Source organism: Pseudomonas rosaeacicularis (assembly GCF_057128745.1).
Map to the genome: position 1 here is coordinate 1 of NZ_JBSKHT010000024.1, position 84,085 is coordinate 84,085.

At 58.6% G+C, this 84,085-nt stretch carries 84 protein-coding genes, 1 other RNA gene and 1 pseudogene; 26 read left to right on the plus strand and 60 right to left on the minus strand.

What is annotated here, in order from left to right:
• Positions 1-795: 795 nt before the first annotated feature.
• The 5 genes from groL to ACWKWM_RS25880 all read right to left on the minus strand — a co-directional run bounded on the left by groL (position 796) and on the right by ACWKWM_RS25880 (position 5,568).
• Entirely contained in the window at positions 796-2,442 is a 1,647-nt protein-coding gene (gene groL / locus ACWKWM_RS25860; RefSeq protein WP_268797777.1) for a chaperonin GroEL, read from the minus strand.
• Between the two features lie 52 nt (positions 2,443-2,494).
• Positions 2,495-2,788 (minus strand): co-chaperone GroES, encoded by a 294-nt coding sequence (locus tag ACWKWM_RS25865; protein ID WP_268797778.1) that lies wholly within the window; start codon positions 2,786-2,788, stop codon positions 2,495-2,497.
• Positions 2,789-3,039: 251 nt separating this feature from the next.
• A complete protein-coding gene (locus ACWKWM_RS25870; RefSeq protein ID WP_483848837.1) occupies positions 3,040-3,534 on the minus strand; it encodes an FxsA family protein in 495 nt (164 codons plus the stop codon).
• A 66-nt stretch (positions 3,535-3,600) separates the two neighbouring features.
• Positions 3,601-4,332 carry a HugZ family pyridoxamine 5'-phosphate oxidase gene (locus ACWKWM_RS25875; RefSeq protein ID WP_483848838.1) on the minus strand — a complete coding sequence of 244 codons (732 nt, stop codon included), beginning with the start codon at positions 4,330-4,332 and terminating at the stop codon, positions 3,601-3,603.
• A 228-nt stretch (positions 4,333-4,560) separates the two neighbouring features.
• Complete coding sequence (locus ACWKWM_RS25880) at positions 4,561-5,568, minus strand: DUF481 domain-containing protein (RefSeq protein WP_483848839.1); 1,008 nt, start codon at positions 5,566-5,568, stop codon at positions 4,561-4,563.
• Positions 5,569-5,728: 160 nt separating this feature from the next.
• Between ACWKWM_RS25880 and ACWKWM_RS25885 the strand changes: the two genes are divergently transcribed.
• A complete protein-coding gene (locus ACWKWM_RS25885) occupies positions 5,729-6,097 on the plus strand; it encodes an MGMT family protein (RefSeq protein WP_483848840.1) in 369 nt (122 codons plus the stop codon).
• 42 nt (positions 6,098-6,139) lie between these two features.
• Positions 6,140-7,705: an AmpG family muropeptide MFS transporter gene (locus tag ACWKWM_RS25890; protein ID WP_483848841.1), complete on the plus strand. Its 1,566-nt coding sequence runs from the start codon at positions 6,140-6,142 to the stop codon at positions 7,703-7,705.
• A gap of 176 nt (positions 7,706-7,881) precedes the next feature.
• Here ACWKWM_RS25890 and ACWKWM_RS25895 read toward each other — a convergent pair whose 3' ends face one another.
• Positions 7,882-8,733 (minus strand): mechanosensitive ion channel family protein, encoded by an 852-nt coding sequence (locus tag ACWKWM_RS25895; protein ID WP_483848842.1) that lies wholly within the window; start codon positions 8,731-8,733, stop codon positions 7,882-7,884.
• Positions 8,734-8,870: 137 nt separating this feature from the next.
• Positions 8,871-9,356 carry a YajQ family cyclic di-GMP-binding protein gene (locus ACWKWM_RS25900; protein ID WP_483848843.1) on the minus strand — a complete coding sequence of 162 codons (486 nt, stop codon included), beginning with the start codon at positions 9,354-9,356 and terminating at the stop codon, positions 8,871-8,873.
• A gap of 175 nt (positions 9,357-9,531) precedes the next feature.
• Here ACWKWM_RS25900 and ACWKWM_RS25905 point away from each other — a divergent pair, with 175 nt between their 5' ends.
• From ACWKWM_RS25905 to ACWKWM_RS25915, 3 genes are all read left to right on the plus strand, one after another.
• Positions 9,532-10,449 (plus strand): putative 2-dehydropantoate 2-reductase, encoded by a 918-nt coding sequence (locus ACWKWM_RS25905; protein ID WP_483848844.1) that lies wholly within the window; start codon positions 9,532-9,534, stop codon positions 10,447-10,449.
• Positions 10,450-10,550: 101 nt separating this feature from the next.
• Positions 10,551-12,587 carry an ATP-binding protein gene (locus ACWKWM_RS25910; RefSeq protein WP_483848845.1) on the plus strand — a complete coding sequence of 679 codons (2,037 nt, stop codon included), beginning with the start codon at positions 10,551-10,553 and terminating at the stop codon, positions 12,585-12,587.
• A 15-nt stretch (positions 12,588-12,602) separates the two neighbouring features.
• A complete protein-coding gene (locus tag ACWKWM_RS25915; RefSeq protein ID WP_483848846.1) occupies positions 12,603-13,181 on the plus strand; it encodes a cob(I)yrinic acid a,c-diamide adenosyltransferase in 579 nt (192 codons plus the stop codon).
• Positions 13,182-13,301: 120 nt separating this feature from the next.
• Here the strand turns inward: ACWKWM_RS25915 and ACWKWM_RS25920 are convergent, their stop codons facing one another.
• The 4 genes from ACWKWM_RS25920 to secA all read right to left on the minus strand — a co-directional run bounded on the left by ACWKWM_RS25920 (position 13,302) and on the right by secA (position 19,092).
• Positions 13,302-14,243: a Nudix family hydrolase gene (locus tag ACWKWM_RS25920; protein ID WP_483848847.1), complete on the minus strand. Its 942-nt coding sequence runs from the start codon at positions 14,241-14,243 to the stop codon at positions 13,302-13,304.
• A gap of 2 nt (positions 14,244-14,245) precedes the next feature.
• On the minus strand, positions 14,246-14,872 hold the full coding sequence (locus ACWKWM_RS25925) for a glutathione S-transferase family protein (RefSeq protein ID WP_483848848.1): 627 nt from the start codon (positions 14,870-14,872) through the stop codon (positions 14,246-14,248).
• 120 nt (positions 14,873-14,992) lie between these two features.
• Complete coding sequence (argJ, locus tag ACWKWM_RS25930) at positions 14,993-16,210, minus strand: bifunctional glutamate N-acetyltransferase/amino-acid acetyltransferase ArgJ (RefSeq protein ID WP_483848849.1); 1,218 nt, start codon at positions 16,208-16,210, stop codon at positions 14,993-14,995.
• A 140-nt stretch (positions 16,211-16,350) separates the two neighbouring features.
• A complete protein-coding gene (gene secA, locus ACWKWM_RS25935) occupies positions 16,351-19,092 on the minus strand; it encodes a preprotein translocase subunit SecA (protein WP_483848850.1) in 2,742 nt (913 codons plus the stop codon).
• 318 nt (positions 19,093-19,410) lie between these two features.
• Here secA and ACWKWM_RS25940 point away from each other — a divergent pair, with 318 nt between their 5' ends.
• Positions 19,411-19,866 (plus strand): DUF721 domain-containing protein, encoded by a 456-nt coding sequence (locus tag ACWKWM_RS25940; RefSeq protein WP_483848851.1) that lies wholly within the window; start codon positions 19,411-19,413, stop codon positions 19,864-19,866.
• 166 nt (positions 19,867-20,032) lie between these two features.
• On the opposite strand, the gene lpxC is transcribed toward ACWKWM_RS25940, so the two are convergent.
• The 18 genes and pseudogenes from lpxC to rsmI all read right to left on the minus strand — a co-directional run bounded on the left by lpxC (position 20,033) and on the right by rsmI (position 38,836).
• Entirely contained in the window at positions 20,033-20,944 is a 912-nt protein-coding gene (gene lpxC / locus ACWKWM_RS25945; protein ID WP_331189637.1) for a UDP-3-O-acyl-N-acetylglucosamine deacetylase, read from the minus strand.
• A gap of 112 nt (positions 20,945-21,056) precedes the next feature.
• Complete coding sequence (gene ftsZ, locus ACWKWM_RS25950; RefSeq protein WP_483848852.1) at positions 21,057-22,247, minus strand: cell division protein FtsZ; 1,191 nt, start codon at positions 22,245-22,247, stop codon at positions 21,057-21,059.
• Between the two features lie 63 nt (positions 22,248-22,310).
• Positions 22,311-23,570, minus strand: a complete 1,260-nt coding sequence (gene ftsA, locus ACWKWM_RS25955; protein ID WP_483834177.1) for a cell division protein FtsA — start codon at positions 23,568-23,570, stop codon at positions 22,311-22,313.
• Between the two features lie 15 nt (positions 23,571-23,585).
• A complete protein-coding gene (locus ACWKWM_RS25960; protein WP_483848853.1) occupies positions 23,586-24,455 on the minus strand; it encodes a cell division protein FtsQ/DivIB in 870 nt (289 codons plus the stop codon).
• A 71-nt stretch (positions 24,456-24,526) separates the two neighbouring features.
• Positions 24,527-24,727: pseudogene (locus ACWKWM_RS25965) on the minus strand (D-alanine--D-alanine ligase); the annotation flags it as partial.
• A gap of 35 nt (positions 24,728-24,762) precedes the next feature.
• A complete protein-coding gene (gene murC, locus ACWKWM_RS25970) occupies positions 24,763-26,223 on the minus strand; it encodes a UDP-N-acetylmuramate--L-alanine ligase (protein WP_483848854.1) in 1,461 nt (486 codons plus the stop codon).
• Positions 26,216-27,289 carry an undecaprenyldiphospho-muramoylpentapeptide beta-N-acetylglucosaminyltransferase gene (gene murG, locus ACWKWM_RS25975; protein ID WP_483848855.1) on the minus strand — a complete coding sequence of 358 codons (1,074 nt, stop codon included), beginning with the start codon at positions 27,287-27,289 and terminating at the stop codon, positions 26,216-26,218. The genes murC and murG overlap by 8 nt, the downstream gene beginning before the upstream one ends.
• Complete coding sequence (ftsW, locus tag ACWKWM_RS25980; RefSeq protein ID WP_483848902.1) at positions 27,276-28,490, minus strand: putative lipid II flippase FtsW; 1,215 nt, start codon at positions 28,488-28,490, stop codon at positions 27,276-27,278. The genes murG and ftsW overlap by 14 nt, the downstream gene beginning before the upstream one ends.
• Complete coding sequence (gene murD, locus ACWKWM_RS25985) at positions 28,490-29,836, minus strand: UDP-N-acetylmuramoyl-L-alanine--D-glutamate ligase (RefSeq protein WP_483848856.1); 1,347 nt, start codon at positions 29,834-29,836, stop codon at positions 28,490-28,492. Before murD ends, ftsW begins: the two co-directional genes overlap by 1 nt.
• A 5-nt stretch (positions 29,837-29,841) precedes the next feature.
• Positions 29,842-30,924, minus strand: coding sequence for a phospho-N-acetylmuramoyl-pentapeptide-transferase (gene mraY / locus ACWKWM_RS25990; protein WP_483848857.1), 1,083 nt, complete (start codon positions 30,922-30,924; stop codon positions 29,842-29,844).
• Entirely contained in the window at positions 30,924-32,294 is a 1,371-nt protein-coding gene (locus tag ACWKWM_RS25995; protein WP_483848858.1) for a UDP-N-acetylmuramoyl-tripeptide--D-alanyl-D-alanine ligase, read from the minus strand. Before ACWKWM_RS25995 ends, mraY begins: the two co-directional genes overlap by 1 nt.
• Complete coding sequence (locus tag ACWKWM_RS26000; RefSeq protein WP_483848859.1) at positions 32,287-33,750, minus strand: UDP-N-acetylmuramoyl-L-alanyl-D-glutamate--2,6-diaminopimelate ligase; 1,464 nt, start codon at positions 33,748-33,750, stop codon at positions 32,287-32,289. The genes ACWKWM_RS25995 and ACWKWM_RS26000 overlap by 8 nt, the downstream gene beginning before the upstream one ends.
• The gene (locus ACWKWM_RS26005) at positions 33,750-35,492 is read right to left on the minus strand and encodes a peptidoglycan D,D-transpeptidase FtsI family protein (RefSeq protein ID WP_483848860.1); all 1,743 of its coding nucleotides are present in this window, start codon (positions 35,490-35,492) and stop codon (positions 33,750-33,752) included. The genes ACWKWM_RS26000 and ACWKWM_RS26005 overlap by 1 nt, the downstream gene beginning before the upstream one ends.
• Positions 35,489-35,782, minus strand: coding sequence for a cell division protein FtsL (gene ftsL, locus ACWKWM_RS26010; protein WP_483848861.1), 294 nt, complete (start codon positions 35,780-35,782; stop codon positions 35,489-35,491). Before ftsL ends, ACWKWM_RS26005 begins: the two co-directional genes overlap by 4 nt.
• Positions 35,779-36,720: a 16S rRNA (cytosine(1402)-N(4))-methyltransferase RsmH gene (rsmH, locus tag ACWKWM_RS26015; RefSeq protein WP_483848903.1), complete on the minus strand. Its 942-nt coding sequence runs from the start codon at positions 36,718-36,720 to the stop codon at positions 35,779-35,781. The genes ftsL and rsmH overlap by 4 nt, the downstream gene beginning before the upstream one ends.
• Before the next feature lie 2 nt (positions 36,721-36,722).
• Complete coding sequence (mraZ, locus tag ACWKWM_RS26020) at positions 36,723-37,178, minus strand: division/cell wall cluster transcriptional repressor MraZ (protein WP_268797805.1); 456 nt, start codon at positions 37,176-37,178, stop codon at positions 36,723-36,725.
• A 307-nt stretch (positions 37,179-37,485) separates the two neighbouring features.
• An RNA gene (rnpB, locus tag ACWKWM_RS26025) (RNase P RNA component class A) lies at positions 37,486-37,843 on the minus strand.
• A gap of 87 nt (positions 37,844-37,930) precedes the next feature.
• Complete coding sequence (gene rsmI / locus ACWKWM_RS26030) at positions 37,931-38,836, minus strand: 16S rRNA (cytidine(1402)-2'-O)-methyltransferase (RefSeq protein WP_483848862.1); 906 nt, start codon at positions 38,834-38,836, stop codon at positions 37,931-37,933.
• 234 nt (positions 38,837-39,070) lie between these two features.
• On the opposite strand from rsmI, the gene ACWKWM_RS26035 reads away from it, so the two are divergent.
• The 4 genes from ACWKWM_RS26035 (at position 39,071) to ACWKWM_RS26050 (ending at position 42,563) form a co-directional block, all read left to right on the plus strand.
• On the plus strand, positions 39,071-40,885 hold the full coding sequence (locus ACWKWM_RS26035; RefSeq protein ID WP_483848863.1) for a penicillin-binding protein activator: 1,815 nt from the start codon (positions 39,071-39,073) through the stop codon (positions 40,883-40,885).
• The gene (locus ACWKWM_RS26040) at positions 40,885-41,256 is read left to right on the plus strand and encodes a YraN family protein (RefSeq protein ID WP_483848864.1); all 372 of its coding nucleotides are present in this window, start codon (positions 40,885-40,887) and stop codon (positions 41,254-41,256) included. The genes ACWKWM_RS26035 and ACWKWM_RS26040 overlap by 1 nt, the downstream gene beginning before the upstream one ends.
• Positions 41,257-41,394: 138 nt before the next feature.
• A complete protein-coding gene (locus ACWKWM_RS26045) occupies positions 41,395-41,988 on the plus strand; it encodes a phosphoheptose isomerase (protein ID WP_349800904.1) in 594 nt (197 codons plus the stop codon).
• Entirely contained in the window at positions 41,985-42,563 is a 579-nt protein-coding gene (locus tag ACWKWM_RS26050) for a BON domain-containing protein (RefSeq protein ID WP_483848865.1), read from the plus strand. Before ACWKWM_RS26045 ends, ACWKWM_RS26050 begins: the two co-directional genes overlap by 4 nt.
• A gap of 209 nt (positions 42,564-42,772) precedes the next feature.
• Here ACWKWM_RS26050 and ACWKWM_RS26055 read toward each other — a convergent pair whose 3' ends face one another.
• The 7 genes from ACWKWM_RS26055 to rplM all read right to left on the minus strand — a co-directional run bounded on the left by ACWKWM_RS26055 (position 42,773) and on the right by rplM (position 47,736).
• Positions 42,773-43,186, minus strand: coding sequence for a ClpXP protease specificity-enhancing factor (locus ACWKWM_RS26055; protein ID WP_483848866.1), 414 nt, complete (start codon positions 43,184-43,186; stop codon positions 42,773-42,775).
• Between the two features lie 18 nt (positions 43,187-43,204).
• Positions 43,205-43,822: a glutathione S-transferase N-terminal domain-containing protein gene (locus ACWKWM_RS26060; protein WP_349800901.1), complete on the minus strand. Its 618-nt coding sequence runs from the start codon at positions 43,820-43,822 to the stop codon at positions 43,205-43,207.
• A 230-nt stretch (positions 43,823-44,052) separates the two neighbouring features.
• A complete protein-coding gene (locus tag ACWKWM_RS26065) occupies positions 44,053-44,835 on the minus strand; it encodes a cytochrome c1 (protein WP_483848867.1) in 783 nt (260 codons plus the stop codon).
• On the minus strand, positions 44,835-46,046 hold the full coding sequence (locus tag ACWKWM_RS26070; protein ID WP_483848868.1) for a cytochrome b: 1,212 nt from the start codon (positions 46,044-46,046) through the stop codon (positions 44,835-44,837). The genes ACWKWM_RS26065 and ACWKWM_RS26070 overlap by 1 nt, the downstream gene beginning before the upstream one ends.
• Positions 46,046-46,639: a ubiquinol-cytochrome c reductase iron-sulfur subunit gene (gene petA / locus ACWKWM_RS26075; protein WP_483848869.1), complete on the minus strand. Its 594-nt coding sequence runs from the start codon at positions 46,637-46,639 to the stop codon at positions 46,046-46,048. The genes ACWKWM_RS26070 and petA overlap by 1 nt, the downstream gene beginning before the upstream one ends.
• Positions 46,640-46,900: 261 nt before the next feature.
• Positions 46,901-47,293, minus strand: coding sequence for a 30S ribosomal protein S9 (gene rpsI, locus ACWKWM_RS26080; protein ID WP_002555064.1), 393 nt, complete (start codon positions 47,291-47,293; stop codon positions 46,901-46,903).
• 14 nt (positions 47,294-47,307) lie between these two features.
• The gene (rplM, locus tag ACWKWM_RS26085) at positions 47,308-47,736 is read right to left on the minus strand and encodes a 50S ribosomal protein L13 (RefSeq protein WP_025166857.1); all 429 of its coding nucleotides are present in this window, start codon (positions 47,734-47,736) and stop codon (positions 47,308-47,310) included.
• Positions 47,737-47,978: 242 nt separating this feature from the next.
• Between rplM and ACWKWM_RS26090 the strand changes: the two genes are divergently transcribed.
• Positions 47,979-49,016 carry an NADP(H)-dependent aldo-keto reductase gene (locus tag ACWKWM_RS26090; protein WP_483848870.1) on the plus strand — a complete coding sequence of 346 codons (1,038 nt, stop codon included), beginning with the start codon at positions 47,979-47,981 and terminating at the stop codon, positions 49,014-49,016.
• Positions 49,017-49,162: 146 nt separating this feature from the next.
• On the opposite strand, the gene ACWKWM_RS26095 is transcribed toward ACWKWM_RS26090, so the two are convergent.
• Entirely contained in the window at positions 49,163-50,299 is a 1,137-nt protein-coding gene (locus ACWKWM_RS26095) for an acyl-CoA dehydrogenase family protein (RefSeq protein ID WP_483848871.1), read from the minus strand.
• 133 nt (positions 50,300-50,432) lie between these two features.
• Between ACWKWM_RS26095 and ACWKWM_RS26100 the strand changes: the two genes are divergently transcribed.
• A complete protein-coding gene (locus tag ACWKWM_RS26100; protein WP_483848872.1) occupies positions 50,433-51,428 on the plus strand; it encodes a GlxA family transcriptional regulator in 996 nt (331 codons plus the stop codon).
• A gap of 104 nt (positions 51,429-51,532) precedes the next feature.
• Here ACWKWM_RS26100 and zapE read toward each other — a convergent pair whose 3' ends face one another.
• From zapE to ACWKWM_RS26115, 3 genes are all read right to left on the minus strand, one after another.
• Positions 51,533-52,627, minus strand: a complete 1,095-nt coding sequence (zapE, locus tag ACWKWM_RS26105) for a cell division protein ZapE (RefSeq protein WP_483848873.1) — start codon at positions 52,625-52,627, stop codon at positions 51,533-51,535.
• Between the two features lie 61 nt (positions 52,628-52,688).
• The gene (locus tag ACWKWM_RS26110) at positions 52,689-54,038 is read right to left on the minus strand and encodes a tryptophan--tRNA ligase (protein WP_483848874.1); all 1,350 of its coding nucleotides are present in this window, start codon (positions 54,036-54,038) and stop codon (positions 52,689-52,691) included.
• Between the two features lie 28 nt (positions 54,039-54,066).
• Positions 54,067-54,702 (minus strand): alpha/beta hydrolase, encoded by a 636-nt coding sequence (locus tag ACWKWM_RS26115; protein ID WP_483848875.1) that lies wholly within the window; start codon positions 54,700-54,702, stop codon positions 54,067-54,069.
• A 138-nt stretch (positions 54,703-54,840) separates the two neighbouring features.
• Between ACWKWM_RS26115 and ACWKWM_RS26120 the strand changes: the two genes are divergently transcribed.
• A complete protein-coding gene (locus ACWKWM_RS26120) occupies positions 54,841-55,278 on the plus strand; it encodes a Z-ring associated ZapG family protein (protein WP_483848876.1) in 438 nt (145 codons plus the stop codon).
• A 229-nt stretch (positions 55,279-55,507) separates the two neighbouring features.
• Here the strand turns inward: ACWKWM_RS26120 and cysN are convergent, their stop codons facing one another.
• From cysN to ACWKWM_RS26135, 3 genes are all read right to left on the minus strand, one after another.
• A complete protein-coding gene (cysN, locus tag ACWKWM_RS26125) occupies positions 55,508-57,406 on the minus strand; it encodes a sulfate adenylyltransferase subunit CysN (RefSeq protein WP_483848877.1) in 1,899 nt (632 codons plus the stop codon).
• Positions 57,407-57,415: 9 nt separating this feature from the next.
• Positions 57,416-58,333, minus strand: a complete 918-nt coding sequence (cysD, locus tag ACWKWM_RS26130) for a sulfate adenylyltransferase subunit CysD (protein ID WP_483848878.1) — start codon at positions 58,331-58,333, stop codon at positions 57,416-57,418.
• 141 nt (positions 58,334-58,474) lie between these two features.
• Positions 58,475-59,233 (minus strand): Nif3-like dinuclear metal center hexameric protein, encoded by a 759-nt coding sequence (locus ACWKWM_RS26135; protein ID WP_483848879.1) that lies wholly within the window; start codon positions 59,231-59,233, stop codon positions 58,475-58,477.
• Positions 59,234-59,343: 110 nt separating this feature from the next.
• Here ACWKWM_RS26135 and algW point away from each other — a divergent pair, with 110 nt between their 5' ends.
• The gene (gene algW, locus ACWKWM_RS26140) at positions 59,344-60,510 is read left to right on the plus strand and encodes a Do family serine endopeptidase AlgW (RefSeq protein WP_483848880.1); all 1,167 of its coding nucleotides are present in this window, start codon (positions 59,344-59,346) and stop codon (positions 60,508-60,510) included.
• A gap of 136 nt (positions 60,511-60,646) precedes the next feature.
• On the opposite strand, the gene hisC is transcribed toward algW, so the two are convergent.
• From hisC to ACWKWM_RS26190, 10 genes are all read right to left on the minus strand, one after another.
• Positions 60,647-61,699: a histidinol-phosphate transaminase gene (gene hisC / locus ACWKWM_RS26145; RefSeq protein WP_483848881.1), complete on the minus strand. Its 1,053-nt coding sequence runs from the start codon at positions 61,697-61,699 to the stop codon at positions 60,647-60,649.
• Between the two features lie 2 nt (positions 61,700-61,701).
• Positions 61,702-63,027 carry a histidinol dehydrogenase gene (gene hisD, locus ACWKWM_RS26150; RefSeq protein WP_483848882.1) on the minus strand — a complete coding sequence of 442 codons (1,326 nt, stop codon included), beginning with the start codon at positions 63,025-63,027 and terminating at the stop codon, positions 61,702-61,704.
• Between the two features lie 141 nt (positions 63,028-63,168).
• On the minus strand, positions 63,169-63,804 hold the full coding sequence (gene hisG, locus ACWKWM_RS26155) for an ATP phosphoribosyltransferase (protein WP_483848883.1): 636 nt from the start codon (positions 63,802-63,804) through the stop codon (positions 63,169-63,171).
• A gap of 188 nt (positions 63,805-63,992) precedes the next feature.
• Positions 63,993-65,258, minus strand: coding sequence for a UDP-N-acetylglucosamine 1-carboxyvinyltransferase (murA, locus tag ACWKWM_RS26160; RefSeq protein ID WP_483848884.1), 1,266 nt, complete (start codon positions 65,256-65,258; stop codon positions 63,993-63,995).
• A 22-nt stretch (positions 65,259-65,280) separates the two neighbouring features.
• Positions 65,281-65,520, minus strand: coding sequence for a BolA family protein (locus tag ACWKWM_RS26165; protein WP_483848885.1), 240 nt, complete (start codon positions 65,518-65,520; stop codon positions 65,281-65,283).
• Positions 65,521-65,634: 114 nt separating this feature from the next.
• Positions 65,635-65,955 carry an STAS domain-containing protein gene (locus ACWKWM_RS26170; protein WP_483848886.1) on the minus strand — a complete coding sequence of 107 codons (321 nt, stop codon included), beginning with the start codon at positions 65,953-65,955 and terminating at the stop codon, positions 65,635-65,637.
• Positions 65,952-66,602 (minus strand): MlaC/ttg2D family ABC transporter substrate-binding protein, encoded by a 651-nt coding sequence (locus ACWKWM_RS26175; protein ID WP_483848887.1) that lies wholly within the window; start codon positions 66,600-66,602, stop codon positions 65,952-65,954. Before ACWKWM_RS26175 ends, ACWKWM_RS26170 begins: the two co-directional genes overlap by 4 nt.
• Positions 66,603-66,612: 10 nt before the next feature.
• The gene (gene mlaD / locus ACWKWM_RS26180; protein ID WP_483834139.1) at positions 66,613-67,080 is read right to left on the minus strand and encodes an outer membrane lipid asymmetry maintenance protein MlaD; all 468 of its coding nucleotides are present in this window, start codon (positions 67,078-67,080) and stop codon (positions 66,613-66,615) included.
• Positions 67,080-67,877: a lipid asymmetry maintenance ABC transporter permease subunit MlaE gene (gene mlaE, locus ACWKWM_RS26185; protein WP_483834138.1), complete on the minus strand. Its 798-nt coding sequence runs from the start codon at positions 67,875-67,877 to the stop codon at positions 67,080-67,082. Before mlaE ends, mlaD begins: the two co-directional genes overlap by 1 nt.
• The gene (locus ACWKWM_RS26190; protein WP_483848888.1) at positions 67,877-68,686 is read right to left on the minus strand and encodes an ATP-binding cassette domain-containing protein; all 810 of its coding nucleotides are present in this window, start codon (positions 68,684-68,686) and stop codon (positions 67,877-67,879) included. The genes mlaE and ACWKWM_RS26190 overlap by 1 nt, the downstream gene beginning before the upstream one ends.
• Before the next feature lie 313 nt (positions 68,687-68,999).
• Here ACWKWM_RS26190 and ACWKWM_RS26195 point away from each other — a divergent pair, with 313 nt between their 5' ends.
• From ACWKWM_RS26195 to ACWKWM_RS26240, 10 genes are all read left to right on the plus strand, one after another.
• Positions 69,000-69,974 (plus strand): KpsF/GutQ family sugar-phosphate isomerase, encoded by a 975-nt coding sequence (locus ACWKWM_RS26195; protein WP_483848889.1) that lies wholly within the window; start codon positions 69,000-69,002, stop codon positions 69,972-69,974.
• Positions 69,974-70,507, plus strand: a complete 534-nt coding sequence (locus tag ACWKWM_RS26200; RefSeq protein WP_483848890.1) for a KdsC family phosphatase — start codon at positions 69,974-69,976, stop codon at positions 70,505-70,507. Before ACWKWM_RS26195 ends, ACWKWM_RS26200 begins: the two co-directional genes overlap by 1 nt.
• A 9-nt stretch (positions 70,508-70,516) precedes the next feature.
• Entirely contained in the window at positions 70,517-71,089 is a 573-nt protein-coding gene (gene lptC / locus ACWKWM_RS26205; RefSeq protein ID WP_483848891.1) for an LPS export ABC transporter periplasmic protein LptC, read from the plus strand.
• Positions 71,076-71,618 carry a lipopolysaccharide transport periplasmic protein LptA gene (gene lptA / locus ACWKWM_RS26210; protein ID WP_483834133.1) on the plus strand — a complete coding sequence of 181 codons (543 nt, stop codon included), beginning with the start codon at positions 71,076-71,078 and terminating at the stop codon, positions 71,616-71,618. The genes lptC and lptA overlap by 14 nt, the downstream gene beginning before the upstream one ends.
• A complete protein-coding gene (lptB, locus tag ACWKWM_RS26215; RefSeq protein ID WP_349800869.1) occupies positions 71,618-72,343 on the plus strand; it encodes an LPS export ABC transporter ATP-binding protein in 726 nt (241 codons plus the stop codon). The genes lptA and lptB overlap by 1 nt, the downstream gene beginning before the upstream one ends.
• 193 nt (positions 72,344-72,536) lie before the next feature.
• Positions 72,537-74,030 carry an RNA polymerase factor sigma-54 gene (locus ACWKWM_RS26220; protein WP_483834132.1) on the plus strand — a complete coding sequence of 498 codons (1,494 nt, stop codon included), beginning with the start codon at positions 72,537-72,539 and terminating at the stop codon, positions 74,028-74,030.
• A 78-nt stretch (positions 74,031-74,108) separates the two neighbouring features.
• Positions 74,109-74,417, plus strand: a complete 309-nt coding sequence (gene hpf, locus ACWKWM_RS26225) for a ribosome hibernation-promoting factor, HPF/YfiA family (protein WP_349800867.1) — start codon at positions 74,109-74,111, stop codon at positions 74,415-74,417.
• 12 nt (positions 74,418-74,429) lie between these two features.
• Positions 74,430-74,894 (plus strand): PTS IIA-like nitrogen regulatory protein PtsN, encoded by a 465-nt coding sequence (gene ptsN, locus ACWKWM_RS26230; protein WP_483848892.1) that lies wholly within the window; start codon positions 74,430-74,432, stop codon positions 74,892-74,894.
• A 1-nt stretch (position 74,895) separates the two neighbouring features.
• Entirely contained in the window at positions 74,896-75,753 is an 858-nt protein-coding gene (gene rapZ / locus ACWKWM_RS26235) for an RNase adapter RapZ (protein WP_483848893.1), read from the plus strand.
• Positions 75,754-75,769: 16 nt separating this feature from the next.
• Positions 75,770-76,042, plus strand: a complete 273-nt coding sequence (locus ACWKWM_RS26240; protein WP_483848894.1) for an HPr family phosphocarrier protein — start codon at positions 75,770-75,772, stop codon at positions 76,040-76,042.
• 95 nt (positions 76,043-76,137) lie between these two features.
• Here ACWKWM_RS26240 and ACWKWM_RS26245 read toward each other — a convergent pair whose 3' ends face one another.
• Positions 76,138-76,515 carry a zinc ribbon domain-containing protein YjdM gene (locus ACWKWM_RS26245; protein ID WP_483848904.1) on the minus strand — a complete coding sequence of 126 codons (378 nt, stop codon included), beginning with the start codon at positions 76,513-76,515 and terminating at the stop codon, positions 76,138-76,140.
• 118 nt (positions 76,516-76,633) lie between these two features.
• Here ACWKWM_RS26245 and ACWKWM_RS26250 point away from each other — a divergent pair, with 118 nt between their 5' ends.
• On the plus strand, positions 76,634-77,083 hold the full coding sequence (locus tag ACWKWM_RS26250; RefSeq protein WP_483848895.1) for a DUF1810 domain-containing protein: 450 nt from the start codon (positions 76,634-76,636) through the stop codon (positions 77,081-77,083).
• A gap of 113 nt (positions 77,084-77,196) precedes the next feature.
• On the opposite strand, the gene ACWKWM_RS26255 is transcribed toward ACWKWM_RS26250, so the two are convergent.
• From ACWKWM_RS26255 to pmbA, 4 genes are all read right to left on the minus strand, one after another.
• Positions 77,197-78,084 (minus strand): ZIP family metal transporter, encoded by an 888-nt coding sequence (locus ACWKWM_RS26255; protein WP_483848896.1) that lies wholly within the window; start codon positions 78,082-78,084, stop codon positions 77,197-77,199.
• 44 nt (positions 78,085-78,128) lie between these two features.
• Complete coding sequence (locus ACWKWM_RS26260) at positions 78,129-78,740, minus strand: superoxide dismutase (protein WP_483848897.1); 612 nt, start codon at positions 78,738-78,740, stop codon at positions 78,129-78,131.
• Between the two features lies 1 nt (position 78,741).
• Complete coding sequence (locus ACWKWM_RS26265) at positions 78,742-79,203, minus strand: DUF2753 family protein (RefSeq protein WP_483848898.1); 462 nt, start codon at positions 79,201-79,203, stop codon at positions 78,742-78,744.
• 307 nt (positions 79,204-79,510) lie between these two features.
• Positions 79,511-80,857, minus strand: a complete 1,347-nt coding sequence (pmbA, locus tag ACWKWM_RS26270; protein ID WP_483848899.1) for a metalloprotease PmbA — start codon at positions 80,855-80,857, stop codon at positions 79,511-79,513.
• A 107-nt stretch (positions 80,858-80,964) separates the two neighbouring features.
• Between pmbA and yjgA the strand changes: the two genes are divergently transcribed.
• The gene (yjgA, locus tag ACWKWM_RS26275) at positions 80,965-81,486 is read left to right on the plus strand and encodes a ribosome biogenesis factor YjgA (protein ID WP_483834124.1); all 522 of its coding nucleotides are present in this window, start codon (positions 80,965-80,967) and stop codon (positions 81,484-81,486) included.
• 57 nt (positions 81,487-81,543) lie between these two features.
• Here the strand turns inward: yjgA and tldD are convergent, their stop codons facing one another.
• Positions 81,544-82,983 carry a metalloprotease TldD gene (tldD, locus tag ACWKWM_RS26280; protein ID WP_483848900.1) on the minus strand — a complete coding sequence of 480 codons (1,440 nt, stop codon included), beginning with the start codon at positions 82,981-82,983 and terminating at the stop codon, positions 81,544-81,546.
• A 2-nt stretch (positions 82,984-82,985) separates the two neighbouring features.
• Entirely contained in the window at positions 82,986-83,837 is an 852-nt protein-coding gene (locus ACWKWM_RS26285) for a carbon-nitrogen hydrolase family protein (RefSeq protein WP_483848901.1), read from the minus strand.
• Positions 83,838-84,085: the final 248 nt, after the last annotated feature.

An 84,085-nucleotide genomic window follows, 5' to 3' on the forward strand; every position in this document is an offset into this window, starting at 1 on the left:
TCCGGGGACACGCCGCCATCGGCCATCCATGGCCGGGGGCGGCTAGCGCGGCATCCATGCCGCGCTGTCCCCTACGCGACGCCTGCGCTCGGCCTTCCAAAGTCGCACTTTGTGGCGTTCACAAAATCTCGGCACACACAAAACCTGTAGGAGCGAATTCATTCGCGAGAGGCCTGTGGGGTTGTGACAAAGCCCAGCACCACGCCCCAAAGCAGAAAAGCAAATGCTTTTGCTCTTCTTCCACGCCAGCCCAGACACCACAAAACGCGACTTGGGTGCAGGCCGAACGCAGGCGGCGCGCAGTGGGCAGCGCGGCATGGATGCCGCGTTAGCCGCCCCCGGCCATGGATGGCCGATGGCGGCGTGCCCACGGAGCGTTGCCGGAGTGAGGGAACCCGACGAAGTCGGGCCAAACCAGGAGCAAATGGTTTTGGTTACTTTTCCCGAAAGAAAAGTGACCCGCCGTAAGGGCGGAACCAATATCAGCCCCACCACAAATAACGGATATACACACAATCTCAGTACACCTGACACACCGCATCGTCCGAATGCGGCCCAGACCGTCGTAACCTCCGATTGCTCCTACAGGGGACCGCGTGACCCGCTGCAAAATGGCTAACCATAACCACAGCACACACAAATAACGGATATATGCACAATCTCGGGCGCGTCAGGTAGACCGCATCGCAGCCTCCCGCTGGTCGTCAACTCCTACAGGGGACGGCGCTAGCCTGAAAAACGCCCATAAAAAAACCCCGCCGAAGCGGGGTTTTTTAACATCGGGGTAAGGCTGGCTTACATCATGCCGCCCATACCACCCATGCCGCCCATGTCTGGCATACCGCCGCCAGCTGGACCTTTGTCATCAACCACATCAGCAATCATCGCTTCGGTGGTGATCATCAGACTGGCGATCGAGGACGCAGCCTGCAGAGCAGAACGAGTCACTTTAGCCGGGTCCAGGATGCCCATTTCGATCATGTCGCCGTATTCGCCGGTAGCAGCGTTGTAACCGTAGTTACCCGAACCCTGCTTGACCTTGTCGACTACCACGCTAGGCTCGTCACCGGAGTTGGCAACGATCTGGCGCAGTGGAGCTTCAACCGCACGACGCAGCAGAGCGATACCGACGTTCTGATCGGCGTTGTCGCCGCGCAGCTCGGAGATGGCCTGCAGCGAGCGAACCAGCGCTACGCCACCGCCAGGTACCACGCCTTCTTCAACGGCTGCGCGGGTTGCGTGCAGGGCGTCTTCAACGCGGGCTTTCTTCTCTTTCATTTCAACTTCTGAACCAGCGCCGACTTTGATCACTGCAACGCCGCCGGACAGCTTGGCCAGACGCTCTTGCAGTTTTTCTTTGTCGTAGTCCGAAGAAGTGTCACCGATCTGCTGGCGGATCTGAGCGATACGGCCGTCGATGTCGGTACGAACGCCAGCACCGTCGATGATGGTGGTGTTTTCTTTGTTCAGCACAACGCGCTTGGCATTACCCAGGTGTTCCAGGGTAGTGGTTTCCAGGCTCAGGCCGATTTCTTCGGAGATCACGGTGCCGCCGGTCAGGACAGCGATGTCCTGCAGCATGGCCTTGCGACGGTCGCCGAAGCCTGGAGCCTTGACGGCTGCGACTTTAACGATACCGCGCATGTTGTTCACAACCAGAGTAGCGAGGGCTTCGCCTTCAACGTCTTCGGCAACGATCAACAGCGGACGGCCGGCTTTGGCCACTGCTTCCAGAACTGGCAGCATTTCGCGGATGTTCGAGATCTTCTTGTCAACCAGCAGCAGCAGCGGGCTGTCGAGCTCGGCAACCATGGTGTCTGGCTTGTTGATGAAGTACGGGGACAGGTAGCCGCGGTCAAACTGCATGCCTTCTACAACCGACAGTTCGTTTTCCAGACCAGTGCCTTCTTCAACGGTGATAACGCCGTCTTTGGTCACTTTTTCCATGGCTTCGGCAATGATGTCGCCGATGGAATTGTCGGAGTTGGCCGAGATGGTGCCGACCTGAGCAATTGCTTTGGTGTCGGTGCAAGGCTTGGACAGCTTCTTGAGCTCAGCAACGATGGCGATGGTCGCCTTGTCGATGCCGCGCTTCAGGTCCATCGGGTTCATGCCGGCAGCGACGGCTTTCAGGCCTTCGTTGACGATGGCTTGAGCCAGAACGGTTGCAGTGGTAGTACCGTCACCAGCGTCATCGTTGGCACGGGAGGCAACGTCTTTGACCAGCTGCGCGCCCATGTTTTCGAAACGGTCTTTCAACTCGATTTCTTTGGCAACCGACACACCGTCTTTGGTGATCAGCGGAGCGCCGAAGCTTTTCTCGATGATGACGTTACGGCCCTTCGGACCCAGAGTTGCTTTTACTGCGTCAGCCAGGACGTTTACACCGGCGAGCATTTTTTTACGGCCAACGTCGCCGAACTTAACTTCTTTAGCAGCCATGATCGATATTCCTTAAATACTTTGTAGTAACGGGAAAATGCGCGGGAATCACTCAGCCTTCGACGACTGCGAGAATTTCGTTCTCGCTCATCACCAGCAGGTCTTCGCCGTCTACTTTCACAGTGTTGCTGCCGGAGTAAGGGCCGAACACCACTTTGTCACCCACTTTCACGGCCAGCGCACGAACTTCACCGTTGTCCAGAACGCGACCAGTACCGACAGCGAGGATCTCGCCACGGTTTGGTTTTTCAGCGGCCGAACCCGGCAGAACGATACCGCCAGCAGTTTTGGTTTCTTCTTCGCTGCGACGGATTACGACGCGGTCATGCAGAGGACGAAGCTTCATTGTCGATCTCCTGATTATGGTTTTTGAACGTCCGGCGATGTCGCCGGCGAGTTTAAACATCCGGGCTTGCCGGTTACGGTTCGCGAGCGAACCGCAGAATACGGTCTGGCGAAACGCGCCAGAAACCTTGCGGTGACCCATACATAAGGGCGTACAAGCTGATTACAAGGCCAACGCTGAAAATTTTTGTGACAGGCGCAGCGTAAAAACAAACGCGGCACCCGAAGGTGCCGCGCAGGCTTGCTGACTGATCACTTGTCGCGATGTTCGAACTCGCCTTCGATGACTTCGCCTTCGATCACGTCCGGCTTACGCGCGCCTGGACGATGCGCGCCAGGAGGTACAGGGCCGCCGGCTAACGGGTCATCGGCGAATGCACGTCGGCGCGCGGCGGAGGCTTCAGCCCGCTGACGGACCTTGACGACCAAGGCTTTGCGCGTGAAGGGCAGCAGGCAGATCAAGCCGAGCACGTCACTGATGAAACCCGGCAACAGCAGCAGACCGCCGCCCACCGTCATCATCAAGCCGTCCATCATCTGTTGTGCCGGCAACTCGCCACGCGACAGCGCTTCGCGAGCGCGCATCGCGGTGGCAAAGCCTGCGACCCGAATAATGAACAAGCCCAACATGGAACCTGCGACGACCAACAGGAACGTCGCCAGGAAGCCGATGGACATTCCGACCTTCACCAGCACGAACAGCTCAAGCACCGGAAAAAGCAAAAATAGAAACAGAAAAACACGCATCAAATGAGTTCCTCGACGGAAGAATGCCTTCCAATAAAACCTAAATGACGTCGCAAGTTCGTGAATTCAAGCCTCGATCGTCTCAGCGGTCGGCCATTTTTCAGCGTGAGCCAGTTGCACCAAGGCTTGGCGCACTTGTGTCGGCGTATTACACGGCTCGCTGAACCCCAGCCAATAAAGGCTGTGGCCTATTCGCAGGTGCATGCCTTCGCTGTCGATACCGACCAATGTGGCTGGCTCGGTTTTGGGCAGGCCGACCAACTCGACGTAATGCGCAATGGCTTTGGTGTGGTCTTCATTCATGTGCTCGACCATGCTGGTTTCAGCAGCGCCGGCAAATGGGTTGGGCAAGGCGATGTCATCGAGCCAGTGAATCGCGCCGAATCCACCGATGAATCGGTAACGCACCGGCGCCAGCACCCAAAAGTCAAAATCGTGGGCGCTGTGGTAGCTCGCTGATTCCGGGAAGTAGCGGTAGTAACGTTGCGCAGCGGCTTCGATGGCCGCCTCGTCAGTGACTTTCGTCGCCTGCGCCATGACCGTGACTCGCCCGACCGCCTGAATATCTTCAGCCTCACGCTCCCCTACCAACAGCGAGCACTTGGCGTCGAGCAGCAGATTATGGGTGTGCTGGGCGATGCGGCTGATCAGGATCAACGGGCGGCCATGGTCATCAAGGCAATACGGCACCACTGAGCCGAAGGGAAAACCGGGCATCGACTTGGAGTGAGTCGACAGCACGCCGCGATATTCTTTGAGCAACAACTCTCGGGCTTGCCGGGCAGCTTTGGCGCTCATGGGGGGCTCCTGAAAATGAAATCCGGCGAACGCGGAAGGAGGCGCTGGCAAATGCCGAGCGGTGAGGCGGATACGATAAGCGTTATCGTTGGCGGGTGCCAGATGGGGAAATTGCAGGTTAACCAAAGTGGGAGCGGACCTGTCCGCGAAGAGGCCCGCCTATCCGATACATCTTCCGCGCTCGACAGATGGCATTCGCGGACAGATCCGCTCCCACAAAAAAACGTATTACCAGGCCACGCCAAACCCTGCGGTGTAGCGCGTGCGGTCCAGATCACCATCCGATGACCCACTGATGATGTCTTTCTCAGCCTTGACGTTGAGCGAAGCCCACTCGGTGACCTTGTAACGCAGGCCGATTTCACTTTCCAGGCTGTAATCCGCCACGCCACTGAGCGGCTTGCCGACTTCGCCGTTGGTGAAGAACTCGACCTTTTTACCGATCAGGTATCGGTTGTAATCCCAAGTGCCGGCGACGGAGTAGAAGTTGTCCTTCTCGCCGTTGGAGTATTCGTAATCAGTGCGGTTGATCAGCGCGCCGAGTTTGAACGCGCCCAACTCGTCATCCCAGAACTGGTAGCCCGGACCGGTACCGACTACACGCTGACGCGCCAGGTCTTCGATGGTGTCGCGCTTATAGGTGAGGCGACCGTCCCAGAACCACTTGTCCGTGATGAATCGGTCCACCGAGTATTCGGCTTCCCAATTATTGGTCGTAGTGAGCTTGTCCTGCGCTTCGCGGTTGTACTCGCCCTTGGCGTTATGTCGCCATTGGCCGTGGGTCGCCGTGGTCTTGAACGCGATGTTGTAGTCGTCGGTGTCGTTCTCGGCGCGCTGGAAATCCAGTGCCGCGTCGATATTGCCCTTCCAGACCAAGTCCGTGACGATTGGCTTGGGCTTCATGATCTGCTGAATACTGGCCAGGTCGACCGTCTTCGGGGCGTCACCGTTGGCCAACGTAACCTTGCCGTCGTCAGCCGCTTTCAGCGATTTGGAGATTTCGCCGTTGTAGGCATCCTGCTTGACCAACAGGTGCTGGTCACTTTCCAACGTCTTGATCTCTTTCCAGTCCAGCGGAATGTCACCCGCGTACTTGGTGTTGAGCAGCAGTTTGCCGCCGTCGAACACTTTGATCGTGCCCGTAAGCTTGTCGCCGTTCTTCAACCAGACGGTATCGGCAAGCAAAGGGGTAGAGGCACTGGTAATAGCGAGGCACAGCAAAGTTCTAGACAACATAGGCGGCGGTAGGGCTCGTATTTGCGAAAAGTCGGGCATTATCCAGCGGGATAACGTCTAGGCAATCCAGGGACCACCAACACAGCACTCACAGACCGTAGGAAATTTCCCAAGTTCCTTGTCGAAATTTTCCACTCATCCTTTTATCAGGAACGAACGCGTGAACGAACAGTCTGCCGCGCCAGAAGACCCTAGCGGCCAATCGCCCGCTGAGGCCCGAAAAACGGCGCTTTATCTGACGCTGCATCAGGTGCCGGAGGGCAAAGTCGTCAGTTATGGGCAATTAGCCGACATTGCCGGTTTAGGACGAGCGGCACGCTTTGTTGGCCGAAGCCTGAGCCAGTTGCCGGACGGTTCGACGTTGCCATGGCATCGGGTCGTCGGCGCAGGCGGCAAGTTGAGTTTGTTGCCCGGAACGGTCTCGGGTGACGAGCAACGTGCTCGTTTGAGGGCCGAGGGCGTGACCATCCGTAACAATCGGGTCGATATGCTACGCCATGGCTGGCGTCCGACAGAGCACAACGGTTAGAGTGCGCCCTTTGTTTTCGTAACCTGAGGCAGATTCCAGCCCATGCCCCGCAAAACCTGGCGCGCCGCGCTCGCCGCATATGCCAGCCCCTCGACGTTTGTACTGCTGCTGCTCGGATTTGCCGCCGGCATGCCCTACATGCTGGTTTTTTCGACGCTTTCAGTCTGGTTGCGCGAAGCCGGTGTCGCTCGCGAAACCATTGGCTATGCCAGCCTCATCGGTCTGGCCTATGCATTCAAATGGGTTTGGTCGCCCCTTCTCGATCAATGGCGCCTGCCAATTCTCGGGCGGCTGGGGCGTCGGCGCTCCTGGCTGGTTTTGTCCCAATCGCTAGTGATTCTGGGTCTGATCGGCATGGGTTTCTGCGATCCCCAGCAGCATTTGTCCTGGCTGATTGCGATTGCCGTGGTGGTGTCGTTCTCGTCCGCCACCCAAGACATCGCCATCGACGCCTACCGGCTGGAAATCGCTTCCGACAGTCAACAAGCCACCCTCGCCGCCAGCTACATGGCCGGTTACCGCGTGGCCGCACTGCTGGCGACGGCCGGCGCGCTGTATTTTGCAGAAGGCTTCGGCTCAACCGGCTTCGCTTACAAACATTCGGCGTGGACCGGCACATACGTGCTGTTCGGCCTGCTGATGCTGCCGGCGCTGGTCACGACGCTGATCATGCGCGAACCCGCCGTGCCATTGCGCACACAGTTGTCGGCGGCGCGTTACGGCTTCATTCACCAGTTGGCCTCGGTGTTCGTGCTGATCATTCTGCTGGTCTCCGTGCCCGCTATGTTCACCCAGCTCTACAACACCGACTTTGCCAGCGTGCTGTTCGAAGGCACGACCTGGAAAGACCTGTTGATGGAAGATCGCGCCTTCCTGCGAGCCATCCTCTATACCATCCTCACTACGCTGTGCTTGTCGTCCATCGGCAGGCGGGGTCTGGCGCCGGTGCTGACGCCCATCAACGACTTCATCCTGCGCTATCGCTGGCAAGCGTTCCTGCTGCTCGGCCTGATCGCCACCTATCGCATGTCCGACACGGTCATGGGCGTCATGGCCAACGTGTTCTATATCGATCAGGGCTTCACCAAGGATCAGATCGCCAGCGTCAGCAAGATTTTCGGCCTGATCATGACCCTCGTCGGCGCCGGCTTCGGCGGCTTGCTGATAGTGCGTTTTGGCATCTTGCCGATTTTGTTCATCGGCGGCGTGACGTCAGCGTCCACCAATTTGCTGTTCCTGATGCTGGCCGACATGGGTCCGAATCTGAAGATGCTGATCGTGACCATCTCGCTGGATAACTTCAGCTCGGGGCTTGCGACCTCGGCCTTCGTGGCCTACCTGTCGAGCCTGACCAACCTCAAGTTCTCGGCCACACAATACGCCCTGCTCAGCTCGATCATGCTGCTGTTGCCGCGCTTGATTGGCGGGTATTCAGGCGTAATGGTGGAGAAGCTCGGCTACCACAACTTCTTCCTGGCGACCGCGTTGATGGGCGTGCCGACCTTGCTGATGATTGCCCTGCATTGGGTGCAGGAATCGCGCAAGGATCAACTGATCGAAGACGCCAAGGCGCTACCGACGCAGACGCCGGTGAATGATCAGCCCTGACGTGTACCGCAACGTAACCTTGTAGGAGCTGACGAGCACCGCGAGGCTGCGATCGCGATCTTCCTGACACACCGCATCGCAGCCTCGCGTTGCTCGTCAGCTCCTACAGGTCCGAACACACAGCAAAAGGCCCCGCGCTTTCACAAGCCGGGGCCTTTTGCTTGATGCGGTGTTGATTACTTCGCAGCAGCCTCTTCCTGCACCACACGAATCACCCGTTGCGGGAACGGGATGTCGATGTTGGCAGCCCGCAGGCGGTCACGAGCTTCGGCGTTGAAGCGGTTCGACACCTCGCCGAAATCGCCGGTCTTGGTCCAGACCCGCAGCGACACGGTGATCGAGCTGTCGCCCAAAGCCGCGACGACGGCTTGCGGCGCCGGGTCCTGCAACACGCGCGGATCGTCGGCCATGTCCAGCAGCACTTGCATCGCCTGCTTCAGATCCGCCTCGTAATCCACGCCCACGTCGAAGGTGATCTTGCGCGTCGGCTGACGATTGGTGTTGGTGATGATGCCGTTCGACAGATTGCCGTTGGGCAGGATGACGGTCTTGTTGTCGCCAGTACGCAGCACCGTGTGGAAAATCTGGATGCTGTCGACGGTACCGGAAACGCCTTGCGCCTCGATCCAGTCGCCAATGCGAAAAGGACGAAACAGCAGAATCAACACCCCACCGGCGAAGTTCGCCAGGCTGCCTTGCAGCGCCAGACCAATCGCCAGACCTGCCGCACCGATGGCCGCGACGAAGGATGTGGTCTCCACCCCGATCATCGACGCCACGCTGACGATCAGCAGTATCTTCAGAATGACGTTCGCCAGAGTACTGATGAAGCCCTGCAGCGCCAGGTCAGCATGACGCAACGCCAACAACGCGCCGATCTTGCTGGTCAGCCGGTTGATCAGCCACCAGCCGATGGTTAACGTCACCAATGCCAGCAGCACGCGGCTGCCGTATTCCATGATCATCGGAATCCAGGCTTGGGAAGCCTTGACCAGATGATCCACCTGATTTTCCAGGTTCAACTCCATCGATGTCTCCTTGCTCGTAAAACGAATGACCGAAACAACGGCACTAAGGCACACGTCATTTCGGTCTGGCTCAGCCCTCCGACGCCCTCAAAACCCTTAGGTTCCCGGTGAACGGCAGTGCTGGCAGGATTAGTCGATCAGTCGCGGAAGTTGTTGAACTGAAGCGGCATGCCGAATTCGTGGCCACGCAGCACGGCCATCGCTTCCTGCAAATCGTCACGTTTCTTGCCGGTCACGCGTACTTGCTCGCCTTGAATGGCGGCTTGTACCTTGAGCTTGGCGTCCTTGATGTGAGCGACGATCTTCTTCGCCAGCTCCTTGTCGATGCCTTCCTTGAGCGTGGCTTCCTGCTTCATCAGCTTGCCCGAGGCGAAAGCGTCTTTGGTTTCCAGGCACTGCACGTCGATCTTGCGCTTGACCAGAGCCAGCTTGAGGATCTCGAGCATCGCTTCCAGCTGAAAGTCGGCCTCGGCGGTCAGGGTGATCGCCAGGTCCTTTTCCTTGAACTCGAAACTGCCTTTACCTTTGAGGTCGTACCGACGGTCGAGCTCTTTGATGGCGTTATCGACGGCATTAGTGACTTCGTGTTTATCCAGTTCGGACACTACGTCGAACGAGGGCATGTAAATTCTCCAATTGAACGGCGCGGCTCAGCTTGTAGATGGAGCGCGCCTGACTTGACGTTATGAAAGCCCGGTCATTATAACGAGACTTTTCCTACCTTCACTGTGAGCCTGCGATGTCGATGTCGGTTTCCTTTATTTCATTGTTGATCACTGCTCTGCGGCGCGCTCGCTGATGTCAGCCATCTGGCACATCCTCGGCGCGGGCAGCCTGGGCAGTCTGTGGGCCACGCGTCTTTTTCGTGCAGGTTTGCAGGTGCAGTTAATCGTCCGGGATGCGGCGCGACTGTCGGCCTATCAGGCGCGAGGCGGTTTAACGCTGGAAGAAAACGGCCGGCGTCAGACCTACGCCATCCCGGCGCAAATCCCACACAGCGGTGAGCCGATTCAGCGTTTACTGGTGGCGTGCAAGGCCTATGACGCTCAGCAGGCGGTTTCAAGCGTGGCGTCACGCCTTGCGCCCGGTGCAGACCTATTGTTGCTGCAAAACGGCCTGGGCAGCCAGGACGCCGTAGCCGCTTGCGTTCCGGCGGCCCGATGCATTTCGATTTCCAGCACTGAAGGCGCCTTTCGCGATCAGGATTTCAGCGTGGTATTCGCAGGACAGGGTTTCAACTGGCTGGGCGATCCGGCCAATCCGGCACCGCCCCAGTGGCTAGACGAGCTGCGAATCGCGGGCATCGCCCATGAGTGGACTCCGGATATCCTGACCCGCCTGTGGCGCAAGCTGGCGCTCAATTGCGCGATCAACCCGCTGACAGTTTTGTATGACTGTCGCAACGGCGGCCTGCTCGAACATGACCTTGAAGTGGCGACGCTGTGCGCAGAGCTGGTCCTGGTGCTCGAGCGCTGCGGCCAGCCTGAATCGGCGCTCGATCTGCATGCCGAGGTGTTGCGGGTGATTCAGGCGACCGCCGCCAATTACTCCTCGATGTACCAGGACGTCGCCCAAAGACGCCGCACCGAAATAAGTTATCTGCTGGGCCATGCCTGCGCCGTCGCTGCGCAACATCAGTGTCAGGCTCCGGCGTTGAACCGGTTGCGCGAGCGCCTGATCAATCACCTGAGCGCGCACGGCCTGCGCGTCGACTGACAAGCGAATCAACGCCAGACAACCAAATTGACGTCCCGGGTTTGCGCGCGTACTGAACAGCGCTACCCTGCCTGTTCCTCATCTGCCTGTGATCGCGCCCCATGCCATTGCGCCAACGTCTGGAAAACCTGCCGGTCGGCCAAAAGCTGCTGGCGGCCCTATTGGTCCTGCTGACCACTGTGTTGGTGGTCGCCAACCTCACGTTTATCAGCGCCGCCTATTACATTTCCCAAGAAGCGATGGCGCCCCAGGCCTTGCAGACCATTGGCCGGTTGATCAGCAATCCGAGCCTGTCGGCCCAAGCGCTGGCCTCCCCCGCCAATGGCCAGGCGCTGCTCAAGGAATTGAAAAACTACGGGCCATTGCGCGCCGCTGCGTTATACGACGCCGACGGCAATCGTCTGGCACAAGTGCAACAGGGCGACAAGCTGCGGCTGCCCGACAACTTTCGCAACATGGAAACCTGGCGCATCACCGAGTTTCGCAACACTCAGGTCATCCCGGTCCCCAAGGCCAATGGCGCGCAGGGCCATTTGCTGCTGGTGGCCAGCAGCGAGCTGCCGACCGCGTTCTACACCGGCACACTGACTGCGAGCCTGGGCATCCTGATTTTCAGCGTGTTGCTGTGGGCAGGCGTGGCGCGGCAGATTCGTCGGTTCATCACTGAGCCCATCTATCAGCTCGAAGACCTGTCGCGCCGCGTAACCCGCGAAGAAAACTATGCACTGCGCGCAACCCCTGGCAATCACGATGAAATCGGCAGTCTGGCCGAGGCCTTCAACACCATGCTGTCGCGCATGGAAGCGCGCGAGCAACAGCTAAAACGCGCCCGCGACGACTCCCAGGACGCCTACGATCAGGCACAAGGACTGGCCGAAGAAACCCGCCACACCAACCGCAAGCTGGAGCTGGAAGTCCAGGTGCGCAGCAAGATCGAGAAGAAACTCACCGGTTTTCAGAACTACCTCAATAGCATCATTGATTCGATGCCCTCGGCGCTGATCGCGCTGGACGAACAGCTGTATGTCACGCAGTGGAATCAGGAGGCAGGCGCGCTTTCCGGTACGCCACTGGACGAGGCGCTGAATCAGCCGATTTTCCTGGCCTTCCCGCCCATGAAGTCATTTCTGCCGCAGATCAAGCAGACGGTCGAGCGCCACACCGTGACCAAGATCGAGCGCGTGACCTGGGTCAAGGGCGACGAACCGCGGCACTACGCGCTGACGTTTTATCCGCTGACCGGTGGTGCCGGGCGTGGCGTGGTGATCCGCATCGACGACATCACCCAGCGTCTGTCGCTGGAAGAAATGATGGTGCAGTCCGAAAAGATGCTGTCGGTGGGCGGCCTGGCGGCGGGCATGGCGCACGAGATCAATAACCCGCTGGGCGCGATCCTGCATAACGTGCAAAACATTCGTCGGCGTTTGTCCCCCGAGTTGCCGAAGAATCTGGAACAGGCCGAGCAGGACGGCGTCGAGCTGACAGCGGTCAATCAGTACCTCAATGCGCGAGAGGTGCCGAAACTGCTGGATGGCATTCAGCAAGCGGGCGCGCGGGCGGCGAAGATCGTCAGCCACATGCTCAGTTTCAGCCGCCGCAGCAATCGCGAAATGGCCCCGTGCGATCTGCCCGCGCTGATCGATCAAGCGGTGGAAATCGCCAGCAACGACTTCGACCTGACCATCGGTTTCGACTTCAAGGGCCAGAACATCACGCGTCAGTTCGATCCTGAACTAGGCCCGGTGCCGGGCACTGCAAACGAGCTGGAACAGGTGCTGCTCAATCTGCTGAAAAACGCGGCGCAAGCGATCCATCAACGACCAGAAGACAGCGAGCCGGGGCGTATCACATTGCGCACGCGGCTGAACCCGCCGTGGGCCGAAATCCAGGTCGAAGACAACGGCGTCGGCATGCCCGAAAGCGTGCGCAAACGTACCTTCGAGCCGTTTTTCACCACCAAGGAGATCGGCCAGGGCACAGGTCTTGGCCTGTCGGTTTCGTATTTCATCATCACCAACAATCACAAGGGCCAGATGGAAGTGCATTCCACGCTGGGCCAGGGTACCTGTTTCACCTTGCGCTTGCCGCTGGCAGGCAGCCAGATCAGCGCCCCGGTTCAAGTCATCAGTCCGTTGTAACGAGGAGATTCCAACATGGGTTTTCGCTTGTCGAAGATTTACACACGCACGGGCGATCAAGGCGAAACCGGCCTGGGCGATGGGCGTCGGGTGCCCAAAGACCATCCGCGCGTCGAAGCGATGGGTGAGGTGGACACGTTCAACAGTCAGTTGGGGCTGCTGCTCGCAGGGCTGGCCGATCACGTGGCGCACACACCTGGGTTGCAGGAAGTGATCGATGTGCTGACGCCGTGTCAGCATCGGTTGTTCGATCTGGGCGGCGAGCTGGCAATGCCGGAATATCAGGCGTTGAACGCAGCAGAAATCGACCGGCTGGAAGCAGCGATTGATCTGTGGAACGAAGAACTGGGGCCGCTTGAGAATTTCATTTTGCCGGGCGGCTCAGCGCTGATCGCGCAGGCCCATGTCTGCCGCAGCCTGGCGCGTACTGCCGAGCGACGTTGTCAGCATTTGAACGCGGTTGAGCCATTGGCCGGAGTCGGGCTGGCGTATATCAATCGGATGTCGGACTTGTTGTTCGTCGCAGCCAGGATGATTGCGCGGCGTCAGGGGATTGCCGAGATTTTGTGGGAAGTGGCGAAGAAGCCGGATTAAGCCCTGAATCTGTTGGAGCGAGGCTTGCCCGCGAAGTCATCGACGCGGGCTATCTGACTCACCGCGTCGTCAGCTTCGCGGGCAAGCCTCGTTCCAACAGGTCAGAGTCGCGGCTCAAAGCTATTCAGGCCAAAACGCGCGAATTCCGGCCACGCCTTGCGCGCCGATATCCCATGCGCGCTGACGTTCGTTGGGCCCTACCCCGCCCAGCAAAAACACCGGCTTGCTGAACCCCTGAATCAACTCACTCGCCTGCTCCCAACCCAGCGGCTGAGCATCAGGATGAGTCTTGGTTTTCTGCACCGGCGACAGCGTGACGAAATCCACACCCATCAGCTCGGCCAGTTCCAGCTCTTCAGCGTTGTGACAGGAGGCCGCCAGCCAGCGATCCGCCGGCAACGGTCGCCCATTGGCAGCGTGCTTGCGCAGTTGCGCCGATGTCGCGTGCCATCCTGCGGCCGGGAAATCCCCCAGCCACTCGAACGGCCCCTTGAGCATCAAACTCGCCTTACCGGCACAAAGCCCCACCGCGTCCACCGCGATGTCGCGATACTTGGGGTCGTACATGTTCGGCGCACGCAGCTGAATCAGCTTGATCCCACCCGCCACGGCCTTCCGAATGCCTTGCAGCAACTGCGGTGTTTCCAGGCCGTCCGGCGTGATCAGGTATTCGCCCGGCAAACGTGCCGCCGCGACGATGGGCTGATTGGCCGCCGGAAATTCGTACTCGGGCAACTCGCGACTGGTGACCCACGCCAACGGCTGACCTTCGGCGCCGTGGGGCTCGCCCGTGAATGACGACACTTCCCAGACATCCAGCAGAACTTGTTTGTCCGGGTAGTCGTGATTGATCTGGATCAGAGGGCGCGCGGCAGTGACCACGATGCCCAGCTCTTCGTGCAGCTCACGGGCGAGTGCGGCCTGGACTGCTTCGCCGGGCTCGACCTTGCCACCCGGAAACTCCCACAAACCGCCTTGGTGCTGGGTGTCAGCACGCCGGGCGATGAGGATTTTGCCGTCGGCGCAACGAATGACCGCCGCGGCGACATGAACTCGTTTCACGATCAACCTTCCTCCAGACCTGCCTGCTGCCAACGCTTGAACGCAGGCCATTGGTAGATGGTGTCGACGTAGGCAGCGGCGTCGGCGGGCAATTCCACGCGGTAGGTACTCAAGCGAACCGCTACCGGCGCAAAAAACGCATCGACGATGCTGGGCTTGCCGAACAGAAACGGACCTTGTTCGGTCGAGGCCGCGCGGCATTCGGCCCACAGCGCAACGACGCGCTCGATGTCGTCCTGAGTGTCGACGGAAATGACTTCCAGCGCCTGGTCACGGCGCAAGTCCATGGGCATGTGCGAACGCAAGCTCGTGAAGCCGCTGTGCATCTGCGCACAGGCGGAACGCGCCTGCGCCCGGGCCGCAGGGTCACGCGGCCAGAGATCGGCCTTGGGAAAGAGCTCGACCAGGTATTCGCAGATCGCCAGGGAATCAACGATAGTGCCGTGCTCGCAAACCAGCGCGGGCACCTTGCCGGTAGGCGAATGCTGCAGAATCTGGGCGCGGGTGTCGGGCTTGTTGAGCGCAATTATCTGCTCGGTGAAAGGCGCACCGATCGTTTCCAGCACAAGCCAAGGGCGCATGGACCAGGAGGAGTAGCGTTTGTCGCCGATGATCAGGTGCAGGCTCATGGTTTAGCTCCGTTATGTGATCGTCAAACTCTGTAGGAGCGAACTTGTTCGCGAAGCGGTGTGCCTGATAGACCGAATCAAGCTCTCGCCAACAAGTTGGCTCCTACAGGACAGAGCGCGTTACGTGCGGTATTCCGCGTTGATCTTCACGTACTCGTGGGACAAATCGGTGGTCCAGATGGTTTCGCTGCAATCGCCACGACCCAGCTCGATGCGGATGGTGATTTCTGCTGCGGCCATCACCGCAGAACCCTGCTCTTCAGTGTAAGTGGTAGCACGGCAACCCTGACTGGCAATGCACACGCCGCTCAGGAACACGTCAATCTTGCTCACGTCCAGATCCGGCACGCCCGCACGGCCGACCGCCGCCAGAATACGACCCCAGTTCGGATCCGACGCAAACAGTGCGGTCTTGATCAGCGGCGAATGCGCCACCGCGTAACCGACGTCCAGGCATTCCTGATGATTACCGCCGCCGTTCACTTCCACGGTCACGAACTTGGTCGCGCCTTCGCCGTCACGCACGATGGCCTGAGCGACTTCCATGCACACGTCGAACACCGCACGCTTGAGCGCATCGAACAGCGGACCTTTGGCTTCGGTGACTTCAGGCAGAGCGGCCTGACCGGTTGCAATCAGCATGCAGCAGTCGTTGGTAGAGGTGTCGCCATCGATGGTGATGCGGTTGAACGACTTGTTCGCGCCGTCACGAATCAGGTCCTGCAACACGCTTTTGGACACTTTGGCGTCGGTGGCAATGTAGCCAAGCATGGTCGCCATGTTCGGACGAATCATGCCCGCGCCCTTGCTGATGCCGGTCACAGTGATCGTTACGCCGTCGATCTGGAACTGACGGCTCGCGCCCTTGGGCAGCGTGTCGGTGGTCATGATCCCGGCGGCCGCAGCGGCCCAGTTATCCACAGACAAATCGTCCAGCGCCGCTTGCAGCGCGCCCTCGATCTTTTCCACAGGCAACGGCTCACCGATCACACCGGTGGAGAATGGCAGCACGGCACTGGCCTCAACGCCGGTCAGCTCAGCCAGTTTCGCGGTGGTGCGCTCTGCGGCCAGCAAGCCTGGTTGCCCGGTGCCTGCGTTGGCGTTGCCAGTATTGGTCAGCAGGTAACGCACGGTGCCTTGGGTGCGTTGCTTGGACAAAATCACCGGCGCTGCGCAGAACGCGTTGAGGGTGAACACGCCCGCCACGGTAGAGCCTTCGGCGCAGCGCATGACGACGACGTCTTTGCGCCCCGGACGTTTGATGCCCGCGGAGGAGATGCCGAGTTCAAAACCGGGAACCGGGTGCAGCGTCGGCAAAGGACCAAGACCAACAGCCATGAAGTGCGCTCCTCGAGAATTACCTGTGCCGTCTGGCAGCACGCCAGTACGACTCGATCGATTGAAAAACGCCGCGACGGGTAAGCCGGTCGCGGCGTGATGTTGTATCAGTTCAGCTAGAGCAACTCAGCAAAAAATGCTTAGTTGATCTGACCGTGACAGTGCTTGAATTTCTTGCCCGAACCGCACCAGCACAGCTCGTTGCGACCCTGCTTCTGATCGTTGCGAACCGGGACAGTGGCCACCGCAACGTCTTCACCGTCTTCGGCCAACAGCGCTTGCGGCTGGTCCAGACCCGGTGCTTCGTCGTGCTGGAACTGCATGCGCGCGGCCAGTTCTTCGGCTTCGCGACGCAGACGCGCTTCTTCCTCGGCCTGATCTTCGCGGCGAACCTGAACGTGTGACAGCACACGAATGGTGTCGCGCTTGATCGAGTCCAGCAATTCCTGGAACAGGGTGAACGACTCGCGCTTGTATTCCTGCTTCGGGTTCTTCTGAGCGTAGCCACGCAGGTGGATGCCGTGACGCAGGTGGTCCATGGTCGACAGGTGGTCTTTCCACAGATCGTCAACGACGCGCAGCAGGATTTGCTTCTCGAAGCTGCGCAATGCATCGGCGCTGGCCTGGTCTTCCTTCTCGGTGTAAGCCGACATGATGGCTTCCAGGAGTTTCGGACGCAGAGTGTCTTCGTGCAGGTGATCGTCTTCGTCGAGCCATTGCTGGATCGGCAGTTTCACACCGAAATCGCTGTTCAGTGCAGCTTCCAGACCGGCCACGTCCCACTGCTCTGGCAGCGACTGTGGCGGAATGTGCGCGCTGATGGTGGTGTCCAGGACTTCTTCGCGGAACTCGGCAATAGTGTCTCCAATGTTGTCAGCAGCCAGCAGGCTGTTGCGCATGTGGTAGATCACTTTACGTTGTTCGTTGGAAACGTCATCGAACTCGAGCAGTTGCTTACGGATGTCGAAGTTACGGCCTTCAACCTTGCGCTGCGCCTTCTCGATCGCGTTGGTCACCATGCGGTGCTCGATCGCTTCGCCGGACTGCATGCCCAGCGCTTTCATGAAGTTCTTCACCCGATCAGAGGCAAAGATGCGCATCAGGCTGTCTTCCAGCGACAGGTAGAAACGGCTCGAACCGGTGTCGCCCTGACGACCCGCACGACCACGCAATTGGTTGTCGATACGGCGTGATTCGTGACGCTCGGAGGCAATGACGTGCAGACCGCCCGCCTCGATCACTTGCTGATGACGCTTCTGCCAGTCGGCCTTGATCTGTGCGATCTGCTCAGGGGTCGGGTCTTCCAGGCTTGCCACTTCAACTTCCCAGTTGCCGCCCAACAGAATGTCTGTACCACGACCGGCCATGTTGGTGGCGATGGTCAGCGCACCCGGACGACCGGCCTGGGCAATAATCTCGGCTTCTTTTTCGTGGAACTTGGCGTTCAGAACCTTGTGCTCGATGCCTTCCTTGTTCAACAGGCGGGACATGTGCTCGGAGGTTTCGATGGTCGCGGTACCCACCAGCACCGGACGATTCTCGGCCATGCAGGCCTTGATGTCGGTGACGATGGCGGCGTATTTTTCTTCGGCCGTCAGGTACACCAGGTCGTTGAAGTCTTTACGCGCCAACGCTTTGTTCGGCGGGATGACCATCACCGCCAAGGTGTAGATCTGGTGAAATTCGAACGCTTCGGTGTCCGCTGTACCGGTCATGCCGGACAGTTTGTTGTACAGACGGAAGTAGTTCTGGAACGTGGTCGAGGCCAAGGTCTGGCTTTCGGCCTGGATGTTCAGACCTTCCTTCGCTTCGATGGCCTGGTGTAGGCCTTCGGACAAACGACGACCCGGCATGGTACGGCCGGTGTGTTCGTCGACCAGCAGGATCTGACCGTCTTGGACGATGTATTCGACGTTGCGGTTGAACAGCTTGTGTGCACGCAAACCGGCATAAACGTGAGTCAGCAGACCCAGATTGTGCGCAGAGTACAGGCTCTCGCCGACAGCCAGCAGGCCGACTTCGGTAAGCATTTCTTCGATGAACTGGTGACCGGACTCGTTCAGCTCGACCTGACGAGACTTCTCGTCGATGGTGAAGTGACCTTGCTTGGTAACGACGCCTTCCACTTCCTCGATGTGTTGCTCGAGTTTGGGGATCAGCTTGTTGATTTCGGTGTATAGCTTGGAGCTGTCTTCGGCCTGACCGGAGATGATCAGCGGCGTACGCGCCTCATCGATCAGGATGGAGTCGACTTCGTCGATCACAGCAAAATTGAGCTCGCGCTGGAACTTGTCTTCCATGCTGAAAGCCATGTTGTCGCGCAGGTAATCGAACCCGAATTCGTTGTTGGTGCCGTAGGTGATGTCCGACGCGTAAGCAGCACGTTTCTCTTCAGGCGGCTGGAAAGGCGTGACAACGCCGACAGTCAAACCGAGGAATTCGTACAGCGGACGCATCCAGTTGGCGTCACGACGAGCCAGGTAATCGTTCACGGTCACAACGTGCACGCCCTTGCCGGACAGCGCGTTGAGGTACACCGCCAGTGTTGCCACCAGGGTCTTACCTTCACCGGTACGCATTTCGGCAATCATGCCTTCGTGCAGGGTGTTACCACCGATGAGCTGTACGTCGAAGTGACGCATACCCATGACGCGCTTGCCCGCTTCCCGTGCAACCGCAAAGGCTTCGGGGAGGAGCTGATCGAGGGTCTCACCTTTGGCTAAGCGGGCCTTGAACTCTTCGGTCTTGGCACGCAATTGCTCGTCCGAAAGGGCCACCATTTGCTCTTCGAAGGCATTGACGAGTTGCACCGTCTTGAGCATGCGCTTTACTTCACGCTCGTTCTTGCTTCCAAAAAGTTTTTTTAACAAAGGCGCAAACATATCGACAGGATCTTCCACACATAGAGATGGAGGGCGGCCCCGTGAGTCGCCCGTGCAGCCCTCATGGCCGCATGCGAACGAGCATTCTACCCGGAAATGGTGGTGAGGAAAGTGGCGTTATTCCACGATGCTGGCACAGCGCTGTTACGGGGCAGATTAACAATAGGGGCTTTTTTCCTGACTTCAACCCGTCACACAACGATGTTTGGTTAAAGTTTCTTCATTGTTCTAGCCAGCAAATGCATCGAACGTCTCGACTGACCGGGGTAAAAATTCTCTTTCTGCTACCATGGCGCCTTGTTCTGCGAGGCACCCAACATGGCATTTCGTCCTTTAACGGCACGCGCACCGGCTGTCCTGTTGCGTGAAGCGAAGCCACTCAAAGCCATTTTCAATCACGCCCAACGCCTGGGGCATTTGCAGCGACTGCTCGAAAGTCAGCTGCAACCAGCGGCGCGTGAGCACTGTCATGTGGCCTCGTGGCGCGAAGGCAGCTTGCTGTTGATCGTGACGGATGGTCATTGGGCAACGCGTTTGCGTTATCAACAGAAGCGTTTGCAGCGCCAGCTGGAAGCGTTCGATGAGTTCAGCAGTCTGACGCGCATCCTGTTCAAGGTTCAGCCACCTACGGTTCAGCGCGGCGCGGCGGGACATACGATGGATTTGTCGGTGGCGGCTGCGGAAAGTATTCAGGCCACGGCCGAAGGAATAACCGATCCCAAATTGAAGGCCGCCCTGGAGCGATTGGCGGCCCACGCCAAACCCAAAGCCTGACGCAGACCTGACCTGTAGGAGCGAACTTGTTCGCGATGCGTTTCCTGGAAAACCGCAACGTATGTCTCGCGAACAAGTTCGCTCCTACAGAAGAGCCCGTGATCCGGGCATAAAAAAAGCCACCCGAAGGTGGCTTTAAAAAAACAAAACAAGGAAGAGAGGCTTTTTACACCGCCGCAACCGGGCGCATGTAAGAGATCGGTGCGGTGCTCGCATCTTCAAAGGTCACGACTTCCCAAGCATCTTTCTGAGCGATCAAGGCGCGCAGCAAGCGATTGTTCAGACCATGGCCGGATTTGAAGCCGCGATACTCGCCGATCAGGCTGTTGCCCAAAAGATAAAGATCACCGATGGCATCCAGAATCTTGTGTTTGACGAATTCGTCCTCGTACCGAAGGCCGTCTTCGTTCAACACACCATCCTTGTCTACGACAATAGCGTTTTCAACGCTGCCGCCGAGTGCGAGGTTGTGTTTGCGCAAGTATTCGATGTCTTTCATGAAGCCGAACGTACGTGCGCGGCTCACTTCTTTTACAAACGAAGTGCTGGAGAAATCCACGCTTGCGCTTTGTGTACGGTTTTTCAGGAACGGGTGGTCGAAATCGATCTCGAAACTCACCTTGAAGCCTTCGAACGGCACGAACTTGGCGTATTTGCCTTCGTCCTCTACACACACTTCTTTCAGGATACGAATGAATTTCTTCGGTGCGTCCTGTTCTTCCAGGCCAGCCGATTGAATCAGGAATACGAAGGGACCTGCGCTGCCGTCCATGATCGGAACTTCGGAGGCAGAGAGTTCAACGTAGGCGTTATCGATGCCCAGGCCAGCCAGCGCCGAAAGCAAGTGTTCAACCGTATCGACCTTTACATCACCATTGAACAGAGTCGTTGAAAGCGTGGTGTCTCCAACGTTCTCTGCAAAGGCGTTGATCTGCACGACCGGATCGAGGTCGGTACGGAAAAACACAATGCCGGTGTTCACAGGCGCAGGTTTGAGGGTCAGGTATACCTTTTCCCCCGAGTGCAGGCCGATACCTGTGGCACGGATAATATTCTTCAGGGTGCGTTGTTTAATCATGGCATTGGCCGCTTCAGCGCATATCGCGAATTAGTATCAACAAAGGCTGGCGATGATAGCAGACCTCGCCTTTGCTGAACACCAATCACCCTTATACCCCTGATAGAACCCATTAATCAGCCTGACGACGCAGGAAGGCTGGAATATCCAGATAATCCAAGTCATCGTGCGGATTCATTTTCGCAGCCGATGTCGCGCCGGCGTGTGCTTGATTGCGCATCACGGTCGGACGGTCCAGATCACGGTAGTTCACCGCTGGCTGCTCCTGGCGTGCGCTGTGTTGTTGCGACGGCGCGGCCTGATTGGTTTGCATGGTGTTGTCGATGACCTTCACAGGCTTCTCGATTTTCGCGCCCAGGCCAGTAGCGACCACAGTCACGTGCAACTCGTCACGCATGTCCGGATCGATAACGGTACCGACCTTGACCATGGCGTGTTCGGATGCGAACGCTTCGATGATGCTACCCACGTCCGAGTACTCACCCAGAGACAGGTCAGGACCGGCAGTGATGTTGACCAGAATGCCGCGAGCGCCCTGCAGATTCACGTCTTCGAGCAGCGGGTTGCGGATGGCCGCTTCCGTTGCTTCGCGTGCACGGTTCGGACCGCTTGCGCAGCCGGTACCCATCATCGCCATGCCCATTTCGGACATCACGGTGCGCACGTCGGCGAAGTCGACGTTGATCATGCCTGGACGCTTGATGATGTCGGAGATACCGCGAACGGCACCGGCGAGTACATCGTCTGCCTTGGCGAAAGCCGACAGCAGGCTTGCGTCTTTACCCAGGATGGTCAGCAGTTTCTCGTTTGGAATAGTGATCAACGAGTCAACGCTTTCGGACAACATGCGGATGCCTTCATCGGCGATCTGCATGCGCTTGCGGCCTTCGAACGGGAACGGACGAGTCACCACCGCAACGGTGAGAATGCCCATTTCCTTAGCCACTTCAGCAATGATCGGAGCAGCACCGGTACCGGTACCGCCGCCCATGCCAGTGGTGATGAAAACCATGTTGGTGCCCTGCAGAACTTCTGCAATGCGCTCACGATCTTCCAGTGCAGCCTGACGGCCGACTTCAGGGTTGGCGCCAGCGCCAAGGCCTTTGGTCACGCCTGTGCCCAGTTGCAGGATGGTCCGCGCGCCGATGTTTTTCAGCGCTTGGGCATCAGTGTTGGCGCAGATGAACTCGACGCCTTCAATGTTGCTTTTGACCATGTGATTGACTGCGTTGCCGCCGCCACCGCCAACACCGATAACTTTGATTACCGGGCTTTGTGGGATGTTGTCTACGAGCTCGAACATGTTCCCTCTCCTTCACTTCTCTAGTTTTTTTACGCCTGTTGCCTGCCTACCACTTTTGAATCTTTAGAAATTCCCCTGCACCCAGCGCTTCAAGCGCTCTAACACCGGTGCTTTAGGTTCATCGCTATAACTGCTACTGGAGCCGGAAAGGCCGGACAGCGAGATGCCGTCAGACTGCTTTTGCAGTCCGTACAGCAACAGGCCGACACCAGTTGAGTAGATCGGGTTGCGAACAACGTCCGCGAGCCCTTTAACGCTATGCGGCACACCAAGGCGCACCGGCATGTGGAAGATTTCCTCGGCCAATTCGACCGCGCCTTCCATTTTCGAGGTACCACCAGTCAGCACGATGCCGGCCGGGATCAAATCTTCGTATCCGCTGCGACGCAATTCAGCCTGGATCAGGGTGAACAGTTCGTCGTAGCGTGGCTCGACCACTTCAGCCAGGGCCTGACGCGACAACTCGCGAGGCGGGCGGTCGCCCACGCTCGGCACTTTGATGGTTTCGCCGGCGCCCGCCAGTTTGGCCAGGGCGCAGGCGTAACGGATCTTGATTTCTTCGGCGTACTGCGTCGGTGTGCGCAGGGCCATGGCGATATCATTGGTGACTTGATCACCGGCAATCGGGATCACCGCCGTGTGGCGAATGGCGCCTTCGGTGAAGATCGCGATGTCGGTTGTGCCGCCACCGATGTCCACCAGGCACACGCCCAGCTCTTTCTCGTCGTCGGTCAGTACCGAGTAGGCCGAAGCCAGTTGCTCGAGAATGATGTCATCAACTTCCAGACCGCAACGACGCACGCACTTTTCGATGTTCTGCGCAGCGTTCACCGCGCAGGTCACGACATGAACCTTGGCTTCCAGACGCACGCCCGACATGCCCAGTGGCTCGCGAACGCCTTCCTGGTTGTCGATCACGTAGTCCTGCGGCAGCGTGTGCAGCACGCGCTGATCAGCCGGGATCGCTACGGCCTGAGCGGCATCAAGTACACGTTCAAGGTCCGCAGAGCTGACTTCACGGTCGCGAATCGCAACGATGCCGTGGGAGTTCAGGCTGCGAATGTGGCTGCCCGCGACACCGACGAATGCCGAGTGAATGCGGCAGCCGGCCATCAGTTGGGCTTCCTCGATGGCGCGCTGAATCGACTGCACGGTCGATTCGATATTCACCACCACGCCCTTTTTCAGGCCGCGTGATGGGTGGGTGCCGATGCCCACGATTTCCAGGGTGCCATCAGCCGCGACTTCGCCTACCAGCGCCACCACTTTGGAGGTGCCGATATCCAATCCGACGATCATTTTGCCGCTTTGCACGTTTGCCATGGGTCCTGCCTCTTATCAATTCTTCGCGACGGCGGGTTTGACCGTCGTTGGCGCTGCAGCTTCCTCACGCCAACCGACGGCAAGGCCGTTGTTGTAACGCAGGTCGACTCGCGCAATGTTCGTGATCTGTTCTTTGAGCGTCTTGTCGTAAATGACGATGAAGCGGCGCATTTTCTCCACCAGATGATCTCGGCCGAGCAACAACTCGATACCCGGACCTGAAGCACCTGCTCCGGTGGTCAAAAACCAGCTGCCCCGCTCACGCAGTTCCAGGCGAGCGATGGAGAAGCCCATGGGGCGCAACATCTGACTCAGGTTCTGGTACTGCTGCATCACCTGCTGTTGAGCCCGTTGAGGCCCGAACAACTGCGGAAGGTGTTCGTAGTTGGCCAGTTCACGCGGCGTGAACGCCTGACCCTGGTTGTTCAATAAGGACGCATCACCCCAGCGTGCGACAGGCAGCTGCTCTTCGAGACGGATGACCACCTGATCAGGCCAGACGCGCCGCACTTCGGCGTGGGCGATCCATGGCATCTGTTCAAGCTCGGTGCGCATGCCGGCCAGATCAATGGTGAAAAAACTGGTGGCCACATAGGGCGCGATGCGTTGCTGCACGGCTTGCTGGCTGATGTAGCTCAGGTCGCCCTGCACGTTGATCTTGGATATCGGGCGATCCGCGTAAGGCAGCAGGCGTTGAGCGCCTTCGTAGGTGCCGAAGCCGAGCGCAACCAGCAAGATGGGCCAGAACACGTACTTCAGGAAACCGAAGTTCGCCTTCGGCAGACGCACCGACAATGGCTCTTTGGCAACCATACGGCTGGCGCCGCGAGGCACTGGCTTGCGGCCGGGAGCGGGTGGCTGGTGACGTAGCGATGCACCTTGCATGGTCAACCTCGCGCCTGAAGGCTGTCGGCAGGCATCGCCGACATCCGTTGTGTGGAATCAAGGCCCGACGCATCAACCATTACTTGCGAACCGGAGGTACAGGCGGCATTGCGGACGGCGATCGATTCATCGACGCCATTCATTTTTGCCTTACCGCTACGAATGCCTTCATGAGCCGGTTGGACGATCAAAGGAAAGTCCAGTTCCGTCGCCGAAAAAATACAATCCTGCTTACTGCTCAGCACGGCAACACGCCCGAAACGCAAAGGCGTCGGGGTCAAGAGCAAGGAGGATTGCAAGGCGGCTGTCATTTCAGCTTCCCTTCGGTTGAGTTGACGATCGCGCCCGTGAACAACGGGCTTTTCAGCAACTGCGGAGCCAGACCGCCGATGTCACCAGCGCCCTGGCACAGCAGGATGTCGCCAGCACGCAGCAGCGGCTTGACCAAAGGCGCCAGCTCGACGCCGCGCTCAATGTAGATCGGGTCCAATTGGCCACGCTGACGAATGCTGTGGGCAAGCTGACGGCTGTCTGCGCCGGGAATTGGCTCTTCGCCCGCCGGATAAACTTCCATCAGCAGCAACACGTTGGCGTCGTTCAGGACCTGCACGAAATCGTCATAGAGATCGCGGGTTCGGCTGTAGCGATGTGGCTGATACACCATGACCAGCCGACGATCCGGCCAGCCGCCACGCACGGCAGCAATCACGGCCGCGACTTCACGGGGGTGATGACCGTAGTCGTCGACGAGCATCACGCTGCCGTTTTCCACCGGCAGTTCGCCGTAGACCTGAAAGCGTCGTCCCACGCCCTGAAAGCCCGACAGCCCCTGAACGATGGCTTCGTCGGAAACGCCTTCGTCAGTCGCGATGGCGATGGTCGCCAGGGAGTTGAGCACGTTGTGATTACCCGGCATGTTCACCGACACATCCAGCGGCTCGCGGTCACGACGCAGCACGGTGAAGTGGGTGTGCATGCCGTCCTGACGGACATTGATCGCGCGTACATCGGCCGCTTCATCGAAACCGTAAGTCATCGTCGGGCGCTTGACCGAAGGCAGAATGTCGCGCACCACAGGATCGTCAATGCAGACCACGGCCAGACCGTAAAACGGCAGGTTGTGCAGGAACTCGACGAAGGTTTTCTTCAGCTTGTTGAAGTCGCCTTCGTAGGTCGCCATGTGGTCGGCGTCAATGTTGGTGACCACTGCAACCAGCGGCTGCAAGTGCAGGAAGCTGGCGTCGCTTTCATCGGCTTCAGCGATCAGGTAGCGGCTGGTGCCGAGCTGAGCATTGGTGCCGGCAGCGTTCAAACGGCCGCCGATCACGAACGTCGGGTCCAGACCACCGGCCGCGAACACCGAAGCGATCAGGCTGGTAGTCGTGGTTTTGCCGTGAGTGCCAGCCACCGCGATGCCGTGGCGATAGCGCATCAGCTCAGCCAGCATCTCGGCACGCGGGACCACCGGAATGCGGCGCTCAAGTGCAGTCGCCACTTCCGGATTGGAAGTGTTCACCGCGCTGGACACCACAAGCACGTCAGCGGCTGCTGCGTTTTCTGAGCGGTGACCGATAAAGATTTGCGCGCCGAACGATTCGAGACGTTCGGTCACTGGCGAAGCTTTCAGGTCCGAGCCTGACACGTCATAGCCCAGGTTCAGCAGCACTTCAGCAATGCCGCACATGCCCACGCCGCCGATACCGACGAAGTGGATACGACGGATGCGGCGCATTTCCGGCTGTGGCATCGCGCGTTGATTCTCAACCATGGGCCACCTCCAGGCAGACATCGACGACAGTGTTGGTGGCGTCCGGCTTGGCCAGTTGGCGAGCCGTTGTGGCCATGCGTTTGAGTTGTTCGGGTTGCATCAAAACCTCTTTCAGGCGTGCGGCCATTTCGGCGGCGCCAGTTGTTGCTTGTGGCATGACGAAGGCAGCACCTTCGCGGGCCAGATAATCGGCGTTACGGGACTGGTGGTCGTCAATCGCGTGAGGCAATGGCACCAGCAACGACGGCAGACCAGCGGCTGCCAATTCGCTGATAGTCAGTGCGCCTGCGCGACAGACCACCAGGTCCGCCCAGCCATAGGCTTGGGCCATGTCTTTGATGAACGGCGCCACTTGCGCCTCCACACCGGCCGCTTGATAGCGCTCGGTTGTGATTTGATCGTGCTGCTTGCCAGCCTGATGAAACACCTCAGGCCGCAGTTCCACAGGGACCAGAGCAAGGGCCTCTGGCAACAATTTATTCAGCGGTTCGGCGCCAAGGCTGCCGCCCAGTACCAGCAAACGCGGCTTGCGACCCGCCAGCGCCTGACGCGGCGTTTCAAAGAACAATTCGGCTCGCACCGGATTACCCGTGGTGCGGCGCTTGGCAGACACGGCAAAGGTCTGCGGGAAGGCTTCGCACACGCGGCTGGCGAACGAGGCCAGACTGCGGTTGGCCGTCCCGGCTACAGCGTTTTGCTCGTGAATGATCAACGGCACGCCTGCAAGCCTTGCCGCCAGGCCGCCAGGGCCGGTGACATAACCGCCGAAACCGACCGCACACACCGGTTTGATTTCACGCATGACTTTGCGCGCTTCAAGCAGTGCGTTGATCAACATGAGCGGCGCCTTGAGCAGCGACAGACGCCCTTTGCCGCGCAGGCCGGTGACTTTTATCAGGTGCAGCTTAAGACCGGCTGCCGGGACAAGTTCGTTTTCGATGCCGCGCGGTGTGCCGAGCCAATGCACGGTGTAGCCGCGGGCCTGAAACTCACGCGCACAGGCCAGCGCCGGGAACACATGCCCGCCCGTTCCGCCTGCCATGATCAGCACGTTACTTTCGGCCATGAGCGGGCTCCTCGGCGAAGTCGCTCTCGTTGAACTCGGCTTCTTCGCTGCCCATGTTGTTGCGAGATTCCCACTCGATGCGCAGCAGCAGACCCAGGCTTGCACAGCAGATGATCAACGAACTGCCGCCGTAACTGAGGAACGGCAGGGTCAGACCTTTGGTTGGCAGCAAACCGACGTTCACGCCGATGTTGATCAGGAACTGACCAATCCACAGGAACGCCAAGCCGTAAGCGGTGTAAGCGGCAAAGAACTGCTTGGCGCGCTCGGCCCACATGCCGATGTACATCGCTCGCAAGCTGACGAACACGAACAGCCCGACGGTGACCAGCGAACCGACAACGCCCAACTCTTCAGCCAATACCGAGAACACAAAGTCGGTGTGGGCTTCCGGCAGGTAAAACTGCTTCTGCACGCTGTTGCCCAAACCGACGCCCAGCCATTCACCGCGACCGAAGGCGATCAGCGCCTGAGTCAACTGGTAGCCGGAACCGAACTGATCGGACCACGGGTCGGTAAAGGTGATCAGACGCGCCATCCGATAAGGCTGCGCCTGGACCAGCACGAACACCGCACCAACGGCCAACGCCACCATGAGCGTAAAGCGGAACAGACCGACACCACCCAGAAACAGCATCGCAGCGGCAGCGCCCATCATCACGACCGTGGCGCCGAAGTCAGGCTCCATCAGCAACAGCCCGGCCATCGGCAGGAGCACGATGAACGGCTTGAAGAAGCCCATCCAGCTTTCGCGCACTTCTTGCTGACGCCTGATCAGATAGCCCGCCAGGAAGATCACGACGAAGACCTTAGCGATCTCCGAGGGCTGGACGTTGAACATGCCGAAGCCGATCCAGCGCATCGAGCCGTTGACCTCACGCCCGATCCCCGGCACCAATACCAGAATCAGCAAACCGAAGGCGCCCGCCAGCATCAGCCAGCCCAGACGCTGCCAGGTCGCAACCGGGATCATCATGGTCACGATGCAAGCGCCCAGGCCCAGTACGAGATAAACCAGGTGGCGAATCATCATCGCCAGCGTATTGCCGGACTGCGCAGCCGCTACTTCAGACGATGCCGACGCGATCATCACCAAGCCCAGCCCCAATAGCGCCAGGCAACCGGCGAGCATCGGGAAGTCGACATCGATGCCACGACCGCTGATGAGCGGAGACGGATAAGGCTTAATCACGCCCAGAATCATGACAAATCCCTCACGGCCTGGGCGAAGACGCGACCGCGCTCTTCGAAATTCTTGAACATGTCCAGGCTTGCGCAGGCGGGCGACAGCAACACGGCGTCCCCTTCCTGAGCTGATTCGGCGGCACGTTGCACAGCTTCTTCCAATGTGTTGACGCGTACCAACGGCACGGAATCGCCGAAGGTCGTGGCCAGGAGTTCTGCGTCGCGACCCAACAGGATCACGGCGCGGCAATGTGCGGCAACCGGGGCTTTCAGCGCTTTAAAATCAGCGCCTTTGCCGTCGCCACCGGCGATCAACACCAGTTTGCCGGCGATGTCTGTGCCCAGGCCTTCGATGGCAGCCAGAGCGGCGCCGACGTTGGTGGCCTTGGAGTCGTCGTAATAACTGACCCCTTTGCGCTCGCCGACCCACTGGCAACGATGCACCAGCCCGGCAAAGGTGCGCAGGCTCGACAGCATGGCGTCGAACGGCAGGCCGACCGCATGGCCCAGCGCCAACGCAGCCAACGCGTTGGACTGGTTGTGTGCGCCGCGGATTTTCAATTCGCGGACCGGCATCAGGGTGTCGAACTGGAAGGCCAGATACTTCTCGCCGTTCTCTTCACGCAGACCGAAGCCGTTCCTGTCAGGCGTGTTCAGACCGAAGGTCCAGGCCGGGACGCCTTCACCGATCAATGGTCGGGACAATGCGTCCTGCCGATTGACCACCACTTGCCGTGCGCCACGGAAGATCCGGTGCTTGGCAAGGTGATACGCCGGCAGACCACTGTAGCGATCCATGTGGTCTTCGCTGACGTTCAGCACGGTTGCCACTTCAGCGCCGAGCTGATCGGTGGTTTCCAGCTGGAAGCTCGAAAGCTCCATGACGTACAACTCGACGTCGTCGCTGAGCAGATCCAGCGCCGGCACGCCAAGGTTTCCGCCGACTGCCACGCGTTTGCCAGCGGCCAGGGCCATTTCGCCAACCAGCGTGGTAACGGTGCTTTTGGCGTTGGAGCCGCTGATAGCAACAATCGGCGCTTTCGCATTACGCGCGAACAGTTCGATATCGCCGGACAACTTCACGCCGCGCATAGCAGCCTGCTGCAACGCCGGGGTCGCCAGCGCCAGGCCCGGGCTGACATAAAGCTCGTCGGCGCGGCAAAGGAATTCAACGTCCAGCTCGCCACAACGTACTTCCACTTGCGGGTAGTCACGACGCAACGTCTCGAGCTCCGGCGGATTCTCCCGCGTATCAGCCACGGCAAACGACACGCCCCGATTCGCCAGGAAGCGAACCAGGGACATGCCGCTCTTGCCGAGGCCGACAACGATGCGGAAGTGGTCAGAAGCGATCAGAGACACTCGTTCTACCTCAGTTTCAGCGTGGCAAGGCCGATCAACACGAGAATCACGGTGATGATCCAGAAACGGACGATCACTCGCGGCTCGGGCCAGCCCTTGAGTTCAAAATGGTGGTGGATCGGCGCCATGCGGAAAACGCGGCGGCCGGTCAACTTAAACGATGCAACCTGAATGACGACTGACAGGGTTTCCATTACGAACACCCCGCCCATGATGAACAGCACGATTTCCTGACGCACGATCACAGCGATGGTGCCCAAGGCCGCGCCCAGCGCCAGTGCGCCGACGTCGCCCATGAATACTTGCGCCGGGTAGGTGTTGAACCAGAGGAAGCCCAGGCCAGCACCGATCAGCGCGCCGCAGAATACGATCAGCTCGCCCGCGCCCGGTACGTAAGGGATCAGCAGGTATTCGGCGAACTTCACGTTACCCGACAGGTAGCAGAAGATGCCAAGCGCGCCGCCAACCATCACCGTCGGCAGAATCGCCAGGCCGTCGAGGCCATCGGTCAGGTTGACTGCGTTGCTGGAGCCTACGATCACGAAATAAGTCAGGACCACAAAGCCCACGCCCAACGGGATGCTGTAATCCTTGAACATCGGAATCAGCAAAGTGGTTTCGACAGGGCTTTGCGCAGTCATATAAAGGAAGAGCGCGGCGCCCAGACCAAACACCGACTGCCAGAAGTACTTCCAGCGGCTTGGCAGCCCTTTGGAATTCTTTTCGATCACTTTGCGGTAGTCATCGACCCAGCCGATGCCACCGAACAACAGGGTCACGACCAACACCACCCACACATAACGGTTGGACAGATCAGCCCACAACAGGGTGCTGATGGCGATAGCCGAAAGGATCAGCGCGCCCCCCATGGTCGGCGTGCCCGATTTGGACAAATGCGATTGCGGACCATCGTTACGCACGGATTGGCCGATCTGCTTGCTCTGCAAAGCACGGATCATCCATGGCCCAAGGCACAGCGACATCGACAATGCAGTGAGCACACCGAGGATCCCGCGCAGGGTCAGGTATTGGAAGACTGCGAAGCCTTTGTAGAACTGTTGCAGATACTCGGCCAGCAGCAGCAGCATTAATGTTTCTCCAGCATGGTTCCACACAGGGCTGCGACGATGTTTTCCATCGCGGCACTGCGAGAGCCTTTGATCAAAATTGTGGTGTTTTTGTCCTGCTCGGCGCCAAGCGCTGCGATCAGGTCTGCCTGATTGGCAAAATGGCGGGCATCCTGCCCGAAAGCTTTAACTGCATGGGCCATCAATGGACCAACGGCATACAAAGCGTCGACTTTCCCGGCGGCGTATTCACCGACGTCGCGATGGCCTTGTTCCGCCCAGTCGCCCAACTCGCCAATGTCGCCCAGTACCAACACGGTACGACCGGCGAAACCTGCAAGAATGTCGACCGCTGCTGCGACCGACGTCGGGTTGGCGTTGTAGCTGTCATCGATGACGCGCATGCCGTTGGTGGCCAGTTGCGCGACGGTGCGGCCTTTCACCGGCTGCACGTTGTTCAAACCGTCGACGATGCCTTGCAGCGGCACGTCCAGCGCGTAGGCAGCAGCCGCAGCAGCCATGGCATTGGCCACGTTGTGCGCGCCGAGCAAATTCAGTTGCACTGAGGCAGCGCCCATTGGGCCGTTCAAGGTGAAGGCCGGGCAGCCCCGCGCATCGATGCCCAGGTCGCTGGCGTACAGGTCGGCAGCCGCGTTGTTCAGGGAGAAACTCAGGACCTTTCGATCGCCAGCGCGGGTGCGCCAGATGCCAAAGGCCTTGTCATCCAGATTCAGAACAGCCGTGCCGAAAGCATCCAGGCCGTCGATGATTTCACCTTTAGCCTGGACAATTTTGTCCGGTCCGCCGAACTCGCCCACGTGGGCGGTCCCGGCGTTGGTGATGACGGTGACATGGGGCTTGGTGAGGCTGACGGTGAACGCGATTTCACCGATGCGCGACGCGCCCAGTTCGATGACTGCCGCCTGGTATTCCGAGGTCAGCGACAACAGGGTCAGCGGCACACCGAGTTCGTTGTTCAGATTGCCGCGCGTAGCCAGTACCGAACCGCGCGTACGCAAGATGCTCGCAAGCATTTCCTTAACGGTGGTTTTGCCACTGGAACCGGTAATCGCCGCCACAGGCTTGTCGATGAACGCATTGCGATTTAGCGCGCCCAGTTGCGCCAGCGCCCGGCGGGTATCGGCCACCACCAGTTGCGGCAAATCGGAACCCGGTACTTGGCGCTCGACCAACGCCCCGACCGCGCCTTTAGCAGCGACCTGATCCAGATAATCGTGGCCGTCGAAATTCGGGCCTGTCAGCGCGATGAACAGCTGTCCAGTGCTCACGCTACGACTGTCGATACTCACCGCATCAAAGGCAATGTCCTGTCCCGCAACACGTGCGTTCAATGGACCGACCAGTTCGCTGAAAGACAATGGCTTAAGCATGTGCGACCTCCCAGGCATCCAGTGCCTTGGCGGCTTCTTCAAGATCGGAGAATGGATGACGCTTGCCATCGATCTCTTGGTAATCCTCATGACCTTTGCCGGCGAGCACGATGACATCCCGGGCATCGGCCTGGGCAATCACCTGCGCGATGGCCACGCCGCGACCCGCCACGAACGTCACGCTGTCGGCAGCCACGAACCCTGCGCGAATGTCGTCGAAAATACGCGCAGGGGTTTCAGTTCTTGGGTTGTCGTCAGTCACCAGCACTTTGTCCGCCAGCCGCTCAACCACTTCGGCCATCAGTGGGCGCTTGCCGCGATCACGATCGCCGCCACAACCGAACAGACAGACGAGTTGGCCTTGGGCATGAGGTCGCAATGCAGCGAGTACTTTTTCCAGCGCATCCGGGGTGTGAGCGTAATCGACCACCACCAGCGGACGTGTGCCGCCGCCCAGACGCTGCATCCGGCCAACCGGGCCTTCAAGGCTCGGCAGCACTTTGAGGATTTCATCCAGCGCGTAATCCAGTCCCAACAGCGCGCCGACCGCGGCCAGTACGTTGCTCAGATTGAAGCGCCCCAGCAGACTGCTGCGCAGAACGTGCTCGCCCTGCGGCGTGACCAGCGTGGCGCGCACGCCGTTGTCATCGAACGTCGCTTCGCGGCAATACAGATAGGCGCTGGCGTCTTCCAGGCTGTAGCTGATCAAGCGCGATGACTGAGACTGTGCCGCCAGCTCGCGGCCGAAGTCGTCGTCCAGATTGATCACGCGGCAGCGCAAGTCATTCCAGGCAAACAGCTTGGCCTTGGCAGCGCCATAGGCTTGCATCGTGCCGTGGTAATCGAGGTGATCGCGGGACAGATTGGTGAACACCGCAACGTCGAAAGCCAGCGCAGTCACACGGCCTTGATCCAGACCGTGAGAGGACACTTCCATCGCAATGGCTTTCGCGCCGGCCTTGCGCAGGTCGGTCAACGTGGCTTGCACCGAAATCGGATCCGGCGTGGTGTGGATGCCACTTTTCAACGCGCCGTGGAAGCCGTTACCCAGCGTACCGATGATGCCGCAGCGCTGGCCCAGTTGATCCAGCGCTTGCGCGATCAGTTGAGTAACGCTGGTTTTGCCGTTGGTGCCGGTTACGCCCACCAGATTCAGGCTGCGCGTCGGGTCACCGTAAAAACGGCCGGCAATGTCGGACAACTGCGCGGCAAGGCCCTTGACCGGGATCAGCGGCACATCAGTGATCGGCAGCACTTTGGCGCCTTCCACTTCATAGGCCACGGCAGCAGCTCCGTGGGCGATGGCATCGGCGATGTGATCGCGGCCATCGACCTTGAGGCCAGGAATAGCCAGAAACAGATCGCCAGGGCGCACTTTGCGGCTGTCCAGCGTCAGTTCGCGGATCATCAGATCGCGCTCGCTGTAGCCGAAAATCTTGCTCAGGTTAGAAGACATCAACCGCGCCCTCCTTTTACAGGAGCGGCCGGCGTTGCATTGGCCTGCTCAGGTGGGATCGGCGCGAGGTTGTCAGGGCGCACGTTCATCAAACGCAGCGTGCCGGACATCACTTTGCTGAACACCGGCGCGGAAACCAGACCACCGTAGTAACCGCCTTTGCTCGGCTCGTCGATGACGACCACGATGGCATAACGCGGGTTGCTCATCGGGCCGAAACCTGCGAACAACGAGCGGTAGGAGTTTTCGGCATAGCCCTTGGTGCCCACCGACGTTTTACGTGCGGTACCGCTCTTGCCTGCCACGTGATACGACGGAACCCGAGCACGGTAAACGCCGCGCGGGTCCTCGATCACTTGCTGCAGCATGCCTTGCAGCGTTTTCGCCGTGGCTTCCGGGATCGCCTGAGTCGAGCTCTGCGGCGTGTCGGTCTTGAGAATAGTCAATGGCACGAGCTTGCCGTTGTTGGCCAGCGCAGAGTAGGCATGCACCAGTTGCAGCGCAGTCACCGACAGGCCGTAGCCGTAGGACAGCGTGGCGGTTTCAGCCTTGCGCCATTCGCGATAGTTCGGCAGATTGCCGACACGCTCGCCCGGGAAGCCAAGACCGGTGTACTGGCCCAGACCTACGCGCTGCATGGCGCGGAAGATCGCTTCGCCGCCGACGTCGAACGCCACTTTGCTCATGCCGACGTTACTGGAGTTGATCAGAATGCCGGTCAGATCGAGAATCGGGCCTTCGGTCTTGGTCACGTCGCGGATGGTGTACTTGCCGATCTGCAGCGTGCCCGGATACACCTCAACCTTGTCGCTTGGCTTCCAGCGACCACTGTCCAGAGCGGCCGTCATTGAGATCGGTTTCATGGTCGAACCTGGCTCGAACACGTCGATGATCGCGCGGTTACGCATCGCTGCCGGCACCATGGTGCGACGGTTGTTGGGGTTGTAGGTTGGCTGGTTGACCATCGCCAGCACTTCGCCAGTCTTCACGTCCATGATCACCAGGCTTCCGGCCTTGGCGTCGTTTTCCTGAATCGCGTTACGCAGTTCGCGGGTAGCGAGATACTGCAGGCGCAGGTCAATAGACAAAGCCAAGGTCTTTCCAGCCTTGGCGTTTTTAGTGACCTGGAGATCCTTGATCACCCTGCCGCGTCGATCCTTGATCACCTGCCGCTTGCCGGGCACACCGGCGAGCCAGTCGTCGTAGGCCAGCTCAACGCCTTCGCGTCCGTGATCATCGAGGTCGGTAAAGCCGACCATGTGCGCGGTGACATCGCCTGCCGGGTAGAAACGACGGAACTCTTCCTTGGCATAAACGCCAGGAATTTTCAGATCGACGACCGCTTGCCCCTGCTCCGGCGTGAGGCCGCGAACCAGGTAGATGAATTCTTTGCTGGCCTGTTGATCGAGACGCTCGGTCAGCGCTTTCGGATCCTGGCCCAACGTTGCCGCCAGCAGGTTCCACTTGCTCTTGTCTGCCTGCATCTCGGACGGATTGGCCCAGATGGTGGCGACAGGCGTACTCACCGCGAGCGGCTCGCCATTACGGTCGGTGACCAGACCACGGTGGGCCGGAATGGAGATGGTGCGCAGGCTGCGCGCATCGCCCTGCTCGATCAGGAACCGGTGATCAATGACTTGCAAGTCGATGATGCGGTAGCAGATCGCAAGGACCATGATCACCAGCAGCCCGACGACTACGCGGAAGCGCCACGGATACAGTGCCCCGTCGAGCTTCATCATGGCGACACCATCCGGATCTGGGCGGCATCAGGGATACGCATTTTCAGTTGTTCAGTGGCCAACGCTTCAATACGGCTATGAGCGGTCCAGGTGCTTTGCTCCAGGATCAGGCGGCCCCACTCGGCTTGCGCTTTGTCGCGCACGCTGAGTTCGTTATACAGCGAGTTGAGCAACTGGCGGTTCCAGTGCGCGCTGTAGGAAACCCCGATCGCTGAAACCAGCACGGCGACAAACAGCATCAACATGAAGAAGCTGCCACCGGGCAACGGCTTGAGGAAAGCGCGGCTCATCGCAGCTTCTCCGCAACGCGCATGACGGCGCTGCGTGAACGTGGGTTGGCCTTGGTTTCAGTATCGGAAGCGAATTGCGCCTTGCCGATCAGTTTGATTTTCGGCTCGAACGCTTGGTGGCGAATCGGCAGGTTACGCGGCAGGTTGTCTGCTTCGCCCTTGACCAGTTTGCGCATGAACAGTTTGACGATGCGATCTTCCAGCGAATGGAAGCTGATCACCACCAGACGACCACCGATTTCCAGCGCTTCAAGCGCAGCATCAAGGCCCGCTTCAAGATCGCCCAATTCGTTATTGACGTGAATGCGCAGACCCTGGAACGCACGTGTCGCCGGGTTCTTGCCTTTTTCCCACGCTGGATTGGCGACCTTCAGGACCTCGGCCAGATCACCGGTACGTTCAAAAGGCTGGGTTTCGCGGCGAGCCACGACAGCGCCGGCCATACGACGGGCGAAACGCTCTTCGCCGTACTCCTTGAACACGCGGGCGATTTCTTCGGCCGAGGCGGTATTGACGAACTCGGCAGCGCTGACGCCGCGAGACGGGTCCATGCGCATGTCCAGCGGGCCATCATTCATGAAGCTGAAGCCGCGTTCCGGATCATCCAGTTGCGGGGACGACACGCCCAGATCCAGCAGGATTCCGCTGACGCTGCCTGCGATCCCCTGGTTTTGAGCTTCCTCGCCCAATTCGGCAAAACTGCGCTGCACAATGACAAAGCGGCCATCTTCGGCCGCCAGCGCTTGACCTGTGGCAATGGCTTGAGGATCTTTATCGAACCCGAGGAGGCGACCATCCGCCCCAAGGTTTTGCAGAATCAGCCGGCTGTGTCCGCCGCGTCCGAAAGTGCCGTCCACATAGCAGCCATCTGCGCGCACTGCGAGAGCCTCGACGGCTTCTTCGAGCAGTACGGTGATGTGGGTAAAGCCGCTATTCATAGTCACAAGATCAAATCACGTAGTTCATCAGGCATCGCGCCCGGTTTTTGAATGGCCGCCAGATCCGCATCAGCAAGAGCGTTCCAGGCGTCCTCGTCCCACAGTTGAAACTTATTGAGCTGGCCCACCAGCATCACGCGCTTGTCCAGCTTGGCGTAGTCGCGCAAGCGGGGCGGCACCAGAAAACGCCCACTGCCATCGAGCTCCAGATCGACCGCGTTACCAATCAGCAAACGTTGCAGGCGACGGTTTTCCTCACGGAACGTCGCAAGCTCACGCAATTTCGCTTCGATCAGCTCCCATTCCGGGAGCGGATAGATGCAAAGGCATGGGTCAACGGTGTCGATTGTCACAATCATCTGGCCGGCGCTACGCGAATCCAACTCGTCACGGTACCGACTCGGCATAGCGAGACGGCCCTTTGCATCGAGATTGATTGCGTTGGCACCACGAAACACAGGCGCATTCTCCAAATATTAGCTTTTTGCGTTCAAAAAACCCACTTCGCGCCACTTTCTGCCACTTGCGCACACTATAGGAATGCGGCCACCACACCGTCAAGGAGCGGTCCTAAGGAAAAGCCTTACAGAACGGAGATTTAGGAGGGGTATTGAGGGGGTTTTGCGAATTTTTGGAGAGTTAGACGGAACAAATCCCAAGAACCTCAAAAAGTTGGGGCCCGAACTTAATGTGATTTGTTAAGCGTAAGATTTTTTTGATATTACGAAGGAGGTTTTGCGATACAAAAAAGCGGGGAGAAAAAAGGTGGAGAGTCGATCTGTAAGCCGGGTTCTGTCGAGGACAGTCATTCCTCTACGACGGCCGTCACCGGACGTCTTTAGCAACCTACCCGGTTCCAGCGCGGGCCACGCCTTGGAACCCTATTTGGTCTTGCTCCGAGTGGGGTTTACCTAGCCACGAACTGTTGCCAGACGTGCGGTGCGCTCTTACCGCACCTTTTCACCCTTACCGGCACCGAAGTGCTTAGGCGGTTATTTTCTGTGGCACTTTCCGTAGGCTCGCGCCCCCCAGGCGTTACCTGGCACTCCGCCCTATGGAGCCCGGACTTTCCTCCCCCCCCTGTTGCGGAACAACAGAAGGCAGCGACTGTCCAATCGACTCTCCGCCGCCAAGGTTAATGGGACGGTGGCTTGAGAACAAGCTTTATCACCCTGCATGCGCCAATCCGTCACGGCCCCCTGCCAGCGGATCACTCACCCTTTTGCTTATCCAGCGCCACTTGGTAAAGCAGATTCTTGCGCACGCCGGTGATCTCGGCAGCCAATGCAGCGGCACGCTTGAGCGGCAAATCCTTGAGTAACAAGTCCAGAATCCGACGCGCTTCAGCGCCGATCACATCTTCACCCTCAGGCTCACTCCAGCCGGCAACCAGAACCACGCACTCACCGCGCTGTTGATTGCTGTCGCCTTCCACGAATGCGCGCAACTCTCCCAAAGGCAGACCTTTGAGCGTTTCAAAAGTTTTAGTCAATTCACGCCCCAGCACCGCCGGGCGATCAGCACCGAACACCTCTTCCAGATCCTGCAGGCATTCAAGGATGCGATGCGGTGCTTCGTAAAAAATTAGCGTACGCGGCTCTTCTTTTATCAGCTCGAGTCGAGCCTTGCGCCCCACCACTTTGGCGGGCAGAAACCCCTCGAAGATAAAGCGGTCGGACGGCAAACCGGCGGCGGACAATGCAGCGATCAGCGCGCAGGCGCCTGGCACCGGCACCACCTGTATCCCGGCCGCTCGGGCCTGACGCACAAGATGATATCCGGGATCGGAAATCAGCGGCGTGCCCGCATCGGAGATCAGCGCAACGCTGTCACCAGCCAGCAAACGCGTAATGAAGCGACTGCCCTCTTCGCGCTCATTATGCTCATGGCAGGCGGCCAAAGGTGTGGCAATGCCGAAATGTTGCATTAACCTTAATGAGTGCCGGGTATCCTCGGCGGCGATCAACGCCACCTCACGCAGCACTTTCAACGCGCGCACACTCATGTCGTCCAGGTTGCCTATCGGCGTCGCCACCACATAAAGCGAGCCGGCAGTGGAATTCAAAGCACCTGGAGCAGTCAAAGCGCACACCTCATGGTCAGTAAAAGCCCGCATTGTACAGCGTAAGAGCGCTTCAAGCGGGTGACGGGTACAAGGAGAGTGAAAATGAACGGACGCTACGATTCAAACTCCGAATACGGTCCAGTCAGGATGCAGCAACCTGCGACATGTCGCGATATCGCGCTCCCGCGCGACCAATATCGAGGCCTTGACGCCACTAACGTCGCGCCCCGGCCAGTGCTTGGGTACACTTCCACGCTAATTTGCTCGAGTATCAGGAACATACACATGATCGCTTGCCTGCGGCTGTTCACTGCCCTCTGCCTGGCTGCCCTATTGGCGGCTTGCGCCAGCTCGCCCTCCTCCAGCCTAGGTGAACTTCCACGCACACCTGACGCCAGCATCGAGCAACTGCTCGAACAGGCCGCGGCTGCCAAGTCTCCGGACCAGGCTGCACTGCTCAGACTGACCGCCGCCGACCAGGCCGCGCGCCAGAATGATCCAGGTCGCGCCGCCAGCATCCTTGAACAGGTCAAAATGGACCAGCTCAAGCCCGACAAGCAGATTTACGCCAGCACCCTGTCAGCCGAGCTGGCAATGATCCGCAGCCAGCCCAAAGCTGCGCTGACCGCGCTCAATCATCCAAGCCTGCAACACCTGGACGAAATGCCGGTTGATCTGCAGGTTCGCGCGCACACCGTCCGCGCCAAGGCGTTGGAAGCTGACAGTCAGGCTTTGGCAGCAGCAAGCGAGCGCGTCTATATGTCGCCGATGCTCAAAGGTGCCGACGCCAGCGCCAACAATGATGCGATCTGGGCGCTGATTGCAGCGCTGCCTTCCGAGCAACTGCAAAGCGCAGCTACGGATGTGATGGGTGGCTGGTTGAGTCTGGCCCGCGCCGTCAAAGGTGCCGGCACGCTCGAGCAGCAACAGGCTGCCATCGACGCCTGGAAAGCACAAAACCCGCAGCACCCTGCCGCACTCCAATTGCCCACCACACTTGCCCAACTGCGCGAACTGAAAAGCGAGCCGCTGACCAAGATTGCCCTGCTGTTGCCGCAGGACGGCGCGTTGGCCTCGGTTGCTCGCGCATTGCGTGACGGCTTCATGGCTGCTCACTATCAGGCACAACAGGCCGGTCAGAATCCCCCTGCGATTGAAGTGTTCGATAGCTCCCGCGTGACCTCCATGGACGCGTTCTACCAGCAGGCCAAAGCTGCCGGTGTGCAACTTGTTGTCGGTCCGCTGGAAAAACCCCTGGTCAAACAACTCAGCAGCCGCGAGCAGTTGCCGATCACGACCTTGGCCCTGAATTACAGCGACAACAACGCCGAGGGGCCGCCGCAGTTGTTCCAGTTCGGCCTGTCCGCTGAAGACGAGGCCCGTGAAGTGGCTCGTCGTGCCTGGGCTGACGGCAAGCGCAGCGCCGTAGCCATGGTGCCAAAAGGCGAATGGGGCGACCGCGTGCTGGATGCATTCCGCCAAAGCTGGCAAGCCAAGGGCGGAACTTTGCTGGGTGCCGAGCGCATCGATCAGCCGGTTGCACTGGCGCAGCAGATTGCCGAGCTATTCCAACTGCGCAACAGCGAAAGCCGCGCCAAGAGCCTGCAAAGCACCACCGGCGCTACCGTGGCCGCACAGCCGACGCGTCGTCAGGACATCGACTTCATGTTCTTGGCCGCCACCCCTCAACAGGCTCAGCAAATCAAGCCAACGATGGTGTTCCAGTACGCAGGCGACGTTCCGGTCTATGCCACCTCGCATCTGTTCACCAACAGCGGCGATCAGGCGCAATACAATGATCTCAATGGCGTGCGCTTCTGCGAAACCCCTTGGTTGCTGAACGCGACCGACCCTCTGCGCCAGCAAGTCACCGCGCAATGGCCGCAAGCCGGCGGCAGCCTTGGCCGTCTGTACGCCATGGGCATCGACGCTTACCGCCTGGCACCACGCCTGGGTCAGTTGAAGACGCTGGCCGATAGCCGTCTGGACGGTCTGTCTGGCAGCCTGGCGATCGGTCCAACTCAACGAATCGAGCGTCAGCTGCCGTGGGCCCAATTCGTCAACGGGCAGATCCAGCGCCTGCCGGACACTGCGCCTTGATGCAAAGCGGTACGCGGCAAACCGCAGGGCGCCAGGCTGAAGCCTACGCCCTGCGACACCTGCAAGAGCAAGGTTTACGGCTGATTACGCAGAACTGGACATGCAGGCGGGGTGAGCTCGATCTGGTCATGCTCGACGGCGATACAGTAGTATTCGTCGAAGTTCGCTATCGTCGCCACGCAGGATGGGGTGGAGCACTGGAAAGCGTTGATTTTCGCAAGCAGGAAAAGCTCACACTGGCTGCCCAGTCGTTCCTGCAAAAAGAAGCGCAATGGGCAAATGCTCCCTGCCGGTTCGACGTCGTTGCAATCAACGGCGATCCCGGCACCGCACCTCCCCTGAACTGGCTGAAGAATGCTTTCGATACATGATCGAAGCCGCACCTCAGAGATGATCCTTGTCTCGACGTGCGAAGCCTCGATGCGCGAACACGACACCGCAATCAGATTCGCTCTTTGCTTTGCAGGCCGCACAGCTTGGGCCAGCCGCCCTTATTAAGGTTTACCTAGATGGACATGCAATCCCGTATTCGCCAGCTCTTTCAGGCCAGCATCGATACCAAGCAACAAGCGATGGAGGTTCTTGCACCGCACATCGAGCAAGCCAGTCAGGTGATGGTCAATGCACTGCTCAACGAAGGGAAAATGCTTTCGTGCGGCAACGGCGGCTCGGCGGGCGATGCGCAACACTTTTCCTCGGAGCTGCTCAATCGTTTTGAACGTGAACGACCGAGTCTGCCAGCCATCGCCTTGACGACTGACACCTCGACGATCACCTCGATTGCCAACGATTACAGCTACAACGAAATTTTCTCCAAGCAAATTCGCGCGCTGGGTCAGCCCGGCGACGTGCTGCTGGCGATTTCCACCAGCGGCAATTCCGCCAATATCGTGCAAGCCATTCAGGCCGCCCATGACCGGGAAATGATCGTCGTGGCCCTAACGGGTCGCGACGGCGGCGACATGGCGTCGCTGCTGTTGCCCGAAGACGTGGAAATCCGCGTCCCGGCAAAAGTCACTGCACGCATTCAAGAAGTCCACCTGCTGGCGATCCATTGCCTATGCGACTTGATCGACAGCCAACTGTTCGGGAGTGAAGAATGATTTCTAAACGTCTTAGCCTGCTGGCCCTGACGCTGTGCCTGGGCATCAGCGGATGCAGCTCGGTAATCAATGCCAGCCGCGAAAAGCCAATCGATGACGATCGCGGCACGCGCACCTTCGGCAGCAAGATCGATGACTCGCTGATCGAGACCAAGGTCTCGGTGAACATCGCCAAGGCCAGCCCGGACCTGGATGACAACTCGCACATCGTCGTCACCAGCTTCAACGGTATTGTGCTGCTCGCCGGTCAAACCCCGCGCGCCGACCTCAAGCAACTGGCCGAGCAAACCGCGGCCGCTGTTCAGAAGGTCAAGAAGGTCAACAACGAGCTGCAAGTGATGGCGCCCTCCGCCATGCTCGCGCGTAGCAATGACGCTTGGCTGACCAGCAAGATCAAGACAGAGATGCTGACCGACAGCGCCATCCCGGGCTCACGCATCAAGGTTGTGACCGAGAACGGCATCGTTTATCTGCTGGGCTTGCTCACGCAGCAGGAAGCGACCCGCGCCACCAACCTGGTGCAGGGCGTCAGCGGCGTGCAGAAGATCGTGAAACTGTTTGAGTACATCGACTGACCCGTAGGAGCGCGCTTGCCCGCGATGCCCACTGTGTTGAAGCGCAAATCTGTAGGAGCGAACTTGTTCGCGAGGCGTAACGGCTGACACAACGCATTCACCGCCTCGCCAACAAGTTGGCTCCTACAGAATCCAATACCCCGCAGTAGATAGCGCACACAAAAAAAGGCGATCCGAGAGGATCGCCTTTTTCGTTACCGCATGATCAGTTACTTGACCACTTTCAAGCTCGGCCGGCCGGTTGGGCGCGGTGGCTCGTCGTCCGGCGGCGTGGTGTCGTCTTCGGACTCGAAGTCCTCGTCGTCATCCACCGCAGGCTCCAGGTCAAACACCATGCCCTGGCCATTCTCACGGGCGTAAATGCCCATGATCGCGGCTATAGGCACGTACAACGTGTGCGGCACACCGCCGAAGCGGCCTTCGAAGCTGACCGCGTCGTTGTCCATGTGCAAGTGTCGAACCGCGCTGGGCGAGACGTTCAACACGATCTGCCCGTCGTTGGCAAAGCCCTGGGGCACTTGAACGGCCGGGTATTCAGCATTCACCAGAATGTGAGGTGTGCAATCGTTATCCACGATCCACTCGTAAAGAGCGCGAATCAGATAGGGGCGACTGGAGTTCATCAAACGGCTCCTTAGGCCTTAGCGCATGTCGCGTTCGACACCAGACAGACTTGCCTGAAATGCCTCACGCGCAAACTGGCGCTCCATATAATCAAGCAACGGCTTGGCTGGCCGCGGCAATTCGATACCCAGAATCGGCAGACGCCAGAGTATGGGCAATAGACAGCAATCGACCAGACTTTGCTCGTCGCTCAGGAAAAAAGCTTTTTCCGCGAACAGGGCTGAAACGCCGGTCAGGCTTTCGCGCAATTCTTTGCGCGCCTGAACACGAACAGCTTCTTTGCTGCGCGGGTCCAGAATGCTATCCACCAATGCACACCAATCGCGCTGGATCCGATGGATCAGCAGTCGGCTATTGGCACGCGCTACCGGATAAACCGGCAACAGCGGCGGATGCGGGTAACGCTCATCCAGGTATTCCATCACCACCGTCGACTCATACAACGCCAGGTCGCGGTCGACCAGGGTTGGTACGCTGCCGTACGGATTCACCTCGATCAACTTGGGCGGATGACGCCCCTCTACGACATCAATGATCTCGGCGCTGACACCTTTCTCTGCGAGCACAATGCGCACGCGGTGGGAATAGTGGTCGGCGGGGTCGGAGTAACAGGCCAACCGGTTGGTCACGCCCATGGCGGTCCTCCTCGCTTGTTTAATTTTCGAAAAGCAGAAAAACGAACGCGCTCTGAAAGCGCTTTTCGGCAACATCCACAGTGAGCGAGTGTTCGTCGCGGGCGACAAGATAGCTCATTTACTCGATGTAAATTCTGCAATCTTTCGCCAGCCACTATACCCGCTCTGTGTGCATGACCCGAAAGCGGCTCCCCAGAGCGCGTTTCTTGTGTCACGAAGCGACAAATTAATCAGTGAACATCCTTCCAGTATTCGCGCTTGAGCAGATAGGCGAACACGAAAAGCACCGCCAGATACAGCAAGACATAGGTGCCGATACGCTGATGCTGTAATTTGACCGGGTTGGCCGAGTACGCAAGGAAGGTCACCAGATTCTTGATCTTCTCGTCGAACTGCTCTTCAGTCAGGCTGCCTGTCTTGGGCACGATGGTCAGCTCATCACAGGACTCATGGGTCAACGGCGAGCCGGTCAGCGGGTCGTACTGCTTCTTCCCGTCGTCGACCAATTGAATCTGCTTGCAACCAATGATCTGGCGTCCTTGCAGCCCCACCAGCACGTTGGGCATACCAACGTTGGGGAAAACCCTATTGTTTACGCCCCACGGCCGGGCCGGGTCCTCGTAGAACGACCGCAGATAGCCATAGAGCCAGTCCGTGCCGCGAACCCTGGCCACCAGCGTCAGATCGGGCGGCGCAGCCCCGAACCAGGTCTTGGCGTCCGCAGGCTGCATCCCGATGCTCATGTGATCGCCGATCTTGGCGCCAGTGAACACCAGCTTCCCAAGCATCAACTCATGAGGGATGCCGAGGTCATCGGCCACACGCTCGTAACGTTGAAACTTGGCGCTGTGGCAGCCCATGCAGTAATTGGCAAACGTTCGCGCGCCGTCCTGCAATGCCGGCTTGTCAGCCAGATCGATATCGACACTTTCAAGATCCGGGCCGCCATGCTCCGCAGAGAAGGCAAAGAGGGGAATGGCAGCCAACAGCAGCACCGCAAATAGCTTTTTCATCAGCCAGTCACCCTTTCTGGAACGGGTTTTGTCTTCTCCAGACGCGTGTAGAACGGCATCAGGATGAAATAGGCAAAGTACAGAAACGTGCACACCTGCGACAGCAACGCGCGACCGGGACTGGGCGGCAGTACGCCGAGAATCCCGAGAATGACAAACGACACACAAAACACCACCAACCAGATTCGGCTCAGCCAGCCTTTGTACCGCATGGACCTGACCGGACTTCGATCCAGCCAGGGCAGGACGAACAGCACCGCAATCGCCGCGCCCATGGCGATGACCCCCATGAGCTTGTCAGGGATGGCCCGCAAAATCGCGTAGAACGGCGTGAAGTACCAGACCGGTGCAATGTGCTCGGGCGTCTTGAAGGCGTTGGCCTGCTCGAAATTCGGCTTTTCGAGGAAGTACCCGCCCATCTCCGGGAAGAAAAACACGATCGAGCAGAAGATGAAAAGGAACACCACCACGCCGACGATATCCTTGACGGTGTAGTACGGATGAAACGCGATGCCGTCCAGAGGCACGCCGTTTTCATCCTTGTGCTTCTTGATGTCGATGCCGTCCGGGTTGTTCGAGCCTACTTCGTGAAGCGCCAGCACGTGCAGCACCACCAGCCCGAGAATCACAATGGGCAGCGCAACCACATGCAATGCGAAGAAGCGGTTCAGGGTGATGCCGGAAATCAGGTAATCGCCTCGAATCCATTGCGTCAGGTCGTTGCCTATGACCGGGATTGCGCCGAACAGCGAAATAATCACCTGAGCGCCCCAGTACGACATCTGCCCCCACGGCAGCAGATACCCCATGAAGGCCTCTGCCATCAGCGCCAGATAGATCAACATGCCGAAGATCCACACCAGCTCGCGTGGTTTCTGGTACGAGCCATACAACAGGCCACGGAACATGTGCATGTAGACCACGATGAAGAAAGCCGAAGCGCCAGTGGAATGCAATAGCCGCAAGATCGAGCCGTACTCGACGTCGCGCATGATGTATTCGACAGAGGCGAAAGCCTCCTCCGCTGACGGCGTGTAGCTCATCGTCAACCAGATACCGGTGACGATCTGGTTAACCAGCACCAGCAAAGCCAGGGAGCCAAAGAAGTAGAAGAAGTTGAAATTCTTGGGCGCGTAGTACTTGCTCAGATGGTCTTCCCACATGGAAGTCGCAGGGAAGCGCGCATCGATCCAGTCCATGAACTTGCTCATTACGCTTTCTCCTGATCGACACCAATGACGATGATTGAGTCCGACTCGTAGGAATGCGGCGGAACTGGCAGGTTCAGTGGTGCGGGCTGCGACTTATAAACGCGGCCGGCCAGGTCGTAGTGAGAGCCGTGACACGGACAGAAATACCCACCCACCCAGTCCTTGCCCAAGTCGGCCGGGGCTACCTCTGGACGGAATGTTGGGGAGCAGCCCAAATGCGTGCATATGCCAATCAGCAGCAGAAGCTCGGGTTTGATCGAGCGAACCTTGGGATCAACGTAGGTGGGCTGAACGGAGTTTTTGGATTCGGGATCAGACAACTGGCCGGTGATCTTGCCGAGATTGCTGAGGATTTCTTCGGTACGACGGACGATAAAAACTGGCTGACCACGCCACTCGGCGATCATCTGCTGGCCCGGCTCGATCTTGCTGACGTTGACCTTTACCGGAGCACCAGCGGCTTTTGCCTTGGCGCTGGGAAACCATGACCCTACGAACGGGACCGCAGCCCCCACCGCTCCTGCTGCGCCAACCACAGATGTGGCCGCCACGAGGAAGCGACGCCGGCCTGCATTCACGCCGTCATTGCTCATTCCGTCCTCTCCCATCAGCTTTTTTTATAGGCCTGTGTGTCCAGGCGCTCATTAAATTATTGTCGAGCTGTCAAAATCCTGCCGGATGGTAATTAAAAGCCCTTCTACAAACAAGGGAATTAGCCGGGGGCGAAAACGGGAGGCCTTGCAAACGGGGGCGTCCGCGAATGAGTCATGTCGCCACACCCAATAATAGACGCCCACAAAAAAACGCCCAGTTCCGCGAGGAATCTGGGCGTTCTTTTTTGAACGAAGAGCGAATTAACGCTTCGAGTACTGCGGACGCTTACGCGCTTTACGCAGACCGACTTTCTTACGTTCAACTTCACGCGCATCACGAGTTACGAAGCCTGCCTTACGCAGAGCGCCACGTAGAGTCTCGTCGTACTGCATCAGAGCGCGGGTGATACCGTGGCGGATTGCGCCAGCTTGACCACTCACACCACCGCCGATGACAGTGACGTAGATGTCGAATTTCTCAACAGTCTCGGTCAGTTCCAGCGGCTGACGAACTACCATGCGGGCAGTTTCGCGGCCGAAGAAGTTGTCCAACGAACGATTGTTGATGGAGATGTTACCGGTACCCGGACGCAGGAAAACGCGTGCGGTTGCGGTCTTGCGACGGCCAGTGCCGTAATTTTGAGTCGCCGACATAATGAACTATTCCGTTAAAACTTCAGTTCTTGGGGCTGCTGAGCAGTATGAGGGTGTGCAGTGCCCGCATAGACTTTCAGCTTACGATACATGTCGCGACCCAGCGGGTTCTTAGGCAGCATGCCTTTGACCGCGGTCTCGATCACGCGCTCAGGAGCTTTGGCGATCAGCTTTTCAAAGTTGATCGACTTGATCCCGCCCGGGAAACCGGAGTGAGAGTAGTAGATCTTGTCGGTGGTCTTAGCACCAGTAACGCGGATCTGCTCAGCGTTGATAACGACGATGTAGTCGCCGGTGTCAACGTGCGGAGTGTATTCCGGCTTGTGCTTGCCACGCAGACGGCTCGCGATTTCGGTGGCCAGACGACCCAGGGTCTGGCCAGCAGCGTCGACGACGAACCAGTCGCGCTTTACTGTTTCCGGTTTAGCGGTAAAAGTTTTCATTCTGTATAGCCTCAGGGGCCGCCTGCAAAAATTAGACGGCGGATCTTACTGAATAGTACGGTCTTTGACAAGTCAAAGGCCGCCGGGCACGGACGCTATAGGGGGCTCGGGTCAGCGCGTCCAATTGCGGCGGTGTCTTGGGCAGGGGAGCATCACTTCCGCTGCAAAGAGCTGCGGAATTATGCAGATTGCGAAAAAAATTTCAACCTGCTTTTATGTTTCTCTTTAAATAGGAGCGCCAAATGGATTATCGCCAACTGGGCAGAACCGACCTCAATGTCAGTGCCATCTGCCTCGGCACCATGACCTGGGGTGAGCAAAACAGCGAGTCCGAGGCCTTCGCCCAGATCGAACGGGCTAAATCGGCGGGCATCAATTTCATCGACACCGCCGAGATGTACCCCGTCCCGCCGCAGAAAGAAACCTACGCCAGCACCGAGAAAATCATCGGCAACTGGTTCAAGAAAAATGGCGACCGCAAAGACTGGATCCTTGCCAGCAAGATCGCAGGGCCGGGAAACGGCATCGATTACATACGCGACGGCCAGCTCAAATTCAATCGCGAGCACATCGTTGCAGCCGTGGATGCCAGCCTCAAACGCTTGCAGACCGACTACCTGGATCTCTATCAGCTGCATTGGCCGGAGCGCAGCACCAACTTCTTCGGCAAGCTTGGTTACTCGCACAAGGATGAAACATTCACCCCGTTGCTTGAAGTACTGCAGGTGCTGGACGAGCAGGTCAAGGCCGGCAAGATTCGTCACGTCGGGCTGTCGAATGAAACACCGTGGGGCACCATGAAGTTTCTTCAGGCGTCAGAAGCCAGCGAATTGACACGTCCGGTATCGATCCAGAACCCGTATAACCTGCTCAATCGCAGCTTTGAAGTCGGTCTGGCAGAAATCGCTATCCGTGAGCAATGCGGTCTGCTGGCTTATTCGCCACTGGCGTTCGGCATGCTGTCGGGCAAGTACGCCAACGGCGCGCGTCCGGCGAAAGGTCGACTGAGCCTTTACAGCCGATTCACCCGCTACTTCAACCCGGAATCGGAAGCGGCGTGCGCAAGCTATGTGGCGCTGGCCCGTGAACACGGCCTGGACCCGGCCCAAATGGCACTGGCATTCGTCACCAGCCGTTCGTTTGTGACCAGCAACATCATCGGCGCAACCACGCTGGAGCAGTTGGAAAGCAACATCGCCAGCTTCGATTTAGAGTTATCCGAAGAGGTATTGGCCGGGATCGATGCAATTCACAAAGCGCAGCCTAACCCTGCGCCGTAAACCCCGTATCAGTCGCTGAAATAACAACTGTGGGAGGGAGCTTGCTCGCGAGACCTTGGCATGAACGATAGGTCTCTATCGTCTGACGACATTTTCGCGAGCAAGCTCCCTCCCACAGGTTCTCAGCAGTCAGGAAGAATTGAGTTTCACAAAGACCGAGCAATAATCTCCTTCATGATCTCGTTAGTCCCCGCATAAATCCGCTGCACCCTTGCATCTGCCCACGCCCGCGCAATCGGGTATTCCCACATGAAGCCGTAGCCACCGTGCAGTTGCACGCACTCATCAAGCACTTTGCATTGCAGGTCTGTCGCCCAATATTTGGCCATCGCAGCAGTGGGCACATCCAGCTTGCCTTCCAGGTGCAACTCCAGACAGCGGTCGATGAATACCCGACCGATCTGCACTTCGGTGGCCATTTCAGCGAGTTTGAAGCGGGTGTTTTGAAAGTCGGCGATCGCTTTGCCGAACGCCTTGCGTTCGCGGGTGTATTCCAGCGTCCACTGCACGGCGGCTTCGGCAGAGGAGATGGCACCGATCGCAACGGTCAGACGCTCTTGCGGCAACTCCTGCATCAGATACGCAAAGCCCATCCCTGCCTGTCCCAGCAGATTTTCCTTGGGCACGCGAACGTCCTGGAAGAAAAGCTCAGAGGTGTCCTGGGCTTTCATCCCGACTTTTTCGAGTCGCTTGCCCTTCTCGAAACCTGGCGTACCCGACTCAACCAGAAACAGGCTGGTGCCCTTCGCACCCGCCTTCGGATCGGTTTTGGCCACGACGATCACCAGATCTGCTAGATAGCCGTTAGTGATGAAGGTCTTCGACCCGTTAATCACGTACTCGTCACCGTCCAGTACGGCGGTGGTCTTGACGCCCTGCAGGTCGGAACCTGCACCGGGCTCCGTCATGGCAATTGCTGTCACCAGCTCCCCAGAAACCATTTTCGGCAAATACTTGAGCTTCAGCGCTTCGCTGCCGTAATGCAGGATGTAGGGCGCGACGATGTCCGAGTGCAGGGAAAATCCGATGCCGGTCAGGCCCAGCCGGTAGATCTCTTCGATCACCACGGTGGTGTAGAGAAAGTCAGCGGCCATCCCGCCATACTCTTCCGGCAGGTGCGAACACAACATGCCCTGCTCACCCGCGCGATTCCAGAGCGTGCGATCAATATGCCCCTGCTTTTCCCACTGCGCATGGAAAGGCGCGGCATGCTGTTCGAGGAATTTGCGCACGCTGTCGCGGAAAAGTTCGTGCTCGGAGCTGAACAGTGTTCTTGCAAGCATGGGGCACCGTAGCTTAAGGGATGGCCCACAGAGCCTATGCCCAGCAGATGCGCGACGACACTGGACACATTAGCCAAAAAATAAGACGATCACGCCGTTGCTTGACCACTTTCCCATATAAGAACAACAGATCATGTCTATTCAACACACCGTGCCCCTGCGGCGCGTGAGCATTCTTGCGATTGATGGAGTGTTTGCCTCGACATTGACGCAGGCCAAAGACTTCTTTCACCTCGCCAGCCTGCGCTATGGAAAACAGCTGGGCCACGGCTTGAAATCCGCTTTCGAGACCCGCCTGGTAAGCCCGGATGGGCAGTCTGTGCGCAGCTTCAGCGAGATCGTCCTGCCAGTGGACAGTGCCCTCGACAACAGCGACATCATCGTTCTGCCCGCCTTTTCCGACAATTTCGACACCCTGTGCGAACGCTATCCGCAGGTGTTGCCGTGGCTGCGTGAACAGCACGCCAGGGGCGCCATGCTGTGCGGCGAAGCAAGCGGAGTGTTCTGGCTCGCACAGGCAGGCTTGCTAGATGGCAAGGAGGCCACCACATACTGGCGATTCTTCAACGACTTCGCCGAGCGCTTCCCGAAAGTGCTGCTTAATCAGGAGAAACACCTGACCGATGCCGACAATCTGTATTGCGCTGGCGGCACAGTCTCGGCGTGCGATCTGTACATTTATCTGATCGAGCGCTTTTGCGGGGCCAATGTCGCGCAAACCGTCGCCCGGGACATTTTGTACGAAGTACAGCGCAGCTATACCCCAGGGCGTATGGGATTTGGCGGCCAAAAGCTGCATCAGGACGTCATCATCCTGCAGATCCAGCACTGGCTCGAGGAGCACTTCGCTGACAAATTCCGCTTCGAAGACGTGGCTCGCGAACACGGCATGAGCATCCGTAACTTCATGCGCCGCTTCCAGACCGCCACCGGCGACAAACCGCTGCATTACCTGCAACGGCTGCGTATCGAGACAGCCAAGGGATTGCTGTCAGGAAGCCGCAAAAGCATCAAGACCATCAGCTATGAAGTGGGCTACGACGACGCGAGCTTCTTCGCGCGGCTATTCCGTCAGCACACAGAACTGTCGCCGAATCAGTATCGGCAGCAGTTTCAGCAGGCGGCTTGAAATGAAGCACCTGTAGGAGCGCGCTTGCCCGCGAAAGAAAGAGTGTCAGTAAAAAGTCTGTAACTGACACATCGCATCGCGGGCAAGCGCGCTCCTACAGATCGTTAAGGTTTATGTGCGCGGGACAGGAATTCGTGAGATTGCATTTCCAGCAGCCGGCTCAAGGTGCGCTGGAACTCGAAGTTCAGGCGCCCGCCGGTGTACAGATCCTTAAGCTCGACTTCAGCGGAGATGATCAGCTTGACGTTGCGATCGTAGAACTCGTCGACCATGTTGATGAAGCGCCGCGCGATGTCGTCGGTGGTGACGCTCATCTGGTAGACGCCGCTGATCAACACCGCGTGGAAGATCTTGCCCAGTTCGATGTAATCGTTCTGGCTGCGAGGGCCGTCACACAATTCGGCGAAGTCGAACCACGCCACGTCATCGCACGTACGGATGGCCTTGATCTCGCGATTCTCGATCATCAGCACGTCGTTTTCGATGGCCTTGGTGCATTCAGGCGTCAGCGCGCGGAAGCTCTTGCGCATGCTTTCCTGCGCGGCCTCATTGAGCGGAAAGTGGAACAGCTCGGCTTGCTCAAGATGACGCAGACGGTAATCGACACCACTGTCGACGTTGACGATTTCGGTGTTTTGCTTGATCAGCGCAATGGCTGGTAGAAAGCGCGCACGTTGAAGGCCGTCTTTGTACAAGCCATCCGGCACGATGTTTGAAGTGGCGACCAGCGTGACACCGTTCTTGAACAGCTCTTCCATCAGCGTGCCGAGGATCATGGCGTCAGTGATGTCGGAAACGAAAAACTCATCGAAACAGATGACCCGCGCTTCGTCGGAAAAACGCTTGGCGATCAGGGTCAGCGGGTTTTTCTCGCCCTTGAGGGTTTTCATTTCTTCGTGAACGCGCTTCATGAAGCGGTGAAAGTGCGTGCGCACTTTGTCTTCAAACGGCAGCGCTTCAAAGAAGGTATCGACCAGATAGGTCTTGCCTCGACCCACCCCGCCCCAGAAGTACAGGCCTTTGACCACGGTCACTTCTTTCTTGCCGAACAGCTTGCCAAACAGACCGGGCTTGCTCTGGTGAGCGGCCACAAGGTCGTCGTACAGGCGCTGCAAATGACGCACAGCATTTTCCTGCGCGGCATCGTGGAAGAAGTCGGGTTTCTTAAGATCGTTCTGATAGCTTTCTAGGGGGGTCATAGTCTTTAGCTAAGGAGCAAAAACGGGCCGCCACTGTAGCGACGGCCCGTGGGATTGGCAATCAGTCCTGTTGCGGGGCTAAGGCCAGTTTCAGGCTCTGGATAGCAACGTCGCGATGCTCTGCATCGGGGAACTCAGGGCTGTCGGCCACACATTGGCCATCAATCCATAGGGTGAAGCGTTCGCCTTCGCTGCGCAGATCAAGCTCACCGCCTTGTTGCAGCTGCTTGGTGGCAGCACCTGCGGCCTTGCCATCGGCGAAGTTGCGCGACAGCAAAAGCTGCTCGCCATCGGCCGCGAGCAGGCGGAAGCGGAAACTGCCGTCCTCTTCGCGGAAGCTGACAAACCGCGCGCCCTTACTGGCTTTTTTCTTGGTGGCGGCAGTAGTTTGAGCGGCGCTGCGGAACGAACGCAGGCCAACCGCTTCGCGTAGCTCGGCGAGGAATGGCGTGGCAGTGCGACGGGCCTTCTCGGCGCCAGCCAGCAGAATGTCTTCCAGATCTGCCGGGCGTTCGATCAGGCGATGGTAGTTCTCGCGAGCCTCGCCCAGCTCGCTGTCGAGCAATTGGAAAAGACGCTGTTTGGCATCGCCCCAACCCAGGCCCTGCAACAGATCATCGCGGAACTGCGCGCATTGCTCTTGGCTGGAAAAGGCCTGGTACAGCGTGAACAGGTGAGAGTTGTCCGGGTCTTTCGCTTCGCCCGGCAAACGCGAATCGGTGACGATGCGCGAGATCGCGTCTTTCATTTCCTTGCCGCTGCTGAACAGCGGAATGGTGTTGTCGTAGCTCTTCGACATCTTGCGGCCATCCAGGCCTGGCAAGGTGGCGACGCTTTCCTCGATCAACGCCTCGGGCATGACAAAGAACTCTTTGCCGTTGCCGAACAAGTGGTTGAAGCGCTGGCCGATGTCGCGGGCCATTTCAACGTGCTGAATCTGGTCACGGCCGACCGGCACTTGATGGGCGTTGAACATCAGGATGTCCGCCGCCATCAGCACCGGGTAGCTGTACAGGCCCATGGTGATGCCGGCGTCCGGGTCATCGCCGGTCTCGACGTTCTTGTCCACCGAGGCCTTGTAGGCGTGAGCGCGGTTGAGCAGGCCCTTGGCGGCAACGCAGGTCAGCAGCCAGGTCAGCTCAGGGATTTCCGGAATGTCGGACTGGCGATAGAACGTGACGCGATCAACGTCCAGGCCTGCGGCGAGCCAGGTGGCGGCGATTTCCAGACGCGAGCGCTGAATGCGCAGCGGGTCATCGCATTTGATCAGGGCGTGGTAGTCGGCCAGGAAGTAAAAGGAATCGGCGTCGCTCTGACGGCTGGCGACAATGGCCGGGCGGATGGCGCCCGCGTAGTTGCCCAGGTGGGGCGTGCCGGTGGTGGTGATACCGGTCAGGATACGAGTGGTCATGGTTAGTCGCTTATTCTGGGTGCTGCAATCAATTCGAGAGACGCGGCAGGACCAGATCCTTGAGATCGGTCAGCTTGCCGTGAAAAAAGTGTCCGCATTCTGCCACTTTCAGCAGCTCATGGGGGCGCGACAACGCGTCAGACCATTCGTATACCAGTTGTGGGTCGATGACTTCGTCGTTTTCTGGCTGAATCAGGGTCAACGGGCCAGTCTGCGGCAGCGCGCTAAAGTCGGCGATACGCATGACCGCAGGCGCAATCATGAACAGGTGATTGAGGGTTTCACCCTTGGCTTCAAGACGACCGCCCAGAGTGGCCGCGACGAATCCGCCGAAGGAAAATCCGAACAGTGTCAGCGGCAGGTCGGGATGTTTGTCGCGCAGCCATTGGGCGACCGCTTCGGCGTCGTCGACTTCGCCCTGGGCCATGTCGGAGGTCCCGGCACTGGCGCCAACCCCGCGATAATTAAAGCGCAGGGTGATCAGGCCAGCGTCACGCGCGGTACGTTGCAGCGTCGAGACCACTTTATTGAGCATCGTGCCGCCCTGAACCGGGTTAGGATGGCATATCAGCGCCACACCCTTGGCCTCTTCCAGGTCAAGGTAAAGGGCTTCCAGTTGGCCGACGGGGCCATCGATGAGTACAGGGTTTTCGCGGATGAGCAAGAATGAACTCCGTGACCTTGCAAAAGGTCGACTCGTCTAGCTGATGTCTGTGGCTGGCATATCGGCGATACGTCGCGGGTATACAGCGCAGGTTCGAGCCGTTAACGTAAAGCAAAGCCGTTTATAGAGGAAGGACTCGTGGAACACTCGCTCTTAGTTTGGTTGTTGCCGACCATTGCCCTGGTCGTCGGGGTCGTCATCGGTTTCCTCGTCGCGCGTCTGGTGCCCAACGCCGCGCCTAGCAGCACTCAGCGTCAGCTGGATGATGTTCAGGAGCGCTTCGACACGTATCAGAACGAGGTGGTCACTCACTTCAACAGCACGGCCAATCTGGTTCAGAAGCTGTCCCAGAGCTACTCGGATGTACAAGAACACCTCGCCGAGGGCGCCAACCGTCTGGCCCTGGACGAACTGACCCGTCAACGGTTGCTGGCCGCCTTGCATCCAGAAGCATCGCAAGCACCCCGCGATCGCCTCACGCCACCGCGCACGGCCGCCGAGCCACCAAAAGACTACGCGCCAAAAATGCCGAACTCACCGGGCATGCTGGATGAGCATTACGGTTTGAAGAAGTAAGCCTGCAAGCAACAAAATAGCCCGCCGCTGATCGCATCAACGGCGGGCTTTTTTGTGGTTACTTGCGGACCCTGAGGGAGGCTGCGATCCGGTACACCTGATGCACCGCAATCGCAGCCTCCCTCGGGGTCGGCAGCTCCTACAGGTCCGCAGTCAACCTTTGAAAATCCAACGCGTAACAACAAAAAACCCGCCAATCAAGGCGGGTTTTTTGTACAGCGGACAGCGCTTAGATCGCGCCGCGAGCCCGCAGCAGTTCCAGCACTTGCTTGACGCTTTCCTCGACGTTCAGCGACTGGGTGTCGATGACGAGGTCTGCGTTGAGCGGTACATCGTACGGGAAGGACTCACCGGGGATGTTGTCCTTGTCGGCGGCGTACAGGCCTTGTGGGTCGCGTTCGCGGCAGACCTGCGGCGAAGCCTGGACGTAGACCGTGATCAGGCGGTCATCGCCGATCAGGCTCTTGGCGTTTTCGCGGCCTGCGGCATCCGGCGCAACGAAAGCTGCCAATGTCAGCAGGCCGGCCTCGTTGAACTGACGCGAGACATGCGCGGCACGACGCCAGTTCTCGGTACGACCGGCGCGATCCTGTGGCAGACCCTTGTTCAGGTCATGACGCAGGTTCTGCCCGTCCAGCACAAACACCGCACGCCCCATGTCGAACAGCTTGCGCTCAACGGCATACGCCAACGTGCTTTTGCCAGCACCTGACAGACCGGTGAACAGTACCGTTGCAGGCTGCTGACCGAAACGCTGGGCACGCTCTTCGACCGACACATGAGCAAGCTCGCCATGATGGCTGGAACCGCCTGCATGGACAGGCTTGGCGATGATCATGCCAGCGCCGACTGTGCCGTTGGTCAAGCGGTCGATGACGATGAACGAGCCGGTGGTGCGATTGCTGTCATAACCGTCCAACGCAATCGCACTGTCGAGGCTGATCTTGACGCGACCGATCTCGTTCAGCTGCAACGAACTGGCGGCGCCCTCCTCCAGCGTGTTGACGTCAACGCGGTGGGTGATGCTGGCAATCGAGCCCGGCACGTAGCTGGTGGCGCGCTTGATATCGTATTTCTTGCCCGGCAGCATCGGCTCTTCGGCCATCCAAACCAGCATGGCGTCGAAGGCGTCGGTCACTTGCGGCACGTTGTCGGCATGCACCAACAGGTCGCCACGGGAGATGTCGATTTCGTCTTCCATGGTCAGCGTGACTGCCTGACCGGGCCCTGCATGCTCAAGCTCGCCTTCGAAAGTGACGATGGATTTCACGCGGCTGCTTTTGCCCGATGGCAGCACAACCACTTCGTCGCCCTTGTGTACGACGCCGCTGGCCAGCGTGCCGGCGAAGCCACGGAAGTTCAGGTTTGGACGGTTGACGTACTGCACCGGGAAACGCAGATCGGTGTAGTTGCGGTCGTTGGCGATCTCGACGGTTTCGAGAATCTCCATCAGCGACTGACCGGTGTACCAAGGCGAGCGCTCGCTCTTGTTCACCACGTTGTCGCCCTTGAGCGCCGACATCGGCACGAACGCCATGGTGGTCGGCTTGAAAGCGATGCCGTCGGCGAACTTCAGGTAATCGGCTTTGATCGACTCGAAGACGCCTTCATCGAAGCCGTTGAGGTCCATCTTGTTGATGGCGACGACGATGTGCTTGATGCCCAGCAACGACGCGATGTAGCTGTGGCGACGGGTCTGGGTCTGCACGCCATAACGCGCGTCCACCAGAATGATCGCCAAGTCACAGGTCGATGCGCCGGTGGCCATGTTGCGGGTGTACTGCTCATGGCCGGGAGTATCGGCGATGATGAATTTGCGCTTGGCGGTGGAGAAGTAGCGGTAAGCGACATCGATGGTGATGCCCTGCTCACGCTCGGCCTGCAGACCGTCAACCAGCAGCGCCAAATCGACTTCATCGCCGGTGGTGCCGGATTTTTTCGAATCGCGGGTGATGGCTTCCAGATGATCTTCGTAGATCATTTTGGAGTCGTGCAGCAGACGCCCGATCAGCGTGCTCTTGCCGTCATCGACGTTGCCACAGGTTAAAAAGCGCAGCATTTCCTTGCGTTCGTGCTGGCCCAGGTAGGCGAGGATGTCCTCGCTGATCAAATCAGATACGTGCGACATGACAACCCCTTAGAAATAACCCTGACGTTTCTTTTCTTCCATGGAGCCTGCGCCATCGTGGTCGATGACCCGGCCCTGGCGCTCGGAAGTTCGCGTCAGGAGCATTTCCTGAATGATGTCAGTGAGGCTGATAGCCTCGGACTCGACGGCGCCCGTCAACGGGTAGTCGCCCAGCGTGCGGAAGCGGACCTTCTTCTTGACGATGCGCTTTTTGTCTTCATCGCTCAGATGGTTACGCAGGCGATCGTCGTCGATCATGATCCAGGTGCCGTTCATTTCGATGACTTCGCGTTCAGCCGCGAAATAAAGCGGCACGATCGGAATGCCTTCCAGGTAGATGTACTGCCAAATGTCCAGCTCGGTCCAGTTGGAGAGCGGGAACACGCGGATCGACTCGCCTTTGTTAACGTTGCCGTTATAGACGTTCCACAGCTCCGGACGCTGGTTTTTCGGGTCCCAGCGGTGTTTGGTGTCGCGGAAGGAGTACACACGCTCTTTGGCACGGGACTTCTCTTCGTCGCGGCGCGCGCCACCAAAGGCTGCATCGAAACCGTGTTTGTCGAGGGCCTGCTTGAGGCCTTGAGTTTTCATGATGTCGGTGTGTTTGGAACTGCCGTGGGTCAGCGGGTTGATGCCCTGCGCGACGCCGTCCGGATTGACGTGGACGATCAGGTCCAGGCCCATTTCCTCGACCATTTTGTCGCGGAATTTATACATCTCCTGGAATTTCCAGCGTGTATCGACGTGCATCACCGGGAACGGCAGTTTGCCCGGGAAGAAGGCTTTGCGCGCCAGGTGCAACATCACGGCGGAGTCTTTACCGACGGAGTAGAGCATCACCGGGTTATCGAACTCGGCGGCTACCTCGCGGATGATGTGGATGCTTTCCGCCTCCAGCTGTTTCAGATGCGTCAGTTTGTCGACCATGGTTACTCACGGGGGATAACGTTCTTTATGGAAGGCCAACGGGCCGTGTTCGAGCCGGGCACTTTAGCACACGACTTAATTCTATTGAGTCAGCAGGCTAGATCGAAACGATCTAACGATATAGCTCTCTGATCGGTGTACTCAGATCGGGTTTGGACAATCGATGAACAGGTGTTCGAGGGCATATCGCCGCGCCAGATAGTCGCCCAGCGCCTGCACACCATAGCGCTCGGTGGCATGATGGCCTGCGGCAATGAAGCTGATATCGTTTTCCCGGGCGCTGTGGAACGTCTGTTCAGACGCCTCGCCGCTCAAGTACAAGTCAACCCCTGCCAGTACCGCCTGATCAATGTAGCCCTGCCCCCCGCCGGTGCACCAGCCAACCCGTCGGATCATGCCGCTGCCTGCGATCAACAGCGGCTCGCGTCCCAATGCGCTCTGCACGCGATGGGCAAAATCGCGGGGCGTGACCGGCTCTGCGAGCGATCCCACCAACCCAACGATTTTCAGATTTTCTGGGTCCAGCAGCCCTTCGACGGTGATGTCCAGCTGACGCGCCAATTGCACGTTATTCCCCACCTCCGGATGCAGATCCAGCGGCAGGTGATAGGCGAGCAAGCTGATGTCGTGCTTGAGCAAGGTCTTCAACCGACGTTGCTTCATGCCGGTAACGCAAGGGTTCTCACCTTTCCAGAAGTAGCCGTGATGCACCAGGATAAGGTCAGCATCGGCATCGACAGCGGCATCGAGCAGCGCCTGACTGGCCGTGACGCCGCTGACGATGCGCGTGACTTGCGAACGCCCCTCCACTTGCAGCCCGTTCGGGCAATAATCCTGGATCCGCGCACTGTTCAAATAGCGGTCAGCTTCTTCCACCAGCGTGCTCAGTGCGACAGCCATAAAAGACTCCTAAATATGCAGTTCAGACCGTCTCGGTCCTCGTATAATGCCCGCCATTATGGCGCAGGTGACACCTGGTATTGCTGCGCTACCACATTAGGACGTGCTCAATGTTCAAAGCGCTGCGTTTTCTCGGCTGGCCACTGCTCGCTGGCGTGCTAATCGCTCTACTGATTATCCAGCGTTACCCGCAATGGGTCGGCCTTCCGACTCAGGACGTCAACCTTCAACAAGCGCCACAAACGGCCACCGTGCAACAAGGCCCTGTTTCCTACGCCGATGCAGTCAGTAGCGCCGCGCCCGCAGTGGCCAATCTTTACACGACCAAAATGGTCAAAGACAAACCCAACCATCCGCTGTTTGAAGACCCGCAGTTTCGGCGCTTCTTCGGCGACAACCTGCCCAAGCAACGACGCATGGAATCCAGCCTGGGTTCGGCAGTGATCATGAGCCCTGAAGGTTATTTGCTGACCAACAACCACGTAACCTCCGGCGCGGACCAGATCGTCGTGGCGCTCAAGGATGGCCGCGAAACCATCGCCCGCGTCATCGGCAGCGATCCGGAAACCGACCTCGCGGTCCTCAAGATCGACCTGAAAAACCTGCCTGCGATTACTCTCGGCAGCTCCGACAGCATTCGCATCGGCGATGTCGCGCTGGCCATTGGCAACCCGTTTGGGGTCGGCCAGACCGTAACCATGGGCATCATCAGTGCCACCGGCCGCAATCAGTTGGGGCTGAACACTTACGAAGACTTTATTCAGACGGACGCTGCGATCAACCCTGGTAACTCGGGCGGCGCGCTGGTAGATGCCAACGGCAATCTGACCGGCATCAACACTGCGATCTTCTCCAAGTCCGGCGGTTCCCAAGGTATCGGTTTCGCGATCCCGACCAAACTGGCGCTGGAGGTGATGAAATCGATCATTGAGCACGGCCAGGTGATTCGTGGCTGGCTGGGGATTGAGGTTCAGCCGCTGACCCAGGAATTGGCAGAATCATTCGGTTTGAAGGATCGTCCAGGGATTGTCGTAGCGGGGATTTTCCGCGATGGCCCGGCGCAGAAAGCGGGCTTGCAGTTGGGTGATGTGATCTTGAGCATCAACGGCGAGCCAGCAGGTGATGGCCGTAAATCAATGAATCAGGTGGCGCGCACCAAGCCGACCGAGAAAATTTCGATTCAGGTCATGCGCAACGGCAAGGAGTTGAAGCTGACGGCCGAAGTGGGCTTGCGTCCACCGCAGACCCCTGCTGCGGCTGCTGCGTCTGAGGATTGATTTCCTCGCCTTGATTGACGCTTATCCTTTGTGGGAGCGGACCTGTCCGCGAAGAGGCCGGGACATCCGATAAATCCATATCGTCTGTACCATTGCATTCGCGGACAGGTCCGCTCCCACAGGGAGGACCGTACGCTTACAACTCCCCTAACGCATCCACCAACGCCTGATTCTGCTCAGGCGTTCCGATGCTGATCCGCAGGAACTGTGCAATGCGCTCCTGCTTGAAGTGCCGAACGATCACACCCTGCTCGCGCACTTTCGCGGCCAATTGCGCAGCATCATGCTGGGGGTGACGCGCGAAAATGAAGTTCGCGGCAGACGGCAGCACTTCAAATCCTTTGCCCTCCAACTGCTCAATCAGTACTTCACGGCTGTCGATGACTGCTTTGCAGGTCTGCTCGAAATACGCACGGTCGTCGAAGGCCGCAGCCGCACCCACAATAGCGATGCGATCAATCGGATAGGAGTTGAAGCTGTTCTTCACCCGCTCCAGCGCTTCGATCAGATCCGGATGCCCCACCGCGAGACCGACGCGCAACCCTGCCAGCGAACGAGACTTGGACAGGGTCTGCGTGACCAGTAGGTTCGGGTAACGCTCAACCAACGTAATGGCAGTCTCGCCGCCGAAATCGATGTAAGCCTCGTCCACGATCACGACCGAATCCGGATTGGCCTTGAGGATCTGCTCAACCGCGTCCAGGGCAACCACGCAGCCAGTCGGCGCATTCGGATTGGGGAAAATAATGCCGCCGTTGGGGCGCGCGTAATCTTCAGCACGAATCTGAAAGTGTTCATCCAGCGGCACCGCTTCGTACTCGATGCCGTAGAGGCCGCAATACACCGGATAAAAGCTGTAGCTGATATCGGGGAACAGCAGTGGCTTGTCGTGCTTGAAAAACGCGTTGTACGCGTGGGCCAGCACCTCGTCGGAACCGTTACCCAGGAACACCCAGTTGCTTTCGATCCCGTAGTAACTCGCGACTGCCTGCTTGAGCAGATCGCTGTTGGGATCGGGATAGAGACGCAGGTTGTCGTTCACTTCGGCGCGCATCGCTTCGATGGCTTTAGGCGATGGCCCGTACGGGTTTTCGTTGGTATTGAGTTTCACCAGCTTGGTCAGCTTCGGTTGTTCGCCCGGCACATAAGGCACGAGGTCACGAACAAACGGACTCCAGAATTTGCTCATGCTTATTTACCTTCCTGTGTGTCGACGATCCGGTACTCGGCGCTGCGTGCGTGGGCGGTCAACGACTCACCACGGGCCAGTACGGAGGCGGTTTTGCCCAGTTCGGACGCGCCCTGCTCGGAGCAATAGATGATCGAAGAGCGCTTCTGGAAGTCGTAAACGCCCAGCGGCGAGGAGAACCGCGCGGTGCCCGAGGTCGGCAGCACGTGGTTGGGGCCTGCACAGTAATCGCCCAGCGCTTCTGAGGTGTGACGGCCCATGAAGATTGCACCCGCGTGGCGAACGTGAGGCAGCCAGGCTTCAGGATCGGCCACCGACAACTCAAGGTGCTCAGGCGCGATGCGGTTGACGACTTCAAGCGCCTGCTGCATATCGGCAACCTTGATCAAAGCGCCACGGCCAGTGATCGAGGTCTTGATGATCTCGGCACGCTCCATAGTCGGCATCAGCTTGGCGATGCTGGCAGCGACTTTATCGAGGAACTCTCCATCGGTGCTGACCAGAATCGCCTGCGCGTCTTCGTCGTGCTCGGCCTGGGAGAACAGGTCCATGGCAATCCAGTCCGGATCGGTCTGGCCGTCGCACACCACCAGAATCTCGGACGGGCCGGCGATCATGTCGATCCCAACCTGACCGAAAACATGACGCTTGGCCGTGGCGACGTAGATGTTGCCGGGACCGACGACCTTATCGACCTGCGGCACGCTTTCAGTGCCATATGCCAGTGCCGCAACCGCTTGCGCGCCGCCGATGGTGAACACACGGTCAACGCCAGCGATGCAGGCGGCCGCGAGTACCAGCTCATTGAGCTCGCCACGAGGAGTCGGGACCACCATCACCACTTCGCCAACGCCTGCTACTTTCGCTGGAATGGCGTTCATCAACACTGAGGACGGATAAGACGCCTTGCCGCCGGGCACGTATAAACCCGCGCGGTCCAGCGGCGTGACCTTCTGGCCCAACACCGTGCCGTCGGCTTCGGTGTAGCTCCAGGAATCCTGCTTCTGTTTTTCGTGGTAGATGCGCACGCGTTCGGCAGCTTTTTCCAGCGCCTGTCGCTGAGCGGGAGTAATGCGGGTCAGGGCCAGTTCCAGGCGTTCGCGGGGCAGAATCAGCTCAGCCATCGACGCCACTTGCAGGCCGTCGAAACGCTGGGTGTATTCCACCAGTGCCGCATCGCCGCGCTCGCGCACGTTTTTGATGATATCCAGCACCCGCTGATTCACCGAGTCGTCGGACACACTTTCCCAGCTCAGCAGATGATCCAGATGTCGTGCGAAATCCGGGTCAGCAGCGTTGAGTCGGCGAATGTCGGTGGAAGTGGTCATAGCGGGGCCTCGGTGATTGGCGGATATCTCGGGTGCCACTTTGGACAAAGTCCATAAGCTACCAAGCTATCCGCGCGGGCACCTGAGAATTTGGCTATGACACGGATAGTTGGACGCAGCGCTGGAGGCTGCGCTTATCGGTCAAATGCGGTGTCGCGATTCCACGGCGTTACGCAGGGTGTCGATCAACGCCTGAATGCGGGCGTGCTGCATTTTCATCGAAGCCTTGTTGACCACCAATCGCGAGCTAATGTGGGCGATCAAATCCTGGGGCTCAAGGCCGTTGGCACGCAGCGTGTTGCCGGTGTCGACGACGTCGATGATTTTGTCGGCCAAGCCCACCAGCGGTGCAAGTTCCATGGAGCCGTACAGCTTAATGATATCGACCTGACGACCTTGCTCGGCGTAGTAACGCTTGGCCACGTTGACGAACTTGGTGGCCACGCGCAAACGACCCTTGGGCTCGACAGCACCTACGGCGCCAGCAGTCATCAATTTGCACTGCGCGATTTGCAGGTCCAGCGGCTCGTACAAGCCCTGGCCGCCGTATTCCATCAGTACGTCTTTGCCGGCAACACCCAGATCAGCTGCGCCGTGTTCGACATAAGTCGGCACATCGGTAGCCCGTACGATCAACAGGCGCACATCGGCCTGAGTCGTCGGAATGATCAGCTTGCGGCTCTTGTCCGGATTCTCGGTCGGCACAATACCCGCGGCAGCGAGCAGCGGCAGAGTGTCATCCAGGATACGGCCCTTGGACAGTGCGATGGTCAACATGGGAAACGTCGGTCCTTATCAGCAATCATGCGTCGGATCGCAATCGGCGCCCGACAACTTCCAAGCCAAGACAGGGCTCGAAGTAAAACGAATCAGAAAGTGATGCTCGCATTCAGCATTTGGCTGCGGTGCCTGCGGTGATCAACATCATCCGCAGCCAACGCAGCCAACGCTTCAGCTCAGAACTACTAGCCCGGAACGCGACGAATCTTCGCGCCCAGCATCTGCAGCTTCTCTTCGATGCACTCGTAGCCACGGTCAATGTGGTAGATGCGGTCGATCAGCGTGTCGCCCTCAGCGATCAACGCCGAGATCACCAGGCTGGCGGAAGCACGCAGATCGGTGGCCATGACTGGCGCGCCCTTGAGCTTCGCGCAGCCAGTCACGATGGCCGTGTTGCCTTCGACCTGGATCTGAGCGCCCATGCGGTGCATTTCATACACGTGCATGAAGCGGTTTTCGAAGATTGTCTCGATGACCGCACCGGTGCCTTCGGCAATCGCGTTGAGCGAGATGAACTGCGCCTGCATGTCGGTCGGGAACGCCGGATAAGGCGCGGTGCGCACGTTCACAGCCTTCGGACGCTTGCCGTGCATGTTCAGCTCTATCCAGTCCTTGCCGGTGGTGATCTCGGCGCCTGCTTCGCGCAGCTTTTCGAGAACAGCTTCGAGGATGGTCGGATCGGTGTCCTTGAGCTTGACGCGGCCACCGGTGGCGGCGGCTGCAACCAGATAAGTACCGGTTTCGATGCGGTCTGGCATGACCTTGTAAGTCGCCGAACCCAGGCGTTTCACGCCGTCGATGGTGATGGTGTCGGAACCTGCCCCAGACACTTTCGCGCCCATGGCATTCAGGAAGTTCGCCAGATCGACCACTTCAGGTTCACGGGCGGCGTTCTGCAACACGCTGCGACCGTTGGCCAGTGCGGCGGCCATCATGATGTTTTCAGTACCGGTCACGCTGACGGTATCGAAGAAGAAATGCGCCCCGCGCAAACCGCCTTCCGGCGCCTTGGCCTTGATGTAACCGCCTTCGACATCGATGACTGCGCCCATGGCTTCAAGGCCACGGATGTGCAGGTCAACTGGACGCGAGCCAATCGCGCAACCGCCAGGCAGTGCCACTTCGGCCTCGCCAAAACGCGCGACCATCGGGCCCAATACGAGAATCGACGCACGCATGGTTTTAACCAGTTCGTACGGGGCGATCAGGGTTTTGATGGTGCGTGGATCGATTTCAACGCTGAGCTTTTCATCGATGATGGGCTCGATACCCATACGACCGAAGAGCTCGATCATGGTGGTAATGTCATGCAGGTGTGGCAGGTTCTGAACAGTCACCGGCCCATCGGCCAGCAGCGTGGCTGCAAGAATCGGCAGGGCAGAGTTTTTCGCCCCGGAAATGCGGATTTCGCCATCAAGACGAACGCCGCCAGTAATAATCAGTTTGTCCATTAGAATCTCGACGCCAATTGGCTCAGGTGCGCTCGGCCCATGCAGCGCGGCTGAAAAATTTCATGGTGACCGCATGGATGCTGCCATCAGCGATCCATGGGTTCAAATGCGCATAGATCTGCTGTTGGCGCTTGACTGGACTCAGTGTAGCCAGTTCGTCGCTAATAACGTTCAGCTGGAAGTTGCAGCCTTCGCCCTCAACCTCAACTTGAATCTGCGGCAGCTTACCTTCTAGGAAGCTTTTAACTTCTACGGCCTGCATGCTTAACCTCAATCGGCGCTGTACGCGCGCGGGTCGGCCATCATACAAAAAAGCCCTCTCGTTGCGAACCCTACTTTGCAGGAGACGGACGAGGGGCCAGATCGAAAACGGCAATCAATGATGTTGGAGCAGTTCGGTCAGTTCCGATACCTGAGCGATTTCGCGCATGTCCTCCGGCAAAGCTCGCACGCTCACCGTCTTGCCAACAGCGGCGCCGTCGCGAATGAAACCCAGCAGCAGGGACAGGCCCACGCTGCTGGACTTCTCGACATCGGAGCAGTCAATGACCAACGCCGGGGCATCGCTCGCCTTGATCAGCTCGGCACCTTGCTTGCGCAGGACCGGACCGGTTCGATAATCGAGCACGCCTACCAGTTTGATCTCACCGGCCAGACCGGCCTTCACGCTGGCCTGACTCAAGCTGGCCTGACTCATTTGGTGGTCTGTTCAGACTTGGAGGCTTCTTTAGCCTTGGCCACTTCCCCGGCCCAACCGTTGATGGTCTTGTCCAGGTCGTTGCCATTGCGCTGCATCGCGTCGGCGAACTGGTCACGGAACAGCTTGCCAATGTTGATGCCGTTGATGATGACGTTACGCACTTTCCATTCGTCGTTCAGCTTCACCAGGGTGTAGGAAACAGGGTAGATCGCGCCGCCAGTGCCCTTGACCTGCATATCGACGGAGGTGCGATCGGCGCCTTCTTCCTTGGCCGGAGAAACAACGATGCCCTGGTTGTTGTACTCCAGCAGCGCATTGCCATAGAACTGAATCAGGCTGCGCTTGAAGTTTTCCTGAAAGCGCTGCATTTGCTCAGGCGATGCTTTACGTGAGTACTTGACGGTCATGATGCTTTTGGAAATGCCATCAGCATCAATAACCGGTCCGACAATCCCGTTCAGCGCATCGTAAAAAGCGCTTGGATTACCTTTGTATTCTTCTTTGTGTGCGGCCAGATCGCTCAGCAAGCGTTTGGTCGTGTCATCCACCAGGTCATGGGCAGACTGGGTCGATGTGGCGGCACTGGCCATCATCGGCAGAGCCGCCAGCAAGACCAACAGCCCACGGCGCAGAATTGAAATCATGAAAAACTCCTCATTTGGCGTCTTTGCTCACGGTATTCATCAGGAATTTACCGATCAGATCTTCGAGTACCAGCGCTGACTGCGTGTCGTGAATGGTGCTGCCATCCTTGAGCAACTTGTCATCACCACCTACGCTGATTCCGATGTACTTCTCACCCAACAGACCTGCTGTCAGGATCGAGGCGGTGGAGTCGATTGGCAGATTATTAACGCCCTTCTGCACTTCCATCGTCACACGACCAGTGAAGGTATCGCGATCCAGATCGATTGCTGTGACCTTGCCGATGGTGACACCGGCCATGGTCACCTTCGCTCTGACAGTCAAACCGGCCGAATTGTCGAAATAGGCATAAAGTTTATAGCTGTCGTTGGTCGCGCTGGCTGTCAGACCACTGACCCGCAGGGCCAGCAACAGCAAAGCCAGTATCCCGGCCAGCAGGAACAGGCCGACACCGGTTTCGAGGGTGCGGTTTTGCATCAGAAGTCTCCAAACATCAAGGCGGTCAAAATAAAGTCCAGGCCCAACACGGCCAGCGAGGCATACACCACGGTTTTGGTCGTGGCACGACTGATCCCTTCTGAAGTGGGTTCGCAGTCATAGCCTTGGAATACGGCAATCCAGGTGACCACAAAAGCAAACACGACACTTTTGATCACACCGTTGAGCACATCATCGGAAAAAGAAACGCTGTTCTGCATGTTCGCCCAGAAGGAGCCTTCATAGACGCCCAACCAGTCGACTGCGACCCACGAGCCGCCCCAGATACCGACGACGCTGAAAATCATGGCCAGCACTGGTAGCGAAATGAAGCCTGCCCACAAGCGCGGCGCAACAATGTATTTCAGTGGATCGACGCCGATCATCTCGAGACTGGACAACTGCTCGGTGGATTTCATGTTGCCAATCTCAGCCGTCAGCGCAGAACCCGCGCGACCTGCGAACAGCAGGGCCGTCACCACCGGACCCAGTTCGCGCAGCAGGGTCAGGGCAACCATCTGCCCCACCGCCTGCTCCGAACCATACTTGGCCAGGATGCTGAACCCTTGAAGCGAGAGGACCATGCCGATGAAGACGCCGGAAACAACGATGATTGCCAGAGACATCACGCCAACCGAATACAACTGACGCACCAGTAACTGGAACCCGCCGCCAATTCCGCCGCGCCCCAACAGGGCATGAACCAGAAAAATCCCCGAGCGGCCCAGCACTGCAACAATATCTATCGCGGATCGCCCCATCAGGCGAACACGCTCCATTAACGACTTTTTGCGCATCAGCGCTTCCCCAAAAGATCTTCGCGATAATCCGCTGCCGGATAGTGAAACGGTACAGGCCCGTCTGGATCGCCAGTCATGAATTGACGAATGCGCGGATTGTCCGACTCCATCAACTCCGCAGGCGTTCCCTGACCCAGCACCTGCCCATCACCGACTACATAGAGGTAGTCAGCAATGCTGGCGGTCTCTGCCAGATCATGGGAGACGACGACACTGGTGATGCCGAGCGCGTCATTGAGCAGACGGATCAGGCGCACGAGAACGCCCATCGCAATAGGGTCCTGCCCCACGAAGGGTTCGTCGTACATGAGAATTTGCGGATCGAGGGCAATCGCGCGGGCCAACGCAACCCGGCGTTTCATGCCACCGGAGAGCTCGTCGGGCATCAGCTCGACAGCCCCGCGCAACCCCACCGCCTGCAATTTTAGCAGGACGATGTCACGGATCATGTCTTCGGGCAGTTTGGTATGGACGCGAAGCGGAAAGGCAACGTTCTCGAACACGTCGAGATCGGTAAACAGCGCACCGCTCTGAAAGAGAACGCCCATTTGCTTGCGCGCATCGAACAGATCGCTACGCGACAGGTTCGGCAGGTTTTGACCGTTGACCCAGACTTCCCCGCTGCTCGGGCGCAGCTGTGCGCCCATGAGCCGCAATAGCGTGGTCTTGCCACTGCCTGACGGTCCCATGATGCCGGTGACTTTGCCCCGGGGAATGCGGATATCCACATTATTGAAGATGCTTCGCGCACCGCGTTTGAAGGACACGCCCTTCAATTCGACCGCGTAGGCGTTATCGGCACTCATCTAAACTCCTTGCGATACAGCCTGACTCTCAGATGCCGCGTCCTTGACGAACGACACACTGTCTGGAGGGCCGAACAAGCGGCGAACTATAGCACCGGTCGTGTGCGCGCCCCAAGAGCGATGCCTGCAACATTTTGAATGAAGACCAATATGGCAATCTCGCAGGAAATTTCCTGCACGGATGCACACCCCTGACGGAGCCATCGCCTGTCGGACAGCAGGCTTCTATAAACAAGAGCGACAATGATGGGTGAGGGTTTTCAACATTGCCGCTATAATCGCCGCCTTTTCATCAGGCCTACCTTTTTCCGACATGAGCCAATCCAGCGACCTGATTCAATCGGCACAACGCACTCTGCGCCTCGAAATAGAAGCCGTAGAAGGCCTGCTTGCACATATCAATGTGGATTTTGTCAGCGCCTGCGAGATGATTCTGGCGAGCAAGGGGCGCGTGGTCGTGGTCGGCATGGGCAAGTCTGGGCATATCGCAAGAAAGATTGCCGCCACGCTTGCAAGCACCGGCACACCTTCTTTCTTCGTTCATCCTGCCGAAGCCAGCCACGGCGACATGGGCATGATCACTTCAGCCGATATCATTCTGGCGCTGTCAAATTCCGGCACTACTGCCGAAATCGTGACCTTGCTGCCGCTGATCAAGCGCTTGGGCATCAAGATGATCAGCCTGACTGGCAATCCGAATTCGACACTGGCAAAAGCCGCCGAGGTCAATCTCAACGCACATGTTGTACACGAGGCCTGCCCGCTCAATCTGGCGCCCACCTCGTCAACCACTGCTGCATTGGCCATGGGCGACGCGCTGGCGATTGCGCTGCTTGATGCACGCGGTTTCACGGCTGAAGATTTTGCGTTCTCCCATCCGGGCGGCGCACTGGGGCGACGCCTGCTGCTGAAGGTCGAGCACGTAATGCACACCGGCGAGCAGCTTCCGCTGGTAGCTCGCGGAACACCTCTTCGTGATTCGCTCATGGAAATGACCCGCAAAGGACTTGGCATGACTGCCATCGTCGAACCCGACGGACGTCTGGCCGGGATTTTCACCGACGGTGATTTGCGGCGCACCCTGGACCGCACGATCGATATTCGCCAGGCCAGCATTGATGAAGTGATGACCGTACACGGCAAAACCGTCCGCCCCGAGATGCTGGCGGCAGAGGCACTCAAAATCATGGAAGACCACAAGATCGGCGCACTGATCGTGGTCGACGAGAACGACCGCCCGGTGGGCGCGTTCAACCTTCAGGACCTGCTGCGCGCGGGAGTCATGTAATGGGCACTGACATGAACGATCTGATGCAACGTGGCAAGCACATTAAACTGGCGGTTTTCGACGTGGACGGCGTGCTGACCGACGGCCGGCTGTATTTCCTCGAAGACGGCAGCGAATTCAAGACTTTCAACACGCTGGATGGGCAAGGCATCAAAATGCTGATTGCGTCTGGCGTCACTACTGCCATTATCAGCGGCCGCAAGACCCCGGTTGTCGAACGACGTGCCAAGAACCTGGGCATCGCTCACCTGTATCAGGGCCGTGAAGACAAGCTTGTGGTGCTCGACGAGCTTTTGAACGAACTGGGCCTAAGCTATGAGCAGGTAGCTTACCTGGGTGATGATCTGCCGGACTTGCCCGTGATTCGCCGGGTAGGTCTGGGTATGGCCGTTGCCAGCGCCGCGAGCTTTGTTCGCCAGCATGCGCACGGCATTACCCAGGCGCGCGGCGGCGAAGGTGCGGCCCGTGAATTTTGTGAATTGATCCTGAGCGCGCAGGGCAACCTTGAAGCGGCTCATGCCGCCTACTTATAGAAGCTCACTATGTTCAGTAAAAAAATTCGTACGTTCCTGCTGTTCGGCGTGCTCGCCGTGCTGCTGGCAGCTGCCGGCTACTGGAATATCAGCCCGGAAAGCTTCATGGACCAGCCCAAGTCTGCGGTCGATGAGAGCGCCATCGACTTCTACGCCATCAACGCCCACAGCGTCCAGTTCCTGCCCGACGGCGGTCTTCAATATGAAATGACCGCCGATAAGGTCGAACACCTGAAGGCCACAGACGTCACAATGCTGACCACGCCGAACCTGGAACTGTACCGAGGCTCGACCTTCCCTTGGCACGTCGAGAGCAAGACTGCCGAAGTCTCTCCCGGGGGCGACCATGTAGAGTTGATCGATTCCGTGCGCATCAACCGCACGGATGAAAAGAGCCGCACCACCATCATTACCAGCAGCCGCATGACTGTATTCCCTCAGAAGCAATATGCGGAAACCAAGCAAGCCGTTAGAATCGACGGCTTGGGCGGTGTAACGACGGCCATCGGCATGAAAGCGTATTTGAAAGACAGCAGGATGGACCTGCTCTCCAACGTAAGAGGACAGTATGACGCTCGTTAAAACCCTTCCTTTATTGCTCGGCCTGGGCGCAGCACTGGGAAGCGCGAGCGCCTGGTCTTTGCCTACAGACCGCGATCAGCCCATCCATATTCAGTCGGATGATGCGCAGCTCGACGACAAACAAGGCGTTGCCACTTACAAAGGCAACGTGATCATTACCCAGGGCAGCATGAAGATCACGGGTAATACCGTGACCATCACGCGTAACGCACAAGGCGAAGTCGACGTGTTCACCTCCGTCGGCAACCTGGCGTACTACGAGCAAAAGCCTTCGGTCGACAAGCCGATCGTGCAGGCCTATGGCGTGACCATTCAGTACTTTGCGGCTCAGGATCGTATTGTTCTGATCGACAAGGCCAAGGTCATCAATGACGGCAACACGTCCGAAGGCGAGAAAATCGTCTACGACACTGTCAAGCAAGTCGTGAATGCCGGTCGCGCCAATGGCACCAAGATCACCACGCCGCGCCCACGAATCGACATGGTTATCCAGCCGAAAAAGAAATCCGACCAGCAGAAGGCCCAGTAATGGCAACGCTGAAAGCTCAGCACCTGGCGAAGAGCTACAAAGGTCGTCAGGTCGTCCGTGACGTGAGCCTGTCCATCGAAAGCGGTCAGATCGTTGGCTTGCTTGGGCCTAACGGCGCAGGCAAGACCACCTGCTTCTACATGATCGTCGGCCTGGTTCAGGCCGAACAGGGGCGCGTCCTGATCGATGATCAGGATGTCAGTCACCAGCCTATGCATGGCCGCGCGCGCGCAGGCATCGGCTATCTGCCTCAAGAAGCGTCGATTTTCCGCAAGCTCTCAGTGGCCGACAACATCATGGCCATTCTGGAGACTCGCAAAGAGCTGGATCGTCCGGCTCGTCGCAAGGAACTCGAAAGCCTGCTGCAGGAATTTCATATCACGCACATCCGCGACAACCTCGGCATGAGCCTGTCCGGTGGCGAGCGTCGTCGCGTAGAAATTGCACGTGCCCTGGCGACCTCGCCCAAGTTCATCTTGCTCGATGAGCCGTTTGCCGGTGTCGACCCGATTTCGGTTGGCGATATCAAGCAAATCATTTACCACCTGAAGGCCAAAGGTATCGGTGTGTTGATCACCGATCACAACGTCCGCGAAACGCTGGATATCTGCGAAACCGCCTACATCGTCAATGATGGACAGCTGATTGCCGAAGGCGATTCGGACACCATTCTGGCGAACCAGTTGGTGAAAGAGGTATACCTCGGCCACGAGTTCCGCCTGTAACTGTTGCGATGACACTTGATTGCCGCATAGGCGCTGAAGCCGCCTTTGCCTCCAATCAAACATTAATTGTCATCGCGCTCTAGGCAAACACTCTGGTTTCAGGCATATAATTTGCTTAAGTTGGCGCCCTGGCGCCCTGTAGTGGATGGCGCGCATATGCGCCGGCGAACGAATAAGGTGTTTAGCCCCTGCCATGAAACCTTCGCTAGTCTTGAGAATGGGCCAGCAGCTGACGATGACACCGCAGCTGCAGCAGGCCATCCGCTTACTCCAATTGTCGACTCTGGATCTCCAACAGGAAATTCAGGAGGCACTGGAGTCCAATCCTATGCTCGAGCGCCAGGAAGAAGGCGACGATTTCGATAATGCCGACCCGATGGCCGATAGCGTCGAGCAAAAGCCCAATCCTGACGTTCAGGAACCGACCTACCAGGAATCCGCCCCCACCGTCGACAATCTCGAAGACGGCGAATGGAGCGAGCGCATTCCCAACGAATTGCCCGTCGATACAGCTTGGGAAGACGTTTACCAGACCAGCGCCAGCAGCCTGCCGAGCAACGACGATGATGAGTGGGACTTCACCACACGCACATCGGTTGGCGAGAGCCTGCAAAGCCATTTGCTGTGGCAGCTCAATCTTGCGCCGATGTCCGACACTGATCGCCTGATCGCCGTGACATTGATCGATTGCATTAACAATCAGGGTTATCTGGACGAGTCGCTCGATGAACTGCTCGACGCTTTCGACCCGGAGCTCGATATCGAGCTGGATGAGATCGAGGCCGTTCTGCACCGTATCCAGCAATTCGAACCTGCGGGCATCGGCGCTCGCAATCTCAGCGAATGCTTGCTGCTGCAACTACGCCAACTGCCTGCCAAGACAAAATGGTTGGCCGAAGCACAGCGCTTGGTCAGCGATTACATCGATCTGCTGGGTAGCCGTGACTACGCGCAACTGATGCGCCGCATGAAGATCAAGGAAGACGATCTTCGTCAGGTCATTGAGCTGGTGCAGAGTTTGAATCCGCGCCCCGGCTCACAGATCGAGTCCACCGAAGCCGAATACGTCGTGCCTGATGTGATCGTACGCAAGCACAACGAGCGATGGCTGGTCGAACTCAATCAGGAATCAGTGCCGCGCTTGCGCGTTAATCCGCAGTACGCAGGCTTTGTACGCCGCGCTGATACCAGCGCTGACAACACCTTCATGCGTAATCAGTTGCAAGAAGCCCGCTGGTTCATCAAGAGCCTGCAGAGCCGCAATGAGACGTTGATGAAGGTGGCCACGCAGATCGTCGAACATCAGCGCGGTTTCCTTGAGTACGGCGACGAAGCAATGAAGCCGCTGGTGTTGCACGACATCGCTGAAGCGGTGGGCATGCACGAGTCAACGATTTCCCGGGTTACAACGCAAAAGTTCATGCACACGCCGCGGGGCATTTATGAACTGAAATACTTCTTTTCCAGCCACGTCAGCACCTCAGAAGGCGGTGAATGTTCGTCCACGGCCATTCGCGCAATCATCAAAAAACTGGTTGCGGCCGAAAATCAGAAAAAGCCATTGAGTGACAGTAAGATCGCTGGTTTACTGGAGGCACAAGGCATTCAAGTGGCACGTCGCACAGTCGCCAAGTACCGCGAGTCTCTGGGGATCGCGCCTTCCAGCGAGCGCAAGCGACTGATGTAGAGGTCACAGGCCACAGCGTTCCAGTGGCAGGCAACCAAGCCTGCCTCTTTTATGCACTGGCAACGAAGGAGAAGCTGTATGCAAGTCAACATCAGTGGACACCAACTGGAAGTGACCAAGCCCCTGCGTGAATACATCGAGCTCAAACTCAAAAAGCTCGAAGGGCATTTTGACAAGATTACCAATGTGCAGGTGACGATGGCCGTCGAGAAGCTCAAACAGAAGATCGAGGCCACCCTGCATATCCCTGGTGGAGAGGTGGTTGCCAATGCGGAGCATGACGATATGTACGCTGCAATCGACTTACTCACTGACAAGCTCGACAGACAATTGCTCAAGCATAAGGAAAAGCAGCAAAGCATCCTCAAAGGTGCGGCCGCTCGCTGACACTCCCTACCCATGATCCGACTTGAAAATATCCTGACCCCTGGCCGTTCCCTCGTGAACGTGCCAGGCGGCAGTAAAAAAGCTGTACTCGAAGCGATTGCCAAAGTGATTGGGCAGCAGGTGCCCGACCTTGAGCAGCAAACCGTCTACGAAAGTCTGATAGCCCGTGAAAAACTGGGCTCCACCGGGTTCGGCAATGGCATCGCCATTCCGCATTGCCGGCTCAAGGGCTGTTCCAGCCCGATCAGTGCCCTTCTCCACCTCAGCCATCCCGTTGATTTCGACGCGATCGACGGCGCCCCGGTAGATTTGCTGTTCGTTCTGTTGGTCCCGGAAGCGGCCACGGATGAGCACCTTGAACTGCTGCGCCAGATTGCAAGCATGCTCGACCGCAAAGAAGTGCGGGAACGGCTTCGTGCTGCCCAAAGCGGCGAAGCGCTCTATCAAGTGGTCCTCGACGAGCAAACCGGGCACTAACATGCGCATGATCATCGTCAGCGGCCGCTCCGGCTCAGGCAAGAGTACGGCCCTCGATGTGCTGGAAGACAGCGGCTTCTACTGCGTTGACAACTTGCCCGCAGGCTTGCTGCCGGAGTTGGCCGAACGCGCGCTGATCAACAGCGAACTGGCCGAACCGCTGCTTGCGGTGTCCATCGACGCACGTAACCTTCCCAGCCATCTCACGCGTTTTCCAAAAATGCTCGAAGAGGTGCGCTCGCGGCATATCCAGTGCGACGTGCTGTTTCTCGATGCCGACGAGCCGACCTTGCTTAAACGCTTCTCCGAAACCCGTCGGCGTCACCCGCTCAGCACCGCCACGCGATCACTCGCCGAGGCAATCCGCGACGAGAAAACCCTGCTTGGACCAATCATTGATCTGGCGGACCTGACGATCGACACAACCAACCTGAATCTGTACCAGCTGCGCGACGCGCTCAAGCTGCGGCTGTTGAACAAGCCTGAGCCGGGTACGGCGTTTTTGGTGGAATCGTTCGGTTTCAAGCGCGGCATGCCGGTGGACGCCGACCTTGTGTTCGACGTGCGTTGCCTGCCAAATCCCTACTGGAAACCAGAGCTGCGGGAACAATCCGGGCTAGACAAACCGGTAGCCGATTACCTCTCAGCCCAGCCGGATGTCGAAGAGATGTTCCAGGACATCTTCGCCTACCTCAACAAGTGGCTGCCGCGTTTCGCCGCCAGCAACCGCGCTTACGTCACTATCGCCATTGGCTGCACCGGCGGGCATCACCGCTCTGTCTACCTGACCGAGCGACTGGGCCAGGTCTTGCAGCAATCGCTCAAGAATGTTCAGGTTCGCCACCGCGACCTAAGCTGAAAGGATCCCCTTCGCGATGCCCGCTCTCCAAATCACCATCATCAACAAGCTAGGCCTGCACGCCCGAGCTGCCGCTAAATTCGTCGGCGTGGCAGGCAGATACGCCTGCCAGATCCGAGTGGGCCGCACCCCCGAAAGCATGGTCGACGGCAAAAGCATCATGGCCGTCATGATGCTCGCGGCGGGCAAAGGAACAGAGATTCAGCTCAGTACCGAAGGCGAGGATGATCAAGCTGCGCTCGATGCATTGGTGGAGCTGATCAACAACAAGTTTGATGAAGGCGAGTAACGGCCCTCCGCCTTTGCCAGCGTATTGTTCGCACCAAGAAAAAGCCCCGACTCACAAGAGCCGGGGCTTTTTCGTACACACTTGGGGGCAAACCATCAGCCCTTCTTCACGAACTCAGACTTCAGCTTCATGGCGCCAATGCCGTCAATTTTGCAATCGATGTCGTGATCGCCATCCACCAAGCGAATGTTCTTCACCTTGGTGCCGACTTTGACTACCAGCGACGAGCCTTTGACTTTGAGGTCTTTGATCACCGTGACGGTGTCGCCATCGTGCAGCGTGTTGCCCACCGAATCCTTGATGACCTTGGCATCGTCCGACGTTTCGGCGACGGCGTCAGCAGTCCACTCGTGAGCGCATTCCGGGCAGACGAATTGTGTACCGTCTTCGTAGGTGTATTCGGAACTGCATTTAGGGCACGGCGGTAAACTCACGGCGGTTCTCGCATCAGCAGATAATAGGCGCAGGATTATAAGGGTTTTTACCGACCCAGTGGCGTCGCCGTGCATTTGCTAGAGAGGAACTCCTTCGCTTGAAGTCATAGAAACATATGCGCTTTGCTATTTAGGGATACCAGGCGTGGAGAACCACATGAACGACCCATATGATCTGCAACGATTCGTTGATGCACAGGCGGCTGTTTTCGAAGACGCGTTGGCGCAATTACGCAACGGTCGCAAGACAACCCACTGGATGTGGTTCATCTTCCCGCAGTTAAGCGGACTGGGGCACAGCGACATGGCACGGCGTTACGCGATTTCGGGGCCAGAAGAAGCCCTTGCCTATCTGCAACATCCGCACCTGGGCTGGCGCCTGGAAAACTGCATCGAGGCGTTGTTGAAATGGCGAGGACGTCGCGCGACAGACATTATGGGTTCGCCCGACGACCTGAAACTGCGGTCCAGCATGACGCTGTTTGCCAGCGTCGCGCCGAATAACACTCAATTTTGTGACGTGCTTGAGGCATTTTTCGACGGGCAGCCTGATCCCAGGACGTTGTCGGGATTGGGGCTAAAAGGATCGCGGGATTTCAAGCAGTAAGCGCGGGAAAGCGATCGCTTGCGATGAGGCCGGTACATCCGCAGCATCTCCCGGGCGTCGGGATAGCATCGCGGGCAAGCTTTCTTCCACAGCCCTCGAGCTGCCCAAAGCATTCAGCCCAACGCCGTGTCCATCACCATCATCACGCAAAACCCGGAGACAAGCCCCAGGCTTGCGATTCGGTGATGACCGTTGCGCCGGGACTCGGGAATGATTTCATGCGTCACCACCAGCAGCATCGCGCCCGCGGCGAGCGCAAGCCCGATGGGAAGCAGCAGTTCGGCAATCGCCACCAACCAGGCGCAGAGCACCGCAAACACGGGCTCGACCAGTCCAGAGGCTGCTCCAATCAAAAACGCCTTGAAGCGCGACATCCCCGCTCCCGCCAGCACCAGCGCAATTACCAACCCCTCAGGCACGTCCTGAATGGCGATGCCCATGGCCAGACTGTCTGCGTGCGCCAGACCGCCACCCGCTGACACCCCGACGGCCATGCCTTCGGGGATGTTGTGAGCGATGATGGCGATGACGAACAGCCAGATGTTCGATGGAATAACGGGATGATCCAGCGACGGCGGCAGGCTTGAATCCCGTGATACCAGGCTGTCCACAACGAACAGCCCGACGGCACCCAGCAAAATTCCAAAGCTGATCAGCCCGCCAGCGCCCCAAGGCGTAAAACCCAGGCCTTCGGCGGCGCTGAGCCCCGGTACGATCAGTGAAAACGCTGTGGCGGCGAGCATGATTCCGGCACCAAAGCCCAGCAAACCGTCGGACACCGCCACCGGCATCCTGCGAATCACCAGCACAGGCACCGCGCCAAGCGCTGTACCCAGTGCGCAAATCGCGCCGCCTTCAAGTGCCCTCAGCATGCGCGGCTCAAGACTCAACCACGATAAACCCTGGGCGATCAGCAACCCCGTCCCGGCCAGTACCAGCAACGACCCCAAAGCCAGACGAAGCAACCGCCCACTGCCGATCGTAAGTATTTCCGAACGCATAAACCGCCTTACTGCCTGTTGTTAGCTACTGCCTTGAGCGAGGATCACGCCAGTGCCGCGTGGTATCGACGGGCGACTTCGGCCCAGTTGACGACGTTGTAGAACGCGCTGATGTATTCCGGACGACGGTTTTGATAACGCAGGTAATACGCGTGCTCCCAGACGTCCAGACCCAGGATCGGCGTGTTGCCGCTCATCAACGGACTATCCTGGTTGCCGCTGCTTTCAACGATCAGTTTCTTATCGGGGGTCACGCTCAGCCAGGCCCAACCACTGCCGAAACGGGTCAACGCCGCTTTAGTGAAAGCGTCTTTGAACGCATCGAAGCCACCCAGCTGGTCGTCAATCGCCTTTGCCAGCGCATCAGTTGGCAAGCCACCACCCTGCGGACTCATGACCTCCCAGAACAGCGAATGATTGGCGTGACCACCACCTTGATTGATCACCGCCGGACGAAGTTTTTCTGGCAACTGCGCCACACCGGCGACGAGTTTTTCAATGGGCCATTCGGCATACTCGGTGCCCTCGACGGCGGCGTTGAGGTTATTGATGTATGTCTGGTGGTGCTTGCTGTGGTGGATTTCCATGGTTTGCGCGTCGATGTGCGGTTCCAGGGCATCGTAGGCGTACGGCATGGCAGGCAGAGTGAAAGGCATATCAATGAACTCCAAAAGAAAGGCTGCCCGCAGCGGTGGCATTTTGCGTAAGCGCTGAGCGCGAGTGCTCGCCACTGCTGTTGAGCAAACGATGGGTGCGGGGATATTCGCCGTGTTCGTTGATGAACCCCAACAACTCGGCGTAGGTTTTGTGACTGTGATTGAACGCAGCCTGACGCAGGGCCGGCTGCAGGTGTGAATTCTGGATGACATGCAGCAAGCGCTGATGGGCGGCGCACAGATACTCGGCGCTCTCTTCGGGCTGCTTCAGCGCCAGGTGCAGATCGGCCAGGTTGTGGTGGGAAATGACAAAGGCGGCCACCGCTTCGTCGGCCGCGCTCCAGCGCTCCAACAACACTTGAGCCAATGCCAGGGCCTGAAGGTATAACTCGCGGGCATCGACCAGTTCGCCTGCGTTGAAGCAGCTGTTGCCTTTGAGGATGGTGAGTTTCCAGTGCTCCATAGCGTGCCTCCAGAGGCAATGGCAGCCACGGTCGGAGCCGGCAGCCGTGATGACCTATGAATAAATGATATTCATTATTAAATGAGTTTGAGAATCAAAACAAGCCTAGCCGCTGAGGTATGAGCACATATGGGTACTGATGTCACACATGTAGGAGCTGCCGAAGGCTGCGATAGAGGCTTGCCTGACACACCGCTTTCGCAGCCTTCGGCGGCTCGTCAGCTCCTACAGGGCTTCGTCTGCGCAAAAAAAAGCCTGCACACCGAATCGGTGGCAGGCCATGGTTGCTGCGGTGGAGCGCTACGAATCAGCTCCCCGCGACGGTCATTTTCTCGATCAATACCGAACCGGTGCGGATGTTGCTGCGCATTTCCAGATCGTTACCGACGGCAATGATCTGTTTGAACATGTCCTTCATGTTGCCGGCGATGGTCACTTCCTGAACGGCGAACTGAATCTCGCCGTTCTCCACCCAATAGCCAGCTGCGCCACGGGAATAGTCGCCGGTGACCATGTTCAGGCCACTGCCCATCAGCTCAGTGACCAGCAGACCGCGCCCCATGCGACGAATCAACGCTGCCTGATCTTCGGTGCCGTGGGAAACGAACAGGTTGTGCACACCGCCCGCATTCGCCGTGCTCGGCAGGCTGAGTTTGCGCCCCGAGTAGGTGCTGAGGATGTAGGACACCAGATCGCCGTTCTCTACGAACGGCTTGGCATACGTGGCCAGACCATCGCCGTCAAAGGCCGAACTGCCCATCGCGCCGACCAAATGCGGCCGCTCATCGATGGTCATCCACTCCGGAAACAACCGTTGGCCCATCGCACCTTCGAGGAAGGATGATTTGCGGTACAGGTTGCCGCCGGAAATCGCCCCCAGAAAACTGCCGAACAGACCGCCCGCCAGCTCGGCCGAAAACAGCACCGGCACTTCACAAGTTGGCACCGGGCGTGCGCCCAAACGGCTGGCAGCGCGCTGAGCTGCTTTCTGGCCGATGAGTTTGGCGTCCATCAGCAGCTCGCCGCGACGATTGACGTCGTACCAGTAATCGCGCTGCATCTGGCCATCGGCTTCGGCAATCATCACGCAGCTGAGGCTGTGCCGTGTCGACGCATAACCGCCGATGAAACCGTGGCTGTTGCCATACACTCGGCAGCCCTGATGAACGTTCAGCGTGGTGCCATCGGCATTCTTGATTCGCGGATCCGCGTCAAAGGCAGCGGCCTCGCAGATCAACGCCCGCTCGATCGCCTGTTCCGGGGTGATGTCCCACGGATGGAACAGATCGAAATCCCGCAGATCCTTGGCCATCAACGCGGCATCGGCCAACCCTGAGGCTTCGTCTTCTGAGGTGTGCTTGGCAATCGCAAGCGCCGCAGCGACAGTTTCGCGAATGGCGTCCGGCCCGCTGGCCGAGGTGCTGGCCGAACCCTTGCGGTGGCCGACGTACAGCGTGATGCCAAAACCCTGGTCGCGATTGAACTCAACGGTCTCCACTTCACGCTGACGAACCGAAGTCGACAGGCCTTGCTCCAGTGACACCGCTACTTCACAGGCCGTGGCGCCTTGACGCTTGGCCTCGGCGACGATCTGTTCGACCTGCTCCTGCAACGCTGGCAAGGCTTGCGGGCCGACGCTTTCTGATGCACTCATGACTTTCTCCATCAAATTCTGATTGCGGCACTGACCGAATACCGACTGGGCCGGACAATTGGCCCCTGACTGGTTATCATGGCGGCGTTTATTTGCGGACTGCCCCCATGGTTGATTCTTACGACGACTCCTTCGACGGAGAGAAAAGCAAAACCCAGGTCAAGCGAGAGCTGCATGCTCTGGTTGAACTCGGCGAACGCTTGACGACTTTCAAGGCCGATGTACTGGCCAAACTGCCTCTGACCGACCCGTTGCGTCGAGCATTGGCCGATGCTCCAAAACACACTGCGAACATCGCGCGTAAACGCCATATTCACTTCATCGGCAAGCTGATGCGCGACCAGAATCTGGAAGAGATTCTGGTGCTGCTCGATCAACTCGACGCTTCCACGCGCCAGTACAACGAGCGCTTTCACAACCTGGAACGCTGGCGTGATCGCCTGGTGACCGGCGCTGATGATGTGTTGGAGCAGTTCGTCAACGAGTACCCGGAGGCCGATCGTCAGCAACTGCGTTCGCTCATCCGTCAGGCTCAACACGAAGCTGCGCAAAACAAGGCGCCGTCTTCGACCCGTAAAATCTTCAAATACATCCGCGAGCTGGACGAAGCCAAACGCGGACTGCGCTAAATCCCGACGCGCCGGGTAAGTGACTTACCCGGCGTCGCTCATCTCAAACGTTGCCCATCAAGAACCCGTGCCGCCAACCGTGATCGCATCGATCTTCAAGGTCGGCTGACCCACGCCCACCGGCAACGACTGTCCGTCTTTACCACACGTACCGACGCCGCTGTCCAGCGACAGGTCATTACCGACCATCGACACCCGGCTCATCGCCTCGGGGCCGTTGCCGATCAATGTCGCACCCTTGACCGGCGTGGTGATTTTGCCGTCTTCGATCAAATACGCTTCGCTGGTGGAGAACACGAACTTGCCGCTGGTGATATCGACTTGGCCGCCGCCCAGGTTTGCGCAGTAGATGCCGCGCTTGACCGAGGCAATGATTTCCGCCGGATCACTCTGACCGCCGAGCATGTAGGTGTTGGTCATACGCGGCATCGGCAGGTGAGCGTAGGACTCGCGACGACCGTTGCCGGTTCGGGCCACGCCCATCAGCCGCGCGTTCAACTTGTCCTGCATATAGCCCTTGAGCACGCCTTTTTCGATCAGCGTGGTGCATTCGGTCGGGGTGCCTTCGTCATCGACGCTCAACGACCCGCGACGCCCGGCCAGCGTGCCGTCATCGACGATGGTGCACAGCTTGGAGGCGACCATCTCGCCCATACGACCGCTGTAGGCTGAGCTTCCCTTGCGGTTGAAGTCGCCCTCCAGGCCGTGGCCGACCGCTTCGTGCAGCAGCACGCCGGACCAGCCAGAACCGAGCACCACAGGCAAAGTCCCAGCCGGGGCTGGAATCGCTTCGAGATTGACCAGCGCCTGGCGCAACGCTTCGCGGGCATAACCCATGGCGCGGTCTTCGCTGAGGAAATAACGGTAATCGGTACGTCCGCCACCGCCATGTCCGCCGCGCTCGCGACGACCATTCTGTTCAACGATCACGCTGACGTTGAACCGCACCAGCGGCCGTACATCGGCGGCCAGGCTGCCATCGGTGGACGCCACCAAAATGCGTTCCCAGACGCCCGCCATGCTCACCGTGACTTGCTGAATACGGGTGTCCAGCGCGCGGGTGGCGACGTCGATGCGCTTGAGCAGCTCGACCTTTTCGGCGCGCGTCATGACTTCAAGTGGGTTATCCGGGCCGTACAGTTGCGCGACGTCCTGGGTGGTGAACGCCTGAACGCGGCCATTTTGCCCGGCACGAGAAATCGAGCGAGCGGCGCGGGCGGCCAGGGTCAGGGCTTCAGGAGTGATGGCGTTGCTGTAGGCAAAGCCGGTTTTTTCGCCGGACTGCGCGCGCACGCCCACGCCCTGATCGAGGTTGAAGCTGCCTTCTTTGACGATGCCGTCTTCCAAGGCCCAGGATTCGGAAATCTGCCCTTGGAAGTACAGATCAGCGGCGTCGATTCCGGGGCCGGCCAGCTCGCCCAACACCGATTGCAGGCTGTCGATGCTCAGGCCGCCGGGCGCCAGAAGGTGTTCACTGACAGAGGACAGGTCGCTCATATTCACTCCGGTGTATTAGCAGGCCGCAATGCGTCCTGCGAAAAAAATCGCCGGTGATTAGACACCGGCATCCGCGCCCGTATGGACGCTTGTTCTTGACTGTCTCTCTCGGCCAGCAGCACGGCTTCACCCTGTGCCTGCTCGGCCATCACGCGGCCCCATGGATCAATGATCGCCGCGTGCCCAAATGTTTCCCGTGGCCCGGGATGAACCCCACCTTGCGCTGCCGCCAGCACGTAGCACTGGGTTTCGATGGCTCGTGCGCGCAGCAGGCACTCCCAGTGCGCCGCGCCCGTTACAGCGGTAAAGGCCGAGGGCGCGGTAATCAATTCAGCGCCCGCTTCACGCAGTGCGGTATACAGCTCGGGGAAGCGCAGGTCATAACAGACCGTCAGCCCCAGCTTGCCCACCGGCGTATCGACTACCACCACATTGTTGCCGTGGGCGTAATCGTCCGATTCCCGGTAGCGCCCGCGACTGTCGGCCACGTCCACATCGAACAAGTGCAGCTTGTCGTAACGCGCCACGGTCTCGCCGTATTCGTCTACCAGCAGCGAGCACGCCGTGACTTTGCCCTCGGGCCGATCATTGGGCGGCAGCGGCAAAGTGCCGGCCACTACCCATAACTTGAGGTCGCGAGCGACAAGTTTCAACCATGGCAGGATAGGACCTTCGCCTTTTGCTTCGGCACGACCGATGTCAGCGACATCGCGACGGCCCATGGCGGCGAAGCTCTCTGGCAGCACCGCAAGCTTTGCACCCGATGCTGCGGCCTGCTCCAACAAGCGACGGGCCTGGGCCAGATTACCCTCGACGTTGCTCTGGCTGACCATTTGAATCACGGCGAAGGACATAGACGCTCCTTGAAACGGTAGAACTGCACTCTACTCCAAGCGTTGCTCTGCGGCTTGGTTGCAAGCTCGATGCAAACTGCCTTTGTAGGAGCTGACGAGCCCGTGCGAGGCTCCGGGGGCGCGCGCAACCGATGCGGTACACCTGACACACCGTAATCGCAGCCTCGCGTTGCTCGTCAGCTCCTATGTATGGACTCGCCCCCACTGCCAACCCTTTTTTAACACTGCTACCCGGTTGCATCTATGTA

Bases quoted from the DNA above. Each gene is read 5' to 3' on its own strand.
- groL (WP_268797777.1), bottom strand. From the start codon at position 2,442: ATGGCTGCTAAAGAAGTTAAGTTCGGCGACGTTGGCCGTAAAAAAATG.
- ACWKWM_RS25865 (WP_268797778.1), bottom strand. From the start codon at position 2,788: ATGAAGCTTCGTCCTCTGCATGACCGCGTCGTAATCCGTCGCAGCGAA.
- ACWKWM_RS25870 (WP_483848837.1), bottom strand. From the start codon at position 3,534: ATGCGTGTTTTTCTGTTTCTATTTTTGCTTTTTCCGGTGCTTGAGCTG.
- ACWKWM_RS25875 (WP_483848838.1), bottom strand. From the start codon at position 4,332: ATGAGCGCCAAAGCTGCCCGGCAAGCCCGAGAGTTGTTGCTCAAAGAA.
- ACWKWM_RS25880 (WP_483848839.1), bottom strand. From the start codon at position 5,568: ATGTTGTCTAGAACTTTGCTGTGCCTCGCTATTACCAGTGCCTCTACC.
- ACWKWM_RS25890 (WP_483848841.1), top strand. From the start codon at position 6,140: ATGCCCCGCAAAACCTGGCGCGCCGCGCTCGCCGCATATGCCAGCCCC.
- ACWKWM_RS25895 (WP_483848842.1), bottom strand. From the start codon at position 8,733: ATGGAGTTGAACCTGGAAAATCAGGTGGATCATCTGGTCAAGGCTTCC.
- ACWKWM_RS25900 (WP_483848843.1), bottom strand. From the start codon at position 9,356: ATGCCCTCGTTCGACGTAGTGTCCGAACTGGATAAACACGAAGTCACT.
- ACWKWM_RS25905 (WP_483848844.1), top strand. From the start codon at position 9,532: ATGTCAGCCATCTGGCACATCCTCGGCGCGGGCAGCCTGGGCAGTCTG.
- ACWKWM_RS25910 (WP_483848845.1), top strand. From the start codon at position 10,551: ATGCCATTGCGCCAACGTCTGGAAAACCTGCCGGTCGGCCAAAAGCTG.
- ACWKWM_RS25915 (WP_483848846.1), top strand. From the start codon at position 12,603: ATGGGTTTTCGCTTGTCGAAGATTTACACACGCACGGGCGATCAAGGC.
- ACWKWM_RS25925 (WP_483848848.1), bottom strand. From the start codon at position 14,872: ATGAGCCTGCACCTGATCATCGGCGACAAACGCTACTCCTCCTGGTCC.
- argJ (WP_483848849.1), bottom strand. From the start codon at position 16,210: ATGGCTGTTGGTCTTGGTCCTTTGCCGACGCTGCACCCGGTTCCCGGT.
- secA (WP_483848850.1), bottom strand. From the start codon at position 19,092: ATGTTTGCGCCTTTGTTAAAAAAACTTTTTGGAAGCAAGAACGAGCGT.
- ACWKWM_RS25940 (WP_483848851.1), top strand. From the start codon at position 19,411: ATGGCATTTCGTCCTTTAACGGCACGCGCACCGGCTGTCCTGTTGCGT.
- lpxC (WP_331189637.1), bottom strand. From the start codon at position 20,944: ATGATTAAACAACGCACCCTGAAGAATATTATCCGTGCCACAGGTATC.
- ftsZ (WP_483848852.1), bottom strand. From the start codon at position 22,247: ATGTTCGAGCTCGTAGACAACATCCCACAAAGCCCGGTAATCAAAGTT.
- ftsA (WP_483834177.1), bottom strand. From the start codon at position 23,570: ATGGCAAACGTGCAAAGCGGCAAAATGATCGTCGGATTGGATATCGGC.
- ACWKWM_RS25960 (WP_483848853.1), bottom strand. From the start codon at position 24,455: ATGCAAGGTGCATCGCTACGTCACCAGCCACCCGCTCCCGGCCGCAAG.
- murC (WP_483848854.1), bottom strand. From the start codon at position 26,223: ATGGTTGAGAATCAACGCGCGATGCCACAGCCGGAAATGCGCCGCATC.
- murG (WP_483848855.1), bottom strand. From the start codon at position 27,289: ATGGCCGAAAGTAACGTGCTGATCATGGCAGGCGGAACGGGCGGGCAT.
- mraY (WP_483848857.1), bottom strand. From the start codon at position 30,924: ATGCTGCTGCTGCTGGCCGAGTATCTGCAACAGTTCTACAAAGGCTTC.
- ACWKWM_RS25995 (WP_483848858.1), bottom strand. From the start codon at position 32,294: ATGCTTAAGCCATTGTCTTTCAGCGAACTGGTCGGTCCATTGAACGCA.
- ACWKWM_RS26000 (WP_483848859.1), bottom strand. From the start codon at position 33,750: ATGTCTTCTAACCTGAGCAAGATTTTCGGCTACAGCGAGCGCGATCTG.
- ACWKWM_RS26005 (WP_483848860.1), bottom strand. From the start codon at position 35,492: ATGATGAAGCTCGACGGGGCACTGTATCCGTGGCGCTTCCGCGTAGTC.
- ftsL (WP_483848861.1), bottom strand. From the start codon at position 35,782: ATGAGCCGCGCTTTCCTCAAGCCGTTGCCCGGTGGCAGCTTCTTCATG.
- rsmH (WP_483848903.1), bottom strand. From the start codon at position 36,720: ATGAATAGCGGCTTTACCCACATCACCGTACTGCTCGAAGAAGCCGTC.
- rsmI (WP_483848862.1), bottom strand. From the start codon at position 38,836: ATGCGGGCTTTTACTGACCATGAGGTGTGCGCTTTGACTGCTCCAGGT.
- ACWKWM_RS26035 (WP_483848863.1), top strand. From the start codon at position 39,071: ATGATCGCTTGCCTGCGGCTGTTCACTGCCCTCTGCCTGGCTGCCCTA.
- ACWKWM_RS26040 (WP_483848864.1), top strand. From the start codon at position 40,885: ATGCAAAGCGGTACGCGGCAAACCGCAGGGCGCCAGGCTGAAGCCTAC.
- ACWKWM_RS26045 (WP_349800904.1), top strand. From the start codon at position 41,395: ATGGACATGCAATCCCGTATTCGCCAGCTCTTTCAGGCCAGCATCGAT.
- ACWKWM_RS26050 (WP_483848865.1), top strand. From the start codon at position 41,985: ATGATTTCTAAACGTCTTAGCCTGCTGGCCCTGACGCTGTGCCTGGGC.
- ACWKWM_RS26055 (WP_483848866.1), bottom strand. From the start codon at position 43,186: ATGAACTCCAGTCGCCCCTATCTGATTCGCGCTCTTTACGAGTGGATC.
- ACWKWM_RS26060 (WP_349800901.1), bottom strand. From the start codon at position 43,822: ATGGGCGTGACCAACCGGTTGGCCTGTTACTCCGACCCCGCCGACCAC.
- ACWKWM_RS26065 (WP_483848867.1), bottom strand. From the start codon at position 44,835: ATGAAAAAGCTATTTGCGGTGCTGCTGTTGGCTGCCATTCCCCTCTTT.
- ACWKWM_RS26070 (WP_483848868.1), bottom strand. From the start codon at position 46,046: ATGAGCAAGTTCATGGACTGGATCGATGCGCGCTTCCCTGCGACTTCC.
- petA (WP_483848869.1), bottom strand. From the start codon at position 46,639: ATGAGCAATGACGGCGTGAATGCAGGCCGGCGTCGCTTCCTCGTGGCG.
- rpsI (WP_002555064.1), bottom strand. From the start codon at position 47,293: ATGTCGGCGACTCAAAATTACGGCACTGGCCGTCGCAAGACCGCAACC.
- rplM (WP_025166857.1), bottom strand. From the start codon at position 47,736: ATGAAAACTTTTACCGCTAAACCGGAAACAGTAAAGCGCGACTGGTTC.
- ACWKWM_RS26090 (WP_483848870.1), top strand. From the start codon at position 47,979: ATGGATTATCGCCAACTGGGCAGAACCGACCTCAATGTCAGTGCCATC.
- ACWKWM_RS26095 (WP_483848871.1), bottom strand. From the start codon at position 50,299: ATGCTTGCAAGAACACTGTTCAGCTCCGAGCACGAACTTTTCCGCGAC.
- ACWKWM_RS26100 (WP_483848872.1), top strand. From the start codon at position 50,433: ATGTCTATTCAACACACCGTGCCCCTGCGGCGCGTGAGCATTCTTGCG.
- zapE (WP_483848873.1), bottom strand. From the start codon at position 52,627: ATGACCCCCCTAGAAAGCTATCAGAACGATCTTAAGAAACCCGACTTC.
- ACWKWM_RS26110 (WP_483848874.1), bottom strand. From the start codon at position 54,038: ATGACCACTCGTATCCTGACCGGTATCACCACCACCGGCACGCCCCAC.
- cysN (WP_483848877.1), bottom strand. From the start codon at position 57,406: ATGTCGCACGTATCTGATTTGATCAGCGAGGACATCCTCGCCTACCTG.
- cysD (WP_483848878.1), bottom strand. From the start codon at position 58,333: ATGGTCGACAAACTGACGCATCTGAAACAGCTGGAGGCGGAAAGCATC.
- ACWKWM_RS26135 (WP_483848879.1), bottom strand. From the start codon at position 59,233: ATGGCTGTCGCACTGAGCACGCTGGTGGAAGAAGCTGACCGCTATTTG.
- algW (WP_483848880.1), top strand. From the start codon at position 59,344: ATGTTCAAAGCGCTGCGTTTTCTCGGCTGGCCACTGCTCGCTGGCGTG.
- hisC (WP_483848881.1), bottom strand. From the start codon at position 61,699: ATGAGCAAATTCTGGAGTCCGTTTGTTCGTGACCTCGTGCCTTATGTG.
- hisD (WP_483848882.1), bottom strand. From the start codon at position 63,027: ATGACCACTTCCACCGACATTCGCCGACTCAACGCTGCTGACCCGGAT.
- hisG (WP_483848883.1), bottom strand. From the start codon at position 63,804: ATGTTGACCATCGCACTGTCCAAGGGCCGTATCCTGGATGACACTCTG.
- murA (WP_483848884.1), bottom strand. From the start codon at position 65,258: ATGGACAAACTGATTATTACTGGCGGCGTTCGTCTTGATGGCGAAATC.
- ACWKWM_RS26165 (WP_483848885.1), bottom strand. From the start codon at position 65,520: ATGCAGGCCGTAGAAGTTAAAAGCTTCCTAGAAGGTAAGCTGCCGCAG.
- ACWKWM_RS26170 (WP_483848886.1), bottom strand. From the start codon at position 65,955: ATGAGTCAGGCCAGCTTGAGTCAGGCCAGCGTGAAGGCCGGTCTGGCC.
- ACWKWM_RS26175 (WP_483848887.1), bottom strand. From the start codon at position 66,602: ATGATTTCAATTCTGCGCCGTGGGCTGTTGGTCTTGCTGGCGGCTCTG.
- mlaD (WP_483834139.1), bottom strand. From the start codon at position 67,080: ATGCAAAACCGCACCCTCGAAACCGGTGTCGGCCTGTTCCTGCTGGCC.
- mlaE (WP_483834138.1), bottom strand. From the start codon at position 67,877: ATGCGCAAAAAGTCGTTAATGGAGCGTGTTCGCCTGATGGGGCGATCC.
- ACWKWM_RS26190 (WP_483848888.1), bottom strand. From the start codon at position 68,686: ATGAGTGCCGATAACGCCTACGCGGTCGAATTGAAGGGCGTGTCCTTC.
- ACWKWM_RS26195 (WP_483848889.1), top strand. From the start codon at position 69,000: ATGAGCCAATCCAGCGACCTGATTCAATCGGCACAACGCACTCTGCGC.
- ACWKWM_RS26200 (WP_483848890.1), top strand. From the start codon at position 69,974: ATGGGCACTGACATGAACGATCTGATGCAACGTGGCAAGCACATTAAA.
- lptC (WP_483848891.1), top strand. From the start codon at position 70,517: ATGTTCAGTAAAAAAATTCGTACGTTCCTGCTGTTCGGCGTGCTCGCC.
- lptA (WP_483834133.1), top strand. From the start codon at position 71,076: ATGACGCTCGTTAAAACCCTTCCTTTATTGCTCGGCCTGGGCGCAGCA.
- lptB (WP_349800869.1), top strand. From the start codon at position 71,618: ATGGCAACGCTGAAAGCTCAGCACCTGGCGAAGAGCTACAAAGGTCGT.
- ACWKWM_RS26220 (WP_483834132.1), top strand. From the start codon at position 72,537: ATGAAACCTTCGCTAGTCTTGAGAATGGGCCAGCAGCTGACGATGACA.
- hpf (WP_349800867.1), top strand. From the start codon at position 74,109: ATGCAAGTCAACATCAGTGGACACCAACTGGAAGTGACCAAGCCCCTG.
- ptsN (WP_483848892.1), top strand. From the start codon at position 74,430: ATGATCCGACTTGAAAATATCCTGACCCCTGGCCGTTCCCTCGTGAAC.
- rapZ (WP_483848893.1), top strand. From the start codon at position 74,896: ATGCGCATGATCATCGTCAGCGGCCGCTCCGGCTCAGGCAAGAGTACG.
- ACWKWM_RS26240 (WP_483848894.1), top strand. From the start codon at position 75,770: ATGCCCGCTCTCCAAATCACCATCATCAACAAGCTAGGCCTGCACGCC.
- ACWKWM_RS26250 (WP_483848895.1), top strand. From the start codon at position 76,634: ATGAACGACCCATATGATCTGCAACGATTCGTTGATGCACAGGCGGCT.
- ACWKWM_RS26255 (WP_483848896.1), bottom strand. From the start codon at position 78,084: ATGCGTTCGGAAATACTTACGATCGGCAGTGGGCGGTTGCTTCGTCTG.
- ACWKWM_RS26260 (WP_483848897.1), bottom strand. From the start codon at position 78,740: ATGCCTTTCACTCTGCCTGCCATGCCGTACGCCTACGATGCCCTGGAA.
- ACWKWM_RS26265 (WP_483848898.1), bottom strand. From the start codon at position 79,203: ATGGAGCACTGGAAACTCACCATCCTCAAAGGCAACAGCTGCTTCAAC.
- pmbA (WP_483848899.1), bottom strand. From the start codon at position 80,857: ATGAGTGCATCAGAAAGCGTCGGCCCGCAAGCCTTGCCAGCGTTGCAG.
- yjgA (WP_483834124.1), top strand. From the start codon at position 80,965: ATGGTTGATTCTTACGACGACTCCTTCGACGGAGAGAAAAGCAAAACC.
- tldD (WP_483848900.1), bottom strand. From the start codon at position 82,983: ATGAGCGACCTGTCCTCTGTCAGTGAACACCTTCTGGCGCCCGGCGGC.
- ACWKWM_RS26285 (WP_483848901.1), bottom strand. From the start codon at position 83,837: ATGTCCTTCGCCGTGATTCAAATGGTCAGCCAGAGCAACGTCGAGGGT.